We start from the raw sequence: 115,343 nt of genomic DNA, 5'->3' as shown, positions 1-115,343 counted from the left end.
TGGCCGAGGGCGTGCGCGCGGTCGATGGCGTGGCCAAGGTGCGGCAGTTCGCGAGCGCACCACCCCAGGGCAGCGTGGTAGTCCTGCGGCGCGACCACGAGCGCGTCGACCTCGGGCGCGCATGCATCCAAGGCGGGGAGGTCACGATGAGGTGCGAGCATTCTGGAGGCTGCGGCGGCTGAATGCAGGTACCAGTCCAGCCATCGCTGCATTGCCCTGTCGCGCTCGTGTTGTGGCAGATCCTGGAGGGCGCGCTCGGTCGCGTAGGCCCGCACGAGGTCGGTCATCCGGTAGCGCTGGTGGGTCGTTTCGGTGAGCAGGTGCTCGTTGAGCAGTCGTTCCAGCACCCGCCGGGTGTGCGGCAGCGGCCAGCGCATCACGGCCGCGGCGGCTCGCATGTCGATCTCTGCGCGGTAAGGGCCCAGCATGCGCAACGCCTGGCGGGGCTGGCTTGGCAGGAGTTTGTCGGACCAGGAGATCGTTTCTCGGACGCCGGGCACGCTCGGGTCGTGCCATTCCAGCGTGTCGAGCAGGCCCTCATCCGTCGCCAGTTCGCCAGCGAGCTCGACCATGCTGTGCTGCGGATGCGCGGCAACGCGGTCGCCGATCGCGCGCAGGGCCAAGGGCACCCGACTGCACCGGTCGGCGACCGCCGCCGCTGCTTCCCTTTGCTCGCGGACCCAATTCCTGCCAGCGACTGCGGACAACAGTGTGAGCGCGTCGTCGGGAGACATGGGCTCGATGAGAACCCGGGGCGCTCCGGCGCTCCGGGCGACGCCATCTAACCGGACTCGGCTGGTGACCACGACCATGCAACCGGGGGACCCGGGTACCAGTGGGAGGATCTGGTCGGCGCTGGCGGCGTTGTCCACACGACGAGGATCCCTTTGCCGGCCAGCACACTCCGGTACAGCTTGGTGCGTTTGTCAAGATCGGGACTGATGACCTCGGAGGGGACGCCGAGAGCGCGCAGGATCTCCTCGAGCACCTCACCGGGCTGGCGGCGCTGGTCGTCGCGGCCCCAGCCGCGGAGGTCGACGAACACCTGCCCGTCCGGAAATCGGTGTGCGATCGTGTGTGCCCAGCGCACCACGAGCGCGGTCTTGCCGACTCCGGGCAGCCCTTCCACCAGGCACATGCGCACCGAACCCGAGCTGTTGCCGTCCATGATCGCGTCCAGGTGTTGCCACTCCTGGGTCCGACCGATGAAATCCGCTACCCCAGGCGGGAGTTGAGCCGGTCGGGCCAGACGAAGGCCGGTCACTCCGTCTGTCGCCTCGATCGCCAGTTCCACCAGCCTCGGCTGCTGTTCACTCATGCCCAGTTCGGCATCGAGACGCCGGGCGACATCTAGCGTGGGAGTGCTCTGACCTCGCTCGAGTTTCCCGAGGTATCCGAACGAGTAGTTGACCCTCTTGGCCAGGTCTCGAAGCGAGAGCCCGCTGTCTTCGCGCCGCCGTTGCAGCTCGGCTCCGAAGGTCAGCCATGGCTCGGGGCGGCCTTTCATACTGGCCACAACTGTCGTTCCTTTCGCTTGTACCCGCCGCGCCGGCGGGCGATCGGGGTGCCCACGCAAGTTGGCATATCCGGAATCAATCTGGTCACGGGGCCGGTGGAGCCTGGTGCCTGAGGCAGGCATCCCGCCCTCCTGGCACCAGGCTCTGAGTGTCATCCGGATCTGATCCCGTACCGGTGTGCTGCGTATCGACGGGCGCGCTGACTTGCGGTGTCACCGCCGGTAATGCCGATGATGACAGCCGTGTCCTGCGCTGCGGTCTCGTACCACTCGGCGTCGGAACGGCATTCGCGCCATACCGGGCATGTGTGGCAGATGCGCTGCGCGGTCCCGGCGTTGTCGTCGGCGCCGTCCCACCACAGTGGTGCTCGGCCGCGGCACGCCGCGCGGGTGTGCCAGTCCGGCGGGCGAGTATCACCCCACAACGTCAGGGCCAACTCGGCCCAGCCCCGCGCGATGCGTCTGGGCGTAGTGCCCCGTTCGATCGCTGTCCACCGCACGCCGCTCATCGCCCGGACCACATCATCGTGCGCAGCCACCGCAGTTGCGAACTCAGCTCCGCGACCTCCTCTGCTGTCAGGTCGGTACTCACGACTCGACCGCCCAGTTCACGCGTGACCAGCCGGCCGAACAGCAGGGCGACGGCTTCGGCGAGGTCGCCCCGGCCGGCGGCTGGGTGGGCGTGCTCCACCTTCACCATGACGTCGGGGTCACCGGCCAAATCGCCGCCGAGCAGCCACCAGCCTCCGTCGTCGCAGGGGGCGTGCGTCCACTGCCGAGGCAACAGATCCAGCACCGACTGTCCGGGGCCGTTGGCGTTGACGATCTCGGCTCGCAGATCGTTGCGGGTCACGACGTCCCTCCAACGGAACGCTGCGGGGAACCAGCGCGCTGGGGCTCATCGGGTTCTCCCAGCCACAGCGCCATCGGCAAGGGCCGCGTGTCCTCCATGCGTCTCGGAGCGGCGACGACCTCCAGCGCCCGGTAGGTGAACGTCGTCCACGGCTCTTTCTCGGTCCCGCCGCGAACAGGTTCCACGGTCAAGCCGACGAACTCGATCTCGGGCCGTTGCGGCAGAACGGGCTTGTTCTCGGCGAGGATCTCCACAGTCACCGCCGTCTGCGTCAGCCGGACCGAGGCCAGGTCGGCGACGGTGATCAGCCAGACGGGCAGGCCGGTCTCGGCGTCGATGCGCTGCCGCGGTCCGGCTTCATCGTCGGGCTTGCCCTCGGCTGGTGTCGCGCCGGAGACAACTCGCGCTCCCATGGGGAACGCTTGCGCGAACGCGATCGGGTAGCGAAATCCTGAACGTAAAGCCATGTTTTTCCCCAAGCCGTGATAATCCACTACCGACAATTCCCGGTTATCCGGCTACCCGGTCGCCTGCCTGAAGCGAGCTTCTTAGGAAAATCCGCTCAGCGCCCGCCGAACGGCGACGGCAGACGAAACAGCGACCGTGGGCACCAGCCCCGGTTAGAGCACTTCGAAATGGCCGAGTTGTCTGTGACCACGCCGCGTGAAGCAGCGCTAGCCCAGATGCTCACGTTGTGTCACCATTCCGTCGCGCGACATTGTGACACTCCGTATCGGATCCCGTTGTCACTCTACGTAGCAGAACCCGATGGCCACCGTTTTTGACCCCCTAGCGGCTACTTTTCGCGAAGGGATGCCTCGTGCCGAGGCGCGCCTCAGGCCTATACCGTTGCTCACGGTAAACGCCACAGGGCGTGTGCAGCTCGCCGCAATCATCACTCGAATGGTGTAGTTTCAACCCTGTTCTAGTTACTTTCTGTGCGGTAGTTGAAAGCGAAAGGTAGCTTTTTTGCTCTGTCGTGACCTCGAGGCCGTGAGGAATCCAGCAATGCGCGAAATCGCCACCTCGGACCGCGAACCACTAATTCAAGTGGGAGGCACCGTAATTTCCCGGAGTCTCCCGAATCCGCGGTTACTGGGTAATTTCCCGGCCCCCTGCCGCAGGGACACGCATACTCCGTCAGACGGACGGTCCCGGCCTCCGTGATAGCCCGGGTACCCGCCCGACCGAGGGTTAATGTGTAGACCAACCTGGACAGGGGGTGAGCGTGTGCAGTCGGGGGCACTGAACGACACGCCGGAGTTGACCAGCTTCCTGGGACGCCGCGATCTCGTGGACCGTGGCGCGCGCATGCTGGCAGCGGGCACACGTCTGGTTTCGCTGGTCGGCACGGGCGGCGTCGGCAAGACCCGGGTAGCCGCACGGATCGCCTCGGCCATCCACAAGTCCCAGCGATTCGGCGACGGCGTCTGGGGCGTAGCGCTGGCTGCCCTCTCCCGGGACGAACTGCTGGCTCAGACCATGCTGGTCGCACTCGACATACACGACCAATCAGCCCGGTCCAAAGAGGACGCCCTGGTCGCACATCTGCAGGACAAGAACCTGCTGCTGGTCCTGGACAACTGCGAGCACCTGATCGAACCCATCGCCACGCTCATCGGTCACCTGCTGCGCTCGTGCCCCGGCCTGCACATCCTGACGACCAGCCGCGAGCCTCTGCACACCGACGGCGAACACGTCCTCGCGGTACCGAAACTCGACCTCAGCACCGCCGTGGAATTGCTGATTGACCGGGCCGCGGCCGCGGGCCTCACGCTCGGCCCGAGTGACCACCCGACAGCCCTCGAGTTGTGCGAACGGCTCGACCAAGTGCCGTTGGCCATCGAACTGGCAGCCCGCCGCCTGCCCTCCCTGGGCCTAACCCAAATGGTGTCCCGCCTCAACGTCCGCTTCCACCTGCTCACCAGAGGCGACCCGGGACAGCAGCAACATCACGGCACCCTGCACACAGTCGTGCAGTGGTCATGGGACCTGCTCACCGCGGCGCATCAGCGGCTGTGGGCCAGGCTGTCGGTGTTCGCCGGCGGCTACACGCTCGCGGCGGTGGAAGCCGTCTGCGCCGACGAACACGTGCGCCGCCCCGAAGTCATGCTCGCTGATCTGATCGACAAAAGCATCGTCGAAATCGATCAAGCCGCGGGTCGCTACCGGATGCTGGAGACGCTGCGCTCATTCGGATGTGACCGGCTACGCGAACTTGACGAGGAAAACGAACTCCGGCGCCGCCACCGCGCCTACTACGCGGCCCTCGCGGAAGAGACCGCCCTGACGTGGTGCGGGCCCAACGAAGTCGGGACGCTCCAGAGGATCTACCCGGACTGGGACAACTTCCGCCAGGCGATGACCTCCGCCGAGCACACAGAGCCCGAGACCGGCCTGAGGATCGCGGTGTCACTCAACGCCAGCAGGTCAGTGCTGTTCCTCGGACTGATGGATGAGGGCAGACGGTGGCTGAAACGCATGCTCGCGGTGACCAGCACGCAGGCCACCCCGCTGCGCGTCAAGGCCGTTTCCCTGCTCGCCCTGATCGCCAACTGCCAAGGCCAGCAAACACAAGCGAAACGCCTCGTCGCCGAGGTCCTCGAACTGGCGCAGGAGGTCAACACACCAGAAGCCCAAGCCTATGCGCTCAGCTACGCCGACGGGTTGTCAGCACTGCTGACTGATCAGTCGCCACGCGCACTCGACGCTCTCACCCAAGCCGTCGACAATGCCCGAACAACAAACGACGCCGGCCTGCTCCAGCAATGCCTGATGCTTCGTGCCCTCTCGGCGTTGTTCCTCGGAGACATGGTGCTCGCCCGCGACGCGGTCGGACAATGCTCGGCCCACGCCGAAGCCCACGGCGCTGAGTGGGCACTCTCGTTCGCATGGTGGCTTCAGGGACTGCTCGCGCTATGGTTCGACCACGACCCAGCCCAGGCCACCACTCATCTGCAACGCGCGCTACGCAAACAATCGCAGATACAGGACTCGTGGGGCATCCTGTGGCTCAGCGAGGCCCTGGCCTGGGCATGGGCCACGGCCGGAGACCCCGACAAGGCAGGTGCTTGTCTGGGCGCCGCCGACCGCCTGCAGCAACTGACCCACGTGTACTTCGCTGGACTGGGGCCATTCGCAGACGCACGCAAAGCCGCACTCACACAGCTGCGCACGCAACTGGGCACCGGCTCCTACGAACACGCCTACCACCATGCATTCCAGGCGCCCGACAAACACACAGCGCTGGAGCACGCGCTGGGTAACCACTCAACGCCCCCAAACCCCGCTGACGGCGCACTCACGCCCCGGCAGCGGGAGATCGCGCTCCTGATCGCGAAAGGACTGACAGACAAAGAAATCGCCGACGAGCTGGTGATCAGCCCCCGGACCGTAGAAAGTCACATCCTTGCCCTGCGCTCCCGGCTCGACGTACGGAACAGAACCGAGATCGCCACGTGGGTAACCCGCAACATGGCCGACACCCTCGATCACGAAACCTAGAGCAAGCACGCACCGTCCTTGCTGATCTACGGACCGTAGTCCCGGAATTCCCCGGATACCCGATCAGGACTCACGCGATCAACAGTGTCCGCGTGCACATCTCCACAGAAACCGGTCTCCTGGACCGGATACAGCAGAACCTAACCGACTACCTGGTATTCCACCGCGCCGAAACACGCTCTCTCGACCCGGCATTCGCGACAGCCGTCGAGCACCTCGTCCAGTTCGTACTCAACGGCGGCAAACGCCTGCGCCCTACCTTCGCGTGGTGGGGCTGGCGCGCAGCGGGCGGACCCGACAACACAGCCCAGGCAGGGGCCGCATTACGCGCCGCGAGCGCACTGGAACTCCTGCACGCCGCGATGCTGGTGCACGACGACATCATCGACAACACCGACACCCGCCGCGGCCACCCGACGATCCACCACACCTTCACCACACTGCACCACAACAGAACGTGGAACGGCAACGCCGTCCAATTCGGAACAAGCGCAGCGACCTTACTCGGTGACCTCGCCCTAGTGTGGGCCGACGACATGCTGCACAGTTCAGGTCTGGATCCACACGCCGTCGCACGCGCGCTTCGGCCATGGCAAGCCATGCGCACCGAAGTCCTTGCCGGCCAGTACCTGGACATCCTCTCCCCCGCACGCGGCGACCACACCTCCCCCACCGCAGTGCGAATCGCCGAACTCAAATCAGCCTCCTACACGGTGCAGCGCCCACTGGAGATCGGAGCCGAAATCGCCGGCGCAGACCAGTGGACACTGGAAATCCTGCGCCGCTTCGGCTCCAGGATCGGCATCGCATTCCAGCTCCGCGACGACGTGCTCGGTGTCTTCGGCGACCCTGCCATCACCGGCAAACCCGCAGGCGAAGACCTGCGGGAAGGCAAACGAACCCTACTCATCGCCGACGCCTTCTCCCGAACCCGCGACCAACACGATCATGAGGCCATCGACCTACTGCAGCACCTGTTGGGCAACCCCGAACTCGACGATACGCACGTCGATCAAGCCCGCGAGACGCTGAACCGTCTCGGTGCCCTGGACGCCGTCGAGCGGCAGATCACGGAACTGACCACCACCGCGATCGCCACCCTCCACGAATCCGGACTACCCGAGCCGGCCAACACTCAACTGACGAAGCTGGCCGACGCCGCCACCAACCGCGATCACTGACCCCAAGGGACTCGCACAGTCGAGGGCTCGGGGACAGCGCCCCCGGACATGGGGATGGCGGAGGCGCTGCCCACCGAAACTGTCTGCGTTGCCACGCACAACACCTCCCGTGCCGGGGAGGCTTCACACCGAAAGGCGCAGCACAGCGATGGTTACCAGTCCCGGTCGATCACGACACTCACCTCCGCTAGCAGCACGCCCCGCAGCCAGCGCGGAAGCAACCCGCCCGCCTGTCGGGGACGACGGTCCAGGCGCCCCCAGTATCCCCCGCGCACGATCTCACCGAAACTGGCCTTTACCAGGGCAGATCCCGCAGCCACGACCTAGACCGAGAGGATGGACGGCGCTGCCCGCCCTGGCACGGGTATGGGTGCTGCTGGGGCACCTGCTCGCCGTGACTTTCGCCGCCAGAGCCGTTCTCACCGAGCACTACGACCCAGCCGATCTCCACTGCTTCGTGGTGCTCATCTGCTGCGCCTGCGCCCACGCCGCGCTGACCCGCGAGCCCGAAGAACGCAGGCGCGGTGCCAGTCGAGACCGCGGTGTCGCGCACATTGACCTCACCAGCGTCTGGCTGTTCACCGCCGCAATACTGCTTCCCCCGCTCCTAGCACTCGCGGTCTGCGCCGCGGTCCGAACACAACGGTGGCTCATCGCACGCAAACCACCACACCGATACCTGTTCAGCACCAGCGGCATCGTCCTCTCCATGCTCGCCGCACACGCCCTCGCCCAGTACACGGGCCTTCACCCGGTACTCACCGGTCACACACCCTGGCCGACCACACCCGCCGGTATCACAACGGTTTCCCTCGGTCTGACCGCATGCGTAGCGGCCTACTTCCTGACCCAGGCAGCACTCGTCGCGGGCGCCATCGCACTCTCCGAACGCACGTGGAGGCCGGCACGGCTGTTCGGCGACCGCGACGACAACGCACTCGAGCTCACCGCACTGCTGGCCGCAGCATGCACAGCCGTGCTGCAAGCACACTCCGCGCTGTTGCTCATCCCGGTCCTGCCACTGGCGATCGCGGCCACCCGCTGCAAACACCACCTCGAGAAGGCAAAGCGAGACCACGAGGACGTTCGGCGCAACGCCCTACACGACCCTCTGACCGGGCTCCCAGTCCGGGCGGCATTCGAGCCACTGGCACAGCTCGCGCTGGCTACCGACCACGACCACCACCAACACACGTCCCTCCTGCTCATCGACCTCGACAACCTCAAGCAGTGGAACGACACCATCGGGCACCTCGGAGCCGACGAAATCCTCAAAACATCGCGCACGTGCTGCGAGCCGAAACCCGGCAAGGTGATCTGCTGTGCCGATGGGGCGGCGACGAGTTCCTTGCCCTCCTTCCCAGAACGCCTCGCCAAACCGCACTTGTCATCGCCGAACGCATCCGCACCTCGATCGAACAACGGGCAATCCAAGTCACCACACCCGCAGGCGGCAAGCCGATCATGATCGGGAAAGACAAGCCCAGCGCAACAGTGTCCATCGGACTCGCCACCGCACCACTGCACGGAACCACACTGAAATCCCTGCAGGAGACCGCGGACATCGCATTGCTACAGCAGGCAAAAAAGGGAAAAAACCGCGTCGCCACGGCTGACCAACCACCCGGACACCACACACCGATCACCTCAGCAGACGGCCACGACGTGCTCGCCTAGTACCGCGCCCTAACATCACCACCCGCCGCCGCTCCCCCACAACCCGCAGCCGAGCATCCGTCGTGGCGGAGCGGTCGGCATGGCCTCACCCGCGCGCCGGTAACGGGATGCGCGCTTCGCCATAAATGTTCTGTGGGGCGGCACTGGGCTGCCACCTTCCAGAAACGATCTATTTGGACGACGTCGCCCCTCCGCGATCGACACATCATCACCCGCCACGTCGACGGAGCCCCGTTTCGAGGGGGCTACCGGAATGGCTCGGGCTCGGGTCGAGCGCGCTGAGCTGCCCTGACGCCTTACCTACTCGCGCTGTCGTTCTGGCTGAGCACCCGGTATGCCCTCTCGGACCGGCGGAGGACCTCCGCCCACTGCGGGTGCTGAAGGTAGCGCTCGTCACTGACGTTGCCCAGCTCGTTGATCAGGGGATCGAGCACTTCGCCGAGCGCTCGAAGCACGCCGACTTCGTCCGGGTAAAGAACGTCGCCGACCCCTGTTTCCGGGTCGGGCAGGACGCATGTGTCATCGAAGAGGATGTGCGCGTTCTGGGTGAAATCGTCGTAGAAATTCTCGTGGGGATACTGCCGCCGGATCCAAACACGCTGCTGGTAATCCGGATCGGACAGCGCCTTCACCGCGAGCACGATCTCAGCGCGCATACTGGGGTAGCGGACCGGTTCTACGGGTGATTCCACGACTTCCACTGCTTCCATTCACGTAGCGGTATGTGAGCTTGCTCAGGGTTGTCCTTGATCGATCCCTCGATCGGGTTTCCGTCGCGCCCGATCACCTTCCCATTGTCCCGGACGATGACGTGATCAACTTGCTGGGTCGGCTGAGAGTTGTTGGGGTTGCCCTGGTCGATCCGCACACCAGCATTGGACGGGTGACTATCGGGTCAAGCCAGCGGTGACCAACCCCGGAATTGTTCGGCTTACCGTCGCCCCACTCCTCCGGGATCTTCTCCTGGACCGCCGGGTCTTCCCATGGCAGCGCTGGCGCTGGAGCGGGTTCGGCGTCATCGGTGTCGATCACCTCGACCCTGTCGTCGCCCGCGGCTTCAGCGCCGAGACCACCCAGCGAGGCCACCACCATGCTTCCGCCCACGCCGACACCCGCAGCGCCAAGGGAGTTCACTTGTTCCGCTGCTCGCGCGTGCTCGGCCTTGGCCTGCTGGGTCGCGGCTTCGCCCTCGTTCCACAACCGGATTGCTTCGGCGGCTCGTCCCTGTGCCCAGGTCAACGACTCGCTGTACTGCTCCAGCGCCCCACCTGCGTACTGAAAGCAGTCCCCGGCTTCCAGCCACTTGATCGGTTCGCCGTCGAACGCGGAGCGGAACTGCTCGGCCGCCTGGCCGCTCCAGCCTTCGATGTCGATGCGCTTAAGTCCTTCGCCTGCTTCGTGCAGTGCGTCACCGTAGTCCCGCATGGCGGCCGCAGTCGTACGGACAGCGTCGGCGTTGCCCTGGACGAGGGACTTGGGGTCGGTGATGGTTCCGAGTTCCGCTGCCATCACTGCGCCGCAGGGTCGCCGCCGCTAGCACGCAGCACGATGCCCTCGAAGTGCACTTGGGCGGCTTCGTCTGTATGCCGGTAGACCTGGACGCATTGAGCCAGCCGTGCGGAGATCTCCTTGACGTCCTCGGTCAGGTCGCTAACGCCCTGGTCCCAGTGCTCGCAGAAGTCAGCAACGGTCGCGGCCAGCCGGTCGTGGCCGAAGGCATCCGCCGGGCAGTCGATGTCGCGGACCCTACGCCGGTTCATCGAGTCGATCGTGTCGCGCACACCTTCCGATGCGTGGGTCAAGGCGGTCAGGTCGACGCGAAATCCCTCCACCAGGGCAGCTCCGTCCTCGGTCGTCTCCAGGGCAGGGCGCACCCTAGGGACTTCGCGTACGGGGGCGCGAACGAATGGAGATCATTCCCACGAAAGGCCGAGTCCCGGCTCGTGTAACAACGCTGGCCGATCCTGGCTGGGGAGTGCGCCGGGGCCTTGGCGGCGCTGATGATGCCGTTCTCGTTCCTGTGCCAGCAGATCTCGCCGACGCCACGGGCTGGCTGGCGTTCGCGAAGATCGCGATGGGTACTCCGCTGACGGCGCTGGCCCTGCTGGTGGTCGTCTGGGCGTTCCGCCGCTCCACCAAGCGGCTCACGGCGCCGGCCGGGCGCCGGCGATGACCCCGCGCGCCGGGGTGCGTCGCAGCGCCGGGGTGTACCTCGGCTTCTACGGGTTCCCCCTGCTGGGCAAAGGCATCACCACCGTCGTGATGCCGCTGCTCCTACTCGACCGCACCGGCGACGTCCTGACGGCCATCGCCCGCGCCTACGCCGGACACACCGACGCCGGACGCGCCACCACCTTCAACCGCGCCCAGCATCCAGGAAACGCCACCGCACTCGCCACCCTCACCGGAGAACCCCCACCCATCGCCGAACACCACGACAAGACAGCACGACACCATTAAAAACTCGACCCAAGGCTGAAGATACCGATCGAACCGATACACCGAGCCGAACGCCTCCAACAACAGGTCCGATCCGATTTCACCTCCTGAACCCGGCGCCGAGCCTTACCTCATCCAGCCACGCAAACCGCGTCAGGGCCGTTTGACCCCTTGACTCCCATGTTCGTCCACAAGCGACAGTCACTTTGCGGAAACCGAGAAACCGCAGCACAAAAAACGCTACAGCTCACTACTGTTCTATGCAACATACCGCCGTCCAGGTCAACACAATCCTCCCGCTTTCCTCCCATCGCCAGCGTCAAAAACGCCTGAACATCGTCGGGACGGCCCCGGCGAGCGTCACCGCGACCGTCCCGCTCCGGTCAGGAATCGTGGATGATGACGCCGCGGATGTTCTTGCCGGCCCGGAGGTCGTCGTAGCCCTGGTTCACTTCCTCAAGGCTGTACCGCTGGGTTATCAGCTCATCGAGCTTCAGCTTGCCCTCGTCGTAGAGGCGCAGCAGCCGCACGATGTCGTACTGCGGATTCGATGAGCCGAACAGCGAACCCTTGATCGTCTTCTCCATCAGGGTCAGCTCCATGCCCGAGATGTGCACGGTAAGCTTGGCCGGATCGGCCAGGCTGGCCAGGCTCACCGTGCCACCCTTCCCGATGATCGCAAAAGCCTCGGAGATGACCTTTTCGTCCGGGGTACCCACGAAGATCAACGCGCCGTCAGCCATCTGGCCCCACGTCAGCTCGCAGACCGCCTCGTGTGCCTCCTCGGCGGTGGCGAAGGCGTGCGTTGCTCCGAACTTGAGCGCTGTATCTCGTTTGAACTGCAGCGGGTCGATCGCGACGATATACCGTGCCCCGGCCATCACCGCGCCCTGGACCGCGTTGATGCCCAGACCTCCGATCCCGAAGATCACCGCGGTGTCCCCAGGGCGAAGGCCGTTGTTGTAGACCGCGGCCCCCCAGCCCGCCGGTACGCCGCAGCCCACCAGGACAGCGGTCTCGAGCGGGATCCAGTCGTCGACCTTGACCACCGAATGCTGGGACACCGTGGACCGTTCCGCGAAACTGCCGAGCAGACACAGGCTTCCGTAGTCAAGGCCGTCCTTGTGGAACTTGAACGACCCGTCCGGGAACCGGCCTTCGAGGATCGACGCACCCTGGTCGCACAGGTTCGAGCGTCCGGAGGCGCAGTAGCGACACACTCCGCAGTTCGGGATGTAGCTACAGACGACGTGGTCTCCGGGCTTGACCTTGGTGACGCCCGGCCCCACCTCCTCCACGATTCCGGAGCCCTCGTGCCCGCCGACGATCGGGTAACGAGGCGGCATGTCCCCATCGGTGAGGTGCAGGTCCGAATGGCACAGCCCGGCGGCCACGTTCTTGATCAGGACCTCACCCACGCCAGGCCCGTCCAGATTCAGTTCCATGATCTCGAACGGATGGTGCACAGCTAGGCTCACTGCTGCTTTGACTTTCACGACATGTTCCTTTCGCGTCGTTGCGGACAGTCGTGCGGGAAGCCGCGCCGGTCAGCGGGCGATGTTCACGGCTCTGACATCGAGGGAGCGGCTCCGATCTCCGCCGGTCAACGCTGCTTCGGTGCCCTGGGTGCCACCTCCGAGGTGGGAAGCGGGGCAGGGTGATGCCCGTTGGGACGGTCGTGGATGTTGCCGCAAGCACATCGGCGAAACTGTTCAAACTCTGCACACGGACGGCAGCCTCAGACCTTGATGCGCAGTGTCCTGATCCGGTTGTACAACGTCCCGCGGCTGATTCCGAGGTCTTTCGCCGCCCTCACCTTGTTGCCGCCGTTGCGCTCGAGCGCGGCGACTATCACGTCGTGGTCGGCCCGTTCCCACGGGCTCATTCGCGTTCTTTCCGGACCAGAGCGGTACTCCGGCGGAAGATCACTGATGAGCACGTCACCCGCACTGCGGTGTGCTGCGCACCTCCGCACCACGTGGTCCAGCTCCCGCACATTGCCGGGCCAATCAAGCTCCGCGAGGCGGGCCAGCGCTTCCGGCGTGAACCGCGCCAACCCGCCGGTCTCCTCGGCGAGAATGGCTTGTGCCAGCGCAGGAATCTCCGCCCGCCGTGCATGCAAGGGCATCAGCTCGATACGCCCCGGACACCGGAACGCAAGGTGCCGGTGCTCGGGTTCGAGCTGCTCCACCGGCGGTCCGATGAGGACGATCCAAGCTCCGCTGGCAATGCTCTCCCCGACGGCCCGCGAGAGTCGATCATCGAGAAGCTCGAATCCGTCGACGATCACCAGCGCACCGGAGTCCCCCGCGCGGCGGAGGCGATCGAGCCAGCCCACCCGCCCCTGAAAATCCACGTCGACACCACTCAAAGCGACGACTGCGGCATCGGTGCTCTCCGCCAAGCGCAGCGCGATACTCGTCCGACCGGTGCCAGGCTCGCCTGCGACGACCGTGGCCAGCCGGTGCGTGCTGCAGCGCACCAACTCCCGTTCGGTCGACTCACGAGCCCCACCGAGCAAGCTAGGCCCGCGCACAGGAGCGGGCCGCGAACGGTACGCGGGAACGAAGCGGATCAGGACGTTGCCATACCCGTCGACCACCTCCAGCTGCATCCTGAGGCGCAGCCCACTGGTCGTCTCGAAGTCCACAGCGCGCCCCCCACCACCCCAGCGCAATCCGGCGGCCAGCTCTCGGAGCCGACCGTGATCCGCGGAATCGAAATGATCCAGTGCCACCTGGTTGGCCAGCACGACCCCGGTGTCCCCCAAGGCCACCACGGCACGCCCGTCGCGCCTGGCGACTGCGGCATCGAACGCGGCCAGCAACCGTCGTTCGGTATCGCGGGAATTCGCCAGCAGAGCCTGTTCGATCTCCGCCGCCGCCGACCGGAGAAACGGACCGAACAAGGGGTTCTCCTCGCCCGCCGGCCCGGCGAGGGTCAGTACGCCTTCGAGTCTGCGGGTCACCGGATTGATGATCGGGTAGCCGTAGCAGCTGTAACACCGAAGCGACTGCGCGAAATGCTCGCCGCCGGAGACGGCCAAGCCCCGGCGCAGCTCGAACGGAGTGGCGATCCCGTTGGTCCCGGTGGAATCCTCGGTGAACCGCCGGCCGAGCACGACCCCCGTGCTGTCGAGGACCTCCTCGATGCGATGACTGATCCGGCCACGGTCCACGATTCGGGCCGCGCAGTCGGCGAGCACGGTAAAGAAGGACGTCTCCGCCAGCTCATCGGCGACTCGATCCAGCACCGGCAGCGCGGCGCGCATGAACCGGCTGTCCTGGTCGACTTCCGCGGTCTCGAGGCGGTCGAGCGACAAGTCCGGACGCACGCCGGACGACCAGCAACGCTCCCACGAACTCCGGATCTCGGCCCCGGCGGTCTTTGGTAGTTCCCGCGCGATGGAGGCCATTTCCAACAGTTCGACACCCATGTCGACTCCTTCCCGCACACCTCAACCGGCCGGACCACCAGCACGGCTCGCACCAGCCGTAGTACCCGCTCATAAGCCGCGTGGAGCGCGTCAAAGGCTCCCGCGAAGCGTGCGAACAGGACCTCCGGATCATCGATGTCGGCTACCAACATCGACTTCCCGGCAAACTGACCGGCTGGCTTCGCTCACTATTGTCGGTAAGGTGCAGATACGCAAGTGCGGATTCTTTTACTTATATAGGTAACTCGGACTCATTCGGCCGCAGGAGACCATTGACCGAGCCCCAGATCTTGACTTCAACTTCGATGTGCAACACGCGGTCGAGATGTACGTAAATACGTAACAGAGTATGGCATTGAGTATCGACGGGGTTTCTGCGAGAGTGGTGCGACCCTGGACGGAAGGGGCTCGATGAAGGTCTATGAGCAGCTGGCGTCGCTGCTTCAGGCTCACGGAGTCGACACCGTGTTCGGGCTCATGGGCGATGCGAACATGTACCTGACCAGTGCGTTCGAGCTTGACGGCGGCCGCTTCGTACGCGCGGTGCACGAAGCCGGTGCGTTGTCGATGGCCGACGTCTACGCGCGCATGACCGGTCGTCCCGGCGTCGCGACGGTCACGCACGGACCCGGATTCACCAACACGCTCACCGCCCTCGTCGAAGCGGCTCGGTTTCCTGCGCCGATTCTGTTGATCACCGGTGATCCGCCCGCGGAGGCTACCCACCTCCAGCGCCTCGACATCGGCGCCGTCTGCGCTTCACTCGGCGTTGCGCACGAGCGCATCCACCGGCCTGACACGGTCGTCCGCGACTTCGCTCGAGCCCTCCGGCGGCTACGCGGCTCAGGCGCACCGGTGGTCCTTAACGTTCCCTTGCCGATCTCCGTGGCGGAGAGCGCGTCCGAGGGGCAGGTCGCGGAGCCGGTGTGGCCGACTCAGATCGCGCCGGTTACCGGCGGTGCGCTCGATCAGGCTTTGGGACTCGTCGCTGCTTCTTCCCGTCCGATCGTGCTCGCCGGACGGGGCGTCGTCGCGGCGGCTGCCGAAGCAGAGCTGGTGGCGCTGGCCGATCTGCTTGGCGCGCCCCTGTTCACCACGGGGCTCGCGCGCGGACTTTTCCGGGACCACCCGCGGCATCTGGGCATCATGGGCAGCCTTTCGCACGAGGGCGCGAGCCAGATCCTCAACGACAGCGACTGCGTTCTCGCCTTCGGCGCGGCCCTGAACAAGTACACGACCCTGGGCGGTGAGCTGTTCCAGGACAAGCGGCTGCTCCAGGTGGACGTGGATCCGTCGAAGCTTGGCTGGCTTGTGCAGCCCGACGAGAGCATTGTGGGCGACGCACGTGCGGTCGCGGCCACGATGACGGCCGAGCTCCGCGCGGGCGGATTCTCCGGCAGCGACTCGTGGCGGGCGCGATCAGTCGAAGCCGCAGCCATGATCCGCACCTGGACTCCTGCCGACCAGCGGTCAGGTCCCCGGACCGTCGACATCCGTGTTGTCAGCCAGCGACTGAACCAGGCCCTACCCGTCGACTGCACGATCGTCAGCGACGTCGGGCGGTTCGTCGCCGGGGTTTGGCCGTACCTGGACCGCTGCCGACCGGGCCGGTTCACGGCAATGACCGGTTTCGGTTCGATCGGACTGGGCGTGGCGGCGGGTATCGGTGCGGCTGTCGCCGGGGTGAGCGAGCTGACCGTTGCGCTTGTCGGCGACGGTGGCTTCATGATGCACGCCTCGGAACTGGCCACGGCTGCTCGCGAACGGCTGCCGCTCCTGGTTCTGGTCTTCAACGACGGCGCGTACGGCGCCGAGTACCACAAGCTCACCGCACTTGGGTTCGACCCGCGCCACGCCTACAACGACTGGCCGGATCTCAGCGCGGTCGCGTCGGCTGCCGGCGCGGAGGCCCACTTGGTCACGCAGCTTGAGGATGTCGACGTCCTCGCCAAGCGCGTTGCGTCGCTGGAGGCGCCACTGGTTGTCGACATCCGCCTCGATCCGACTCATCATCTTTCCTTCTGAATGGGGCCGACGACATGAACGACCCATTGCTCGTCGCGTGCGAGGGGCCCGTCCAGACCTGGACCATCAACCTCCGACACGCCGGCAACGCGATCTGGGCTTTGATGTGCGATCTGCGGATCGCGACCGAATCAGCTTATTTCGCTGAGAGCTTCGTGCGGCTCGGCTTGATCCCCGGCGACGGCGGCACCTGGTTCCTGCCACGCGTCATCGGTGAGGCGCGGGCGGCTGAAATGACGTTCACCGGCGACCGCGTGGACGCCGCCACGGCGCTCGCCTGGGGCATGGTCGGCCGGGTGGTCGATGCCGACGAGCTCATGCCTGAGGCCAGCGCGCTCGCGGCCCGCATCGCCCGGAACCCGGCGCACGCCTTGCGGATGGCCAAGCGACTGCTGACTGAATCCCGCTCCGGCTCGCTGGATTCCGTACTGCACCTGGCTGCGGCGATGCAGCCGCTAGCGCACCAGGCACCAGAGCATCGCGAGCGGGGTGGCGGCGTGGCGGAGCGAGTGACGGCGTGATGTCCCACGACGCGAAGGGCGCCAAGACATGACCACCACGGGCACCGCCGGGGCGCTCGACGGGGTAACGGTGCTGGACCTGACCACCGTCGTGATGGGCCCCTACGCGACCGCCGTGCTCGGCGACCTCGGTGCGGAAGTGATCAAGATCGAACGCCTCGACGGCGACATGACCCGACTGATCGGCGCGCGACGCAACGAGGGCATGTCGACGGGGAACCGCGATACGCCCCATACGTCATCGCGGACAAGGTCAGCGGGCTGCACATGGTGATCGGCATCCTCGCGGCCCTGATGCGCCGGGCCGCGACCGGAACGGGGCAGCACATCGAAGTTCCCATGGTGGACACGATGATCCATTTCAATCTGGTGGAGCACTTCGGAGGTCACACGTTCGATCCGCCCGAAGGGGAATTCGGCTGGGGCCGGGTCCTGGTGCGCGAGCGCACCCCGTACCGGACCGCTGATGGGTACGTGTGTCTGCTGCCGTATTCGGATGCGAACTGGGCGAACTTCTTCGAGATCGCCGAGCTCACGCACCTGGCGGAGGATCCGCGATTCGGCGATGTGAACTCCCGCCATAGCAACATGGGGGAACTTCTCGCGGCCATCCACGAGGCGACCCCCAAGCGCACCACCCGGGAGTGGCTCGAGCTCTGCCGGGAACGCAACATCCCCGCAGCGGCACTGCTGGACCTGAGTCGCCTGCAAGACGACCCCTACATCCGGGAACAGTCGCTCGTCACCCCGGCTCGGCACCCCACAGAGGGCCCGTATTTCAGCACACTGAGCCCGATCCGCATGAGCGAGTCGCCGGTGAGTCTTCGTCGGCACGCCCCCCGGCTGGGACAGAACACCGTGGAGTTGTTGTCGACCCTTGGGTACAGTCAGCGCGAGATCAGCGAGCTCGTGCGGCAGGGTGTGGCGGAGGCGGCGCAATGACCGCTGTGCTGCCGTCGGCCGTGGTGCCGGACCCGGCCCTGGCCCAGCTACGGGCAGCGGTCCGGGATTTCCTTACCGAGCAACGAAACCGCGGGGTCTTCGTGCCCACGATCGATGCCTGGCTCACCGGCTGGTCCACGGTGTTCAGCCGGGCGCTGGCCGAGCGCGGCTGGGTCGGGATGACCATCCCGCGTGCCTATGGCGGGCGCGGTCGCAGCTTCCTGGAACGGTTCGTGGTCACGGAGGAGTTGCTGGTCGCAGGCGCGCCCGTCGCCGCGCATTGGGTCGCCGACCGGCAAGCGGCGCCGTCGTTGCTGCGCTTCGGCACTGAGGAACAGAAAAGGCGACTGCTGCCGGCCATCGCCGCCGCCGAGTGCTCGTTCGCGATCGGGATGAGCGAACCAGATGCCGGTTCCGATCTGGCGAACGTGCGGACGCGGGCGACCGAAGTGGACGGTGGGTGGTTGCTCAGCGGCACCAAAGTCTGGATCTCGGGAGCACACCAGGCCGATCTCATCGTGGTCCTCGCCCGCACGAGCGGGCGGCACGGTGAGCGGCAGCGCGGTTTATCGCAGCTGATCGTCGATCTTCGCGCTCCGGGGGTGCAGGTACGGCCCATCGAATCGATGAGTGGGGGACGCCATTTCAACGAGGTGGTCTTCAGCAACGTCGTCGTGCCGCGGGAGAACCTGCTAGGGCAGGAGGGCGACGGCTGGCGCCAGGTGACTTCGGAGCTGGGATTCGAACGCAGCGGGCCGGAACGGTTCCTGTCAACCGCTTTGCTGGTGGGCCTGCTCCTGCGTAGGGTCCGCGAGGGCCGCCTTGAGCCCGACCCCGGGGTCGGCCGCTTGGTGGCTCGTTTGCACGGGTTGCATCACATGTCGCTGTCGGTAGCTGCGGCGTTGGAACGCGGTGACGGCGCCGATGTGCCAGCCGCGACGGTGAAGATGCTGGGCACTGTGGCCGAAGGGGATCTAGTAGAACTGGCAGACCTGCTGGCAGGCAACGGAACCGGCGCGCTCCCGGAGGCGGTCCGGTCCGCGGCCGTCCAGCGCCCAGGCTTCACGTTGCGCGGCGGAACCAACGAGATCCTGTACGGGGTCGTCGCGCGCGGGTGGGGTTGAGATGACGACGCTCGACAGCCTTGTCGACACCGAGGTTCGATCACTGATCGAAGCGGTGCTGCGAGCCCATGAACCGAGTCGCGAGCGGGAACTGTGGCAGCAGCTGACCGAGCTGGGTCCCGCCGATCTGGCATTTCAGGCCGCGCAAAGGATGTTGGCCATACTCGCCGCGGAAACCGCTCTGGCGCGGACGGCGACCGACGCGGCCGTCTTGATCGCTGACGACGCCGCGCCCGGTCGGCTCATGCCGGCAGTGGCGGTAGCCCGCTCGTGCGTGGGACATGCCGCCGAACCGGTGGTCCGCAACGCCCACCAGGTCCTTGGCGCGATCGGTACGACCCGCGAGCATCCGCTGCACGAGTTCACCACGCGCATCCTCACGTGGCGTTCAGGCGAGGGCGGCGCCCGGTTCTGGGACACGGCAGTCTTGCGATACGCGGTGGAGGGTGTGTCTCTGAGTGATCTGGACCTGGCACCCTCGATCCACAATGAAGTGGAGGAAAAATCATGAGTGCGGACCGAACACGAGAGATCCCGACGGGCATGACCGCGCATGCGATCGCCCTCGACGACGCGGCGGAGATCCCAGGCCGCCGAGCGTTCGCCCGGTACTTCGACTTGGGCGTCGCGGGCGTGAGCCAAGGGCTGGTCAGCACCGAGGTGACCAAAATTCGCGCCGGCATGGTGAAGGAAACCGGCTGGCATTACCACGACTGTGACTTCCAGTGGCTCTACATCACGAAGGGCTGGCTGGAATTGCAGTTCGAGGACGGGGCGACGCGCCGCATCCACGAAAACGGCGTCTGCTTCATTCCCGGCGGCTACCGGCACAACGAGACCGCAACGTCCGATGATCTCGAGTTCATCGAGATCTTCATGCCCGCGAACCCGCGGACCATCGCGGTGGAGTCACCTCTGTGACCGGTCGGGAATCGCGGTCGACGGCTATTGGGAGGCATGTTTAATGGACCTTTGCTACACGGCGGGCCAGTCGGTTCTGGTCACGGGTGGCTCGCGCGGCATCGGTGCGGCGACCGTGCGTGCCTTCGCGGCCGAAGGCGTCGGCCGGATCCATGTCGCCGCGCGCGATTCCGAGTCGGTGGCGCGGCTTTCCCGCGAGGTGAAGGGAACCGAGGTTGTCGGCCACGTGCTCGACTTATCTCGTTCGGGCGACCGCGGGCAGCTTTCCAGCGTGCTCGATGAGGTGGACATCCTGGTGAACAACGCCGGTGCGATCCCGCAGGGTGCGCTGGAGGCTGCGGACCTCGCGGCCTGGCGGCGGGCTTGGGACCTCAAAGTATGGGGCTATCTGGAGCTCACCCAGCTGGCACTGGCGGCGATGACCGAACGCGGCACCGGGGTGGTGGTCAACGTCGTCGGCGTCTCGGGCGAGCGGCCCGACGTCGGCTACCTGGCCGGGTCGATGGCGAACTCCGCACTAATGACCCTCACCCGCACGGTCGGAGCCTACTCGCTCGACCACGGTGTCCGAGTCGTCGGGGTCAATCCGGGACCGGTCGAGACCAGCCGACTGACCGACGCATTGCGGACCCGCGCGGCCACCGAGTTCGGTGACTCGGGACGGTGGGCCGACTACGTGCGGAGCTACCCAGCACAGCGGATCGCGACTGCCGAGGAGGTGGCCGACACGGTGGTGTTCCTGGCCTCGGCGCGCTCCGGCTACACCAGCGGCTGCATCGTCACGCTCGACGGCGGCATGGCATGGCGAGGACGTGCGCTGTGAGCCCACCACGGCAATGAGTCCTGTTGGATCGCGGGCATGCGGCAGAAGGTGGCGCCGTCCGCCGAGTGTATGGGGGCTCCCCGCCGAGGTGACGATACCGGTCCTGGTCACCACCCGGATCAAGACGTTCCGCGCGTCCGTCCTACCTGGTAAGCACGCGCAGCGTGTAGTTGTCCAGTGGGGGTGTGGCCCGTCGTCGTCGCTTGGTCCAGTAGTGGGCCAAGGTCGGGTCGTCCGGGGACGCGCCGCCGGTGATCAGGGTGCCGGACGATGTCGGTCCAGGCGAACTTGGGCAGGTAGACGCCGCTGGCGGCGGCGCCGAAGACCCAGTAATCGTGATCGCAGCAGCCGACGGTTTGATCAGCAACGTGCTGCTGTAGCGGCGGACGTTGAACCCGAGGAAGTCGAACCCACTTGTGTCTGAGTGCTCGCGGATGTGGGGTCGATGGCCCCGAAGGTGGTGGCGTTTTCGCGCGAAAACGCTAAATGGAGGATCAGCGCGAGCGAATTCCTCGCCGCGTCAACTTTAGTACGGCCGGAGCCCCTTGTCGGAGCACCTCATGAACTTGTCGCGAAACCAATTCGAGTTGGCTCGAGAAGGACGCAGATCTACTGGCCAAGGATTTTCCCGAAGCGCGCATCGCGGTTGATATCAGCGATCTCGCAACGTTCGTGGAGCGGGCGCTGCGCGGTGCAGTGCGCAGACGTTCGTGCTGTAGGGACGCGCCTATCAGCGGGAGTTCTCGTTCCATCGCGCCTGGTGTTTCTTGAGCATGCAGACCAGGTCATCGCGCCGGTCCTGGATTTCCTCGGGCGGGCCTACGACGCTCACCGCTGCGACGGTCCGCCCGCCCTCGCGCACCGCGGCCGCGACCCCGTCCGCCACGTCAGATATGCGCGGGGCCGCGCAGATCCCGCTCTCCTGCACCGAATCCAGCACTGCGAGGAAACGCTCCACCCGAGATTCGTCCTCCGGCGGCAGCGCGGAAAGGTAGGCCCACAGGTCCCGCCTACTGAAATTGGCTAGCAAGACCCATCCGCTCGACGTGCGGATCAGCGACCGGCGAATGTAGTTCTTCGCGAGGTAGTCGTAGCGGGGCTGCGAGGAACAACTGTCGATGTAGAACACCTCCTGGCCAACGACGATCGACAGCAGCGTGGTCAGGCCGCTCTCGGCATGCACGGCCTCGAGTTCGGTATGCGTCACGTGGGTGACCATGTGCCGGCCGGCCATCAGGTTCAGCAGGTACGGGGCGGTGCCGAGGTGGTAGCGTCGGTTTCGCTCGTCCAGGTAGCCGGTGGCTACCAGCCCGTTGACCAACCCCTGGATCGAGCTCACCGGGGCGTCGAGGTTGCGGGCCAGTTCGGTGAGCGTGAGACCTTCGCGCTGGCGTGCCGCGAGTTCGAGCAGCGCGACGACACGGTCGACCATCCGGTGTCGTCTGCGGACAGTGCCGGGACGGTCGCCGGACGAGATCTCGATGGCCACCCTGCAAACCTCCCTCGCACCGAGGACGTCAGTATCGCAGCGAGGGCCGACCTACGCAAATACATACCTCTATCCCGTATCACGTAAGAACGGGTCGACGCCCGGGGCATCTTGCCCGAATTGGCCATCAGACGCGATACGAAAGATCGAAGCGCGGTCTCCGACGCGGCGCCCAACTCCCTTGAGGTCGAACGCCCGCGGCGGGCCATCCATGCCCGGTTTCATGGCGGCCACGGAGGCAGCCGAGGCAAAGTCAGCGGTGCGCGAGAGCCGGTGCTTGGCCGGCCATGTTCAAGGGCACCCCGTCGGGTTCGATGATCGCCATGCCCCCCTGTCTCCCGAACTCACACAAGTCACACGCTCCGGCACGATGACGACGTTGCTTTTCACGCGTCCGTCCTCGATCGCCAGGAGCTCGCCGCCTGTCTTCCGAGCGGGTATGTGCTGTCCACCGGAACGCATAATCTCGTCCTCGACGAAGCGCCGGAGCATCTCCTCTATCGCCGAACGCGTGAGCTCCGGAACGTGATCCCAGTAGTCGCTGCTCTGGTTGCCAGCCCGCGCATCAGTTCCCGGATGCGGTCGGCTGGGATGACTTGCGGCGGGTGGTGGATGGTGCGCAGGAAGAGGCTCGGCGCGTGTGCCATCGCTTTTATCAGACCTGCTTTACGTGGGGAGACAAAACGAGGACTGTCAGCGTCTCGGCCACGCAGGCCGGACGCTCCGATCCGTCGAGCTCGATGGTGACTTCCTGTTTGGTGCGCAGACCTGCACTCATCGACTCAACGGCAAGCAGTTTCGCGGTGGCGCGCACTCGTGACCCGGCGGCCACGGGGGCTGGAAAGCGCACCCGGTCGATCCCATAGTTGATCTTCATGCTCGCCGTCGTCAACTGGACGAAGCCCGATGCCAGCGGTACCACCAGCGAGAGGATGAGAAACCCGTGGGCGATCGTGGTGCCGTAGGGACCTCCCTGCGCACGTTCGGGGTCGACGTGGATCCACTGGCGGTCGCCGGTGGCTTCGGCGAAAAGGTCGATCCGCTGCTGGTCGATCGCCAGCCACTCACTGGTGCCTAGTATGGTGCCGACGGCTGCTTCGAGTTGTGCGACCGTGTCGAACATGCCGCCTCGGGATACGGTGGAGGCGCTCACATGTACCTCCCGCCAGCGACCTCAAGTACCGCTCCGGTCATGTAGCTGGACATGTCGCTGGCCAGGAAGACCACCACGCTGGCGACTTCGGCCGGCTGACCGACGCGTCCCATCGGGATCTCGGCGAGCTTCTGCTGCTTGACGTGCTCGGGCATCGCCTCGGTCATCGGGGTGTCGATGAAGCCGGGCTGAACCGCGTTGACCCGGACTCCCTTGAAAGCGAGCTCTTTTGCGGCAGCCTTGGTGAGCCCGACGATGCCGGCCTTGGCGGCGGAATAGTTGGTCTGGCCGATGTTGCCGACCTTCCCGGACATCGACGAGATGTTCACGATCACTCCCGACTCGCGCTCGCGCATCCGCCGGGCCGCGGCACGCGTGCCGTTCCACGCGCCTTTGAGGTGAACCGCGATGACCATGTCGAAGTCCTCTTCGGACATCTTGCGCATGGTCGCGTCTCGGGTCAGGCCAGCGTTGTTGACGAAGATGTCCACCGGGCCGAACGCTTCCTCGGCCGTGTCGAGTGCTTGCTCCACCAGCGTGGTGTCACGCACATCGCACACGGTGTGGCAGGTGACGGACTCGCCGCCGAGCTCCTCGACCGCCCGGCGGGATGCGTTCTCGTTTAGATCGCCGATCACCACGCGGGCTCCCTGCTCGACAAACGCGTGCGCGATGGCCAGGCCGATCCCCTGTGCGCCGCCGGTGACAACGGCGGTCTTTCCCTTCAACATATGTTTATCCCTTCTGGCGGGGCAGAAAACTTCGACGGGTCTTACCGTCGCCGTACCCTGCGGCGATCGACCGCAGCGCCCCGGCGCGTGCGCCCATACGCCGCCCGCGCCGGGGCGAGACACGCAAGCCTGGGCTCAGGACACGCCGATGGCGATCGCCTTGGTTTCGAGAAATTCCTCGAAACCCTCCACGCCGCACTCGCGACCGAGCCCGCTCTGCTTGTAACCGCCCACCGGTAGATCGCGGGCGTAGAAGAAGCCGCCGTTGACCGAAAGCATGCCCGACCTGATCCGCCGGGCAACGGCGACCGCCCGTTCGCTCGTGGCGCTCCAGACCGAGCCGGCCAGACCGTACGACGTGTCGTTGGCGATCTGGACGGCGTGGTCTTCGTCGCGATAGGGCATCAGGCAGAGGACTGGACCGAAGATCTCCTCCTGGGCGATCGTCGAACGCGGGTCGACGTCGGCGAACAGTGTCGGCTCAACGAAGTATCCCGTCTCCAGGTGTGCGGGCGTGCCACCTCCGGCCAGGACGGTGGCTCCCTCCGCCCGCCCCTTCTCGATGTAGGAGAGGACGCGTTCGCGCTGTACCTGGCTTACCTGGGGACCCTGGATGACGTGCGGTTCGCGCGGGTCACCGTACGGGATGTTCTCATAGGCGAAGGTCGCGAGTTCGACGCTCTCCTCGTAACGGTCATGTGGGACCAGCAGTCGGGTGGGCAGGACGCATCCCTGGCCGGAATTCATGCAGACCAGGCCGGCGGCGATTGGGATGAGGTCAGTGATCGGTGCGTCGTCGAGGACGATGTTGGCGCTTTTTCCACCAAGTTCGAGGGCGACGCGCCCGATGCGGTCGGCGGTGTTCCGAATGATCTTTTTGCCCACCGCCGTCGAGCCCGTGAAGTGGACCATGTCCACTCGTGGGTCGGTGGTGAGCAATTCGGCAACCGAGTTGTCCGACGTGGGCAGGATGTTGAGCACCCCCGGTGGGATGTCGGTCTCCTCGGCGACCACCTTGGCGATGAGGGTGGCATGCCAGGGCGTTTGCGGCGCTGGTTTGAGGATCGTCGTGTTGCCGGCGGCCAACGCGGGCCCGATCTTGGTCATGGTGGTGTAGAGCGGGTAGTTCCACGGCGTGATCGCCGCGATGACGCCCAGCGGCTCCTTGGCGATGATCCGGTTGTTGCCCGCCGCCCACGGCTGGTCGGGCAGGGGGACCTCGTAGTCGTAGTTCGTGGCGTACTGCGCCCACCACGGCAGCAGATCGAGGGCGAAGTCGCTGTGGAAGCCGTAGGTGGTGCGAATCCCGACACCGATCTCCCTCGTGGCCGTGGCCCGGAGCTCGTCGGCCACCTTGACCAGTCCCAGGTGCAGCTGTTCGAGGCAGCGGCGGCGGAAGGAATGATTCGTCGACCAGTCGGTCTCGTCGAACGCGCGCCGAGCCGCCGCCACCGCCGCCTCGACGTCTTCGGGACCGGCATCAGCGGTCGTTCCCATCACCTGCTCGGTGGTGGGGTTGACGTTATCGAAGTGGGCTCCGGACGTCGCTTCCCGCAGCTTTCCGTCGACCAGCAGGAAAGGGCTGCCCGGCCTGCCCTTTTCGACCAGGTTGAGCAATGCCTCGTCCGGCTCCCTCGAACCCCACAGACCACCAAGGGTCGTCTGCAGTGCAACAGCTGGAGATGCCATTTCTGCGTCCTTTCAGATGGCGGACATCGGCGCGTCCGTATAGACGCCGCGGTCGGGAAGTCTGCTCACAGGCACGGGGAGCGCCTGGGAGCGGACGCCACACGGGCCGGTTCGCGGTATTTGAGGTGACGGACCTGTCAAATCATGTGGTCCGCATCGCCGCGTCTTCTGCTCAATCTCTGAACACCGTCGGAACTGAAATCCACGTGCGCCATCCGCGGGACCCGACGAGAACGGCCCGCCTCGCCCGCCTTGTCAGGTAGCGATGTGGTTCCCGCTTGAGACATGACAGGTGCCGAGGCGGACCGAGCGATCGTGCGCTGAGGGTCAGCGTTGTCGTGCAGGATGACGTACGGCGACGGCCAATCGTAGAATTCCTCCGGCTGTGCGCGGAAGTTGAAAGGCGGCCGCCCGCGGGGCGGCGCCAGCCTTCGGTGACCCAGCGCATGATGAGATCGGCGATGTGCTTCGCCCCGTCGGCGGCCATCACAGACCCTCGACGACGATCAGGCGGTAGTCGACGGCACCATCGCGGAAGTTCTTCGCCGCCCGGTACTCGCCGCTGTGGTACCACTCCAAGGCTTGCTCGTAGCTGTCGAATTCGACGAGCACAACTCCGTCAGCGGCCGCGCCCTCGAGAACCGTGAAACGGCCGTCCAAGGCGTGAAACTTGGTGCTTGCCGGCAGCGTCGGTGGCGCCGCCTCCAGGTACTTGTCATATGCGTCTTGGTCGTGCACTCGCTCCCGGACGCCGATCAGATAGGCAGACAAATCGTCCTCCTGCATGTCGAATTCGAGCTCAGAATTGGAAGGACACCGGCGGCGAAGGGGCGATCGCCCGTCTGTCTCAGGCCGTGACCCGGGCAGACCATAGGTGGTCACAGCCCGATGGGGTAGACCTCCCACACCCACCCCGACGGTCGGCGGGACGGTACGATCCACTTGCGACGGTCTAGGGTACTCCTGCGCGCCGGCGCGAAGGGAAGACAGGCTACTCGCAACTTACTTGACCGGTTCTTCAGCGGTGACAAGGGTTTCCTTTCTCTGCGTCTGAACTATGGCTGCGTCACTTCCTGGTTGACTTGCGCATCACGGGCGCTTAGTTTGCATCGCAAAATTGATGCCAGATGCGTGTCGCTGGCGCGTTTCGACATTCGGCGGGAGGTCGAAGACCCATGAACGTTGTGGTCTTGGTCAAGCAGGTGCCCGATACAGGCTCTGAGCGCAGGCTGTCTGGTTCGGATCACGCTCTCGACCGTGAGTCCACAGAGGCTGTACTGGATGAGATCAACGAGCGTGCCGTGGAAGAAGCGTTGCGGATCAGGGAAACGCATGGCGGTGAGGTGACCATCGTGTGCATGGGCCCAGGCCGGGCGACGGAGGCGATTCGCAAGGCGCTGTCGATGGGGGCGGACCGCGCCGTGTACCTCTGCGACGAGGCGTTGCGCGGCTCGGATGCGGTGCAAACTGCGAAGGCTCTGGCGCACGTCGTGGGCACGATCGAGAGCGTCGATCTGGTGGTGGCGGGCGACGAGGCCACCGATGGACGCATCGGTGCCGTGCCGGCGATGGTGGCCGAATCGTTGGGATGGCCGCAGTTGACGCATGCGCGAACCGTCGGCATCGAGGGCACCACGGTGACTGTGGAACGCGAGGCGGACGCGGGTTTGATGCGCTTGGCGGCGAGCCTGCCCGCCGTGGTGAGTGTGGCGGAGAAAATCAACGAACCACGGTATCCCTCCTTCAAAGGGATCATGGCCGCGAAGAAAAAGCCGGTGCAAGTGCTCTCGCTGGCGGACGCGGGCATCGACGCCTCGGAGGTGGGCTTGGCCAACGGTGGATCACGGGTCCTCGAGTCCGCGCCGACGCCGCCGAAGCAGGCCGGTCAGCGAGTGACAGACGACGGCGCGGGCGGCGTTCGGCTCGTCGAGTTCTTGGCCGGGCAGAAGCTTGTCTGAAGCTGTGTGGATTTCGCTAGGGAAAATGAGGCGCGAACTATGGCTGAAGTGTTGATCCTCGTCGAGCACTCCGATGGGGAGGTCAAGAAGGTCACCTTCGAGTTGCTGACCATCGCGCGGCGGCTTGGTGAGCCGTCGGCGGTGGTGGTAGGCGAGCCGGGCACGGCGGCGAAGCTCATCGACAAGCTGGCCGCTTATGGCGCCGCGACGGTGTACGTGGCCGAGTCTGCAGAGGCCGCTTCGTATCTGGTGACCCCGCAGGTAAACGTGCTGGCCCGAGTCGCGGCGTCGAACACACCGGCCGCAGTGCTGATTGCCGCATCCATGGATGGCAAGGAGATCGCGGGTAGATTGGCGCTGCGCCTGGGCTCCGGTCTGCTGTCCGAGGTGGTCGACCTCGATAGCGACGGTGTCGCCTCGCATTCGCTGTTCGGTGGAAGCTACACCGCCAGGTCCAAGGTCGTGACGGGTTTTCCGGTGATCACGGTGCAGCCGGGCGCTATCGACGCCGAGCCCGACGAGGGTGCCGCGGTCGAGCAGCCGGTGGACGTGTCCGCGATCGACGCGGGGCGCAACGCCCGGATCACGGCGCGGCAGCCGGCCGATGCAGGCGACCGCCCGGAACTGACCGAAGCGTCGGTGGTGGTCTCCGGCGGTCGCGGGCTCGGTTCGGCGGAGAACTTCGCGGTGGTGGAGAAGCTGGCCGACACGCTGGGTGCCGCGGTAGGTGCCTCACGTGCGGCGGTGGACTCCGGCTATTACCCGCACCAGTTCCAGATCGGCCAGACCGGCAAGACCGTCTCCCCACAGCTCTACGTCGCCCTCGGCATCTCCGGTGCCATCCAGCACCGGGCTGGGATGCAGACCTCGAAGACCATCGTGGCGGTCAACAAGGACCCGGAGGCCCCGATTTTCGATATCGCGGATTTCGGCGTCGTCGGTGACCTCTTCCAGGTCGTTCCTCAACTCACTGGGGAAATCACCAAACGCCAAGGCTGACCGCAGTCCGTGCACTTCGACTCGGGTCCGGCGTTGGACCACCACGCGACTCCCCTGGCGGCCCAACGCCGGATTCCTGTCAGTGCACGCCCCGATCAATCGACCCGGTCAACGCTGTCGGTCATCTGGTTGCGGGATAGGTCAGGCCATTGCCTGGAATTCGCCACGCTGCCGTGATGAATGTTGTCGTGTTGATAAGCATGTGCGCGATGCGCATTCCAGCAGAACCGTCAGGTGCGCTGGATCGTGAGTCGGTGGTTGCCGTGCTGGATGAGGTCAGATCAACGACCGGGCGGTCGAGGAAACAAAATTCAGCACGGCAAGGTGACTCGCATGGCATGGGCACCGAGCGGGCGACGGGCCACTACGGCGCTCGCCAACGCTTGCTTTGAGCGGCCGCATGATCTGCAGCGCACGCTTCAGGTGCTTCCCGGCTACAGGTCCGTGTCCAGATGGCGGAGAGGGCCTGTCACGGGGCTTTCGCCGTTCGCGACCTTGGCTGTCTTACTCGCTGGAACGAGGCCGCTGAGACCGCAGTACCTCCATCACGCTGAGCCGCTCACGACGACGCCGCGATCGTGCAGTCGGCCCAATTCCGCGTCGCTGAGACCGAGCACCTGGGCAAGCACCTCATCGGTGTGTTGCCCGAGCCGGGGTGCCACTGCGGATGCACCGTACTCCGCTGCGATCCGGAGCGGAGACCGCGCCGAGATCATGGCACCGATCCCTGGTTGCTCGACTTCGACCAGCACCGGCGGCGAGCCAAGGGCTCTGAACTCGGTGACCGCCTCGTGCAAGCTGCGATATCTGCTCCACAACACGGGGGCGGCCGCCAACTGATGACCGACTTCCTCGAGCGTCCGGGCCACGAACCACGGGCGGAGCACGGCCGCGATCATCTCGCGGAGTCGGTAGCGATCGGATTCCAGGGAGAAGTCGACACCAAGCGCATCCTCGAGTGCCGCGAACACCTTTTCGGTGTTGGTCGCGGCACGCAGGGCGTCCCACTGCCGGGAGGTCAAGGCGACGACCATGACGCGGTGACCATCGCTGGTGGCGAAGTCGACGCCGAACGTGCCGTAAACGTGGTTGCCATGCCTGGGGCGGTCCGCGCCCCTTTCGTCGGCCTCGGCGAGCCAACCCAGATTCGCCACACTCGTCAGGGCGACATCGGCCAGGGCGATCTGAAGCAGCGCCCCTTCGCCGTGGCGATCACGTCGGTGCAGTGCAGCGAGCAGGCCCGTCATCGCGGTCATGCCGGTGAGCAGGTCCCACGCTGGCAGCACGTGGTTGACCGGTTCTGCGACATCGGTTGGCCCCGTGATACCAGGAACGCCCACCTCAGGATTGACCGTGTAGTCAACCGCAGGACGGCCGTCCGCATGCCCCTGGATGCGCACCTGGATGACGTCGGGACGCCTCTCGGCCAGGGACTCGTATGCCAGCCAGGACCGACCGGCATTGTTGTCCACGACGATGCCGCCGTCGGATCCCGGGGCAGTGGCCAGCGCAGCAACGAGCTCGCGGCCTTCGGGTGCGCGAAGGTCGACGGCAACCGATCTCTTGCCCTTGTTCAACGCCGTCCAGTAGAGGCTTTCGCCTGTCCGCGTGGACACCGGCAAGCGCCTGTAGTCTGCTGCCCCGCCGAGCGGGTCCACGCGGATGACGTCGGCGCCGAGCTGACCGAGCGCCATGCAACCGGACGGACCGGCCACGAAGCTCGCACACTCGAGAACCCGAAGTCCGGCGAGCGGCCGTTTTGGTGAATCGACTGAAAACAAGGGACGGACCTCCACGGCGTTTGCCGGGTAATAGCAGCGTATGGTGCCTCGGGCGGGAGGCCGCGAATTGTCAAAAGGCATGCCCGGACCGGCGTTATGCGGTCCCGTGACCGGTCTCGATGAACGTGTCACACCGACCTGTGCTGACCGTTTGAGACCAATGGTCGAGCCCCAGCGGAGTAGTGCAGGAGCGACCAGGTCCAGCCCATGCGACGCGGCAGCTCGGCACCCGTCCCGAGTTCGGAGAAGTGTCGGGGTTCATCGACGGGATTCCCTTCGAGTCGTGGCTGGCGAGGGTTGGGTCTCCGGAGTGCAGCCCGTGGCAGCCGCTACCTCGGCTCGTACGGCGTCCGTGTCAGCGCCGAGTGCCGGGACACGCCCGGCGCGAACGTTCCAGTCCGGGCTGATAACAGGCGGCAGGAGCGCGGGCACGCCGCCGACTGGTGAATCGACCTCGCGCCAACGCTTCCGGTCGGCCAATTGAGGGTGCCGAGCAAGGTCCCGGACCCCGTTGAGGCGCGCGTTGCCGATCCCCGCTTCATCGGCCCGACGCTGGATGTCGGCGAGGTCCCGTTCCGCACACCAGGCTCGGAGGACGGCATCGAGCTCGTCGCGCAGGCGGACCCGGTCAGCGTTGCGGACGAACCTCGGGTCGGCGGCGAGGTCGGGGCGGCAGAGGAGGTCGCTGGCAAGCCTGCGCCATTCGCGATCACTCGTCGTGCCCAGCACGACCGTATGGCCGTCGGCGGTGGGGTAGGCGCCGTACGGAGCTACCATCGGTGAGCCCATCCCGACCGGTTCGGGCTCGGCTCCAGCGTGCAGAACCTGGTTGAGGGCGAAACCCATCATCTCGCCGATGACGTCGAGCATCGCAACGGAAACTACGGTCCCCCGCCCGGTCCGCTCGCGGTCATAAAGGGCCGTGAGCACCGCGGAGAAGGCGTACAGCGCGGTGCCGACGTCGGCGATCGGGATGCCGGACTTGGCGGGCTCGCCGGGACGTCCGGTGATCGCGCACGACCCACCCTCGGACTGCACGAGCAGGTCGTAGGCACGCTTGTGATCGAGCGGGCCCCCGGTGCCGTACCCGGAGATGTCGACCACGATCAGTCGCGGATGCTCCTCGACGAGTCCGGCAGGAGAGAGCCCGAGCCGCCCGAGAGCACCCGGTGCCAGATTGCTGACCACAACGTCGGTCAGTTCCAGGAGTCCGGTAAACAGCGCCCGGTCCTCCGCGACGCCCAGGTCGAGCGCGACGGATTCCTTGCCGTGGTTGAGCCACACGAAGTGCGCCGCCAGCCCGCGCACCGCCCCGTCGTAATGCCGTGCGGAGTCACCACCGGCCGGGTGCTCGATCTTGATCACGCGCGCTCCGAGGTCGGCGAGATGCCGTGTGCACAGCGGCGCGGACACCGCCTGCTCCAAGGTGAGGACCGTGATCCCGTCCAACGGCGGGTGCGGGGCTTTCATGTGAACCTCGGCGGACGCTTCTGCCGGTGCGCCGCGACCCCTTCGACGACCTCTGGCCCGCCGAAGCCGTAGAACTCCAGTCCGAGCGAGGCGTCGAAGAGCGGTCCGGCTTGCCGGTACCAGTTGTTGAGCGCGTACTTGGTCCAGCGGAGCGCGGTCGGTGCACCGGCTGCCAGGGTGGTCGCGATTTCCATGGCCCGGTCTTGCACGGCTTCGTCGTCGACGACGACGGAGACGAGGCCGATCCGCTCAGCCTCTTCACCGGTCAGAACTTCGTTGGTGAGCAGGTGGTACTTCGCCTTCGCCATGCCGCAGAGCAGTGGCCAGCAGATCGCGGCGTGGTCACCGGCGGCGACGCCGAGCCGGACGTGTCCGTCGACGATCTTCGCCTGCCGACCGGCGACGGACACGTCGGCGAGCAGCGCGGCGACGAGGCCGGCACCTACTGCTGGCCCGTTGATCGCGGAGACGATCGGCACCGAACAGTTGATGACGTTGTAAACCAGGTCGCGGGCTTCGCGGAGCACCCGCGTGCGGACCTGCCAGTCGTCGAGCATGGACTCTACGAGCTCGAAGCTGCCCCCAGCCGAGAAAGCCTTGTCCCCCGCGCCGCGGATCAGGACCGCGCGAACCGAGTCGTCGCGGTCGATCGCAGTCCAAACGTCGGCCAACTCCCGGTGCATATCAGCGCCGACCGCGTGCAGGTCCGGACCGTCGAGCACGATGCGGAGCACACCGTCGCGGGGCCGGTCGATCGCCAGCGTCGGAAACTCTTCGTAGGGCTTGGGGCTCATGCGCCCACCCGTTCGATCAAAGCGACCTTGACGTGGTCGGGACGCTTCAGCGTCCCCGCTGGCACGAGTTCCACGACGCTCTTGACGTTGAGGGCAGATCGGACACGCTCCTCGATCGCAATGCGCAGCTCGTCGTGCCGGTAGGGCTCAAGATCCGCGGCATGCTCCACGACCAGCGGCAACGGACGCTGGGTGGAGTGGCCCGTGAAGTCGACCCGGATCCGCATCTCGCCCGTCGTCGCGGGTGCCAGACCGAGCACGAGATCCTTGATCGCCGAGGGGAATACGTTGATCCCGCGCACGATGAGCATGTCGTCGGTCCGGCCGACACAGCGCACCTTGTAGCCGGTGCGTCCGCACGAGCAGTCAGTGCCGGTGACGACGACGTGGTCGCGTGTCCGGAACCGCAGCAGGGGGGAGGCTTGGCGGCGAAGGGCGGTGTAGACCAGCTCACCGTGCGCGCCATCGACGGGCTCGATCCGTTCCCCGGTGTCGGGGTTGATCAGCTCGGCAATCATCAAGTCAGGGGACAGGAAGTGCATGCCATCGGCCTGTTCGCACTCGCCCCAGTAGGTGCAGGCGATGTCAGTGCCGCCCAGCATCTCCCGTACCGAAGCGCCCCAGAGCGACTCGAGGTTTTCCCGCACGCTGGGCAACCCGGCCCCGGGTTCGCCGCCGACGCTGATCGCCCGCACCCCGAGTTCGCGCGCCTCTCGCCCGACGATTGACGGCGCCTGCTCGGCGAGATGAGCCAGGAAATGCGGGGTGCCGATGAGCGCGTTGGGCCGCTGGTCGGCCTGCACCCGCAGCAGCCGGTCCGCACCGGCCTCCGCGCCGATGGGGATGTCGAGAATCCCCATGTACTGCAGGATCTGCACCACGGGCAGTCCGCCGACGAAGCCCTTGCTCATTCCGAACGCGTGCAGCAGCCGGTCACCGGGGCGAAACCCGTTGGCATACAGGGCGCGGGCGCCCAGTTCGCACCACGTCGTGATATCGGAGGCGGTGAGTCCGACGTAGGAAGGGCTGCCCGTGGTGCCGGAGGATGCCTGGATCTGGACGATCTCGTCGTCGGCCGCAGCGACGTGCAAGCCCAGCGGCGGATTCGCCGCGAGACTGTCGCGCAGTTCCTGCTTCTCAGTGAAGGGCAAGTCCGCGAGGTCATCAACTGTATGCACCACGTTCGGATCGACGCCGTGCTCGGCGAACTTCGCCTGGTAGAACGCACTGTGCCGGGCCAGGTAGGCGATCTGTTCGCGCAGCCGCTCGTCCTGCAGTCGGCGGGCCTGAGCAGCGGGCAGAATTTCCACCGCGCTCCAATGGGTCGCGGACGCTGGCTTCATGGGGTGGACGTACATGGTGGAGAAACCTCTCGCAGCATTGCGGGGAAAGAAGGCAGCCCCCGGGTCAGGAAGCGATGTTCACGGCCTTGGTCTCGAGGCGCGGCGGGGCAAGCGCGCCGGGAGTGGGATCGCATCCGTTCTCCGCCGATCAGGATTGGCTTCGGTAAGCGAGAAATTCGTGTCGAAACGACGTCGGCGAAAGCTGCCATCCGTTCACCTCCGTCACGGGATTCGGTGTGCGACGCGGGTTTGGCGCGCTCGGTCGGATCAGTTCCCATGCTGACGAGCCGCCGTAGACAGAACTGTTCAGGCTTTGCACATGCTTGCAGCATTCGGATTCCCGGGAGTCGGCGAGCAGCGCCCGTTCGAAGTCTGCGACGGTCCGCCACAAGGAATCGCCCGAACAGGGAATTCTGCGCGCCCCGCCGGTCCGGACAGGTCGAGCACCCCCGCCAGTCGGCCAGGGCTCCGCATGCCACCCACGCCTTCCTCCCGAGCGCTACACCACCATCAACGCCACCGGCCAGCCCCGGGCCGACGCCGCCGTGGGGATCACCAATATCACCGGCCAGCACGCCCACCCCGCTAGCGTGCGCACCTACCTACGCGGCCACTGGGAAATCGACAACCACCTGCACTGGGTCCGCGACGTCACCTACACCGAAGACCACTCCCGAACCCGCACCGGCAACGCACCCAGAATCATGGCCTTCCCACGCAACCTGGCCATCAGCGCTTCGTCTGACCGGGCACACCAACATCGCCAAAGCCCTACGCCACACCGCCCGCGACTTCACCCGACCACTCACCCTCTACGGAATCACCACCTGACAGCCAAAACGACTCTGCCGGAACCCTGCGCCAGTCGGCGGGTCACCGGATGGAAGCTCGGAAAGCCGTAACGCTGTAGCCCGCACCGACTGCGTGAAATGTCATCCCCGAGCACGCACACACCTCGGCGCAGCTCGAAAGGAGTCCCAATTCCGTTGGTGCCGGTGCACTCGTCGATGAACTGGCACCCCAGCACGAAGACTTCGCGAAGGTTTTCGATCCGTGGCTGATCCAGCCACGGCGGTGGCCGAGTCGAGCGGCAGAGTCCACGAGCACGGTGAAGTAGGAAGAGTATCGGCCAGTTACGCGGCCACTCGTTCGAGCACGGGCAACGCCAACCGAAGCAGGCTGCTGTCCTGGTCCACTTCGATGCATCGAGCCGGTTCAGCGTCCGGCCGCACCCCGGCCAGCCATGACCGTTCCCACGAGGTCCGGATTTCGGCCGATGCGGTCGTCGGCAGCTCATGGCGACCGTGGTCGCGTCGAACATGTCACGTCTATCGAGGACCATGGCGACGTCCCCGGCTGAAGGCATGCGATCTAGCCTAAGCAGCGGTGTGATGGTGCTGTTCAACGGGTTTCGATCGTCGCGGCCAGACCTTGGCCACCGCCGATGCACATGGTGGCGAGGCCCTTTCGTCCGCCGCGCCTGCGCAACTCGTGCAGCAGGGTCGTGATCATCCGCATGCCGGTCGCGCCGATGGGGTGACCTAGCGAGATGCCGGATCCGTTGACGTTGAGCCGGTCGTGGTCGTGCCAGCCCCAACCCTCCAGAACCGCCAGGACCTGTACGGCGAACGCCTCGTTCAGCTCGACGAGGTCCATACCGTCGAGCAGTTCGCGCGGGCTCAAACCCACCCGCGCGGCAAGCTTTGCCGTGGCGGGCACAGGTCCGATGCCCATCCGCGACGGTTCGCAGCCCACTGCCGTCCAGGAGCCCAGGTAGCCCAGAGGCTCCAGGCCGAGCTCGGACAGCCGATCCTCGGCGACGACCAGACACGCGGCCGCGGCGTCGTTCTGCTGGCTGGCGTTACCGGCGGTCACGGTGCCGCCCTCGCGAATCGGTCGCAGCCCTGCGAGGGTTTCGGGCGTCGACTCCGGCCGTACCCCCTCGTCGGCGGTGACCAGCAGCGGGCCTTCCCGCCGTCGCGGCACCTCCACGGGAACCACCTCATCGTCGAACCGGCCGTCCTTCCATGCGGCGGCGGCGCGTTGGTGGCTCCGGGCGGCGTAGGCGTCCGCCTGGGCGCGGTCGATGCCGAAGTCGGCGGCGAGGTTCTCGGCCGTCTCCACCATCCCGGAGATAGGCCCGAAGCGGGCCTCGGGCTGGGAACGTTCGCGCCCGCGGTCGAGCCGGTCGTAGAGCGCGACGGTGCCGGCACGGGCGCCCCACCGGGCGGCGGTCGAGTAGTACTCGATTCGACTCATCGACTCAACTCCGCCCGCGAGCACGACGTCCGCGGCGCCGGTCTGCACCATCATTCCCGCGGTTAGCAGTGCTTGCAGCCCGCCTCCGCACCGCCGGTCGAGTTGCATCCCCGGCACGCCGATCGGCAGGCCCGCGTGCAGCGCCGCCCAACGCCCCACACAGGGCACTTCCGAGTTCGCGTACGACTGCGCGAACACGACGTCGTCGACCCGCCCGGGATCGACACCGGACGCCGAAAGCAGCGCACGGACGACGGTCGCGGCGAGGTCCTCCACCGGGACGTCGCGCAAAGCACCTCCAAAGGTTCCGACGGGGGTACGAAGCGGATTGACGATGGCTGCGCGTCGCAAGAGGCCTCCTCACAGAACGGGTCGACGTCAAGACTCACAACCCAGCGCGTCGCCACGTGCCCAAAGTTTGAACACTGCCCCGCGACGGATTTCTGTTCACTTCCTCCAAGCCCGCAGTTGGGCTCGCACTTGGCCCCCGACCAATGAGGAACCGTGGACGCTGAATCCTTTGACCAGGTCGTCACCGCCGTCCGTCGGCTGGTCCGTGACCTCGTGGTCCCCCGGGAGCAGGAGATCGAGGACGCCGACGCGATTCCCGACGAGATCCGCGCCGCTGCGGCCGACATGGGCCTGTTCGGGTACGCGCTGCCGGAGGAGTACGGCGGCTTGGGAGTCACGATGTCCGAGGACGTCAGGCTTGCCTTCGAATTCGGCTACACCGCGCCCGCCTTCCGGTCCTTGTTCGGGACGAACAACGGCATCGCAGGGCAGATGATCGCGCGCTTCGGTAACGAGACGCAACGTGCCGAGTTCCTGCCCCGGCTCGCCGCGGGCGAGCTGATCGCCTCCTTCGCCCTCACGGAATCCGAGGCAGGTTCGGACCCCTCCGGGATGCGCACGACCGCCCGGCGCCAGGGCGACGGCTGGGTGCTCGACGGCACCAAGCGCTACATCACCAACGCGCCGCTCGCGGACCTGTTCGTCGTGTTCGCACGCACCGACAGCGGGCAGCGCGGCAGCAAAGGAATCTCGGCATTCGTCGTCGATGCCGGCACTCCCGGGCTCACAATCGGTCCGCGCGACGCCAAGATGGGCCAGCACGGTGCCTGGACCGCCGAGGTATACCTCGACGGCGTTCAAGTCCCGGAGAGCCGGATGATCGGTGCTGAGGGTCGGGCGTTCCGCAGCGCGATGACCGTGCTCTCCCGAGGCCGCCTGCACATCGCCGCCCTGTGCGTCGGACTCTGCCAGCGGGTGCTCGACGAGTCCGTGGCGCACGCCGCGGCGAGCCGTCAGGGCGGTCGGCCGATCGGCGAATACCAGCTAGTCCAAGCCATGCTCGCCGAGTCCTACACCGAACTGGCCGCCGGCCGGGCACTGGTACTCGACGCCGCCGCCCGCTATGACAGCGGCGAGGACACCTCAAAAGGCCCCTCGGCCGCGAAGTTGTACTGCAGTGAGATGGCCTCCCGGATCACCGATCGCGGTGTCCAGGTGCACGGCGGGATGGGTTATCTCAGCACCACCCCGGTCGAGAGGCTATTCCGCGACGCGCGCCTCTATCGCATCTACGAAGGCACCAGCGAGGTGCAGAAGGTCATCATCGCCCGTGACCTGCTGCGGGAGGTGGCCCCTTGAGTACGCTCCGGGAGCGCACAGTCGCCGCGATCGCGGAGTCGCTGCCCGGCAAGCCCCCGCGGAGATAGCCGAAGCCGCTCCGTTCCCCGTGCAACAGCTGCACAGAACGTGCCCTGCACATCGACACCATTTCACACGCTCGTCTCGCCCTCGGAGGTTCCCCGTGATGTCAGAGTTGCCATCCGCCCCGCCCTCGAGCCCGCCGACCGCCGCCGCGTCGACCCCGCCCGATCGGCGCCGCACCATCGGCGTCGCGTTTGCCTCTTGGGCCTGCGCAAGCATCGAGTGGTACGACTTCTTCATCTACGGCACGGCAGCCGCACTCGTGTTCCCCCAACTGTTCTTCCCCGTCACGGATTCGCTGACCGGCACGCTGCTCTCGTTTGCCGCGTTCGGGGTCGCCTTCGTGGCCCGGCCGTTCGGCGGCGCCCTGTTCGGCCACCTCGGCGACACCTTCGGCCGCAAGAAAAGCCTCATCACCGCCCTTGTCGCCATGGGAGTGGCGACGACCCTGATCGGACTGCTGCCTACCTACCAGGTCGTCGGCGCCGCCGCACCAGTGCTGCTGGTGTTGCTGCGGTTCCTGCAAGGCATCGCGGTCGGAGGCCAGCAAGGAGGCGTCATCCTACTGGCCACCGAGAACGCACCCGCTAGGCGACGCGGCTTCTACAGCAGCTTCGCGGCGGCAGGCGCACCGGGCGGCGTACTCCTCGCGAACGGCGCATTCCTGCTGGTCACGACCATGATGCCGCACGAGGCATTCGTCACGTGGGGATGGCGGATCCCGTTCGTGGCCAGCTTCGTCCTCATCGTGTTCGCCGTCGGGATTCAGTTGCGGCTTGAGGAGACCGCGGAATTCCGGGCCACTGAGAAGAAGACCGACCGCAGCCGATCCCCGCTGTTCCTGGCGATCCGGCGCCATCCCCGTCAGATCCTGCTCGCGGCCGGCTGCTACGTCGCGATCAACATCACCTACTACGTATTCATCACCTTCATCGTGGCCTATACGACGAACAAGGCGATTCTTGGCATGGCCGAAAGCGCCGTGCTCAGCGCCGTGATGATCGCCTCTGCTGTCGAACTGTTCGCACTTCCGTTGGCCGGACTGCTGTCGGACCGGTTCGGCCGACGGACCGTCTTCGCCAGCGGCGCCGTCCTGCTCGGCCTGTTCTGCTTCGCCTTCTGGCCCCTCGTCGACACCGGCTCCGTCACGCTCCTCACCCTCGCGCTGGTCGTCGGCCTCGGACTCGTGCACAGCCTCATGTACGGGCCCCACGGTGCCCTCTTCTCCGAAGCCTTCACCACCGAGGTCCGCTACTCCTCCCTGTCGCTGGGCATCCAGCTCGCCAACGTTCTCGGCGGCGCGTTCGCCCCCTTCATCGCCACCGCCTTACTCGCGGGCTTCGGAACCTCAACATCAATCGCCATTTACATGGCGATCGGATGCGCAATTGGCGCCATCAGCACAACAGCGCTGCGGCCGGTCGCGCCCGCGCACTGACCGCCGCAGCCCGTCAGGCGTCGCCAACCACCGCTTGTCTCCGACTCAACGTGAGGCCCTGAGGACCAGATCATGACGCAACCGCTTTTGCGGCCTTACACCTTGGGCACGCTCACGTTGCCCAATCGGATTGTGATGGCCCCGATGACCCGCAACCGCGCCACCAATCCCGACCTGGCGCCCACGGAATTGCACGCCGAGTACTACTCCCAACGCGCCAGCGCCGGTCTCATCATCACCGAAGGAACCTACGTCAGCCCCCGCGCCATCGGCTTCATCCACGTCCCCGGCCTCTACACCGAAACCCAGGTCACCGGCTGGAAACTCGTCACCGACGCCGTGCACGCCGCAGGCGGACGCATCTTCTGCCAACTCTGGCACACCGGCGCCCTGTCCCACCCCGACCTCCAGCAAGACGGCGCCCTTCCGGTCGCCCCCTCAGCGATCAACCCACACGACAAGGCATTCACGCACGCCGGCCACACCCCCACCGTCACCCCCCGGGCCCTGACCGCCGAAGAAGTCACCGACACCGTCGCAGAATTCCGCCACGCAGCCCGCAACGCCATGCGCGCCGGCTTCGACGGCATCGAACTTCACGCCGCCAACGGATACCTGTTCAGCCAATTCTTCGCCCGCAGCATGAACCAGCGCACCGACCAATACGGCGGATCCATCGAAAACCGCGCCCGCTTCCTGTTCGAGGTCCTCGACGCCGTCGCCCACGAAGTGCCCCCCGACCGCATCGGCGTGCGCCTCAACCCCGCACTGCACGAACTGGGCGGAGTGATCTTCGACGACCCCGATCGCGCCACCTTCTACGGCGGAGGCGCCCCCGGCTACACCGACTACCCCCGCGACGACCAACACCACACCCTCGACACCGTTCAGAACAACCAACGCGTCGGCCTCGACTACGCCACCGCCCGCGCCCGCAGCCGCGCCACCCGACGCTGATGATCAACCTGGTTTGGCGGGTATGTGGCGGGGCGGGCGCTTGAGCCGATCTCCTGCACCGCTCGGCTGTTACTCGACCGCGTCCAGACCGGTGACCATGCGCGGCTGTGCCGCGTCCGCCACGTCGTGATGCCATGCGATCGGAGTCGCGATCCGAATGGAGCTGCGTCCGCGCACAGCTGCTGATGACGACAGGCGAAGCTAGTCTGAGCGCATCATGAACGCACCTTCCCTGCAACTGCTTCCGGGCCGGTGGCCAGCGGAGGTAACCAGCTTCGTCGGCCGTCGGAGAGAGCTGGGCGAGGTCCGGAGCGCGTTGTCAGCAAGGCGACTCGTGAGCCTTACTGGGCTTGGTGGTGTCGGCAAGACGCGATTGGCTTTGCGCGTCGCATGGGACGTGCGTCGCCTATTTCCGGATGGCGTGTGGCTCGTCGAACTGGCCGGTTTGGATGACGAGGGCCTGGTGCCGCAAGCTGCGGTGACGGCTCTGGGAATCCAAGATCAATCGACCCAATGGACTCCGGAAACCGTGGCAGGGCGTGTCGGGGACGGTCGCTTGCTGCTCGTATTCGACAACTGCGAGCACGTGCTGCAGTCGGTTGCGATCACCGCGGCAATTCTCTTGAAGCGCTGTCCACAACTGCGGATTTTGACGACCACGCGACAGCCGCTCGGCATTGCCGGTGAGCACATCTTGACCGTATCGGCGTTGAATTGCCCTTCCGATGATACGATCGTCCCTCCCGCAAGTTTGCTGGCCTACGAGGCTGTGTCGTTGTTCGTGGAACGCGCGAAGGCCGTTGTACCCGATTTCACACTCGATGAGCGCACAGGCCCGGCGGTAAACGCCATTTGCCGTCGGCTGGATGGGATTCCGCTGGCGATCGAGCTGGCTGCGTTCGGCCTACGGGTGCTCTCGCCTGAGCAAATCCTGCAGCGGCTGAACGATCGATTCGGTTTCCTGACCGCAGGAAACCGGGCCGCGCTGCCCCGGCACCGGACGCTGCACGCTTTGATCGATTGGCGTTTCGACCTGTGTTCGGATGCCGAGCGGATGGTCTGGGCCAGGGCATCGGTGTTTGCCAAGCACTTCGATCTTGCGGCGGCAGAGGCGGTCTGCTCAGGCGATGCCCCGACCGAGACCGACGTCCTCACCGCGATCGCGGGTCTGGTGGACAAGTCGATCCTCATTCGCGAGGAACGCGACGGCCACGTGCGGTTTCAGTTACTCGAAACGATCCGGCAGTACGGCCAGGAAGTGCTGCGTCGCATGGGTGAGGAAGAACGCTTGCGGCGACGCCATCGCGATTGGTGCCTCGGACTGGTCGAGAAAATGCGACGCGATTGGTTCGGTCCCGACCAAGCCACATTGTTTGCTGAGATGCGGCTCAACCACGCCAATATCAGAACCGCACTCGAATTCTGTCTCAGGGAACCGGGCGAGGTCTACACGGGCATGCGCATCGCTGACGCGCTGCGGGACTACTGGCGAATCAGCGGACTCATCAGCGAGGGGCGCCACTGGTGCAACCGCCTCCTGGAGCGAGACGCCAAGGCGAGCCCAAGCCGACTGCGCCTCCTTCTTACCGCGAGCTACCTCGCGCTGCAGCAAAGTGATCTCGCCACCGCCGTGGAGCTGCTCGGCGAAGGGCGGCGCCTGAGCTGGGGTCTCGGTGACGAGATCGGCCAGCTGCTGGTTCGCATCCTGGAAGCGTTCGTCGCTACGCTGCAGAACGACTTCCCGGCGGCCGTCGCCGCCGGCGAACAGGTCGTCGATGGCCTTCGCAAGTCGGGCGATATTCACTGGTTTTCGACCGCGCTCATCATTTTGGGCGTCGCCAGTTCACTTCTTGCCGACTCAGCGCGAACATCCGACCACTGCAATGAATTGCTCGACCTATGTCGAACTCATGGCGAGAAGTGGCGTCGTTCTACCGCGCTCTGGGGGCTCGGCGTGGAAGCGTGGCGCAAGGGCGACACGTCGCGCGCGACCAGGTTGCAGCGCGAAAGCCTTGCGATGCAACGAGACTTCACCGACTACTACACCACTGGGCTGTGCGTCGAGGCACTGGCATGGATCGCCACGAGCGAGAGGCGAAGCGAGCAGGCCGCGCGGTTTTTCGGACTCGCCGACACCATCCGCCGCGAGGCGGGGCTACCATTGTTGATCTACTTCAACGAATACCACGATCGGTGTCAACGTCAGATCCGTCGAAGCCTGGGAGAGCCCCGCTACGGCAAGTTCTTCGAGCAAGGCGCGAACGTGCCCCTGCAAGAAGCGATCGGTTACGCGCTCGGCGAGCGACGCCGAACAAATTCCCAAGCCACGAAGGAACCCACCGCGTCGCTTAGCCCCCGCGAGCGCGAGATCGCCGACCTAGTCGCACAAGGAATGAGCAACAAGCAGATCGCCAACGACCTAGTGATCTCTCCGCGGACGGCCGAAGCTCACGTAGAAAACATCCTGGTCAAGCTCGGATTCACCGCACGCGCTCAGATCGCGGCCTGGGTCTCTGCGCAACGAGAAGGCAACGCGCAGTGAGGCTCGGGGGACCTCCCACCCCAATCTCTCAATAGGATCCAGGCAAGAGCTTCTGGTTCTCGACCTGACGCTATCAAGCCACGGCCAGCACCGATGCCGCCACAGCAGTGTGGAGTTCGGCTGGATCATGGTATAGACGGCGTCGGCACATCAAGGCCTGACCTCTCGCCTCGCTTCGCGATTGCGCAAAGCTTGAACGGCTCCGGCTCGCCCGTGGCGACACGACCGAACCGCCCCGCTGGGGGCGGCATCCGACCCCGGCACGGCTCCAACGAGGGAGGTGGATACGATGACGGCTGTCGTCGCCAAACGACTTGACGACGTGAGCAAATTCCTGAGCTTGCCGAAGGAACTGTTCATCAACGGCGAGTGTGGTCGGCAACTGACAGCCCGCACCGCAAATGCGATGTCGGCGCATGTCGGGTGTGATTCGGCATGTCGCATCCCGGGTGAGGAGATAGATCGGCGTGGACGAGCGGAAGCTGGAGTACTTCGTCGGTGTCGCCCGCGAACTGAGCTTCACGCGGGCCGCGGCTAACGCCTACGTCACCCAGTCGACGTTGTCCGCGTCCGTGCGTTCGCTCGAGAAGGAGCTGGGCGTCGAGCTGCTGACCCGGTCGAGCCGATCCGTGACTCTCACGGACGCTGGCGCGCGGTTCTTGCCGCAGGCCCTTGAGCTCCTGGACTCCATGGACAAGGCCAGGCGGGAGGCTCGCGCCAGCGACGAGGCACTGACGGGTGAGCTGCACGTGGGAGTCCTCTCGGGACTCGCCATGGTAGACCTGCCCAGGCTCCTGGGTGAGTTCCATCGGTGTCATCCCCGGATCCGCCTCAAGCTCGAGACGTCATCTCGAGGAACGGCGGGCCTGCTGCAGTCGCTTCGCGAGAGCCGTCTCGATCTCGCGTTCTTTGGTACCACCGAGCACGAGTCGCGTCTGCGGACTGTCCCGCTGCGACGCTACGACGCACACGTCGTCGTTCCCGAAGGCCATCCCCTCGCGGATCGCGAGGAAATCCGGCTGTCGGATCTCCGCGAGCAACAGTTCGTGGATATGCCCTTAGGTTTCGGCCAACGCACCATGACCGAGAAGGTGTTTGCTCGCGCGGACATGTCACCGAACGTCGCCGTCGAGACCGTTGAGATCGCGGCGATACCCAAGTTCGTCGAGCAAGGACTCGGGGTGGCCTTGCTAGCTCCGGAGTTCATCGGGGCTGAGTTGCGCGTCCGCGCGGTCCCGCTCGCGGAGAAGTCCGCGAGGTGGACGCTGTGTGTCGGCTCGTCGAGCACGCGCCCCCTGACCGCGGCCGTCGCTCGCTTCCTGGAGCTCATCCCCGCGCACCTGGCTCCCGAGCGCGGTTTCTAGTCGCGCCCGGGAGCCGTCCTCATTGGTGCCGCGCGCCTAGTGGTACTGGACCAGGTGCAACGTGACTGCCTCGGCGTTGGCACGGATGCTCGACTCGAAGCCGTACATGTGTCCGTACTTCTCGCGAAGCTTGTCGGCAGCCTGTGCGCTGGTCGTCTCGAGGAACTTCGCGAACCAGGCCGTGTGCGAACCCAGCTCTGGATCAACGTAGGCCTCGAGCGGATTCCTGGACACCTCGTTTTCGCACACGGCCAGCAGCTCGGCGATGAACTCCTGCTCCGCGGCTAGGTCCCCGTGGTCACCCACGTTGCCGTGGCCCCCACTGAGGTGGTCCCACTCCAGCTTGTCGACCGCATCCAGGTTGTCGCGAGTGAACAGGAACCGCTCGTTGGCGGCGAACCGCCAGAACGGTGGCTGGTCGGGGCTGATGAGGTCCGGCACGTGAACGACCCGCTCGGAGGGGAGCAGCCACGCTGCGTGGTCCTCGGTGTGCGCAGCCCACTCGAACCCGTGGAGCTCCACCCTGCTGCCCTCGAAGTCGAAGCTTCCGTTCGGCCAGCTCACCGTCTGGGTCGGCCGCGGGAGGATGCTGCGAGCCGCAGCTAGCTTCGCATCAGTCTGCTCGCTTGCGACCAGCCGGAGCGTCCTGCCTTCATCCTGGGCTGCTTGCACATACCTGTCGATGTCGTCGAGGTGGTCCGTGTGGAAGTGGCTGTAGACGATCGTGGAGATCGGCTTGTCCGTGACCGCGGAGACGGCGGACACGACCCCGTCGTAGCGCTTCAGTGGCGCGTCGAACAGGAGCACGGATTCCTCCCCGACGAGGAATACGGTCGTGTAGTTCGTGACGGACACCCACCAGACTCTTGGCGACAGCCGTTGCAGCACGTAGGGCTCCGTCATGTTGCGCTCGAACAGCTCGTCGATCTTCGTACCCGGCGGCAGCACGTCTGTGGCCGACGGTGCGACGTGCGGCTGGCTCTCACGCAACGGATTGCTCGGGGGAATCACCGACATGGAAAACCTCTCTGAATGTTCTTGGCGTGCGCTCGTGTCGCAGGACGCGAGGATCAGTCCGAGGTCGGAATTTGCAGCCCAGCGGCTCGGTGCACACGCCGCGAGGAGGCAGCTGCGGCGTCGACGATGTCCTCTGCGCCAGAAATGCGCCCCTCGCTTTTGAGGATTCGGCCGGCCACCATGACCATCTCGACGTTGCCTGCGTGCGCGCCCGTCACCAGCGCCGACGCGACGTCGTTGGCAGGCAGGAGGTTCGGGTCGGAGAGGGACATTAGGATCAGGTCGGCTTCCTTTCCCGGACTGATGCTCCCGGTCCGATCGTCGATGCCGCAGGCGCGGGCCCCCTCGATCGTCGCGAAGCTGAGCAGGTCCGCGGCATCAAAGGTCGGCAAGTCTTTCCCCGTGTCCATGCCGCCGGCGACGCCGGCGCTCAAGAGCTGCTGGTAGGCCAGCGCAGCGCGCATCACGCCGAACATGTCCCCGCTGACCGCGGACTCCACGTCAACGCTGAGACTGGGGCGTATTCCGGCCTTGAGCAGCCGATTCGTCGCTGGCTGCCCGAGGCCGGGCATGAAGACCTCCAGCGCGGCTGCGACTGAAGCCGTCGCACCGTGGTCGGCCATCATCCGAAGTTCCTCGTCGGTCGTGGTGCAGCAGTGGATGAAGGTCATGTCGGGACCCAGCTCACCCGAGCCGAAGAGCCTCCGGACAGCCTGCTGCTTGACCCCCCATTCCCCGAGGCCCACGTGCATGCTGATCCGCAGGTCGAGTTCCCGCGCGGTCGCGATGTCGCCGCAGGCGATCTCCGGCGTCGAGAGCTCCGGGCCGCGGAGCATCGCGTACAGCGTGACGCGGGCAGTGTCGTCGTTCAGAACCTGTTCACGCACCCGGCGGATGTCGTCGGGGTGATGGCGGTCGCTCCCGAACTGCCAGGACTCGGCCTCGGTGGATGGCCACCCATGACCGAACACGCACCGGATCCCCGAGCTCCAGTGAGCGTCGATGGCGGCGTCGCTGTGCTCCGGGCTGTTCATGATGTGTGACTCGTCGCGCACGGTGGTGATGCCCGCATCGAGCGCCATCAGGTCCGCAGCCAGGTTGCCGATGCGAACATCTTCGGGCTCGAAGTACGGGCCCAGCCCGATCTGCACGTGATCCCGGTACTGCGGGTAGGACCACGAAGGCCCGAGGCTGCGGATCGCGCCTTGCCACGCATGCCGGTGCGTGTCGATCATGCCGGGAAGCAATGCTTTCCGGGATCCGTCCACCACACGGACCTCCCCGGACACCTCGATCGACTGCGATACCTCGCTGATGCGGCCGTCCTCGACGAGCACGTCCCCGACGAGATCTCCGATGGCCGGATCCTGGGTGAGCAGGTGCGCTCCCTTCACGAGGATCCGCCCGCCCTGCACCGGGCGCACCGTACCGGTCTGATCTGACATGTTTTCCTCCGATCGGTCAGTTGTCGGCGACAGCCGTGGTCGCCGCCACATGAGCGGTCAGGTCGAGCTGCTGCGGGGACCATCCGAGCAGCTGTCGAGCACGAGCCCCGCTCGCGCGCTGGTCCATGAGTAGCGGCTCCGCAAGGACGCCGAGGCGCTCGTGGGTCTCCTCCGGCGTCTCGGTGGCGACCCGCCCCTCCAGGCCCCGGGCCCGACTCGCCACGGCGGCGAGGTCTCCGACCGTCGGCTGCGTGCCGTCCACCCCGATGAAGGTTGAACCGGCCTCGCCCTGTTCCAAGGCACGGACGTAGAGGTCGGCGAGATCGTCCACGTGCACGGGACTCCAGTGCTGGCTGCCGGCCCCGATCGTCACCAGGGCCGGATCGCCGTCATCAGTGCAGGGGGCACCCGTCACGAGATGCAGCAGTCGCTCCTGGCGCCCGAATGCCAGACCTGGCGCGACGACCACCGACCGGACCCCTCTGGCGTCGAGGACTCGAGCGGTCACCTCCGGCCGCCACGACGTCAGTAGTGGCGGCGAGAACGACGTGGCTTCCGTGATCTCCTGGCCGGGGCCGTAGTCCCACAGCCCGGCCGTGTAGACAAAAGGCTTCCCGCTGTCGGCGAGGGCTCCGACGACCGCGTCGACGACACCATGGTCGACGCGGGCGCTCGTCTCGTCCCCCGGCGACGCCGTGTGCACAACGCCCTCGGCGACCGACGCGAGCGCACCGAGATGGTCCACGTCTTGCAGGTCTCCCACGACGGGCGTGACCCCGGGCGCCTCGATGGCCTCGGCCTTGCCGACGTCGCGCACGAGTGCCTGCACGTCGTGCCCTGCCCCCACGAGGGCATCCAGAACTGCGCTGCCGATGTACCCGGTCGCCCCGGTCAATAGAACTCGCACTTGGTGTCTCCCTCAGCTCCCTGATGACGAGTCGAACACATGACATCGTGACCGGCCGAAACCATCGAAATCCAACAAGAAACCCGCATCTCTGCATCGGAAACGGCGATGGATCGCCGCCCGGGCTCGGGGGTTCCGGCTATCGACGTCCCCGATGACGCCATCGAACATCCTCGTTGGACGGTGGGAAATCAGCCTGCCAGGCTCGTCCACGCTGCGGGCTCGTGGTGGGCAATTCTGCGTCGACTAATTCGGCTTCTGCGTCCACATCCACCGGCGGATCGAATTCGACTACTCCGCCGGTCTGGAAGCCGCGTCGTCGAAGACGGGATCACAAGCCCCTTTTATCTTGCAGATACGGGAGAACGAGATGAGTGACACCGGAATCGACCGCGAGCAGCCTCTGCTCCGGCCATCCAGAATTGGTGACCTGCTATTGCCAAATCGCATCGTCATGGCGCCCATGACGCGCAGTCGAGCGGACAATCCAGAACGGGCTGCAACCGATCTGCACGCCGTGTATTACGCCCAGCGCGCTGGTGCGGGTCTCATCGTCACCGAAGGGACACCGATCTCTCCACAAGGGGTGGGCTACATCAACGTTCCCGGCATCCACAGCGCGGCGCAGGTGCGGGGCTGGAGCGGCGTGACCAACGCCGTGCACCGTGCCGGAGGTCGGATCTTCGCCCAGCTCTGGCACGTGGGAGCACTGTCGCATCCCGACTTGCAGCCGGACGGGCAACTGCCGGTGGCTCCGTCGGCCATCAACCCGAACGACAAATGCTTTACGAATCGTGGCCACACACCGACCGTGGTGCCTCGTGCCCTGAGCACAGGCGAGGTCGAGGCGACGGTCGAGGACTTCCAAGCGGCGGCGGCCAACGCCGTGCGTGCGGGTTTTGACGGCGTTGAGATCCACGGCGGCAACGGGTACCTGTTCAGCCAGTTCTTCGCCCGGAGCATGAACCGCCGCACCGACCGTTACGGGGGCACGATCGAGAACCGCGCCCGCTTCTTGCTCGAGGTCGTCGATGCTGTCGCGGAGGAGATACCTCGAGGTCGAGTGGGCGTGCGGCTCAATCCTGCACTGCACCGGTTGGGTGGGGTGCTCGTCGATGAGGAGACCTTCCCCCTGTTCGAGTACGTGGCTCGTCAGCTCGATGCCCGGGAGCTCGCGTATCTGCACCTGCTCGAACCGATCAACCCGACCGACGAGTTCACGCTGCCGGCACCGACGATCGCCGGACATTTCCGCCCCCTGTTCACAGGCCCTCTGATCTCCGCCACCGACCACACCCGAACGACGGGCAACCGCGCCGTTGAAGCGGGGACGGCCGACCTGGTGGCGTTCGGTCGGGCGTTCATCGCCAACCCCGACCTCGTCGAGCGGTTCAGAGTGGGTGCGGCGCTGGCGGTTCCCGATCGCGCAACGTTCTACACCGGAGGCGCTCAGGGGTACACCGACTATCCGCGCCTCGTGGATGATCGCGAGGTCGAGTCCGTGGCGGGTGACCAGGCCGTCGGACTGAAGTACGCGGAGGCGCGAGCCCGGATGCGAGAGTCATGGTCGACGTGAGCTACGGCCGCTGACCCGGCTCCGCGGACCGTGCCGTCGGCGGAGCCGTCCGGATCGGGCCTCGTCAGTACACCGCGCAGTGCTGGGTCGGCGTAGACGGTCCGGCCTGGTCGAGGAGGCACCGCGACCGGGGAACCGAGGGCGAGGGTGCCGCCTGAAGGCACGATGACCGGGCCCAGCCCCAGGAACGTCCTCGGCCGCCGGTGGTGTGGCACGTGCACACCCTCGACTCGACCCTGCTGCGCGATCACATCCCATCCCTATACTGGGATCAGCTTGTGCGACAAGCGTTCTCGGCCGCCAAAGCAACGTCTACTTCGGACACTGCGCACGTCAGCAGCAGCTCAAAGACACCGTGCGCGCCGATGCGCCCGTTCAGCGGGTGGCTGCCGGGTTCCACGGGCCCGGGAGGATCTCCTTTCTTTGGCCGTAGGGGTGGGGTGGTGCTGGTCAGCCGGGGTGCAGGCGGGCCAGTGCGGTGATGATCAGCCCGGTGTAGGGCCAGCGGGCAGCGAGCCGGAGGCGGGTTTGCCGGGCGTGACGAGCCAGTCGTGCCGCAGTGGAGAACAGGCGTAGCCGTAGACGTTTGGGTTCCCAGCGGCGGGCGGGGTGGTCGTGCAGGGCGAGGTTTTGCATCCAGGTGGTGAGTTCTGTTGCCAGGCAGGCGATTTCGATCCAGATCCGGTTGGCGTTGAAACCGTGCAGGGGTAGGTTGCGCAGGCCGGTGTCTTTCGCGGTGCGGACGCGGTCCTCGCAGCGCCGGCCTTGATCAACTGGCCACCTAGTTTGACGTCCTCGACGGCGACCCGGCGCAGCCCATGGTGGGTGACGTTGAGGTAGCGCAGCAACTCCTCGACGGCGTTGTCGACCAGCCCCGGATCGTCATGGAGCTCGGCTAACTGGTCGGGATGCCGCAGGAGGGTCAGGGTGCCGAGCGCGATCATGTTCGCGGTGCTCTCCTGGCCGCCGATGAGCAGCAACATAGCGATATCGGCGATGTCGGCCCTGGTCAGGATTCCGGTCCGGAGCTGGTCGACGGCCAGCTTGCTGAGCAGGTCGTCGGCCGGGTCGGCGTTCTTGGCCTCGACCAGGTCACCCAGGTACGAGCGCAGCGCGGCACTGGCGGCGATCGCCGCCTCGGCACCGGCCGTCGTGGACATGACCGCATTGGCGCGCGCGTGGAAGAACCCGCGGTCAGCGTACGCAACGCCGAGGATTTCGCAGATCACCAGTGTGGGGAGCGGAACCGCGAAGTTCTCGACGAGGTCCGCCGGCTGTGGGCGGGCGAGTATGTCGTCGATCAGGCCGTCCACGATCTGCTGAATCCTGGGCCGCAGGGATTTCACCCGCTTGACGGTGAAGTCCCTGGTCAGCATCCGGCGATGAACGGAGTGCTCGGAACGGTCCATGGCGATGAAGGATCGAGGCCCCTTACTGCGACAGGCGGCGGCCTCACTGTGATGGGGAAAGCCCGGCCGACTCACGTCGGCGCTGATCCGCGGATCGGACAGCGCGGCGCGCTGGTCCTCGTACCGGAAGATCAGCCACGGGGTACTTCCGTCCCAGATCCGGACCCTGGCGACCGGATCGTTGCAGCGCATAACCGCCACCTCGGGGACTGGCTCGAACGGACATACCCTTCGCATCGGGTATTCCGCGACGAAGTCGTTCATGTCGATGTCCAGAGTTCACGCGACGGATAAGGAGTTCGTGCGTTGGGGAGTGAACACGACGGGAAGTGCGACCAGACTCCGCATGATCATGATCTCCCGCCAGCGGATCTCCTCCGTCGGCACCGCCAGCGCCAGGTCGGGGAACCGCGCCAGCAGCGAGCGGACCGCGATCTCGATCTCCATCCGGGCCAGGTAGGAACCCAGGCAGTTGTGGATGCCGTGGCCGAACTGCAGATGCCGGGTGCCGGTACGGGTGATGTCCAACGTATCGGGCTCGTCGAACACCTCCGGGTCACGGTTGGCCGAAGCGAGCACGATCTTCACCAGTGCCCCCTCAGGAATCACCTGATTGCCGATCGGGATGTCCTCGGTGGCCACCCGCAGGATCGCGGTCTCCAGCGGCCCGTCGAAGCGCAGCAACTCCTCGACGGCCTGGGGCAGCAGCGACGGGTCCTCCCGCAGCAGGGAGAGCTGGTCTGGGCTGCGCAACAGGTTGAGCACGGCGTTGCTGATGCCGTTGACCGTGGTCTCGTGTCCGGCGATGAGCAGCTGCACGGCCATGCTCACCAACTCGTGCTCGGACAACCGGTCCTCGTCGTGGTCCCGAACGTCGATCAGCGCTGCCAGCAGACCTTGCCCGTCCGACTGCGCGTCGCCCAGTTCGGTGCGCTTGACCGCGATGAGTTCGCTCAGGTACTTGCGCAGATTGCGCATGCCGTCGGTCGCCGTCATGCCGTCGCCGGAGTCCGAGTTCGGCAGGAACAGTGCGGTCGTCCACTGCTTGAACGACTCACAGTCCTCGACTGGGACACCGAGCAGTTCGCAGATCACCTCGATGGGCACCGTCGCCGCGACGGTGCTGACCAGGTCGGCGCTGCCGAGCGGAGCGATCGCGTCGAGCAGCCCGTCCACGATGCGCTGCACGACGGGCCGCATTCCCTCGATCCGCCGGGCCGTGAAAGTCCGGTTCACCAAACGGCGCAGGCGGGTGTGGTCAGGCGGGTCACTGGACAGCAGGGTCCGCGGAGGGTCGGACTCACGGTCGAGGAAGCCGTACGCGAACGCGCCGAGCGCCTGCTGCACACGGCGACCGTCCATGGACAGTCGAAGGTCGCTCAGCGCGGCCTGCGCCTCGCCGTAGCGGGTGATCAGCCACGTCTCCAGGCCGTCCGGCCGCAGCACGCGGTGGGCGGGCCCGGCCTCACGGAACGAGGTGAGGGTGGGATACGGATTGTGGAAGTAGTCGTGGCTGTAGAGGTCAGCCACCGGACATTTGCTGGACACTGGTCCTCCAAGGACACGTGATCACTACGGGCGCCGGGCGCTCACGACCAGATAGCCGAACTCGGGGATCTCCGCGAGGCGCTGCCACACCTGCAGCTCCTCGTCCACGTCGCGCTGCTGCGAGCCCATGTCGCTGAGGATCTTCCGCGCGTTCTCCTGCGCGCGCTGCCACAGGGTCTGGAAGGTCAACGTGATCACGTTCGCGCTGACGTCGAGGACCTCACCGTCAACGAAGCCGGCCTCGACCAGCAGCGCTGGGTAGCCCTCGACGGTCGCCAGTGACCGGATCAGGTTGCTCCGCATGTAGCGCACGAGGATGTCCTCGTCCTCCGCACGGTCGGCCGGAATCGGCGCCAGCAGCACCTCGTCGGTCAACGCGAGCTGGCCACCGGGCCGCAGCACCCGCGCGACCCGGCTGAGCACGCCGACCCGGTCCATGTGCATGATGGACTCCAGGGCGAAAGCCGCGTCGAACTCACCTTCCTGGAACGGCAGGTTCATCGCGTCGGCGAGCTGGAAACGGGCCAGGTGCGCCACGCCCTCGGCCTCGGCCAGCTCGCTAGCCTTGCGGACCTGCTCCTGGCTGACCGTGATACCCACGACCTCGGCGCCGGTGGTCTTGGCCAGGCGCACCGCCGGGCCGCCCACGCCACAGCCCACGTCCAGCACGCGGTGACCCGGCCCCACGTCGAGCTTGCCGAAAACCACGGAACTCAGGCGGGTCATCGCGTCGGCGATATCGCCGACGGCCGCTGGGTCGTCCCAATAGCCGAAGTGCAGGTTCTCCCCCAACGACAGCACCGCCGGCACCTTGGCGATCTTGTCGTAGCGAACGCCGATCTCCTCGGGCGCCCACAGCGTGTCCTCGGTGATCAGAGTCATTGCCGTACTCCTTCGATGGTGTGTGACGTGTGGTTGACAGTGGCTCAGAGCAAGACCTGAGAGAGAAGCTTCCGTTCCGCCGGGGTGAACGGCGGCTCGTCCAGTGGCGGTTCGGTGGGGCCGAGCAGCGCCGCGAGGACGACTTTCGGTTCGGTCAGCCGGGAAAGCGGTGCCGACAGGGTGAACACGTCGGCCATCGCGGACGCCACGGACAGGCGGCTGGCCGACGTCTTGTTCACCCGGTTCAGGTAGGCGCGCAACAGCCGTGCGGCCACGCCGCCGCTGCTGTGGACTTCGCCGTCGCCGTTCGGGTAGCGCTGGTCCTGACCGGTGGCCAGGGCCCACGCGACGGCCGCTGAGGCGGAGATCTCCTTCTGCAGCGAGGGTTTTCCTGCCGAGCTGGGGAAACCGGTGCGCTCGAGCGCGGTGCGCAGGGCCAGCGCGGACATGGCCGCGACCGACATTCCATGGCCGTAGACCGGGTTGAACGCGGCGGAGGCGTCCCCCAGGACGACGAACCCGGCCGGCCACTGCGGCATCTCCTCGTAGTAGCGGCGACGGTTGGAGGTGCTGCGCGTGCGGTGCACCGGGCCGAGCGGCTCGGCACCGGCGATCAGGTCGCCGATGACGGGGTGCCGCAGGCCACGGGCGAACGCGACGAACTCCTCGTTGGTGCTCGGCGGTTCGGCACCGCGCAGACCGGAGATCGTGACGATCCAGCGATCGTCCTCGATGGGCAGCAGTGCACCGGCGTGACTGGGCAACCGCTCACCGGGGACCGGCAGGATGTTGAGGGCCGGAAAGTCCGCACCCATCGGCACGGGTACGCGGAAGACCTGGGTCGAGTAGCTCAGGCCGCTGTCGACGGCGACCTCGCGCACCTCGGGCAGCCCCAGTTCGACCAGCCAGTTGCCGGCGTTGGAGCCGCGACCCGTCGCGTCCACGACGAAGTCGGCAGCCACTTCGGTGACATCGCCGCTGCCACGCTCCCTGATCCTCGCGTCGGTGACCCGACGCGCGTCGCCGCATAGGCCGACCACGTCGGTCTCCTGTCGGACGGTGACTCGGCCGGTTGCCAGCACCCGCTGCCCGACGATGAAGTCCAGCAGCGGCCGGCCGCAGGTGATCACGTACTGGAGGTCGGCTTTCCGCGGTACCCAGCCGTGCGCGGTGTTGGAGACGATGCCGGTGCGCATGCTGATCCGGTGACCGCCGGCCGCCAGGACGTGGTCGATCAGGCCGGGCACGAGCCGGTCCATCGCGCGGGCACCGCTGGACATCAGCATGTGGGCGTGTCGGGCCTGCGGCACGCCCTTGCGCACCTCGGGAACTGACGGCAGAGTGTCCCGTTCGATGACGGTGACGTGGTCGACATGGTGGACCAGCGCCGCCGCGGACAGCATGCCGACCAGTCCCCCGCCCAGCACGATCGCGTGTTCTGCCATGGACGTCTTCCTCTCAGACCGTGGCCGCGATCCAGTCGCGGATGAGTTTTGCCGTGGTCTCGGCGTGGTCTTCCATCAACGTGAAGTGGTTGCCCTCGGCGTCGACCGCGTCGTGCGGCAGCCGCCAGGAGGGTTGCCAACCGTTGCCCTGTTCGGTCGCAGGCAGTGGTTCGGTGGCGCGGACGAGCAGGGTCGGTGCGGTAACGGCCGTGGGCTGCCAGCGCTGGAACAGCCGGAAGTAGCCGCCCATCGCGGTGAACCGGTCGTCGCCCAGCGGCGCGCCGGCGCGCTGGCGCTGGACCATGGCGTCGACGAGGCCGGATCCGATGGCGCTGATCGCCTCGTCGTCGAAGGTGAAGGCGTCGACGAGCACCACGGCGGCCGGCGGTGACGCGTCATGGTCCAGGCGGCTGGCCACGGCGTGCGCGATCAGACCGCCAGAGGAGTGTCCAAGTAGGACGCACGGCTTGCCTCCGACGATCTGGCGCACCGAGTTCGTGTGCATGTCCAGGAGCGCGTCGAGACTGCCGGGCAGGCTTTCGCCGGCGACGAAGCCCGGCTCGGGTAGCACGGAGAGGTCGGTGACACCCCGCAGCGCACTCGCGAACCGCGCGTACTGGTGCGGGCCGGAACTCGCGAGCATGGAAGGGAAGCAGACGATGTGTGGAGCTTCGCACCCGGTCGCCAGCCGCAGTGGTGCGGGTGCCGGCCCGGACTCGGAGGTAGGCCGAAACTGCGACGCCGTCATCAGGAATTCGAGGAACTCGGCGAACCTGCCTTGTTCACTAGCGGTTTCGAGCAGTGTGCTGAGGGTGCCCATGGTCTCCCGAACCGGTTCCGGCTGGACGCCGGTCAGTTCGCCGTCGAGGTGGGCTGCCAGCGCGGTGGCCGTCGAGTGCTCGAACATCGCGGTCGCGGAGACGTGGACACCGAGAGCGGTGACGAGTCGGTTGCGCAGGTCCACTGTGGTCATTGAATCGAAGCCGAGCTCCAGGAACTCCCGGTCGGCGACGATCGGCGACGGGTAGCCCAACGCGAGGGCCGCCTGAGCGCAGACGATCTCCCGCAGCGCGGCCTGTCGGTCGGCGCCGGTCAGTCCCAGCACGCGTTGGCGAACCGAGGAAGCATCGGGAGTCGCCTGGTCTCGGTGGACCGCGGGCCGCACCAGACCGCGCAGGGGCGCCGGCAGCACGGGCGCGCCGCGCAGTGTGCCGAAGTCGAGCTGCGCAGGTACGACCACGGCGTGGCCGGAAGCACACGCGGCGTCGAACAGCCGCAATCCGTCCTCAGTGGACAGCGGGACCATACCCGCCCTGCTCGACTCGGCCTGGACGCGTTCCCCCGCCATGCCGTCGGCGTCGGCCCAAGTCCCCCAGGCCAGTGAGGTCGCGGGTAGGCCGTTGGACCTGCGGTGCTCGGCCAGGGCGTCCAGGAAGACGTTGGCGGCGGCGTAACTGCCCTGGCCGGGGGTCCCGAAGACCCCCGCCGCCGAGGAGAACAACATGAACGCCGATAGGTCCGAGGTCAGTTCGTGCAGGTTGAGGGCGGCTTCGGCCTTGGGCCGCAGCACGGTGTCCAGCCGCTCGGGTGTCAGCGCCGTGATCACGCCGTCGTCCAGGACGCCGGCCAGGTGCACCACCGCAGTCACGTCGTCGACCTCGGTCAGCACCGCGGCCAATGCGTCACGGTCGGCGGCATCACAGGCGACGACGGTCACCGCCGCGCCCAGCGCCGTCAGCTCGGCGGACAGACCACCATCGGCCTCGGGGCCGCGCCTGCTGATCAACAGCAACCGGCGCACACCGTGGTCGGTCACCAGGTGTCGGGAGAGCACCCGCCCCAGCGCACCCGTGGCGCCGGTGACGACAACCGTGCCGGTACCGAAATCGATTGCGCCGCCAGCCGCCGTCTTGACCAGGCGCGGGACGTACGTCGCGCCGTCGCGGATGGCGACCTGCGGCTCGTTCGGGGAGAGCAGCGCGGTGTCCAGCGCGGTCGGGTCGTCGGTGTCGACGAGCAGAAACCGGTCCGGGTGTTCCATCTGCGCGGACCGCACCAGGCCCCACACGGTGGCGTGCGCGGGATCGTCGGCGTCGGGCCCCATCGCACCGGAGGTGACGAAGGCCAGGCGCTGGTCGCCGCGGTCGACGGCGAGCCAGTCCTGGAGCAGCGTGAGTGCGCGCCGTGCGGCGGCGTCCGCCTTCTTGTCCTCGGTGAACGTCTCGACCTTCATCGGAACCGTGCCGCGCGCGGCCGTCGGGGCGGACACCCAGTCCACGCCGAACAGCGCGGCCCGGCCCGTGGTGGGCTGGTCGGGACGGGCCGCGCGGGACACCAGTGCCTCGATCGTGGCGACCGGGCGGCCGGTGTCGTCGGCGACCGCGAGGGAGACAGTGCCGGCGCTGACGGGCGCGAGCCGCACGCGCAGGGCCTGCGCGCCGGTGCTGTGCAAGCGGACTCCGCCCCAGGAGAACACGACGGATGGCCCCTGGTCGCTGTCCTCCGTTGCACCGAGACCGACGGCGTGCAGCGCGGAGTCCAGCAGGGCCGGATGCAGTCCGAACCGGGTGGCCAGCACCCGCTGGTCCTCGGGAAGCGCGGCCTCGGCGTAGATTTGCTCGCCGTCGCGCCACGCCGAGCGCAGGCCGCGGAACGTCTCGCCGTAGTCGTGGCCGTGCTCGACGAACCGGGTGTAGAGCTCGTCGACCGACATCTCCTCGCAGCCCTCCGGCGGCCAGACCGTGAAGTCGAAATCGACGGAGGTCCCGGCCGAGGTGAGCACACCGCTGGCATTGCGGTCCCACGGTCCGTCGTCACTGGTCCGGGAATGGAACCGGATCGTGCGGGCGCCGTTGGCGTCGAGCGGCCCGACCACGACCTGCAGCCGCATCTCGGCGCCCTCGGCAAGCACGAGCGGCTGCTCGATCAACAGCTCCTCGACGCGGTCGCAGCCGAACTCGTCGCCCGCGCGCAGGGCCAGTTCCAGGAATCCGGTGCCGGGGAACAGGGTTGTGCCGGCGATCGTGTGGTAGGCCAGCCACGGGTGCGACCGCAGCGAGAGCCGGCCGGTGAACACGAGGCTGTCTTCCTCTGCGATCTCCACCATCGCCCCGAGCAGCGGGTGACCGGGGGCGGTGAGGCCGGCGGCGCCGATGTCCACGGCGTGGCCGTCCGCCTCGGCCCAGAACCGTTCCCGCTGGAAGGCGTAGGTGGGCAGGTCGATCGGGGCGCCTGAGACGATCGCGGGCCAGTCGAGCTGGACACCGTCGACCGCGAGCCGTCCGACCGCGGTCAGCACGGCCTGGTCCTCGGGCTGGTGGGCGCGCAGCGCCGACACGGCCAGCGCGGTCGAATCGGCGAGGCACTCCTGGCACATCGAGGTCAGCACGGCCCCGGGGCCCAGCTCGACGTACCGGGTCACCCGCCGGTCGGCCAGCGCGCGGATGCCGTCGTGAAAGCGCACGGCCTGCCGGACCTGCCGTACCCAGTACTCGGGCGTGCAGAACTCAGCCGCGTCGACGAGGTCGCCGGTGACTGTGGAGACGATCGGGATGCGCGGTGTGGTAAATGCGAGTCCGGCGACGCTCGCGCGCAGCTCCGCCAGCATCGGCTCCATCAGCGGCGAGTGGAACGCGTGGCTGACCCGCAGCCGCTTGGTCTTGCGGCCGTCGCTGGCGAGCCGTTCGGCGACGGCGAGCACGACCTCCTCCGCGCCGGACACGACCGTCGACTGTGGACCGTTGATGGCGGCTACACCGGCCTGGTGCTCCGATCCGGCGAGCAGCGCCAGGACTTCCGGCTCGGTCGCCTGCACGGACACGACCGCGCCCCCCGTGGGCAGCGCCTGCATGAGCCGCCCCCGTGTCACCACGAGCGTGCACGCGTCGGCCAGCGACAGCGCGCCTGCGACGTGTGCGGCGGCGACCTCGCCGACGGAGTGCCCGAGCAGGTAGTCCGGCTTGAGCCCCCACGAGGTCATCAGGGCGAACAGCGCGACCTCGACGGCGAACATCGCGGGCTGGGTGTACGCGGTCTGATCCAGCAGCGCCGTCTCGGGTGCGAACAGCAGGTCGCACAGGGCGCGGTCGAGGTGGGTGTCCAGTTCGGCGCAGACCTCGTCTAGTGCCTCAGCGAACACCGGAAAAGCCTGGTATAGCCCATGTCCCATACCCACACGCTGCGAACCCTGCCCGGAGAACAGCCACGCCGTGCGGCCACCGGTGCGTGCCTGGCCGGTGATCAGCCCAGGGAACTCGCGGCCCTCGGCAAGGGCCTCGACGCCTGCCAGCAGGCCGTCACGGTCCCGAGCCACGACCAAAGCCCGGTGGTCGAACAGCGAACGGGTCGTGGCCAGCGAGAACGCCACGTCCGCCTCGTGCTGGGTGTCGATGTGGTCCCGCAGTCGTCGCGCCTGCTCCTGGAGGGCACCGGCGTCCCGGGCGGTCAGAATCCAAGGTAGCGCGCCGGAAGTCCTGATGACGTCAGGGTTTTCCACCGCTGAGGCTTCTTCGACAATGACGTGCGCGTTCGTGCCGCTAACTCCGAACGACGACACCGCCGCCCGGCGCGGACGGTCGGTCGCAGGCCACGGCCTGGCCTCGGTGAGCAGGGACACCGATCCCCGTGTCCAGTCGACGGCCTTGGTGGGCTCGTCGGCGTGCAGGGTCGCCGGCAACGTGTGATTGCGCAGCGCCATCACCATCTTCACCACGCCGGCCAGTCCCGAGACCGCCTGGGTATGTCCGATGTTGGACTTCACCGATCCCAGCCACAGCGGCTGCTCGCGGTTCTGCCCGTAGGTAGCCAGCAGCGCCTGTGCCTCAATCGGGTCGCCGAGCGCGGTCCCGGTGCCATGGGCCTCAACAGCGTCCACATCGGACGGTGTGAGGCCGGCGTCCTCCAGCGCCTGCTCGATGACCCGTCGCTGCGCCGGACCGTTCGGTGCGGTCAGGCCGCTGCTGGCGCCGTCCTGGTTGACCGCCGATCCCCTGATGACGGCGAGCACGCGGTGCCCGTTGCGCTCGGCGTCGGACAGGCGTTCGACCAGTAGCACACCGGCGCCTTCACCCCAGCCGGTGCCGTCCGCGGCCTCGGCGAACGGCTTGCACCGGCCGTCGGCGGCCAGTCCGCGATGGCGGCTGAACTCCGTGAAGGTGCCGGGGGTCGTCATCACGGACACGCCTCCGACCAAGGCCATGGTGATCTCACGGCGGCGCAGCGCCTGGACGGCGAGGTGCAGCGCGACCAGCGACGACGAGCAGGCGGTGTCGACGGTCAGCGCCGGCCCCTCCAGCCCGAGCGTGTACGCGACGCGGCCAGAGATGACGCTGGCGGCGCCACCGGTGAGCAGGTAGCCCTCCAGTTCCTTGGGTGCCGGCGACACGTACATGCCGTAGCCCTGGTCGGACGCGCCGATGAACACGCCGGTGCGGCTGCCCCGCATCGACGCCGGGTCAATGCAGGCCCGTTCGAACGCCTCCCAGGCGACTTCGAGGGTGAGCCGCTGCTGCGGGTCCATCGCGGCGGCCTCTCTCGGCGAGATGCCGAAGAAGGGGCCGTCGAACCGGGTCGCGTCGTGCAGGAAGCCGCCGACCCGGACGTAGGACGTGCCGCCGCGCTCGGGGTCGGGGTCGTAGAGGGCGTCGAGGTCCCAGCCGCGGTCGGTTGGGAAGCCGGTCATCGCGTCGGCGCAAGCGGCCAGCAGGTCCCACAGCTGTTCGGGGCTGTCCGCACCGCCAGGGAACCGGCAGCCGATGCCGATGATCGCGAGCGGTTCCCGCGCCATCTCGGTGAGTTCGTCGTTGCGCGCGCGCAGCCGCTCGTTGGCCTTGAGTGTGGCCCGGAGCGCGTCGACGATCTTCTGGTCGGTCATGGTCGTTCCTCAGAGGTCGGCGCTTTCCAGCGCGAATTGGACGAGCTTGTCCAGTTCCATGGCGTCGATCTCGCTGTCCGAGACGGCCTGCGCGGCCGCGGGTGCTTCGGCCGGGGTCTCCGGTCCCGGTTCGGGTTCAAGCAGGGTGCGCAGTTGGACGGCGAGCGCCGCCGGGCTCGGGTGGTCGAAGATCACCGTCGCGGTCAGCCGGAGGCCGGTCGCGGTGCCGAGCCGGTTGCGGAACTCCAGCGCGGTCAGCGAGTCGAACCCGAGGTCGAGGAAGCCCCGCTCCGGGTCGATGCCGTCGACCGAGCCGTGCCCGAGCACCAGCGCCGCCTCGGACCGCACTAGGTCCAGCAGCGCCTGTTCCAGTTCCTCGCCGGTGAGCCCAGCCAGAGCATCCGCCTGCCGTAACGCCTGCCGCTGGCCGCTGTCGGCCTGCCTGCGCATGGGTGCGGTAACCAGTCCGCGCAACAGTGGCACCAGCGTGCCCGCCCGCGCCTGCTCGCGGAGCGCGGTTGTGTCGAACCGGACGGCCAGTGGCTGCGGGTCGCCACCCGCCAGCGCCGCGTCGAACAGGGCAAGTCCCTGCTCGGCCGTGAGGGTGTGCATCCCGCCCCGGCTGACCCGGGCGTGGTCGGTCGTGGCCAGCTGCGCGGTCATGCCCTCGTCGGGCGTCCACGGTCCCCAGGCCAGCGACTGCGCCGGGAAGCCCGCGGTGCGCAGGTGCTGGGCGTAGGCGTCGAGGAACGCGTTGGCCGCCGCGTAGTTGCCCTGGCCGGGGCTGCCGAACACGCCCGCCGCCGAGGAGAACAGCACGAACGCGGCGAGGTCGGCGTCCCTGGTGAGCTCGTGCAGGGTGATCGCCGCGTCCACCTTGGCCCGCAGCACGACGTCCACCTGCTCGGGCGTCATCGCTGTGACAATGCCGTCGCGCAGGACGCCTGCCGAGTGCACGACCGCGGTGAGCGGGTGCCCGGTTGGGATGTCGGCCAGCACGCCAGCGAGCGCCTGGCGGTCGGCGACGTCGCAGGCCGCGAACGTCACGTCCGCACCGAGCGCGGTGAGCTCCGCGGACAACCGTTGCGCCTGCTCGGAGTTGCCGCCGCTCCTGCTGACCAGCAGCAGCCGCCGGGCACCGTGCTCGGTGACCAGGTGGCGTGCGACATGGCCGCCGATGGCTCCGGCCGCACCGGTGACCAGCATCGTGCCGTCGGGGTCGAGCGCCTGCGGAACGGTCAGCACGATCTTGCCGATGTGTCTGGCCTGGCTCATGGTTCGGAACGCGTCCCGTGCCTGGCGCACGTCCCACGCCGCCACCGGCAACGGGGTCAGCGCGCCGGACGCGAACAGCGCCAGCACCTCGTCCAGCATCTGCCTGATCCGCTCGGGACCGGCGTCCATCAGGTCGAACACCGTGTAGCCGGGGATCCCGGTACCGGACCGGATGTCGGCCTTGCCCAGCTCCAGGAACCGGCCGCCCTCGCCCATCAGCCCCACCGAGGAGTCGATGAACTCGCCGGTCAGCGAGTTCAGCACGACGTCGATGCGAGCTCCGGCGAGCCGCTCGGCGAACTCCAGCGTGCGGGACGAGGCGATGCGGTCCTCGGCGATGCCCAGGCCTCGCAGGACGTCCCACTTGCCGGGGCTGGCCGTGCCGTAGACCGTGGCGCCCAGCGAGGTGGCCAGTTGCACCGCCGCCATGCCGACGCCACCGGCCGCCGCGTGGACCAGCACCGACTCGCCCGCCGTGAGTCCGCCGAGCACGACAAGGCCGTAGTAGGCGGTGAGGAAGGCGACCGGCACGGACGCCGCCATCTGGAACGACCAGCCGTCGGGAATCCGGGCGACCATGCGGTAGTCGGTGATCGCCAGCGGCCCGAAGGCCCCGGCGAACAAGCCCATCACGGGGTCGCCGGGCGCGATGCCCTCGACGGCGTCACCGATCTCCTCGACGACGCCGGCACCCTCGATGCCGATCATGCCCTCGCCGGGGTAGGCGCCGAGAGTGCTCAGCACGTCACGGAAGTTGACGCCGGCCGCCCGCATCCGCACCCGGATCTCGTGTGCCGCCGGCGGTGCTTCCAGCCTCGGGTCCGCCACCAGCGCGAGGTCGTCGACCGTGCCTCGACGCGGGATGTCCAGCCGCCATGGGGTTTCCCCGGCTGGCGGGAGCAGGGCGGTGTCGGGCGCCAGGCGCGGGGCGTACAGCGTGCCGCCGCGGACCGCGAGTTGCGGTTCGCCGGAGGCCAGCACCGACGGCAGCACCGTGTCGAGCGTGGTGAGGTCGTCGGTGTCGACCAGGACGAACCGTCCGGGGTGCTCGGCTTGCGTCGACCGCGCCAGACCCCACACGGCCGCGTGCACCGGATCGCCGGCGTCCGGCCCCATCGCGCCCGAGGTGGCCAGCACAAGACGCTCGTCGCCATTGTCGTCGCACAGCCACGTCTGGATCACCGACAGCGCGTGGTGCACGACGTCCCTGGCCGAGCCGTGGTCCGTGAAGGACTCGACCGTCGCCGATTCGCCGGTGCCATCGACCGCCGGCAACTGGACCCAGTCCGTGCCGTACAGCGGGGCCGACCGGCCCTTGGCCAGGTCGCGGGCGACCGGGCGCAGGATCAGCGTGTCGACGGAGGCGACCGGCTGTCCGGTGCCGTCGGCGATGGCCAGCGACACCGAGTCCGCCGCGTCCGACCGCAGCCGCACGCGCAGCGTGTCCGCGCCAGTGGCGTTCAGGGAGATTCCGTTGAAGGAGAACGGCATCCGGTCATGGTGTTCCTCGTCGGCGGCCTGCGGGCGTAGCGCGATCGTGTGCAGCGCCGCGTCCAGCAGGGCTGGGTGCAGGCCGTACCCGTCGGCGCCGGAGTCGGCCGGCAGCGCGATCTCCCCGTACACCTCGCCGTCCAGCACCCACGCGGCCCGCAGGCCTTGGAAGGTCGGGCCGTAGTGGAAGCTGGTCTGTGCGATTCGGTCGTACAGGTCGTCGACGGGAACCGGGGTGGCGTCGGCCGGCGGCCACTCGGTCAGGTCGACCGTGTCCGTCGCGGTGCCGGTGGCCAGGACGCCGCTGGCGTGCCGGGTCCACTCATCCTCGCCTTGACGGGCGTGGACCGTGAGCGCGCGCTGTTCGTTGTCGTCAGGCGCGTCCACTGTGAGCTGGAGCTGGACCGCACCGCGTTCGGGCAGGACCAGTGGCGCCTCGATGGTGAGTTCTTCGACGCGGTCGCAGCCGACCTGGTCGCCGGCCCGCAGCGCGAGCTCGACGTAGGCCGTGCCTGGGAACACCACGACTCCGCCGACGGCGTGGTCGGCCAGCCACGGGTGGGTGTGCAGGGACAGGCCGCCGGTGAACAGCGCGCCGCCGGTGCCGGCCAGCGGGACGGCCGCGCCGAGCAGCGGGTGGTTGGCGTCGGCAAGGCCGGCGCCGGTGACGTTGATGGCCCGCCCGTGCCGCATCCAGAACCGCTCGCGCTGAAAGGCGTAGGTCGGCAACGCCACACGTCGTGCGCCGGGGATCACCGCGGTCCATTCCGGCGTCACGCCGTGCGCCCAGAGCGCGCCCAGCGCCGCCACAACCGACGACTCATCCCCCCTACGCACCAACGGAACCGTGACAAGTTCGCCGATCATCGGCGTCAACACACTATCCGGACCCACCTCCACCAACGCCGTAACACCGAACTCCCCCAACGCCCTCACACCATCAGCGAACCGCACCGACTCCCGCACATGCCGCACCCAATACCCCACCGACGCAACCTCACCCGAAACCAGACCGCCCGTCACCATCGACACAAACGGCACCACCGGCCGGTTAAAACACAACCCACCGATCGCCGACTCGAAACCAGCCAACATCGGCTCCATCAACGACGAATGAAACGCATGACTCACCCGCAACCGCTTCACCCCAACACCACGAACACGGAAATACTCGCCAATCTCCTCAACCGCCTCAACCACACCCGACACCACCGTCGAGCCAACCGCATTCACCGCCGCGACACCCACCCGATCCGACAACAACGGCAACACATCAGCCTCACCCGCCTCCACCGCCAACATCGCCCCACCAACAGGAAGCACCGACATCAACCGACCACGAGCAGCCACCAACACCGCCGCATCAGCCAACGACAACACACCAGCAACATGCGCCGCCGCGACCTCACCCACCGAATGCCCAGCCACCACCTCCGGCCGAACACCCCACGACTCAACCAACCGGAACAACGCAACCTCAAACGCGAACAACGCCGGCTGCGCAAACCCCGTATCATCCACACGCTCATCACCCAGCGCCGCACGCACCTCCGGATCAAAATGACCCAACACCTCATCAAACACCCCAGCAAACACCGGAAACCGAGCCGCCAACACACCACCCATCCCCACCCGCTGCGAACCCTGACCCGAGAACACAAAACCCAAGCACGGTTCCTCCCGCGCGACACCCACCGCCACGCGACCATCCGCCAACGCCGCCAGACCAGCCAACAAGCCCTCCCTACCATCAGCGACGACGGTGGCCCGGCACTCCAGCGCCGACCGCGATGTAGCAAGCGAGAAGGCGATGTCGTTGAGATCATCATCCACAGTAGACTTGAGGCGTTCGGCCTGCGCCCGCAGCGCTTCCTCATCGCGTGCGGACAGCACGAACGGCAGTACACCCGCAGGCGCCTGCGGTTCACGGGTCGGTTCGGCCGAGACCTGCTCCAAGATGACGTGGGCGTTGGTGCCGCTCACGCCGAAGGACGACACACCGGCCCGGCGCGGACGGTCACTCGCCGGCCACGGCCGGTTCCTGGTGAGCAGCTGGACCGTTCCGTCCGACCAGTCGACCTGCGAGGACGGCTTGTCCACGTGCAGTGTCTTGGGCAGCACGCCGTTGCGCATCGCCTGCACCATCTTGATCACGCCCACCGCACCTGCCGCCGCCTGGGTGTGCCCGAGGTTGGACTTCACCGAGCCCAGCCAGAGCGGGTTCTCCCGGTCCTGGCCGTAGGTCGCGATGATCGCCTGCGCCTCGATCGGGTCACCCAGCGACGTGCCGGTCCCATGTGCCTCGACCGCATCGACGTCCGAAGTGGACAGACCGGCGTTGGCCAGTGCCTGCCGGATCACCCGCTGTTGCGACGGGCCGTTCGGTGCGGTCAGACCGTTCGACGCACCGTCCTGGTTGACCGCGCTGCCCCGCAGGATCGCCAGCACCTCATGACCGTGGCGCTGGGCGTCCGAGAGCCGTTCCAGCACGAGCATGCCGACGCCCTCACCCCAGGCGGTGCCGTCGGCACCGTCCGCGAACGCCTTGCAGCGGCCGTCGGCGGCGAGCCCGCGCTGGCGGGAAAACTCGATGAACGCGGCCGGGGTCGACATGATCGACACGCCGCCGGCAAGCGCCAGCGAGCACTCGCCCTGACGCAGCGACTGCGCGGCCCAGTGCAGTGCTACCAGCGCGGACGAGCACGCGGTGTCGACCGTGACCGCCGGTCCTTCCAACCCGAAGGTGTAGGCCAGCCGGCCGGACACCACGCTGGCCGCGTTGCCGACCAGCAGGTATCCTTCGACGCCGGCCGGGAACTCGGACAGGCCGCTGGCGTAGTCCTGGCCGTTGGTACCGACGAACACGCCGGTCTGGCTGCCGCGCAGCGACGTCGGGCCGATGCCGGCACGTTCGAACGCCTCCCACGTGGTCTCCAGCAGCAGCCGCTGCTGCGGGTCCATCGCCAGCGCCTCACGGGGCGAGATCCCGAACAGCGCCGGGTCGAACTCCGCCGCACCGTTGAGGAAGCCGCCGCCGCGGGCGTAAGTCGTGCCGAGGTGGTCGGGATCCGGGTGGTACAGGGCGTCGAGGTCCCAGCCGCGGTCGGTCGGGAAGTCACCGATCGCGTCCCGGCCGTCCAGCAGCAGCTGCCACAGGTCCTCGGGCGAGGCGACGCCACCGGGGAACCGGCAGCTCATGGCCACGATCACCACGGGATCGGTCTCGGTGTCGACCGCCGTGACCGGCGCCGTGACGACAACCTCGGCGCGGGCGCCGAACAGGTCGTCGCCGAGCCTGGCGGCCAGCTCACCGACGGTCGGGTGGTCGAAGACCAGCGTGGTCGGCAGCTTCAGACCGGCTGCCGCGCCGAGTCTGTTGCGCAGCTCGACAGCGGTCAGCGAGTCGAATCCGAGCTCGCGGAACGGTCGCCCGGTCGGCACGGTCTCGACACCGTCGTGCCCAAGCACCTCGGCGACCTGCTTGCGCACCAACGTGATCAAGGCGCGGTCGGCTTCGTCACGGGGCAGGGCAGCCAGCCGCTCCCGCAGCGTGGCGCCGATGTCCGCACCGGTCTCGACCTCCACCACGTCCCGGCTCCACGGGCGTCCGGCGCTGCGCCGCCAGTCGGTGTCGACGACGACGAGCGTCGTGTCGTCGTCGTCAAGCGCACCTTGCAGCGCGCTGATCGCGAGGTCCGGCCGCATCGGGACGATCCCACCCTGGCGCAGCCGTTCCTCGACGACACCCGCGTCGGCCGCGAGCCCGCTGTCCGCCCACGCACCCCACGCCACCGAGGTCGCGACGAGCCCGTCCGCCCTACGCTGTTCGGCGAGGGCGTCCAGGTAGGCGTTGGCGGCGGCGTAGTTAGCCTGGCCCGCGTTGCCGAGCACGCCGACCGCCGATGAGAACAGCACGAACGCGGTCAGCGGCAGGTCACGGGTCAGGTCGTGCAAATTCTGGGCACCGGTCACCTTGGGGTCGAACACGCGGTTGAGCCGCGTCGCGTCCAGGCCGTCCAGCACACCGTCGTCCAACACACCGGCTGTGTGGATCACCGCGGACGGCGGGTACTGGGCGATCAGCTCGGCCATGGCGGACCGGTCGGCGGCGTCGCAGGCCGCGATCGTCACCTCCGCACCGAGTTCACGCAGTTCGGCTTCCAGCTCGACGGCGCCGGCCGCGTCGCGTCCGCTGCGGCTGGTCAGCACCAGGTGGCTCGCGCCGGCACCGGCCAACCAGCGGGCGACGTGCCCGCCGAGCGCCCCCGTGCCGCCGGTCACCATGACCGTGCCGTCAGGCCGCCACGGATCGGTGGCCTTCACGTGGGGTTCGGCGTGCGCGAGTCGCCGTGCGTAGACACCGGTCTCCCGCACCGCAAGCTCGTCCTCACCGTCGTGGCCGGCGAGAACGCCGGTCAGGCGGCGCAGCGCGGTGGCGTCGGCCTGCACCGGAACGTCCACGAGGCCGCCCCAGCGTTCGGGGTGTTCGAGGGCGATCACGCGACCCATCCCCCACACCTGCGCCTGCTCGGGGTCGGCGATCCGGTCGGTGCCGCCGACCGAGACCGCGCCCCTGGTCACCAGCCACAGCGGGGCGTCGACATCGAGGTCGCCCAGTGCCTGGGCGAGGTGCAGCGCGGCCGTGACGGGCTGGTCGAAAGCCAGCAGCGACACGACACCGGCCAGCGGCTCGGTCAGCGCGGCACGCAGCTGGTCGGCGAGCCGGGCACGGTCGGAGCCGCCGGTGACGACGTGGATCGTGCGGTCACCGATCATCCAGTCGTGGTCGGCGGACGGCGTAACCACGAGCCAGGTGCCGGTCACCGGCCGGCTGTCGGCCACGGGCCGCCATGTGACGCGGTAGCGCCAGTTGCCCACCGTCGAACGCACCGGCTTGTCCACGACGGACTCAAGCCAGTAGCGCCTGCGGTCGAACGCGTAGGTGGGCAGGTCTACGGTCCGCCCGGTCAGGTTCCACCGCACGGACAGGCCCCGCACGTGGGCCTCGGCCAGCGAGAGCAGGTAGCGCTGGAGCCCGCCGTCGTCGCGCCGCAGCGAGCCGACCGCGACGGCGTTGGCGCCAAGGTCGTCCAGCACGTCCTGGACGCTCGTGGTGAGCACCGGGTGGCCGCTGGTCTCGACGAAGAAGCCGTAACCCTGGTCGGCGAGAGCCCGCACGGACTGTGCGAACCGCACGTGAAGCCGCAGGTTGCGGTACCAGTAGGCCGCGTCCAGACAGTTGGTGTCGATCCAGTCGCCGGTGACCGTCGAGAAGAACGCGATCGACGACGGCACGGGCGTGACGTCGGCCAACGCCGCGAGCAGATCCGACTCGATCGCCTCGACGTGGTCGGTGTGCGACGCGTAGTCCACCGGGATCATCCGCGCCCGGCCGCCGCCGGCCTCGATCGTCGCCTGGAGATCGCGCAACGCGTCGGGGGCACCGGCCACGACGACCGAGCGCGGCCCATTCGTCGCGGCGACGGACACCGCGTCGGTCAACAGCGGCTCGACCTCGTCCACCGGCAGCGCGACCGACATCATGCCGCCACGGCCGGCCAGTGCGGCGGCGATGGCCTTGCTGCGCAGGGCGACGATCTTCGCGGCGTCGTCGAGGGACAGCGCCCCGGCGACGCACGCCGCCGCGATCTCACCCTGCGAGTGGCCGAGCACCGCGTCCGGCTGGACACCGTGGGAACGCCACAGTTCGGCCAGCGACACCATCACCGCGAACAGCGCGGGCTGCACGACGTCGACCCGTTGCAGGGCGTCGGCGTCGTCGAGGACGTCGGCCAGCGTCCAGTCCACATAGGACGAAAGTGCCCGCTCGCACTCGCTCAACCTGGCGGCGAACACCGGCGACGTCGCCAGCAGCTCGGTGGCCATCCCGCCCCACTGCGAGCCCTGGCCGGGGAAAACGAACACGGTCTTGCCGGTGACGTCCGCGACGCCGTGCACAACCGTGGCCGCCAGGTCGCCGTCGGCGAACCGGCCGAGCGCGGTGGCCAACTCCTCGTACTGCTCGCCTACCGCGACCACCCGGTGGTCGAACGCCGACCGCGTGCTGTCGAGCGAGAAGGCGACGTCGGTGGCGTTCTGCTCGGCGTGTGCCGCGAACTCGCGGGCCTGCCGTCGCAGCGCACCCGCCGACTTTGCGGACAGCACCCACGGCACTGGCGCGGCGGCGGGCTCGGCGGCCGGCGGTTCGTCCTGCACCGGCGCCTGTTCGAGGATCACGTGCGCATTCGTGCCGCTAACACCGAACGACGAGACGCCAGCCCGTCGGGGATGACCGGTATCCGGCCACGGCCGTTGTTCGGTGAGCAGCTCGACCGCGCCTTCGGTCCAGTCGACGTGTGTGCTGGGCGCGTCCACGTGCAGGGTCTGCGGCAGCACGCCGTGACGCAGCGCCTGCACCATCTTGATCACGCCGGCGACACCGGCGGCGGCCTGCGTGTGGCCGATGTTGGACTTCACCGAACCCAGCCACAGCGGCTCATCCCGGTCCTGTCCGTAGGCCGCCAGCAGCGCCTGGGCCTCGATCGGGTCACCGAGCGTCGTGCCCGTGCCGTGCGCCTCAACAGTGTCCACTTCGCACGGTGCGAGGCCGGCACTGGCCAGCGCCCGCCGGATCACCCGCTGCTGCGACGGTCCGTTGGGGGCGGACAGACCGTTGGAGGCGCCGTCCTGATTGACCGCGCTGCCCCGGACGACCGCGAGTACGCGGTGACCGTTGCGGCGAGCGTCGGACAGCCGCTCCAGCAGCAGCGTGCCCGCGCCTTCACCCCAACCGGTGCCGTCGGCGGCGTCGGCGAAGGACTTGCACCGGCCGTCGGGGGCCAGGCCGCGCTGGCGGGAGAACTCGATGAAGGTGCCCGGCGTGGACATCACGGTCACGCCACCGGCCAACGCCATCGTGCACTCGCCGTTGCGCAGGGCCTGCGCCGCGAGGTGCAGTGTTACCAGCGACGACGAGCAGGCCGTGTCGACGGTGATCGCCGGGCCCTCGAGGCCGAGCGTGTAGGAGACGCGGCCGGAGGCAACGCTGCCCGAGGTGCCGCCGCCGAGGTATGCCTCGACGTCGTCGGGGACGTCCACCTGCGAGCCGTAGTCGTGGTACATCACGCCCGCGAACACTCCGGTCTGGCTACCGCGTGCGGACACCGGGTCGATGCCGGCGCGTTCGAACGCCTCCCACGCGGTTTCCAGCAGCAGCCGCTGCTGCGGGTCCATCGCCAGCGCCTCTCGGGGTGAGATCCCGAAGAAGGCCGCGTCGAACGCGCCCGCGTCGTAGAGGAAGCCGCCCTGCCTGGTGTAGAAGGTGCCGATGCTGCCGGGCTCGGGGCCGTAGCGGCCGTCGATGTCCCAGCCGCGGTCGGCGGGCATGCCAGCGATCGCGTCGGTGCCGCTGGCCACCAGTTCCCACAGGTCGTCCGGTGACTTGACGCCGCCGGGGAACCGGCACGCCATGCCGATGATCACGACGGGGTCGTCGTCGGCCGAGACGACCGGTGCGGTCTTGACTGCGGCTTGCTCATCGCCGATCAACGTCCACAGGTGCTGGGCGAGCACGGTCGGCGTCGGGTGGTCGAAGACCAGCGTGGCGGGCAGTTTCAGGCCGGTCGCCGTGGTGAGCTGATTGCGCAGGGCCACCGCGGTCAGCGAGTCGAACCCGAGGTCGCGGAAGGCGTTGTCGGGCCGCACGGCGTCCGGGCCGGTGTGGCCGAGTACTGCCGCCGCGTGCTCCCGCACGAGGTCGAGCAGTGCCTTCTCCCGTTCGGCCGGCGCGAGTGCGGAAATGCCACGGGCGAAGGTGGAGCCCTCGACGGTCGCCGACCGGGCGGTGCGGCGGGTCGTGGTGCGGACGAGGCCGCGCAGCAGCGGAACGTCCTGGATCTTGAGGTCCAGCGCGGCCGGGACGAGCAGTGCCCGGTCGGCGCCGAGTGCCGAGTCGAACAGCCGCAGGCCGTCCTCATTGGACAGTGCGGTGGCGCCGAGCCGCGACTTGTCCGCGCTGTCCAGGTGGCCGGTCATGCCGCTGGCCTGCTCCCACAGGCCCCAGGCCAGGGAGACCGCGGGCAGGCCGGTGGCGCGGCGGTGCTGGGCGAGGGCGTCCAGGTAGGCGTTGGCGGCGGCGTAGTTGGCCTGACCGGCCGCGCCGAACACGCCGGCCGCCGAGGAGAACAGCACGAAAGCGTCCAGGCTACTGGTCAGTTCGTGCAGGTTGCGTGCCGCGTCGATCTTCGGCCGCAGCACGGTGTCCAGCCGCTCCGAGGTCAGCGAGGTGAGCACCCCGTCGTCCAGGACGCCAGCGGTGTGCAGAACCGCGGTCAGCGGGTGCTCGGCCGGGATCGCGGCCAGCAGGTCGGCGAGTGCGTCGCGGTCGGCGGCGTCGCAGGCCGCGAACGTCACGTCCGCACCGAGTTCGGTCAGCTCGCGCTCCAGAGCGGACGCGCCGGGCGCGGACGCGCCACGCCTGCTCGTGAGCAGCAAGTGCCGCACGCCGTGTTCGGTGACGAGGTGCTTGGCGACCAGCGCGCCGAGCGTGCCGGTACCGCCTGTGACCAGGACCGTGCCGTTGGCGTCCCAGGTGATGTCCGGACCGGCGGTGGCTCGCGCGATCCGCGGTGCGCGGAGTTCGCCTCGGCGGATCGCGACCTGCGGCTCACCGGACCTCGCCGCCGCGTCGACGGCCGCGCGGGAGGCCGGCTCCTCGTCGACGTCGACCAGCACGAACCGTCCGGGATTCTCCGCTTGGGCGGAGCGGAACAGGCCCAGCGCTGCCGCCGCGGTCAGGTTCGGCACGTCTTCGTGCTCGGTGACAGCGACCGCGCCCTGGGAGACCAGCACAAGCCGCGACTGCTCGTTAGCGAGCCAGTCCTGGGCCAGTGTCAGGGCTTCGTGCACGCTGTCCGGCGCGGCCCTCACCACGTATTCGGAGTCGTCGTCGGCCGAGGTGACGGGCACCCAGTTGATCTCATACAGCGAGTCGAGCCGTCGGCGCAGGCCGCCGGTGGGCAGCGGCCGGGACACGAGCTTGTCGACCGACACGACAGGTGCACCGGTCTCGTCAGCGGCCTGCACCTGGCGGTCCGGGGTGAGGCGCACGCGCAGGGCCTTGGCGCCGACGGCGTGCAGGGATACGCCGGTCCAGGCGAACGGCAGTTCGATCTGGTCGCCCTGGTCGATCAGGAACGGGTGCAACGCGGCGTCCAGCAGCGCCGGGTGCACGCCGAACTCGGCGGCCTTGTCGTGCTGGTCATCGGGGAGCCTGATCTCAGCGTACAAGTCGGCGCCGTGCCGCCAGGCGGCGTGCAGGCCCTGGAAAACCGGGCCGTAGCCGAGCCCGGTCGCGTCGAGCCGGTCGTAGAGGTCGCCGAGTTCGACGGCCGTCGTGCCGGCCGGCGGCCACACGGCGAAGTCGTATGCGGTGGTCGGGACCGTCGGGGTGAGGGTGCCGGTGGCGTGACAGGTCCACGGCAGGTCGTCGTTCTCGCGGGAGTTGACCGTGACGGCCCGGTTGCCGGCGGCATCGGGTGCGGTGACCGCGACCTGGAGTTGGACGCTGCCGTGCTCGGGGAGCACCAGCGGGGCTTCCAACGCGAGGTCCGCGAGGCCGGGGCAGCCGACCTGATCACCGGCGTGCAGCGCCAGCTCGGCGAAGGCGGTGCCGGGGAGCAGCACGGTTCCGCCCACGGCGTGGTCGGCGAGCCAGGGGTGGGTGCGGGTGGAGATCCGGCCGGCGAGGATCAGGCGGTCATCGTCGGCGACGGCCAACACTGCACCGAGCAGCGGGTGGTCGGCGGCGCGCAGGCCGGCCGACATCACGTCCGCGCGGCCCGTCTGCCTTGGCTCGGGCCAGTAGCATTCGAGCTGGAACGGGTACGTCGGCAACGCGGTCTTGCGGACGTCGATGCCGGCGAAGACAGCGTTCCAGTCGAGCGCGAGGCCCGCGGCGTGCGCCTCACCGAGCGAGGTGAGCCATCGCTGGGTGCCGCCGTCGTCGCGGTGCAGCGAGCCGAGAACTACGGCGTCGTCGAGGGTTTCACGCAGAGCGAACGCCAGCACCGGGTGCGGGCTCGTCTCGACGAAGTACCGGTGCCCGCATTCGGCGAGTGCGCGAGCGGCCTTGTCGAAGCAGACGGTCTCCCGCAGATTCCGGTACCAATACTCCGCATCCACCAAACGATCCAGCCAACCAGCCGTCACCGTCGAAAAAAACGGCACCCGCGGCACACAAGGCTCGATCGGCGCCAGCACCTCCAACAATTCCTCCCTGAGCACCTCAACATGCGCCGAATGCGAGGCATAATCCACCGGGACCACCTTCGCCCCCTCCACCCCCGCCAACACCGCAGCAAGCCCCCCAGGATCACCCGACACCACCACCGACGACGGACCATTCACCGCCGCAACCCAAACACCCTCCGGCAACACCACCCCATCCACCGACAACGGAACCGACACCATCCCACCACGACCAGACAACGCCACAATCGCCTTCGACCGCAACGCAACCACCCGCGCCGCATCCCGCAACGACAACGCACCCGCCACACACGCAGCCGCAATCTCACCCTGCGAATGCCCCACCACCGCAGAAGGCTCCACACCATACGACCGCCACAACTCCGCCAACGACACCATCACCGCAAACAACACAGGCTGAACAACATCAACCCGCTCCAACGCCACCGCATCACCCAAAACCTCAAACAACGACCAATCCACAAACTCCGACAACGCCCCCGCACACTCCCCCATCCAACCCGCAAACACCACAGAAGACTCCAGCAACTCCACCGCCATACCAACCCACTGCGAACCCTGACCAGGAAACACGAACACAGTCTTACCGCGGCCCTGTGCGCTCCCCCGCAGCACACGCGGTGACGGCCTCTCACCGATGACCGCATCCAACGCCTCGCAGAAATCCGCACTGTCCTCACCCATCAGCACCGCACGATGCTCGAACGCCGTCCTCGTAGTCGCCAGCGAGTACCCGATGTCCGCAACGGCAGCCCCCGCCTCCAACACCTCCCGCAACCGCCGGGCCTGATCACGCAACGCCCGCTCGGACCGACCCGACACCGGCCACAACACAACACCGCCATGCTCAGACCGCGCCGGCTCCACTACCTCCAGAGCCTGCTCGACGATCACATGCGCGTTCGTGCCACTCACACCAAACGACGACACACCCGCACGACGAGGACGATCGACCTCCCACGGCACATTCTCCGTCAACAGCGACACCGCCCCCGCAGACCACTCCACCTTGGGCGAGGGCACATCGACGTGCAGAGTCCGAGGCATGATCCCGTGCCGCATCGCCTCCACCATCTTGATCACACCACCGACACCAGCAGCCGCCTGCGTATGACCGATATTCGACTTCAACGAACCAAGCCACAGTGGACGATCACGGTCCTGACCGTAAGTCGCGATAATCGCCTGCGCCTCAATCGGATCACCCAACGCCGTACCAGTACCATGCGCCTCAACCACATCAACATCCGAAGCAGACAGACCAGCATTCGCCAACGCCTGCCGAATCACCCGCTGCTGCGACCGACCATTCGGCGCCGTCAAACCATTCGACGCACCATCCTGATTCACCGCCGAACCACGAACCACCGCCAACACCCGACGACCATTACCCCGAGCATCCGACAACCGCTCCAACAACAACACACCAACGCCCTCAGACCAACCAGTCCCATCCGCACCAGCACCAAACGCCTTACACCGACCATCAACCGACAAACCACGCTGCCGCGAAAACTCCACAAACACACCCGGCGTCGACATCACCGTCACACCACCAGCCAACGCAAGCGAACACTCACCACTACGCAACGCCTGCACCGCAAGATGCAACGCCACCAACGACGACGAACACGCCGTATCCACGCTGACCGCGGGGCCTTCGAATCCGAACGTATAGGAGACGCGACCGGAGGCGACGCTGGCCGCGCTGCCGCTGGCGATATGCCCCTCGAACGTCTCCTGGAGCAGGGTGCCGTAGTCGTTGTACATGACACCGACGAATACGCCGGTGGGGCTGCCCTTCAGTGTCGTCGGGTCGATGCCCGCACGCTCGACGACCTCCCACGTCGTCTGGAGCAGCAGCCGCTGCTGCGGATCGGTCGCCAACGCCTCACGGGGACTCATGCCGAACAGCGACGGATCGAAAAGGCCTGCACCGTCGAGGAAACCGCATCGTCGGGTGTAGGACTTGCCCGGCTTGTCGGGGTCCGGGTCGTAGAAGCCGTCGACGTCCCAGCCACGGTCGGACGGGAAGTCGGAGATCGCGTCCACGCCGTTGGCGACCAGGTCCCACAGCTGCTCCGGCGACTCCACCCCACCGGGGAAGCGGCATCCCATCGCGACGATGGCGATCGGCTCGTCCGTGGCGACGGAGGCGGTGACAGCCACCTCCGGGGTGTCGTCGCCGATGAGTTCTGCCATGAGATGCGCGGCGAGCACGCGGGGCGTCGGGAAGTCGAAGATGAGCGTCGCCGGCAGCCTAAGGCCCGTCCGGGCGTGCAGGGCATTGCGCAGCTCGACGGCGGTCAGCGAGTCGAACCCGAGGTCCTTGAACGCCCTGTCCTCGCCGATTGCGGCAACGTCGTCGTGGCCGAGCACCGCGGCGACTTGCTGGCGGACCAGGTCGATCAGCTGCGTCTCGTCGAGCTTGCCCACGACAGCGGACGCGGCGACAGCAAGTCGGCGCGGCTTGCGCACAAGGCCGTGCAGCAGCGCCGGCACATCCGCCATCGCCGAGAGGTCCAGGCGAATCGTTGCCACCACAGGGATTCCCGTGCCGAGCGCTGCGTCGAACGAGGCCAACCCCTGGTCCGCGGTGAACGGCAGGACACCGGCCCGCGCTATGCGATGGGTGTCCGCGTCAGTGAGGGTGCTGGTCATGCCGGCGTTAGGCGCCCACGCACCCCAGGCCAGCGACACTGCCGGTAGCCCCTGCTCGACACGGGTGCGGGCCAACGCGTCGAGGGCGGCGTTGGCAGCGGCGTAGTTGGCCTGACCGGCACCACCGAACAGTCCGGACGCTGAGGAGAACAGGACGAAGGCGTCCAGGTCGGCGGTGAGTTCGTGCAGGTTGATGGCCGCGTCGACCTTCGGCCGCAGCACGGCGTCTAGCCGCTCGGGCGTCAGCGTGTCGATCACGGCGTCGTCCAGCACACCGGCCGTGTGCACGACCGCCGTCACGTCGTGATCCGCGAGGACTGTGGCGAGTGCGTCCCGGTCGGTGGCGTCGCACGCGGTGATCGTCACGGCCGCGCCCAGCTCGGTCAGCTCGGCCCGCAGGTCTTCTGCGCCCGGGGCGTCGATGCCGCGACGGCTGAGCAGCAGCAGGCTGCGGACGCCGTGCTCGGTGACGAGGTGGCGGGCGAGGAGGCTGCCGAGTCCACCGGTGCCGCCGGTGATCAGGACCGTACCGTCGGGGTTCCAGTCCGGGACGGCGGGAGTCGTCGTGACGCGGGTCAGTCGCGGCGCGAACAGCTTGCCGTCACGCAGTCGCAGCTGCGGTTCACCGGTTGCCACCGCGGCGGCCACCGTGTCACTGCTCGGGTTGACGGCGTCGAGCAGGACGAACCGGCCGGGCTGCTCGGACTGGGCGGACCGCACCAGACCCCAGGCGGCCGAACCGGCCAGGTCGTCCTGGACGACGATGACGAGCGGCCGAGCATCGGTCCAGTCCCGCACCAGCCGGAGGGCGGCGTGCGCGGTCTCTCCCGGCGTGGGCAGGTCCAGCGTGGCGACGACGAAGTCCGCCGAGGTCTCCGCCAGGGTCGGGATCTCGACCCAGTCGATCTCGTACAGGAATCCGGCAGTGGTGACCGGAGCGGTCATCGGCCGGGACACGAGTTCGTCGATCGAGGCGACCGGCAGACCCTCGTGGTCGTAGACGCGCACGCTCACCGCGTCACTGCCGACCGGGCGCACGCACACCCGCAGTGCCGACGCTCCGGTGGCGTGCAGCGTCACGCCACCCCAGGAGAACGGCAGGAGCTGGCCGCCGGCCTCACCGACGGTCCGTAGCGCCGGTGCGTGCAGGGCGGCGTCGAGCAGCGCCGGGTGCAGGCCGAACGCCGTGCCGTCCTGCCCGGCCGGCAGGCTGACCTCGGCGAACACCTCGTCGCCCCGCGACCACGCGGCCGTCAGGCCCTGGAACAGCGGTCCGTAGTGGTAGCCCATCGCGCCCAGCCGGTCGTACAGGCCGTCCATGGGCAATTCTTCGGCCTCGCTCGGTGGCCATTCGCCGAGGTCGGGGGCGGTCGTGGCACGCGAGGCCAGGATGCCGGTGGCGTTGGTCGTCCACGGCCCGTCGTCGCTGAGTCTGGTGTGGACGGACAGCTGGCGCCGCCCGTCGGTGTCCGCCTTGCCGACGGTGACCTGGAGCTGGACCGTGCCGGTCAGTGCGGCGGCGCTGACCAGGGTGAGCTCGTCCACACGGTCGCAGCCGGCGCGGTCGGCGGCGTACAGCGCCAATTCGACGAAGGCGGTGCCGGGCAGCAGCACCGTGCCCTGGATCATGTGATCGGCCAGCCACGGGTGAGTCCGCGTCGACAGGCTCGCCGTGAAGACGTACCCGTCGCCGTCGACGAGTTCGACCACGGAGTCCACCAGCGGGTGTTCCTTAGGCAGCAGGCTCTGCGGTGTGACCGGGTCGAGCCAGAACCTCTTGCGCTGGAACGGATAGGTCGGGAGATCGACCCGCCGGGCCCTGCCGAGGACAGCCGTCCAGTCCGGGTTGACGCCGTGCGCCCAGAGCGCGCCCAGCGCCGCCACAACCGACGACTCATCCCCCCTACGCACCAACGGAACCGTGACAAGTTCGCCGATCATCGGCGTCAACACACTATCCGGACCCACCTCCACCAACGCCGTAACACCGAACTCCCCCAACGCCCTCACACCATCAGCGAACCGCACCGACTCCCGCACATGCCGCACCCAATACCCCACCGACGCAACCTCACCCGAAACCAGACCGCCCGTCACCATCGACACAAACGGCACCACCGGCCGGTTAAAACACAACCCACCGATCGCCGACTCGAAACCAGCCAACATCGGCTCCATCAACGACGAATGAAACGCATGACTCACCCGCAACCGCTTCACCCCAACACCACGAACACGGAAATACTCGCCAATCTCCTCAACCGCCTCAACCACACCCGACACCACCGTCGAGCCAACCGCATTCACCGCCGCGACACCCACCCGATCCGACAACAACGGCAACACATCAGCCTCACCCGCCTCCACCGCCAACATCGCCCCACCAACAGGAAGCACCGACATCAACCGACCACGAGCAGCCACCAACACCGCCGCATCAGCCAACGACAACACACCAGCAACATGCGCCGCCGCGACCTCACCCACCGAATGCCCAGCCACCACCTCCGGCCGAACACCCCACGACTCAACCAACCGGAACAACGCAACCTCAAACGCGAACAACGCCGGCTGCGCAAACCCCGTATCATCCACACGCTCATCACCCAGCGCCGCACGCACCTCCGGATCAAAATGACCCAACACCTCATCAAACACCCCAGCAAACACCGGAAACCGAGCCGCCAACACACCACCCATCCCCACCCGCTGCGAACCCTGACCCGAGAACACAAAACCCAAGCACGGTTCCTCCTGCGCGACACCCACCGCCACGCGACCATCCGCCAACGCCGCCAGACCAGCCAACAAGCCCTCCCTACCATCAGCGACGACGGTGGCCCGGCACTCCAGCGCCGACCGCGATGTAGCAAGCGAGTAGGCGACGTCACCGGCGTTGGTGTCGACGAGGTTGATGAGCTGGGCGGCCTGCGCGCGCAACGCCTCCTCGCTGCGAGCTGAAAGCACCCAGGGCACGGTTCCGGCGCCGGTGCTAGTGGGCTGGTCCTCGACCTCCGGCGCCTGCTCCACGATCACATGGGCGTTCGTGCCGCTGATGCCAAACGACGAGACGCCTGCACGACGCGGGCGGTCGCCCGACTCCCATGGCAGCGCCTCAGTCAGCAGGGAAACCTCGCCGGCCGCCCAGTCCACCTTCGGTGACGGCTTGTCCGCGTGCAGGGTCTTGGGCATAGTCCCGTGCCGCATGGCCTGGACCATCTTGATCACACCACCGACACCGGCAGCCGCCTGCGTGTGACCGATGTTGGACTTCAACGACCCCAGCCACAGTGGACGGTCACGGTCCTGGCCGTAGGTCGCGATGATCGCCTGCGTCTCGATCGGGTCACCCAGCGCGGTGCCGGTTCCGTGACCCTCAACCACATCGACGTCCGAAGTGGACAGACCAGCGTTGGCCAGCGCCTGACGGATCACCCGCTGCTGCGACGGACCATTCGGCGCGGTCAGCCCGTTCGACGCACCGTCCTGGTTCACCGCCGAACCCTTGATTACACCGAGGATTTGGTGTCCATTGAGCCGGGCGTCGGATAGGCGCTCCAGCACTAGGATACCGACGCCGTCGCTGAACCCGGTGCCGTCCGCGTCGGCCGAGTACGCCTTGCAACGACCGTCAGGCGCGAGCCCCCGTTCCCGGCTGAATCGGGTGAAAGCGGTGGGGGACGCCATGATCGTGACGCCACCGGCGAGGGCGAGCGTGCACTCCCCGTTGCGCAAGGCCTGCGCCGCGAGGTGGATCGCGACCAGCGACGACGAGCAGGCGGTGTCGACGGTGACCGCGGGCCCTTCGAAACCGAAGCTGTACGCGACCCGGCCGGACACCACACTGATAGCATTGCCGGTCATCAGATGGCCTTCGGACACCTCGGACGACGGCGGCATGCCGACGGCGTAGTCCTGGTGGCTGATGCCGGTGAACACGCCGGTCCGGCTGCCCCGCAGTGCGGCGGCGTCGAAACCGCCGCGCTCCAACACCTCCCACGCGACTTCCAGCAGCACCCGCTGCTGCGGATCCATCGCCAGCGCCTCACGGGGCGAGATGCCGAAGAACTCGGCGTCGAAGCCGGCGACGTCGGCGACGAAGCCGCCCTCCCGCGCGTAGGCCTTGCCGGGTTTGTCGGGGTCCGGGTCGTAAAGGTCGTCCAGGTCCCAACCGCGGTCGTCGGGGAACGGAGCGATCGCGTCGCCGCCGGCGGCGACCAAGTCCCACAGCTGTTCCGGGGTTCGGGCCCCACCGGGGTAGCGGCACGCCATCGCGACCACGGCGATCGGTTCCCGTCCCGCGGACTCCAGCTCGCGCACCCGCCGCCGGGCCTGCGTGAGATCCGCCGTCGCCTTTTTCAGGTAGTCGAAGAGTTCTTGTTCCGTCGCCATGATCGCCTCGTGGATGGGTCGGTACGGGTTGCTGGTCGATGGGGCGGTCAGTCGCCGTCGAGGATGGCGAAGAGCTCCTCGGCGGTGACGTCGTCGCCCAGCTCGTCGGCGCCGGTGTCGGCGGGCCGTTCGACGAGGTCGAGCAGGGCACGCAGCCGGGCGGCGAATTCCGCCCGGTCCAGTTCGGTGTCCGAGGACGCGGCGAACGCGGCCTCCAGCCGGTCGAGCTCGCTGGCCACCGTGGTGACGGCAGGCTGGGTGTCGTCGACGAGCGCGAGGTCAGCGAGCAGCTTGGCCGCCAGCGCCCTCGGTGTCGGGTGGTCGAACACGAGCGTCACCGGCAACCGCAGTCCGGTGGTCGCGTTGAGTCTGTTGCGCAGTTCGACCGAGGTAAGGGAATCGAACCCGAGTTCCTTGAATGCCTTGCCGCCCGGCACGGAGTCGGTGCCGTCGTGGCCGAGCACGGTCGCGGTGTGCCCGCGGACCAGGTCTACCAGGAATCGTTCGCGCTCGGTGGGGTTCATCGCGGCGAGCTTGTCCGTCAGCGTCGAGGCGCCGGCCTGCACGGTCTGCACGACACGGCGGGCAGGCGTGCGGACCAGGCCGCGCAGCAGCGGTGAGCTCTCACCGGTCGCCGACCGCAGTGCCGCCACGTCCAGTCGTACCGGCACGAGCGCGGCGTTCTCCGCCGCGCTGCCGGCGTCGAACAGCTTTAGGCCGTCCTCAGTGGATAGTGCGGCGATGCCGGAGCGGGTCATCCTGGCGACGTCGGCGTCGTCCAGGTGGGCGGTCATGCCGCCGCGCTGGGCCCAGAACCCCCACGCCAGCGAGGTCGCCGGCAGGCCCGCGGCCCTGCGGTGCTGGGCGAGCCCGTCCAGGAAGGCGTTGGCCGCCGCATAGTTGGCCTGACCGGCGCTGCCCAGGGTGGCCGCCGCCGAGGAGAACAGCACGAACGCGGCCAGGTCCATGTCCTTGGTCAGCTCGTGCAGGTGCCACGCGGCGGCGACCTTGGGCCGCAGGACGGTGTTCACCTGCTCCGTGGTCAGGGACTGCACGAGCCCGTCCGACAGCACACCTGCCGCGTGCACGACCGCTGTCAGGGGGCGGTCGGCCGGGATCGAGGCCACCAGGTCGGCGAGTTGCCCGCGATCGGCCACGTCACACGCGACGAACGTGGCGCGCTCACCAAGTTCTGCCTGCAACAGCTGGGCTTCCTCGGTCCGTGCGCCGCTGCGGCTGGCCAGTACCACGTGGCCGACCCGCTCGGTGACGAGCAGGTGCCGTGCCACCTCGGCGCCGAGCGTGCCGGTCCCGCCAGTGATCAGCACGGTGCCGTTGCGGTCGAGCGGGGCCGGGATCGTCAGCACGATCTTGCCGATGTGCTTGGCCTGGCTGAGGAATCGCAGCGCCTCCGGTGCGTGCCGCACGTCCCAGACCGTGACCGGGGCGGGCGACAGCGCGCCGCTGTCGAACAGCGCGAGCAGGTCAGACAGCATCTGCTGGATGCGGTCCGGACCCGCGCTGATCAGCTCGAACGCCGTGTAGGCCACACCTGGGTGGGTGGCCGCGACCTCGTCGGCGTCGCGGATGTCGGTCTTGCCCATCTCGCTGAACCGCCCGCCGCGCGGCAAAAGTCGCAGCGACGCGTCCACGAACTCCTTGGCCAGCGAGTCCAGGACTACGTCGACGCCCCGGCCGTTGGTCGTGGCCATGAAGTGGTGTTCGAACGTGAGGTCACGGGAGGAGGCGATGTGGTCGTCGTCGAGGCCGAGTTCCCGCAGCGTGGGCCACTTGGCGGGGCTGGCCGTGGCGAAGACCTCGGCACCGAGGTGCCGGGCCAGTTGCAGCGCCGCCATGCCGACACCGCCGGTCGCCGCGTGGATCAGCACCGACTCGCCGACCCGGAGGCCGGCCAGGTCGACGAGACCGTAGTACGCGGTGAGGAACACGACCGGTACCGACGCGGCCTCGGCGAACGACCAGCCCACCGGCATCTTGGCCACCAGCCGGTGGTCGGCGACGACCGTCGGACCGAACGCGCCCTCGATGAACAGGCCGAACACGCGGTCGCCCGGTGCGAATCCGGTGACCCCTGGGCCTACTTCGAGCACCACGCCGGCGCCTTCGCTGCCCATAATCGCCACACCGGGGTACATGCCGAGCCCGACCAGGACGTCACGGAAGTTCAGGCCGGCGGCCCGTACCGCGATCCGCACTTGTCCCGGCTCCAGCGGCGCGAGAGCCTGCGGGGCCGGCAACGACGCCAGGTTCTCCAGAGTGCCGACGGCGGAGACATCGATTCGCCACGTGGATTCCCCTGCCAGCGAGCGGAGTGCACCGTTGCTGGCGAGCGTCGCCAACTGCGGGACGTACGCTGTACCCGCGCGGACCGCGACCTGCGGTTCACCGGCGTCGATCACGGCCGGGACCACGGCGGTGGACGCGTCGCCACCGTCAAGGTCGAGCAGCACGAACCGGCCCGGGTTCTCCGACTGCGCGGTCCGCACGAGGCCCCAGACGGCGGCTCCGGCGAGGTCTCGCACGTCGTCTTGCGTACCGACAGCGACCGCACCAGTCGTCACGAACACCAACCGAGTCTCAGCGAACCGCTGGTCGGCCAACCAGAACCGGATCAGCCCCAGCGCCTCGTGCGTGGCGTCGACCGTCCGGTCGGCGGCATTGACGCCGAGATCGAGCGCACCCACGTTGAGCACGACATCGGGCACGGCGGTGCCCTCGGTGACGCCCCAGTCCGGTTGCTCCAGGCTCGGGCAGGCGCTGACCAGGGCACCCGCCGTCTCCAGGGCCTCGCGCAGGCCGATGGCGTCCGGCCCCATGACCACGTAGTGGTTGTCGCTGGTCTGGGCCGTGACGGTCCTGGCCTGCCAGCGCACGTGGTACAGGCTGTCGGGGACCTTGTCGCGCTGGACCTGGTCGGCGGACATCGGCCGGATCTCCAGCGTCCCGATCGACGCAAGCGGCAGGCCGGTGGCGTCCGCGATGTCCAGTGCTGCCGCGTTCTCCCCGATGAACCGGACCCGGATCCGCGCGGCGGTGGCGCCGGCCGCGTGCAGCGACACCCCGCTCCACGAGAACGGCAGCAGCGCCTGGCCGTCGGTGCCGAGGCCGATCCCGTGCAGGGCGGCGTCGAACAGCGCCGGGTGCAGGGCGAAGCCGGTGACGTCCTGTTCGGTCGGCATCTCGACCTCGACGTACACGTCGTCGATGCTGCGCCAGGCCGCCTTCACGCCCCGGAACGCCGGGCCGTAGCCGTAGCCGCGATCAGCCATGTCCTGGTAGAAGCTGGTGACGTCGATCGGGTCGGCGCCGGTGGGCGGCCATTGGGCGAGGTCCTGGCCCGGCCGGTCGGTGGCGTTGGCCAGCACACCGGTCGCGTGCCGGGTCCATTCCTCGTCGTCACCGGTACGGGAGTGCACGGAGAGCGTGCGCCGGCCGTTGTCGTCGGCGGCGCCGACTTCCAGCTGGATCCGCACGTCAGTGGTGTCGGTGAGGGTCAGCGGTGCTTCGAGGACGAGTTCTTCGAGCAGGTCGCAGCCGACCTGGTCACCGGCGTGGATCGCCAGTTCGACGAAGGTCACACCGGGCAGCATCACGGTGCCGAGCACGCCGTGGTCGGCGAGCCAAGGGTGTTCGCGCAGCGAGACCCTTCCTGTGCAGAGGAATCCGCCGGACGCGGGCAGTGCCACCATGGCCCCCAAGAACGGGTGCCCGGCCGAGGTCAGCCCGGCCGCTGCGACGTTGCCGTGCCCGGACTTCCCGGCGTCGAGCCAGAACCGCTTGTGCTGGAACGCATACGTCGGCAGCGCGACCTTCCGGCCACCGGCCAGCACTGGCGACCAGTCGACCTCGACGCCACGGCTGTAGAGTTCGCCCGCGGCCGTAAGGAACCGCTGGAGCCCACCGTCGTCGCGACGCAAGGTACCGACCGCGATGTCGACCGTCTCCCCCAGCGCCATGGTCAGCACCGGGTGCGCACTCGCTTCGACGAAGACCCCGAAACCCTGCTCGACCAACGCCCGCGTAGCCTCTTCGAACCGCACCGTCTCCCGCAGATTCCGGTACCAATACTCCGCATCCACCAAACGATCCAGCCAACCAGCCGTCACCGTCGAAAAAAACGGCACCCGCGGCACACAAGGCTCGATCGGCGCCAGCACCTCCAACAATTCCTCCCTGAGCACCTCAACATGCGCCGAATGCGAGGCATAATCCACCGGGACCACCTTCGCCCCCTCCACCCCCGCCAACACCGCAGCAAGCCCCCCAGGATCACCCGACACCACCACCGACGACGGACCATTCACCGCCGCAACCCCAACACCCTCCGGCAACACCACCCCATCCACCGACAACGGAACCGACACCATCCCACCACGACCAGACAACGCCACAATCGCCTTCGACCGCAACGCAACCACCCGCGCCGCATCCCGCAACGACAACGCACCCGCCACACACGCAGCCGCAATCTCACCCTGCGAATGCCCCACCACCGCAGAAGGCTCCACACCATACGACCGCCACAACTCCGCCAACGACACCATCACCGCAAACAACACAGGCTGAACAACATCAACCCGCTCCAACGCCACCGCATCACCCAAAACCTCAAACAACGACCAATCCACAAACTCCGACAACGCCCCCGCACACTCCCCCATCCAACCCGCAAACACCTCGCAAGACCCCAACAACTCCACCGCCATACCAACCCACTGCGAACCCTGACCAGGAAACACGAACACAGTCTTACCGCGTGGCTCGGCCCGCCCCGTGATGCCCTGACCTTCGGCGACCGCGTCGAGCCCGCGCCGGAATCCGTCAATGTCCTGGCCGATCACCACCGCGCGGTATTCCAGCGCCGCCCGGGTCGTGGCAAGGGAGAAACCGATGTCCAACGGCGCCCCTTCGACCGCCTTCAGCCGTGCGGCCTGGTCCTTCAGCGCCTGCTCGCTCTTTGCGGACAGCACCCACGGCACCGGTGTCGTGGTCTCAGGCGTCGGCAAGGCTTCCACCTGCGCCGCACCTTCGATGATCACGTGGGCGTTCGTACCGCTCACACCGAACGACGACACACCGGCACGCATCGGGCCTTCCCACGGCTGGGCCTCGGTCAGCAGTGAGAGCTCCCCGGCCGACCAGTCGATGTGCGGCGACCGCTCGTTCGCATGCAGAGTGCGCGGAAGAACCCCGTGCCGCATCGCCTGCACCATCTTGATCACACCACCGACACCGGCGGCCGCCTGCGTGTGACCGATGTTCGACTTCAACGAACCAAGCCACAGTGGACGGTCACGGTCCTGACCATAGGTCGCGATGATCGCCTGCGCCTCGATCGGGTCACCCAGCACCGTTCCCGTGCCGTGCGCCTCAACCACATCAACATCCGAAGCGGACACACCAGCGTTCGCCAGCGCCTGACGAATCACCCGCTGCTGCGACGGACCATTCGGCGCCGTCAAACCATTCGACGCACCATCCTGATTCACCGCCGAACCACGAACCACCGCCAACACCCGATGACCATTGCGCCGAGCATCCGACAACCGCTCCAACAGCAGCATGCCGACGCCCTCGCCCCAACCGGTGCCGTCGGCGCCAGCACCGAAGGACTTGCAGCGCCCGTCGGCAGAAAGCCCGCGCTGCCGCGAAAACTCGACGAACAAGCCAGGACTCGCCAACAGCACGACACCGCCAGCCAATGCCATCGTGCAATCGCCGTTGCGCAGTGCTTGTGCCGCAAGGTGCATCGCGACCAGCGACGAGGAGCACGCGGTGTCGACGGTGATGGCCGGCCCCTCCAGACCGAACACATAGGACAGTCGGCCGGACGCGACCGCGCCGGCGCTGCCAGTGAGCAGCTGCCCTTCCACGGCCTCCGGGACATCGTGGACGCGGGAGGCGTAGTCGTTGTACATGACGCCGACGAACGCACCGGTCCGGCTGCCCTTGACCGACGTCGGGTCGATGCCCGCACGCTCGAACAGCTCCCACGTGGTCTCCAGTAGCAGCCGCTGCTGCGGGTCGGTGGCCAGTGCCTCACGGGGACTCATGCCGAACAGCTCGGGGTCGAACTCGGCGGCGTCGGCGAGGAACGCGCCGTGCCGGGTGTACGAGGTACCGGCATGCTCGGGGTCAGGGTGGTAGAGGCCGTCGAGGTCCCAACCGCGGTCGGTCGGGAACTCCCCGACGGCGTCACGGCCGTCGAACACCAACTGCCACAGGTCTTCCGGCGACCGGACGTCCCCCGGGTAGCGGCAGGCCATGGCGACGATGGCGATCGGCTCGTCGGTGGCGACCGCGTCCACGACGGCCGCGACCTCGACCGGTTCACCGGCCAGTTCGGACACCAAGTGGTCGGCCAGTGCGAGCGGTGTCGGGTGGTCGAAGACCAGGGTGGCGGGCAGCGCCAGCCCGGTGACACCGTTGAGCCGGTTGCGCAGTTCCACCGCGGTCAGCGAGTCGAACCCGTTGTCCTTGAACGGACGTTCTGCCGCGACGCCACCGGCACCGCTGTGTCCGAGCACTGCGGCGACATGCGTGCGGACCACGTCCAACACCGCCGCCCGCCTCTCCTCCGGAGTGAGGTCGGCGAGGGTACGAGCGAGCCCGGTCACGCTGGTCTGCGCGGACCGTGCGACCCGACGTTGCCGGCCGCGGACCAGGCCTCGCAGGACGGTCGGGACCGGCCCGTTGCGCAGTGCGGCGAGATCCAGCGGCACGGTCACGGCCAGCGGCTCGTCCAGGCGCAGGGCCGCGTCGAACAGGGCGAGGCCGTGGTCGTTGGTGAGCGGTCGAAGCCCGGTGCGGGCCAACCGGTCGAGGTCGCCCGCGCCGAGACCGCGGGTGAGTTCGCTCTGCTGTTCCCAGTAGCCCCAAGCCATCGAGACGGCCGGCAGACCCTGCGCGCGGCGGTGGTGCGCCAGCGCGTCGAGGAAAGCGTTGGCGGCCGAGTAGTTGGCCTGTCCGGCGGTTCCGAAGGTCGCCGACGCCGACGAGTACAGCACGAACGCCGCGAGGTCGAGGTCCTTGGTCAGTTCGTGCAGTGCGATCGCCGCGTCGACCTTGGGACGCAGTACCGGGCCGACCCGGTCGGAGGTCAGCGACCCGAGCACACCGTCGTCCACGACGCCCGCGGTGTGCACGACGGCGGTCAGCGGGTGCTCGGCCGGGATGTCCGCGAGCACGGCCGCGAGCTGGTCGCGGTCGGCGGCGTCGCAGGCGACGATCCGCACCCACGCACCCAGCCCGGTGAGCTCGGCGTGCAGGTCGTCCGCGCCGTCGGCCTCCGAACCACGACGGCTCGTGAGCACAAGGTTCCGCACGCCGTGCGCGGTGACGAGGTGCTTGGCGAGCAGGCCACCGAGGGTGCCGGTGCCACCGGTTATCAGCACGGTGCCGTCGGGGTTAAGTTCCCGAGCGGGCGCGGTGCCTTTAGGTCGTGCGAGCCTCGGCACGAGCACAGTGCCCGCACGCAGTGCGACCTGCGGTTCGTCGAGCGCGACCGCGCTGGCCAGCACGTCGGCGGACGTAGGGTCGTCGTCGGTGTCGACCAGCACGAACCGGCCGGGGTTCTCGGTCTGCGCGGACCGCACGGCCCCCCACAGTGTGGAGTGGGCGAGGTCGAGCAGGTCGTCACCGATCGCGCGGTGCGTCAGCACGACGAGCTTGTCCTCAGAGGTACGGTCACGCAGGAGCTCCAGCAACCGGGTGGTCGCCGCGTGCGCCTCGGTGACGACGTCACCGTCGACCGGCCGGAAGTCCAGCACCTCGGGCAGGTCGGCAGTCTGCCCCACCGGGACCGGCGTCCACACCACGTTGAACAGCGAGTCGCGCAGCTCTGGCCGTGCGTCGATCTGGTCGGCGGAGGCGGGTCGCAGCACGAGGTTGTCCACCTCGGCGACGGGTGTGCCGCTCGTATCCGTGGCCAGCAGCGACACTGAGTCGTCCGAGGTCACGTGCAGGCGAACCCGCAGCGAGGTGGCGCCGACGGCGTGCAGCGCGACGCCCGACCAGTTGAACGGCAGTCGGATGCCCTGCGCGAGGACGTCGCTGAGGCCGACCGCATGCAGGCACGCGTCGAGCAGCGCCGGGTGCAGTCCGAACCGGGCGGCCTGTTCGTGCTGATCGTCGGGCAGCGCGACCTCGGCGTACAGGTCGTCGCTCGCGCGCCAGACCGTGCGCAGCCCCTGGAAGACTGGGCCGTAGTGGTAGCCCATGTCGGCCAGCGCTTCGTAGTAGCCCGCGATCGACACCTGTTCGGCACCGGCCGGCGGCCATTCGGTGAGGCCGGCCGGCACTTGGTCCTCGCCAGGGCTGAGCGTGCCCGCCGCGTTCTTGGTCCACGGCCGGTCGGCGCCCGGTCGGGAGTGGATCGTGACCGCACGCCGCTGCCGCTGGTCGGGTGCGCCGACGAGCACCTGCACCGTCACCGATCCCTGGTCCGGCAGCACGATCGGCGCCTGGAGGGTCAGTTCGTCGAGACGGTCGCAGCCCGCCTCCTCGGCCGCGCGCAGCGCCAGTTCGACGAAGGCGGTGCCCGGCACGATCACCGTGTCGAAGACGCCGTGGTCGGTGAGCCAGGGCTGGGCGTGCCGGGACAGCTCACCGGACAGCAGCACCTCGTCCGACTCGGCCACGGGGAGCGCGGCGCTGAGCATCGGGTGATCCGTACCGCCCGTCGGGGCCGGAGCGGCCGGGTCGAGCCAGAACCTCTTGCGCTGGAACGCATACGTCGGCAGCGCGACCTTCCGGCCACCGGCCAGCACTGGCGACCAGTCGACGTCGATACCACGGCTGTAAAGCTCGCCCGCGGCCGTGAGGAACCGCCGCAGCCCGCCGTCGTCACGCCGCAAGGTGCCAACAGCGAAGTCGACCGTCTCCCCTATCGCGGCGGTGAGCACGGGGTGCGCGCTCACCTCGACGAAGGCAGTGAAACCCTCCTCGACGAGCGCTCGCGTTGTCCGCTCGAACTGGACCGTCTCCCGCAGGTTCGTGTACCAGTACTCGGCGGTCAGACCGGTGGCGTCGAACTCGGCGCCGGTCACCGCGGAGTAGAACGGCACCGTCGACACCTGCGGCGTGATCGGCGCCAGCACCTCCAGCAATTCCTCCCTGAGAACCTCAACATGCGCCGAATGCGAGGCATAATCCACCGGGACCACCTTCGCCCCCTCCACCCCCGCCAACACCGCAGCAAGCCCCCCAGGATCACCCGACACCACCACCGACGACGGACCATTCACCGCCGCAACCCAAACACCCTCCGGCAACACCACCCCATCCACCGACAACGGAACCGACACCATCCCACCACGACCAGACAACGCCACAATCGCCTTCGACCGCAACGCAACCACCCGCGCCGCATCCCGCAACGACAACGCACCCGCCACACACGCAGCCGCAATCTCACCCTGCGAATGCCCCACCACCGCAGAAGGCTCCACACCATACGACCGCCACAACTCCGCCAACGACACCATCACCGCAAACAACACAGGCTGAACAACATCAACCCGCTCCAACGCCACCGCATCACCCAAAACCTCAAACAACGACCAATCCACAAACTCCGACAACGCCCCCGCACACTCCCCCATCCAACCCGCAAACACCACAGAAGACTCCAGCAACTCCAACGCCATACCAACCCACTGCGAACCCTGACCAGGAAACACGAACACCGGCCGACCGGCGCCGCTCACCGCAACGGATTCGCCTGCCGTCAGTGCGGCCAAGCCCGCGTCGAAGTCGGCGCGATCCGAACCGATCACCACCGCGCGGTGCTCGAACGCCGTGCGCGTCGTCGCCAGCGAGTAGGCGATGTCCAGCGGCGAGCCTTCGACCGACCTGAGTTGCGCGGCCTGGTCCCGGAGCGCTTCCGGCGACTTCGCGGACAGCACCCACGGCACCGGACCGTCACCGACCTCCGATGTCTCGATCTCCGGCTGCTCGGGGGCTTGCTCCAGCACCACGTGCGCGTTCGTCCCGCCGACGCCGAAGCCCGAGACACCCGCCCGCCTCGGCCGGTCGGTCCCTTCCCACGGCCGGGCCTCGGCCAGCAACGACACCCGTCCCTCGGACCAGTCGACATGCGGCGAGGGCTCATCGGCGTACAGGGTCTTGGGCATGATCCCGTGCCGCATCGCCTCCACCATCTTGATCACACCACCGACACCAGCAGCCGCCTGCGTATGACCGATATTCGACTTCAACGAACCAAGCCACAGTGGACGATCACGGTCCTGACCGTAAGTCGCGATAATCGCCTGCGCCTCGATCGGATCACCCAGCGCCGTTCCCGTACCATGCGCCTCAACCACATCAACATCCGAAGCAGACAGACCAGCATTCGCCAACGCCTGCCGAATCACCCGCTGCTGCGACCGACCATTCGGCGCCGTCAAACCATTCGACGCACCATCCTGATTCACCGCCGAACCACGAACCACCGCCAACACCCGACGACCATTACCCCGAGCATCCGACAACCGCTCCAACAACAACACACCAACGCCCTCAGACCAACCAGTCCCATCCGCACCAGCACCAAACGCCTTACACCGACCATCAACCGACAAACCACGCTGCCGCGAAAACTCCACAAACACACCCGGCGTCGACATCACCGTCACACCACCAGCCAACGCAAGCGAACACTCACCACTACGCAACGCCTGCACCGCAAGATGCAACGCCACCAACGACGACGAACACCCCGTATCCACGGTCATCGCCGGGCCTTCCAGCCCGAACGTGTAGGAGATGCGACCGGACACGACGCTGCCGATGTTGCCGGTGAGGATGTAGCCTTCGAGATCCTGTGGTGCCTGGTGCATCCGGGGGCCGTAATCCTGGGCCATCGCGCCGACGAACACACCGGTGTCGCTGCCCCGCAACGAGTCCGGGTCGATGCCCGCGCGCTCCAGCGCCTCCCACGAGGTCTCCAGTAGCAGCCGCTGCTGCGGATCGGTCGCCAGTGCCTCACGCGGGCTCATGCCGAAGAAGTCGGCGTCGAACAGGGCCGCGTCGTGCAGGAAGCCGCCGCTGCGGGTGTAGGACTTGCCGGGCACTCCGGGGTCGGCATCGTAGAGGGAGTCGACGTTCCAGCCACGGTCGGACGGGAAGTCGGAGATCGCGTCCACGCCACCGGCGACCAGGTCCCATAGGTCTTCCGGGCTGCGCACGCCACCGGGGAAACGGCATCCCATGGCCACGATTGCGACAGGTTCGTCCAGTGCGACGACGGCCGGCGCGGTTGCCGTCTCCGTCGTGGTGCCGAACAGTTCGCCGTCGAGGAAGCGGGCCAGCGCCTGCGGTGTCGGATAGTCGAAGATCAGGGACACTGGCAGCTTGCGGCCGGTCGCGGTGACGAGCTTGTTGCGCAGCTCCACCGAGGTCAGCGAGTCGAAGCCGATCTCCTTGAACGCCCGCGACGGTTGCACGGCGGTGTCGTCCCGGTGACCGAGCACGGCAGCCGCGTGCCCACGCACGAGGTCGAGCAGTGCCCGCGAACGGTCCACATCGGACAGTCTGGGCAGGCTCGCCGCCAGTTCACCGCGCGGACTGTTTTCGTCTGCGCTCAGGACGCGTCGCAGCTCAGGCAGGTCGGCCAACAGTTGGCGCGGCCGGGCCGAGGTGAACGCCGGTCCGAACCGCTGCCAGTCGATGTCGGCGACCGTCAGCGTGATGTCCCGGGCCTCGACGGCCTGCCACAGCGCGGTGATCGCCGTCTCCGGCGACATCGCGAGCACGCCGAGCCGCCGCCACTTGTCCTCCTGACCGTCGACGGCACCCATTCCGCCGCCGCCCCAGGCACCCCAGGCGACAGCGGTGGCGGGCAGACCCAGGTCGCGGCGGTGCTTGGCGAGTCCGTCCAGGTAGGCGTTCGCGGCACCGTAGACGCCCTGGCCCGCGCTCCCCCAGATGCCCGACCCCGAGGAGAACAACACGAACGCGTCGAGGTCGCGGTCACGGGTCAGCTCGTCGAGGTTGCGTGCACCCGCGACCTTGGGCCGCAGCACCTTCTCGATCTGCTCGACGGTGACGTCCTCGATCGGCGCCTCGACCAGCGTGCCGGCCGCGTGCACGACAACGCGCAGGTCGGGCAGCGAATCGAGGAGTTCCGCCAGCCGCGCGCGGTCGGCGGCGTCGCAGGCGGCGACCGTGGCGGAGGCCCCTAGCGACGAGAGCTCGGCCACGAGTTCGGAGGCGCCGTCGGCCTGCTCGCCGCGACGGCTCGTCAGGACAATGTGCTCGACGCCGGACTCCGCCAGCCGGCGGGCAACATGCGCACCCAGCGCACCCGTACCGCCGATGATCAGCGCGGTTCCGCCCGGCTGCCAGGGCTTGGACACGGTCGCCGGTGCGGCGCGGACGAGCCGGCGCGCGTAGACCTGCTTCCCCCGGACCGCGACCTGGTCTTCGAAGTCCGCGCCCGCGAGGGCCTTCCGGAGCGCGGCCACGTCGTCGGAGAGATCGACGAGGCCACCACGCCGGTCCGGCCGTTCCAAGGCGTATGCCCGGCCCAGCCCCCAGACGAGCGCCTGCTCGGGGTGGTCGAGCGGGTCGTCACGGTCGACCGCGACCGCACCACGCGTACCCAGCCACACCGGCACCTCCGGTGCCGACTGGAGCAGGTTCACCGTCGCGGCGAACCCTCGGCTGGCCGACTGGCCCGGCTCGCGGCGTTCGTCGAGGCCCAGCAGGGATAGCACGCCAGCGACCGGTATCTCGGGTAGCGCCACCGTCTCGCCGTCGACGACCAGCCGCACGACGTCGGTACCCAGCCCGTGGGCGCACGCCTCGACCAGCGGATCTTCGGTGTAGTTCGCCGGCACGACCAGCAGCCAGGTTCCAGACGGCCCATTGTCGTCCCGGATGTCCAGCGGACGCCAGGTGACTCGGTAGCGCCAGTCGTCAGTCGCGCCGACCTGTCGGCGGGGCCGCTTAGCGGTCAGCCAGTAACGTTCGTGCTGGAAGGCGTAGGTCGGCAGCGCGATCCGCCGGCCGGCAGGGATCACGGCGCCCCAGTCGAGGACGGCGCCACGCACGTGGGCTTCCGCCAGCGCGTTGACGAACCTCGGCAGGCCACCGTCATTGCGCCGCAGGGTGCCGACCGCGTACGCCGAGGCCTCGACATCCTCGACCGTCTCCCCCAGGGCCATGGTCAGCACCGGGTGCGCACTCGCTTCGACGAAGACCCCGAAACCCTGCTCGACCAACGCCCGCGTAGCCTCTTCGAACCGCACCGTCTCCCGCAGATTCCGGTACCAATACTCCGCATCCACCAAACGATCCAGCCAACCAGCCGTCACCGTCGAAAAAAACGGCACCCGCGGCACACAAGGCTCGATCGGCGCCAGCACCTCCAACAATTCCTCCCTGAGCACCTCAACATGCGCCGAATGCGAGGCATAATCCACCGGGACCACCTTCGCCCCCTCCACCCCCGCCAACACCGCAGCAAGCCCCCCAGGATCACCCGACACCACCACCGACGACGGACCATTCACCGCCGCAACCCCAACACCCTCCGGCAACACCACCCCATCCACCGACAACGGAACCGACACCATCCCACCACGACCAGACAACGCCACAATCGCCTTCGACCGCAACGCAACCACCCGCGCCGCATCCCGCAACGACAACGCACCCGCCACACACGCAGCCGCAATCTCACCCTGCGAATGCCCCACCACCGCAGAAGGCTCCACACCATACGACCGCCACAACTCCGCCAACGACACCATCACCGCAAACAACACAGGCTGAACAACATCAACCCGCTCCAACGCCACCGCATCACCCAAAACCTCAAACAACGACCAATCCACAAACTCCGACAACGCCCCCGCACACTCCCCCATCCAACCCGCAAACACCTCGCAAGACCCCAACAACTCCACCGCCATACCAACCCACTGCGAACCCTGACCAGGAAACACGAACACAGTCTTACCGCGGCCCTGTGCGCTCCCCCGCAGCACACGCGGTGACGGCCTCTCACCGATGACCGCATCCAACGCCTCGCAGAAATCCGCACTGTCCTCACCCATCAGCACCGCACGATGCTCGAACGCCGTCCTCGTAGTCGCCAGCGAGTACCCGATGTCCGCAACGGCAGCCCCCGCCTCCAACACCTCCCGCAACCGCCGGGCCTGATCACGCAACGCCCGCTCGGACCGACCCGACACCGGCCACAACACAACACCGCCATGCTCAGACCGCGCCGGCTCCACTACCTCCAGAGCCTGCTCGACGATCACATGCGCGTTCGTGCCACTCACACCAAACGACGACACACCCGCACGACGAGGACGATCGACCTCCCACGGCACATTCTCCGTCAACAGCGACACCGCACCCGCAGACCACTCCACCTTGGGCGAGGGCACATCGACGTGCAGAGTCCGAGGCATGATCCCGTGCCGCATCGCCTCCACCATCTTGATCACACCACCGACACCAGCAGCCGCCTGCGTATGACCGATATTCGACTTCAACGAACCAAGCCACAGTGGACGATCACGATCCTGACCATAAGTCGCGATAATCGCCTGCGCCTCGATCGGATCACCCAACGCCGTACCAGTACCATGCGCCTCAACCACATCAACATCCGAAGCAGACAGACCAGCATTCGCCAACGCCTGACGAATCACCCGCTGCTGCGACCGACCATTCGGCGCCGTCAAACCATTCGACGCACCATCCTGATTCACCGCCGAACCACGAACCACCGCCAACACCCGACGACCATTACCCCGAGCATCCGACAACCGCTCCAACAACAACACACCAACGCCCTCAGACCAACCAGTCCCATCCGCACCAGCACCAAACGCCTTACACCGACCATCAACCGACAAACCACGCTGCCGCGAAAACTCCACAAACACACCCGGCGTCGACATCACCGTCACACCACCAGCCAACGCAAGCGAACACTCACCACTACGCAACGCCTGCACCGCAAGATGCAACGCCACCAACGACGACGAACACGCCGTATCCACGGTCATAGCGGGACCTTGCAGGCCGAGCACGTACGAGATACGGCCGGACGCCACACTGCTGGTGCTGCCGGTCAGGCCGTAGCCGTCGAAGCCCTCAGGCACCTCGTGCAGCTGCGGCAGATAGTCCTGGGCCATCGCGCCGACGAATACGCCGGTGTCGCTGTCCCGCAGCGACTTCGGGTCGATGCCCGCGCGCTCCAGCGCCTCCCACGAGGTCTCCAGTAGCAGCCGCTGCTGCGGATCGGTCGCCAGCGCCTCACGCGGGCTCATACCGAACAAGTCCGCGTCGAACATCGCCGCGTCGTGCAGGAAGCCGCCGCTGCGGGTGTAGCTCGACCCGAATCGCTCGCCGTCGGGGTCGTACAGGGATTCCAGGTCCCAGCCACGATCGGTCGGGAAGCCGGAGATCGCATCCACCCCGTTGGCTACCAGGGCCCAGAGATCTTCCGGACTGCGCACGCCACCAGGGAGGCGGCAGCTCATCCCCACGATCGCGATCGGGTCGTCTGATGCCTTCGACGCCGCACGCACCTGCGTCGACTCCTCCGGCGTGCTAAGCGCCCCGGCCAGCGCGGTCGGCGTCGGGTAGTCGTACAGGGCCGTGTGCGGCAACGACCGGCCGATGGCCTTGCTCAGCCGGTTGCGCAGTTCGACCGCCATGTGCGAGTCGAAACCGAGGTCCTTGAACGTCAGGTGCGACTCGACGGACGCCCGCGACGTGCCGAGCACGACCGCCGCGTGGGCACGCACGAGTCCGAGCGCGTCGAAGTCCTCGACGACGACCGGCTCCGACTCAGCGATTTCCTCCACGGTATCGAACCAGAACCGGCGGCGCTGGAACGCATACGTCGGCAGCGCGATCCGACGCCCGCCCGGGAACACCGAGGACCAATCGACGGCGACACCGTTGACGTGCAGCTCCGCGAGCGAGGACATGAACCTGCCGAGTGACCCGTCGTTGCGCCTGGACGACCCGACGACCACGGCCGAGCACGCGGTCTCCTGCACAGCGGCGACAAGAACCGGGTGCGCACTCGCTTCGACGAAGACCCCGAAACCCTGCTCGACCAACGCCCGCGTAGCCTCTTCGAACCGCACCGTCTCCCGCAGATTCCGGTACCAATACTCCGCATCCACCAAACGATCCAGCCAACCAGCCGTCACCGTCGAAAAAAACGGCACCCGCGGCACACAAGGCTCGATCGGCGCCAGCACCTCCAACAATTCCTCCCTGAGCACCTCAACATGCGCCGAATGCGAGGCATAATCCACCGGGACCACCTTCGCCCCCTCCACCCCCGCCAACACCGCAGCAAGCCCCCCAGGATCACCCGACACCACCACCGACGACGGACCATTCACCGCCGCAACCCCAACACCCTCCGGCAACACCACCCCATCCACCGACAACGGAACCGACACCATCCCACCACGACCAGACAACGCCACAATCGCCTTCGACCGCAACGCAACCACCCGCGCCGCATCCCGCAACGACAACGCACCCGCCACACACGCAGCCGCAATCTCACCCTGCGAATGCCCCACCACCGCAGAAGGCTCCACACCATACGACCGCCACAACTCCGCCAACGACACCATCACCGCAAACAACACAGGCTGAACAACATCAACCCGCTCCAACGCCACCGCATCACCCAAAACCTCAAACAACGACCAATCCACAAACTCCGACAACGCCCCCGCACACTCCCCCATCCAACCCGCAAACACCTCGCAAGACCCCAACAACTCCAACGCCATACCAACCCACTGCGAACCCTGACCAGGAAACACGAACACCGGCCGGTGAACCTCGTCCGCGACACCAGTCACAACCTCGGCGGCTACCTCACCGGATGCCAGCGCCGCCAACCCGCCTAGCAAGTCTGAACCGACCACAGCCGCCCGGTGGCGCAGGCTCGTCCGTGTCGTGGCCAGCGAGAATCCCACATCGGCCAGCGAGACCGACGGCTCGTCGTTGAGGTACGCGAGCAGACGTTCCGCCTGAGCACGAAGACCCGCCTCCGTCCGTCCGGAAAGGACGAACGGGCCCGAGCTCCCCTCCGAGCTGGAGCCCTCAGCGGCATCGGGCCCCGAGCGAACCACGACGTGGCAATTGGTGCCACCGACACCGAACGAGCTGACACCGGCGACCAGCGAACCCTGCCATGGAGCGAGTTCCCGCTGCACGCGGATGTTCAGGTCGTCGAACGGGATCTCCGGGTTCGGCGCCTCGAAGTTCAGGCTCGCCGGGATCTCGCGGCTGTGCAGCGACAGTACGACCTTGAGCAGGCCGGCGATGCCCGCGGCACCTTCGAGGTGACCGATATTGGTCTTGACCGAGCCCACAGCGAGCGGCTTACCCGCGCGGCCCAGCACCGTGCCCAGGGCTGCGGCCTCGATGGGGTCACCGACCTTCGTGCCCGTGCCGTGCAGCTCGACGTAGCCAACCTCGGCGGGGTCGATGCCCGCGCGCTGATACGCCCGCGCGATGACAGCAGACTGCGCCGCCGCACTCGGCGTCGTCAGCGTCTCGCTGCGACCATCGTTGTTGATCGCGCTTCCGGCGATCACCGCGTACACGGTGTCGCCGTCGGCCAGCGTGGCCGACAGCGGCTTCAGCACGACCAGACCGCCGCCCTCACCCCGGACGAAACCGTTGGCGCGCGCGTCGAACGTGAAGCAGCGCCCGTCCGGCGACAGGCCGCCGAACTCCGTCATCACCCGCGTGCTCTCCGCCGCGAGGTTCAGGTTCACGCCGCCGGCGACCGCTGTCGCAGACTCACCCGCGCGCAGACTCTCACAGGCCAGGTGCACCGCGACCAGCGACGAGGACTGCCCGGTGTCCACGGTCATGCTGGGGCCGTGCACGCCGAGCGTGTACGACACGCGGTTGGCGATGATGCCCCGGTGCAGCCCGGTCAGGCTCTGGTGGCTGATCGCGCCCTGTCTGTGGGCCAGGGTCGCGTAGTCGTCCCAGATGGCGCCGATGAACACGCCGAGGTCGCTGTCCCGCTGCGCGAGCGGCACCACGCCGGCGTGTTCGAGCGCTTCCCAGGCCAGTTCGAGCATCAGGCGCTGCTGAGGGTCGGTCGCCGCCGCCTCACGCGGTGACATGCCGAAGAACTCCGGCTCGAAATGGCCGGTGTCGGGCACCCGACCGGCCCACACACCGTCCACCTGGGACAGTGCGTCGGCGCCGTCGCGCAGCAACCGCCAGAAGGAACGCACGTCTGGCGCACCGGGCAGGCGGCACGACATGCCAATGATCGCGATCGGTTCCGTCGTCGACACGGTGACTTCCTTGGTCGGTCGGGGCGGGTGGGTTAGCAGATGCCTTCGATGACGGCTTCGCCGGCGAAGGTCTTGACCGGCTGGGGCGCGGACACCGAGTCGCCGACGTGGCCCTCCGGTGCCCGCACCCGGATCGCCGTGTCGCGCTCCAAATTGTTCGGCAGAAACATGACCTTGCTGACGTGGCTCATCACGACCTGGCCGCGAGTGCCGTACTCGACCTGCTCACCGGTCGCTGGGTTGATCACCCGGAAGATCACCACGGGGCTACGGGTGCCATAGATGATGTCTGGCTTCTCGACCAGTACGTGCTTGCCCGGCCTCGGCAGCCGCGATGACCTGCGGCGGGTGGCTGCCGCTGCTCAACACGAGCACAGCGTCGACCTCGCCGTCCAGCAGTTCGCGGTAGTCCGGGAAGCGGCGTTCAGCGGGAACGCCGTACTGCTCGCCGAGCAGGTCGAGCAAGCCCGGCGAGAGGTCGCTCAAGGCGGCTATATCGAACTTGTCGGGAAGGCTTCGCAGGTAGGGAAGGTGCATAATCTGCGCGACCGCACCGCAGCCGATCACGCCAACTCGAAGACGTCGTGATGGTGACACCGGCACCTCCTTTGGCCGGGTCGGCATTATTAACGCGTCCGCCACGACCGAACCGCGCAGCGACGCTGCACCGCAATTCGGCGGCGACAAGAGTGGCAACGATTTCGAACCTTTATTCCCGGATCGTGACCGGGTCGTATCTTCGCGTGGCCGTCCCCAGGATTCCAGCGGACGCAGCCGATCATATCCGCGCCCTACCCGGAAGCTCTTGCTCCAATACGGTGAAATATGGCTCTTGTGACGTGTCCATGGGTGGCGTGAGCAGCTGGTTTGGCCCCGAAGATGGGGCGCGCCGTTGCTGTGTCTAGGTTTCTGGCTTGTCGAAGGCCAAAGGAAACGGACAACGGCGTGCCGGATACCAGTTTATGGCGTGCGCTTGTGGGGGTCGAAAGGCGCACGGTGATCGAGGATGTGGAGTTCGACGAAGCCGGCGAGCGGGTGGTGGTGCATGTGCGTCCCCGCAAACGCAGGAAGGGTCTCTGCGGGCGTCGCTGGCGGCCGTCCGGGCGGTATGACCGGGGCGAGGGCCGCCGCCGGTGGCAGGCCCTTGATCTGGGCACCATCCAGGTGGCGGCGGAGATCGAGGCGCCCCGGGTGCGCTGCGCCGAGCACGGTCCCACCGTGGCGCGGCTGCCCTGGGCACGCCACGGTGCCGGACATACCTATGCCTTTGATGCCACGGTGGCATGGCTGGCGGTGCACTGCTCGAAATCGGCGGTGTGTGAGCTGATGCGGATCGCCTGGCGCACGGTCGGGATCGATCGTGGCCCGGGTCTGGGCCGACACCGAGACCCAGGCCGCGTGCTGCGGGAGCGGTGGTGCGGATCGAGGCGAGCACGCTGGCCGGGCGCGTGGCGTGTCCTGGCTGCGGGGCGCTGTCCGATCGGGTGCACAGCCGATATGAACGACGGTTGTCCGATAGCGCGATATCGGGTCGGGGGGTGCTGATTGGCCTGCGAGTCCGCAGGTTGTTCTGCGATAACCCCGAGTGTGCCAAGAAGACCTTCGCCGAAGCGGTGCCTGAGTTGGCGGCTCGTTATGGCCGGCGCACCACGGCGTTGGAGCGGGTGTTGTGCGCGGTCGCGCTGGCGCTGGGTGGTCGCGCCGGGGCGCGGTTGACCCAGCGCCTGGCCGCTGCGGTGAGCCGGATGACGTTGCTGCGCCTGATTCGCGCCCTGCCCGACCCCGAATACACGACTCCTCGGGTGCTGGGTGTGGACGACTTCGCCCTGCGCCGGGGACACCACTACGACACGATCCTGATCGACCTCGAGTCCCGCCGCCCGGTCGACATGCTGGCCGACCGCACCGCCGAGACACTGACCGCGTGGTTAAAGACCCATCCCGGTGTGGAGATCGTCTGCCGGGACCGCGCCGGCGCCTACGCCGAGGGCGCCCGCGCAGGCGCACCGGACGCGCTGCAGGTAGCCGACAGGTGGCACGTGTGGAACAACCTCGCCGGCGCGGTAGAGCGCACGGTGGCCCGACACCAGAAATGCCTGAATGCCGCAGGCCGCGTTCCCGAGCCGCGTGGTAAACCGCCGTCGGTTCGGCGGGTCGTGGGCTGGCTCATGAGCGATCCGGCGAACATCGAATCAGTTCGGTGCGAGCCGCCACGACCTATTTCCGGGAACTGCCGGCGGCGGGGCGAGCGGAGTTGACCGTCCGCTCGTATGGGATGGACCTTTCGCGGTGGTTTCGGTTCCTTTGGGCCGAGGGCGTCGATGTCGTCTGGGATCGGGCTACCCGGGTCGAGGCTCGTGATTTCAGCCGGTGGATGCAGGTCGCTGGCAAGCGGCCTCGGCCGCATTGGCGCGCGTCAGCAGGTGGCGGCTCGTTGGACCGGGCCCACGGTCAGGCGTTCGCGCCGGCGGTGCGCGCGCATTGTGAGACGGTGTTGCGGTCGTTCTATGAGTTTCACCGGGACGCGGGCACCGGGCCGATCATCAACCCGTTTCCGCTGGACAGGTCTCGTCGCGCCGGTCGGGCACACGCGCATCGAAATCCCATGGAAAAGCAGGGAGACGAGCGCAGTGGTCTGTATCGGCCCAGAGTGCCTGGCCGGATCCCGCGGAGTATCTCGGACAGCGAGTTCAACGAGATCTTCGCCCGGCTGCGTCGCATCGTGACCGGGCGCTGGTCGCCTTCTACGTATCAACCGGCGCGCGAGCCTCCGAGTTGCTGTCGGCTACGCTGGCGGGGGTGGACCCCGGTCGGCAGTTGATCACGGTGGTCCGCAAGGGAACTCGCGAGTTGCAGGAGTTGCTGGCATCGACGGACGCATTCGTGTGGCTGCGGTTGTATCAGGTGGAGATGGGCGATCTCATCCCCCGAGGGCGTCGGCAGCCGTTGTGGTGGACGCTGCGGAACCCGGTCCGTCCGCTGACGTATCACGCCGTGCACCACATGTTCGAGCGGGTCAACCAGCAGGCCGGCACGACAGCGACGCTGCATGCCTTGCGGCACACCGCCGCCTATCGGATGGCGCAGGATCCGACGTTGCCGCTCACTGATGTCCAGTTCGTTTTAGGTCATGCGCAGTTGACCACAACGCAGATCTATCTGACGCCGCGCAAGGAAGACGTGATCCGGCGGGTGCTGGCTCATCACGTCGAGCAGACCCGGAAAGCAGCAGAGCGGACTCGTCCGGCCCCGGCAGCAGGATACCGGCCGGAGACGCTGGACGTGCTGTTCCAGAACGGGCAGCGATGAGCACGACGATCGACGAGGCAGTCCGGCCGCAGGCGGCGCCCAGAGGACGAGAAGTGGCGCGGGCGCGTTTCCCACCTCGGCCTGTTCCCGCCACCTGGCAAGCAACCGGGCTGGCCAGGGAGGATGTTCGAGTGTGGTTCGCTAGCGCACCGTTCATCGACGCCAACGAGCACACAATGAAGGTCCGGCGCTGGGGGCTGGGCCACCTGCTGGACTGGTTGGAAGCCCAACCCGGCTCGACCTGGCAGGAACGGTGGACGGCGACCGGCGCTGACAGCGCCGGTCGCGGATGGCGGAAAATCCCCGCCCGGTGGCGGACTCGTGACTCCGACGGGTTCGCCCGGCTGCGTGGCCCTATGTGACGCCGATCCTCACGTTTCTGCCGTGTCGGGCAGCCATACTCTCTATCGCACCGCAGAGATTCTTGCGGCCAAGGGCGGTGCGGTTGCTGACGTCTCCGTCGGGGACGTCCTGGAGTTGCTGGACGTCGAGCTGGACACGCTCGTTGGAAAGCCCGGCGATGCCGCCGTGTTCTACCGGATTCTGCGCACGGCAGGGGTCTTTGGCCCGGACACGCCGCCCACGCTGCGCCAGGTACGCGGCACCGCCGGGCCGTGCACGCCCGAGGAGCTAATCGTCCGCTACGGCCTGGCCTGCCGCCGGGTCCGCGACCTGCTGGTGGACTATCTGAAGGAACGCCAGTCCACATTGGACTACTCCAGCATGGAAAGTCTCGCATGCAACCTCGGGTCACGGTTCTGGCGGGACCTGGAGATCCACCATCCGGGCATCGACAGCCTGCGTCTGCCGAACGAGGTCGCCGCCGCTTGGAAACAACGGCTGCGCACCAAACGCAAGACGATCACGTCGGAGACCGGCGAGAAGATCACGGTCGACGTCCCGCGGCTGAACTACCGCGAGTGCCTGATCCCAGTGCGGGCGTTCTATCTGGACCTGGCTCAGTGGGCCGTTGACGATCCCGGGCGCTGGGCGCAATGGGCGGCTCCCTGCCCTGCCAAAAAAGACGAGGTCAACCGGCGCAAGGTCCGGCGACACCGCAAATCGCGTATGGACGCCCGCACCCGATAACGGCTTCCCGTCCTGCCGATGCTGGTTCGTGAGGTCAACGAGCACCGGAAGGCCGCGGAGACGCTGCTGCAGGCGGCCCGCCAGGCCCAGCCCGGCCAGTCGTTTGCCGCTGCCGGGCAAACACTCGTCCGTACGGTCATCCGTCACGGCGTCGCCAGCAAGGTATGGGCCGACGACCATGCCACCGGCAAGCGTCGCGACCTCGAACTCGAAGAAGACCACGCCTTCTGGGTTTGGGCGACCGTGGAAGTCTTGAGGGCGACCGGCATCCGCGTCGAGGAGTTGCTGGAGCTTTCCCATCACAGCTTCGTTCAATACAAGCTGCCCACCACCGGCGAACTCGTGCCGCTGCTCCAGATCATCCCATCCAAGACCGGCGAGGAGCGACTCCTTGTCGTCTCACCAGACCTCGCAGAGGTTCTCAGCGCGATATCATCCACCGCGTCCGCGACCACACCGGGAAGATCCCGCTGATCGCCGCCTACGACTGGCAGGAATGTGTATGGCTGCCACCATCTCCGTTGCTATTCCAACGCCAATTCGGCGCGGAGCGCCGCAGAATCAGCCCCGACGTCATCCGCGACATTTTAGATTTAGCCCTGGCTCGCACCGGCCTCACGGACCCCTCAACCGGCGAGCCACTGCGGTCCACACCCCACGATTCCGAAGGTTAATACAGGGAGTCCCGAAAGCGCGCCCGCAAGTCCCAGAAGTTCCGCGCGAACCGCGGCGTTGTCCGGCAGCCACGGAAACAGGCGCGTCGGGGTTGGAACTGCTCGCGCGTCAGGCCATTGGGCATAGAGCAGGACGAGCAGTCCGTCGACGCGATCTTCGGGTGGAGGAAGTCGGCCCGGGTGGCTGCGGTGGCGTGGTCGAGTTGGGTAGTTGCACGCGGGCCATCGGTTCGGGGAGGACCACCGGCTCATATGCCAAGCGCAGCCGGTGGCTGGCCAGGAACAGCGCGGCTCCATCGGCACCCCGCACGCCGACGCACGACCCGCAGACGTGGCGCATGGCCAGCGGTGTGCCCTCGGCGTCCGCGAACGCGTGGATCGCGCTGATGATCTCCTGGTGTCTGGCTTCGACCATCGTGTTTCCCACCGTAGCGGGTTCAGCGCTGTGGAGGATGCCGCCGGACGGGTCCAGCCCGCAGGTCCGGCTCGGCCGGTGGCGGGTCGCGAGGGTGGACGCGCACAGGGATCTCGACACCACGCGCGGAGGACCACGGGTGACCCCTGGCCGGCGGATGTTCCTCCTGCTCGCGGAACTGGTCACGGGGGCGGTGGTAGGCGGCGATCACGGCGGCGAGTCGGTCGCGGTCGGGGTCGGGGGTGTCGGGGTGGCAGGCACGGACCGCGCGCCGGTAGGCGGCGGTGATCTCGGCGCTGCTGGCGCCAGGGTCCACGCCGAGCACCACGTACGGGTCGGGCTGATCAGAACTCAGGGCGCTGTTCATGGGGCTGTTCAGGCGTTAGTCGGGGCGGGGTGTGGGCGGGAGCAAGGTGGCTGACCGCGGTGTAGTAGCCCCGCGCCGCGGTGTGAGCGGTGTCGAGCGCGCGCCGCAGCGCGGCGAGGTCCCGGCACGCGCGGGCCAACTGGTCGGCAGCCGGCTCACCGTCGACGCGGCGGACTTGGTCGGCGTGCTCGGTGTGGTGGCCGGTGTGCTCGGCCACCAGCGTGACCAGGTCGCTCAATACGCTGGGGAGCTGGGTGAGCTGCCAGCCGGCGTCACGCAGCGTCACCAGATCCGGCGCGCACGCCGGGTCAGCGGCGTGGACCGCGCGTCGAATATCGCGGGTCGCGGTGGCCAGGGCGCTGGCGATGGTGGCTGGTCGCCGTCGGGTGCTGGTCATGGCGTTGTGTTCCCTTGTCCCGTGCTGTGCCAGGGTGGTCCGGATCAGGGCCAGGGCTCGGTCTCATCGAGGACCGGGGCGTCGCGGCGCTGATCGGCGATATCGGCTGGATCGGCTTCCAGCACCTCCCCGACGCCGTCGAGGTCCTGCTGGGGGTCCTGGTCGTCGGTCGGCTCGGGGCGCGCCGGGCGCCGCTGGCCGGCGACATCATGGTCGGCCGCCTCGCAGATGGGGACCTCGTCAGCGGGAGCAGCCAAGGCATGATCCTCGGTCATGGTCGCTCGCGCCTGCTGGACGGTGACCTCGTGGGTGCCGAGGCGGTGCAAGCCGTCGCGGGCCGGGGCCAGCAGCAACGCGCCGGTCGTCAGGCACCCATGCAGGGCGCGCAGTTCGGCCTGCAACTCACCGCGGATCGGCCCAGTGCTCGGGCCAGCGCTCGAACTGTGGTCGAGGCTGGCCGGGTCCTGGCGATCAGGGTGGCACCAGCCTGGCCAGGCTGTTGGCCAGGCTGGTCGTGCCGTCCACGGCGTCGTAGAGTGCGGCCGGTTCGGGTACCTGCGTGGTGAGGACACTCTCGGCGGCGGCGAGGTTGCCGCTGGCCTGGTCCAGCTGTTCACGCACTGTCGGTGGTGCGCGGCCAGCCCCGCGCTCCGTGCCCATGCTGGTCGCGGAACTGGTGGTCAGTGTGCTGTCGGCCATCGTGCTCACCTCCCTGGTTCGACCCTGGCTTGCCCTGCTGTGCTGGCCGGTAGCTCGGCGGTGCAGCCCCACCGGGAACGACGCTGGCCCCGCCCGTGGGCGGTCGACACCGTGTCCACGCGGTATCGCTGCCGTGGGCGGGGCCAGGGTGTTGGCCGAGCCAGGATCAGGATGGTTCAGGCGTTGATCTGCTTGGCCTGGCCGCCGCCGCTGATGGCGATCTTGCGGGGCTTGGCCTGCTCGGCGATGGGCACCCGCAGGGTCAACACACCGGCGTCGTAGTCGGCCTTGATGTTGTCCGGGTCGAGGGTGTCGCCCAGGAACAGTTGCCGAGAAAACACCCCGCGGGGCCGTTCGGCCACCTGGACCTCGGCGCCCTCGTCATAGCTGGGCGTGCGCTCGGCCTTGACGGTGAGCACGTTGCGCTCCACGTCCAGGTCGATCGAGTCCGGTGCCACCCCGGGCAGGTCGAACTGAACAACGTAGTCGTTGCCCAACCGGTAGGCGTCCATCGGCATCACCGCCGGACGCGCCGTGGTGCCGTGGGTACCGAAGAACTGCTGGGTCAGCCGGTCCAGCTCCCGGAACGGGTCCGTCCGCATCAACATAGCCATGCGCCTCCTTGTCTCCTTCCATACACACCGCCTCCCGGCGTGCTGGTGGGCCGGAGGCGGCTCGGTCAACCTGTACTCAACTTGATAACGACCGACTCAGTTTTTCTGTTCCCGTGAGTGGAGATTTTTCCAGTTCGATGATGACCGTGGTGTGACTCTCGGGGTTCCGGCCCCGCCACGCGTCAGGCGGCGGGACCGGAACCGGTTCGGATGAAGGGAGGGTTGTCGAGATGTACTGCTTTCACGTACTGCGATCAGCGTCCTCGCGAGTGGGTCACTCCTGGGGCCTGTCCGCTCCAGTACTCGGCTCGGGGGCGGGGCTGCCGCGCAGGTGCGTCGCGAGACGCGGGGCCGGGACCACTATCAGGGTCTCCTCGGCCGCATGTCGACACCGGCATTCCCGCCCGGCGAGCGGACCATGTCCCAACCACGGACTCGGCGCACTCCAGGCGTGACCCGCGTCATCACCTGCCTTTCACTGATCACTCTCGCATTCACCGAACACCGGGCACGCCGGTCCGCGGAGGGGAACGCTGCCGACGCCACCCCGGTCGTCTACCCCGTGTCCCGCCGAGAAACCAGTCGCTGGGGTTGGTCGCCCGGGGCGCGCGGCGTAGCCGGCGCGGACCGGTGGAACCCGGCCGCGGCTTCGGCGGAAGGGGCGGTGGACCCGGCTGGAGTGCTCCGAAGTTGGCGGTCATGATCGCGTCGAACTCCGCGTCCACCCACACTGGATCGGAGCAGACCAGCTCGGCGAACCCGCTGGTCGCCGTTGTGTCGGCGTCCGCATCACGGGTGGCACCCGGCTGTGGTGATTCCCGACTTGTGATGTCCAGCATCCTCGATCACTTCCCGGCAACGTCGTTGTGCTCGATACCAGGTCATGTACCGCGTCTATCCAAATCTATAGTCTGCACTTGAGATTGTGTCAAGCGTTTATTCCAGATAATCTGTTCCGACTATCGGGTTAATCTGTCATGGTCACAGGTAGCGTGCGAACGCGACCGTTCGCGGAGGAGGTGCAGGTGGCCGGTCTGGGCAACCTCGACGATCAGGACTATCCGGCTTACACCACCGGGCAGGCCGCGAAGATGCTGGGCGTGCAGGAGGCGTTCTTACGCAGCCTGGACACCGCGGACCTCGTGCGCCCGCAGCGGTCCGAGGGCGGACACCGGCGCTACTCGCGCCGCCAGCTCACGCTCGTGGTACGGCTACGCGAACAACTCGACGAGGGCCACACCCTCACCGCCGCCGCCCGCATCATCGGCCTGCAAGACCAGCTCGCCGACGCCGAGAACACGATCACCCACCTGCGCGCCCAACTCGACCAGCGTCCCTCCGACTAGCTCCTGCACGGGTCTCACTCCGCTCGGAGCTACTCGCAGGCGGCATCCAGATCCCGGGCGAGCACCGCGTGATCGCCGGCCACCCGCAGCCCCGGAGGATCGGGCCGCCCCAGACCAGACCGCCCGGCGCACAGATCCTGGAGAAACCGCGCGACCCGCTGCGGGGGCGGCGTGGCGGTCGTGGTGTCCAGATAGGACACCACGATGAGGTCTTCGCCGGAGTGGGTCTCGATCGCGGCGGCCCAGCCGTGTACCTCGTCCCAGAGCAGGGCCAGGTCCCGATCGGGGAATTCCGGCAGCCTGCGGTTCACCGCGAGATACGCCGAGGTGGGTAGGTCCAGATCGACCGTGCACGATTCCAGTCCCACGCCGAGGTGGCCGGCCGTGGCGGCCAGGTAGCCGCGCAGCGCCCGGTGGAACCGGAACTCGACGTCCACATCGAACTCTGTGGTGAACTCTGCGGGGGTTTCGGTGTGGGTTTCGCTGGGGTGGTCAGCGAGGCTGGTGGTCACGCCGCACCGTCCTCGGGTCGCTCGCCGGCAGGCGCGGCGGTGGCCGGGGCGGCAGTTGCGGTGCCGGCTGTGCCGGTGCCAGCGGTGGTGGTGCCGGTGGTGGTGATCGTGATCCGGCGGCGAGTGGTCCGGTTCGCGAGCGGCAGACGGATGGTCAGCACACCGGCGTCCAGGACAGCGTTGACGCGCTGGACATCGACGGGTTCGTCGAAGACGAGATGCTGGGCGGCCACCCCCAACCGGCGTTCGGACGCGCACAACCGCTCCCCCGCGCCGAACTGCGGTGGCCGGCGTTCGGCCCGCACGGTCAGGGTGGTCGCGGTCGCATCGATGTCGACGGCGTCCGCGCTCACCCCGGGCAGATCGGCCATGACCACGAACTCCTCAGCGGCGCGGACCACGTCCACGGCCAGTGGCACGGGCTGAGACCACGTGCCCGGCCACGCGGACCGGTCGAACCACGGCGCTGGTTCGGCGCGCATCAACATCGGTTTCCTCCCTGTCAGCTGCTGTCTGGTGTCAATACGCGATCTCGTTCTATCATGTCGTCCATCGGATGACAATATAAGTGTCAGCGGAAGGATGACATGAGCCAGGATTCGCCGAGCGAGGCGCTACGCCACCTGACCGCGCTGCTGGAGCGCATCCGAACGCGCCAGGACACGGACGTGGGCACAGACGACGACGGGGTCGGACGTGTGTTGGACGGCTTGACCCTGCTGCGCGAGCTGCGGACCGAGCTGGCCGGGTGGGAACCCGAGCTGATCGCCGCCGCCCGGCGCGCGGGCGCGAGCTGGGCACAGTTGGCGCCCGCGCTCGGGGTGGCCAGCCGGCAGGCCGCCGAACGCCGCTACCTGCGCCTGCAATCCACCGGCGGCCCCGAGACGACCATGGAAGCCCGGGTGCAGGCCACCCGAGACCGCCGCGCCGGTGACCGCGCGGTAACCGCCTGGGCCCGGCAAAACTCCGCCGAGCTACGCCAGCTCGCCGGCCAGGTCAGCGCCGTGGGCGGGCTCAGCGCGGCCGGGCAACGCGAAGCGGAGCGGGTCCACGCCGAACTGGCCGGCAATGACCCCGCCAGCTTGCTCGGCCCGCTGACCGACCTGCGCGCGCACCTAGCCGACGAGCATCCCGCGCTGGCCGACCGGATCACCACCGTGACCGCCGACGCCGACCAGCGCCGCCGCACCACCGTCCACAACCGCCATCCGGCCGGGCACGACTGACCGGCCGCCAACCCGCCACACACGCAGACGCACACCACGGGAACGCCATGCACGACACCGCATCCACCACCGCGCGCGATCTCGTCCCGTTGACAGTCGATTTCGATACCGTGCTGCGCGGTTATGACCGCGATCAGGTGCGGCACTATGTCGACGTTACCGAACGCGACACCCAACTGCTGGTCGCTGACCGCGATGCCGCGCTCAGCCAGGCCGAGGACCTGGCCCGACAGCTCGACGCGGCACGCGCGATGATCCGCGAGTTGCAGGCCACCAACGATCGGCTCTGCCGGACCCCGATCGACCCCGCCGCGCTCTCGCAGCGGCTACGACGCATGGTCGAGCTAGCCACGGCCGAAGCCGACGACATCACCCGACGAGCCCAGGCCGCCGCCGACCGAACCTGGCGCCACGCCGAACACACCGCCGCGCGGCTGACCGAACGCCACCGCGAGTTACTCACCGAACTCGACCAGCGGCGTCGCGAGCTGGAAGCCGAGCACACCGACCTGATCACGCGGGCACGCGCCGACATCGACCGCATGACACGCGAGGCCCACCAGCGTCGCGACATGCTCGACCAGCGTGCCGCCCAACTGCGCGAGCAGGCGCAGACCGATTTCGACCTGGCGATGTCCGCGCGCCGAGCCGAGCTGGAAGCCGAACTCACGCAGCGTCGCACCAACGCCGACACCGAGTTCGAAGGCCACATCGGAGCACTGCGCGACGAGGTGGACCGGCTGCGTCGGGTCCGGGACGCGGTCCGTGATCAACTCAGCGAGGCCCAGCGTCTCGTGACCGAGATCCTGACCAGTCTGGACGCCGAGGAACCGCAACCACAACTCGCTCCGTCCTTGCCGAGCCCGCGAGCGCACGAACGGGACACCAGGGCTCAGTACTCCAGTCGACCAGCACAGGATTCGGAGGCCGATGCCGCGCTGACTGGCTGCGCCCTCCTGTCCGAGCTGTGATCACTGCTCACACTCGAAACCGCTGCCTGTCAGCTGTTCTGCGTCGCGTGCACGTGCGGTGTCAGGTCCTCGGGCAACTCGTCGGCAAGGTCGCTCTTGGCGAACGTCGCGACGATTGTCGGCCGCTCGTACCCGTGCGCACCGTTCTGCGGCCGGTCGCTCGCAGGTGCAGTGCTCTGCGACTGCATCACTACCTCCTAATCAACCACTCTGACTACGCAATCAAGGGAAATCCGGTCGCCTGCTCCGCATGCGCCGATCGGCTGCCCCGGCTTGCCTACGGTGGCCCGAGATCCGCGCCGCAACGTGTCCGGCGGACGCAGGCGCAGGGCTCGCCCGGTCGGTGGGGTGCCGATCGATGTCGGTACCCCGGCGTCCGATATCGATCGGCCATGAGGCGGGGAACCGCAGTTCGGCGGCCAGCATCGCGCGAGTCGGCCCGCACCCGGCAATGATCACGTCGAACATGAGGGGCGCGCGATCGTCGACGGTTACCCCCTCCACCGCCGCAAGACCGTCCGGCAGAGGATCGACAAGCACGCCGAGGCGATTGAGATGCACTTCCTGCCCGGATACAGCCCCGAACTCAACCCGGACGAAATCCTCAACGCCGACCTCAAACGGACCGTGTCCACCGACACAGCCCCGAAATCCCGAACCGATGTTTTTGCCGGTGTTTTCTGGACCCGTTGGTCCGGGTTGTTCAGGCTCCGGTGCCGGGTGTGTCCGGCGGGCTGGGCCGCCGGGGGCTGACGGTGTCCGGCGAGTTTTGGCCCCGCCCCTGGATGGGTGAAACTTCGCGGGTGCCGAGTGGTGTGCGCTCCGGTGAACGGGGTGGAGAGCTAGCGTTCTGCTCGCCGGGTGTTCATGGCTCCGCCTCCGACAAGGCTGGATCCGTGAGCAGTCGGCCCTTTTTCGTTTAGGGCCTTGGCTGAGCGGCGGCGGTGAGGGCCAGCTGGTCGAGGAACGCGGGCAGCCCGGCGATGGCGTGATCTCCGCGGGCGATGAGGAACACGCGCAGCTCGTGGTGCACCGCGGGGCTGGCGGTGCCGAGGAAGTCCGCGCAGACGCCGAGGAGCTCGAGCAGGTGCGACCGGCTCGGCCCCTCGGCCGGGTCAGCGACGGACAGGTCGTCGGGTGGTTCGTCGCCGATCCAGAGTTGCGGCATCAGCGGGTCAGCCGCGCGGGCGTTGCTGGGTGGCGCGCAGCCGGTAGGACTCGGCGCCGGTCTCGATGATGTTGCCGTTGAAGGTGAGCCGATCGACGATCGCGGAGCAGAGCCGTTTGTCGGTGAAGGTCTGGTCCCATTCGGAGAACGGGGCGTTGGAGGCGATGGCGATCGCGCTGCGTTCCTCTCGGTCGGTGAAGACCTGGAACAGCAGCTTCGCGCCGGCCTTGTCCAGGTCGAGGTAGCCGAATTCGTCCAAGCAGAGCAGGTCGACCTTGCTGTAGCGGTTGAGCACGCGGGTCAGCTGCCGGTCGTCGGCGGCCTCGGCGAGCTCGTTGACCAGGTTCGCTGTCGTGGTGTAGCGGACTTTCAGCCCGGATTCGGCGATCGCGGTGCCGATGCCGATCAGCAGATGCGACTTGCCGGTGCCGGACTGGCCGATCAGGCAGAGCGGCTGCCCGGCGTTGACCCAGCCTGGGGTGGTGAGGGTGTTGATGACCTCGGGAACGACGTTCGGGTTGGCGGCGAAGTCGAAGTCGTCGAGCCGCTTCGAGCGGGGGAAGTTCGCCTCGCGGACGCGGCGGATCTTGCGGCGTTCGTCGCGGTGCTCGCATTCGGCGTCGAGCAGGGTGAGCAGGAACGCCTTGTAGGACGCCTGTTCCCGCAATGCCGCGGCGGCGAGTTCCTCGAACCGGGAGCCGATGGTGGGCAACCGCAGCGTGCGGCAGGCCTGGTCGATCAGGGCGTCCATGCTGTCGACGCCGGGCGCGACGGCCGGAACGGTCGCCGCGGTGGCAGAGGTGGTGGGCGCGGGCAGGGTGGCGGTCATGCGGAGGTGCCTTTCGTGCGGCGAAGCAGCTGGTCGTAGATCGCCACCGAGGGCAGCGGGGTCGAGGTCGCGGGCAGTTCCCGGCGCGAACGCAGGGAGATCACCGGTGCAGCGGTGCTCACCGGCGTGGGTGGGGCGTGCTCGCGGGGATCAGGGGTGTCGTCGATGATCTTCGGGATCACCGTGGTGTCGATGCCGAGGTCGGACAGGTCGGCATCGTCGAGCAGCGGCTGGTCGCGGGCGGTGCTGGCGGCGGCCTTGCGGGCTTCGATCGCGACCAGCTCCGGGCTGGTCGACCCGGCGTCCAGCGCGGTGGTGATGCCGGTGATCACCGCCTCGGCGGGCAGGCGGCGGTGCAGCAGCAGGACCTCGATCAGCGCACGGGTCCCGTCGCCGTTGCCGTGCGCGGCGCGAGCGGCCGACCAGAACGCCTCGTGCGCCGAGGTGAAGGTGCCCTCGGCGCGGGCGGTGGCCAGCGCGGTGGACCCCGCCAGCGCGCCGGGCTTGCCGAGCAGGATCTCCAGGTAGTGATCCAGCTCGTCATGCGACTCGCCGCGGCGGGTGAGCCGGACGTGCCGGGCGATGATCGTGGTGCGGTCGAACACCAGCACCTCGTTGGCGCGCAACGAGACTCGCACTTTCCGGCCGATGAACCGCGCCGGCACCGAGTACTGCGACTGCCGCACGGTGATCCGCGAATCCCGGCCGACCTTCGGGGTCAGCGTGCTGCCGGTGTCGAACTCCTCGAACGGGACCGGCGCGAGCAGCTCGGCCTCGTGGGCGAAGTTGAACCCGATGCTGACCCGTTGTCCGTGCAGGATCCGCTCGTCCTCGGCCAGGTCGATCGCGGCGATCTTCTCATTCAGCTCGGTCAGGCTGGCGACCTCCGGGACCGGGACCAGATGCGTGCGGCGGAACCGGCCGCCTTCCTGCTCGACGCCGCCTTTTTCGTGCGCGCCGTCTTTGCCCGGGATGCAGTAGAAGGCATCGAAACCGAAGTGTGAACGGAATTTGACCCAGTTCTGGGACTCGACGCGAGAGCGGCCGAAGCAGACCCGCTGGACCGCGGGTCGCAGGTTGTCGTAGCGGATGTGGCGGGTCGGGATCCCGCCCAGCGCCCGGAACGCCTCGACGTGGCCTTCCATGAACGCCTCCTGCCCTTCGGACAGGAACACGCGGTGCACCGCGCGACCGCTGAAACTGAGCCGCAGCGTGAACAGGTGACACTTCAGCACCGTGCCCGCGACGCGGACCCACACGTCGGCGAAGTCGACCTCGGCTTCCTCGCCGGGCTGATGCTGCTGGGGCACCATGCCCTGCAGGTGCCGCTGTTCCTCGCGCAGCTCGGCCACCAGCTCCGGCCGCCGCCGGGCGACGTACTCGTAGACCACGGTCCGGCCCGCTGCGGTGAACCCATGCTCTGTGATCAGCCGCTGGTAGATCCGCGCGGTCGTGTGCTTCTGCTTGCGCGGCGCCGACAGATCCGCGCGCAGCATCTCGTCGATCAACCCATAAGCCGGCTCCAGCACCGAGCGGCGCGGCGGCGGCTTCTTCCGTTCCTTGGGCACCGCAGACTCCAGCGCTTCCCGCACCGTCCGGCGGTGCACCCCATACCGCTCGGCCAACGCCCGGACCGACAGGTCCGGCTCCAACCGCCGATCACGGCGTATGCGTGCGAACAACTCAACGCGCGACAACGACAACTCCGGCCTCCGACACGACCGCTTGGATTCAAGGCGCACATCGTTGCCCGTACCAACGGGGGAAGACCGGTCCTTCACACCATCGTGGGCGTGTCCACATCGGACACGGTGGGGCCAAAACCCACCGGACGAACTCAGCCGGGGCCAGAACTCACCGGACAACCGGGGCCGGAACTACCCGGCATAAACAAACCGAGCTGTAACAAGCGGTGCGCTCCTTCCTCCACCGCCTGCAGAAGCTGCCCGACCGAGTTCGCTCCTACTACGGTAAACCAACGCATCCAAGGTTCGCCTGTAGGTGTCGTGTCGCACGAGGCGCGCGACATGGTCACCACTGGGTGGCGCATCGACACCCGTGCCGGGGTCAATGCGCAACGTGGAGCCAAGCGACCGCATCGAGTGGTCCGGCCCACCGCCGTGCACCACGTCGAACTCGATGTGCAGAGGTGAGCCGGCCAGGCCGCTTCCGCGGCCAGCCTCGTTGGGCATAACAATCCCAGATCAGACGGCCTCCAAGATCACCGGAGTGGTCCACCTTCGAATACCACCGGGTACTGGCGTCCAGATCGGTCACCGCGACCGCACTTGAGAGATCTCACCGATCGATTCCATGCGACCCTTCTTCGTCGTGGCGTCCGTACCGGAACTTCCACAGGAGCACCGCTGCGAGCCACGCGACGCCGAACACCGCGACGATGATGTAACCGAGGAATTCGAACTGATCGGCGAGCGAGGCGTATTCGTCGAGCCATCCCACGTGCAGGTGCTCGGCCACCACGCCGGCCAGATAGACGGACGCGACGAACAGCCCGATGACGACCGTGACACCTGTGGTGGCGACGTTGTAGTACA

75 protein-coding genes and 5 pseudogenes (2 of these 80 running past the window's edge) are annotated in these 115,343 nt (G+C 67.7%); 33 read left to right on the top strand and 47 right to left on the bottom strand.

What is annotated here, in order from left to right; genetic code table 11:
* The 5 genes from BJ970_RS24075 to BJ970_RS24055 form a co-directional block, all read right to left on the bottom strand.
* Nucleotides 1-734: the start of a tetratricopeptide repeat protein gene (locus BJ970_RS24075; RefSeq protein WP_184728318.1), read on the bottom strand. Its footprint begins 784 nt before the window's first position; 734 of the gene's 1,518 nt are visible here — the first part of the coding sequence; its start codon is at nt 732-734; the stop codon falls past the left edge of the window.
* Between the two features lie 47 nt (nt 735-781).
* The gene (locus BJ970_RS24070) at nt 782-1,507 is read right to left on the bottom strand and encodes a helix-turn-helix domain-containing protein (protein WP_246471785.1); all 726 of its coding nucleotides are present in this window, start codon (nt 1,505-1,507) and stop codon (nt 782-784) included.
* A gap of 161 nt (nt 1,508-1,668) precedes the next feature.
* Nucleotides 1,669-2,025, bottom strand: coding sequence for a WhiB family transcriptional regulator (locus BJ970_RS24065; protein ID WP_184728316.1), 357 nt, complete (start codon nt 2,023-2,025; stop codon nt 1,669-1,671).
* The gene (locus BJ970_RS24060; protein ID WP_184728315.1) at nt 2,022-2,369 is read right to left on the bottom strand and encodes a hypothetical protein; all 348 of its coding nucleotides are present in this window, start codon (nt 2,367-2,369) and stop codon (nt 2,022-2,024) included. The genes BJ970_RS24065 and BJ970_RS24060 overlap by 4 nt, the downstream gene beginning before the upstream one ends.
* Nucleotides 2,366-2,782, bottom strand: coding sequence for a hypothetical protein (locus tag BJ970_RS24055; RefSeq protein ID WP_184728314.1), 417 nt, complete (start codon nt 2,780-2,782; stop codon nt 2,366-2,368). Before BJ970_RS24055 ends, BJ970_RS24060 begins: the two co-directional genes overlap by 4 nt.
* An 817-nt stretch (nt 2,783-3,599) precedes the next feature.
* Here BJ970_RS24055 and BJ970_RS24050 point away from each other — a divergent pair.
* Nucleotides 3,600-5,873 carry an ATP-binding protein gene (locus BJ970_RS24050; RefSeq protein ID WP_184728313.1) on the top strand — a complete coding sequence of 758 codons (2,274 nt, stop codon included), beginning with the start codon at nt 3,600-3,602 and terminating at the stop codon, nt 5,871-5,873.
* Between the two features lie 92 nt (nt 5,874-5,965).
* Nucleotides 5,966-7,054, top strand: coding sequence for a polyprenyl synthetase family protein (locus tag BJ970_RS24045; protein WP_312864378.1), 1,089 nt, complete (start codon nt 5,966-5,968; stop codon nt 7,052-7,054).
* Nucleotides 7,055-7,206: 152 nt separating this feature from the next.
* Here BJ970_RS24045 and BJ970_RS24040 read toward each other — a convergent pair whose 3' ends face one another.
* Entirely contained in the window at nt 7,207-7,374 is a 168-nt protein-coding gene (locus tag BJ970_RS24040) for a hypothetical protein (RefSeq protein WP_184728312.1), read from the bottom strand.
* Between the two features lie 389 nt (nt 7,375-7,763).
* Here BJ970_RS24040 and BJ970_RS40150 point away from each other — a divergent pair.
* Nucleotides 7,764-8,731, top strand: a pseudogene (locus BJ970_RS40150) (GGDEF domain-containing protein).
* A gap of 296 nt (nt 8,732-9,027) precedes the next feature.
* On the opposite strand, the gene BJ970_RS24030 reads toward BJ970_RS40150, so the two are convergent.
* The 3 genes from BJ970_RS24030 to BJ970_RS24015 form a co-directional block, all read right to left on the bottom strand.
* Entirely contained in the window at nt 9,028-9,441 is a 414-nt protein-coding gene (locus BJ970_RS24030) for an SCO4402 family protein (RefSeq protein WP_221467294.1), read from the bottom strand.
* A 73-nt stretch (nt 9,442-9,514) separates the two neighbouring features.
* The gene (locus BJ970_RS38200; protein WP_376775132.1) at nt 9,515-10,240 is read right to left on the bottom strand and encodes a putative T7SS-secreted protein; all 726 of its coding nucleotides are present in this window, start codon (nt 10,238-10,240) and stop codon (nt 9,515-9,517) included.
* The gene (locus BJ970_RS24015; protein WP_312864376.1) at nt 10,240-10,605 is read right to left on the bottom strand and encodes a hypothetical protein; all 366 of its coding nucleotides are present in this window, start codon (nt 10,603-10,605) and stop codon (nt 10,240-10,242) included. Before BJ970_RS24015 ends, BJ970_RS38200 begins: the two co-directional genes overlap by 1 nt.
* 32 nt (nt 10,606-10,637) lie before the next feature.
* Here BJ970_RS24015 and BJ970_RS40145 point away from each other — a divergent pair, with 32 nt between their 5' ends.
* A complete protein-coding gene (locus BJ970_RS40145) occupies nt 10,638-10,904 on the top strand; it encodes a DUF3159 domain-containing protein (protein ID WP_281399479.1) in 267 nt (88 codons plus the stop codon).
* The gene (locus BJ970_RS24005) at nt 10,901-11,191 is read left to right on the top strand and encodes a hypothetical protein (protein ID WP_184728310.1); all 291 of its coding nucleotides are present in this window, start codon (nt 10,901-10,903) and stop codon (nt 11,189-11,191) included. The genes BJ970_RS40145 and BJ970_RS24005 overlap by 4 nt, the downstream gene beginning before the upstream one ends.
* 362 nt (nt 11,192-11,553) lie before the next feature.
* Here BJ970_RS24005 and BJ970_RS24000 read toward each other — a convergent pair whose 3' ends face one another.
* Nucleotides 11,554-12,666, bottom strand: a complete 1,113-nt coding sequence (locus BJ970_RS24000; RefSeq protein ID WP_184728309.1) for an NDMA-dependent alcohol dehydrogenase — start codon at nt 12,664-12,666, stop codon at nt 11,554-11,556.
* Between the two features lie 242 nt (nt 12,667-12,908).
* On the bottom strand, nt 12,909-14,606 hold the full coding sequence (locus BJ970_RS23995) for a sigma-54-dependent Fis family transcriptional regulator (RefSeq protein WP_184728308.1): 1,698 nt from the start codon (nt 14,604-14,606) through the stop codon (nt 12,909-12,911).
* A 411-nt stretch (nt 14,607-15,017) separates the two neighbouring features.
* On the opposite strand from BJ970_RS23995, the gene BJ970_RS23990 reads away from it, so the two are divergent.
* The 9 genes from BJ970_RS23990 (at nt 15,018) to BJ970_RS39000 (ending at nt 21,342) form a co-directional block, all read left to right on the top strand.
* The gene (locus BJ970_RS23990) at nt 15,018-16,631 is read left to right on the top strand and encodes a thiamine pyrophosphate-binding protein (protein ID WP_184728307.1); all 1,614 of its coding nucleotides are present in this window, start codon (nt 15,018-15,020) and stop codon (nt 16,629-16,631) included.
* 14 nt (nt 16,632-16,645) lie between these two features.
* On the top strand, nt 16,646-17,152 hold the full coding sequence (locus BJ970_RS23985; RefSeq protein ID WP_246470995.1) for an enoyl-CoA hydratase-related protein: 507 nt from the start codon (nt 16,646-16,648) through the stop codon (nt 17,150-17,152).
* Between the two features lie 28 nt (nt 17,153-17,180).
* Nucleotides 17,181-17,426, top strand: coding sequence for a CoA transferase (locus BJ970_RS38195; protein WP_246470994.1), 246 nt, complete (start codon nt 17,181-17,183; stop codon nt 17,424-17,426).
* A complete protein-coding gene (locus BJ970_RS23980) occupies nt 17,420-18,094 on the top strand; it encodes a CoA transferase (RefSeq protein WP_246470993.1) in 675 nt (224 codons plus the stop codon). The genes BJ970_RS38195 and BJ970_RS23980 overlap by 7 nt, the downstream gene beginning before the upstream one ends.
* Nucleotides 18,091-19,218: an acyl-CoA dehydrogenase family protein gene (locus BJ970_RS23975; RefSeq protein ID WP_184728306.1), complete on the top strand. Its 1,128-nt coding sequence runs from the start codon at nt 18,091-18,093 to the stop codon at nt 19,216-19,218. Before BJ970_RS23980 ends, BJ970_RS23975 begins: the two co-directional genes overlap by 4 nt.
* A 1-nt stretch (nt 19,219) precedes the next feature.
* On the top strand, nt 19,220-19,729 hold the full coding sequence (locus BJ970_RS23970) for an acyl-CoA dehydrogenase family protein (RefSeq protein ID WP_184728305.1): 510 nt from the start codon (nt 19,220-19,222) through the stop codon (nt 19,727-19,729).
* Nucleotides 19,730-19,761: 32 nt separating this feature from the next.
* Nucleotides 19,762-20,139 (top strand): cupin domain-containing protein, encoded by a 378-nt coding sequence (locus BJ970_RS23965; RefSeq protein WP_246470992.1) that lies wholly within the window; start codon nt 19,762-19,764, stop codon nt 20,137-20,139.
* Nucleotides 20,140-20,182: 43 nt separating this feature from the next.
* Nucleotides 20,183-20,962, top strand: coding sequence for a short-chain dehydrogenase/reductase (locus tag BJ970_RS23960; protein ID WP_184728303.1), 780 nt, complete (start codon nt 20,183-20,185; stop codon nt 20,960-20,962).
* Nucleotides 20,963-21,213: 251 nt separating this feature from the next.
* A complete protein-coding gene (locus BJ970_RS39000) occupies nt 21,214-21,342 on the top strand; it encodes a hypothetical protein (protein ID WP_281399478.1) in 129 nt (42 codons plus the stop codon).
* 229 nt (nt 21,343-21,571) lie between these two features.
* On the opposite strand, the gene BJ970_RS40140 is transcribed toward BJ970_RS39000, so the two are convergent.
* The 6 genes from BJ970_RS40140 to BJ970_RS23930 all read right to left on the bottom strand — a co-directional run bounded on the left by BJ970_RS40140 (nt 21,572) and on the right by BJ970_RS23930 (nt 26,795).
* The gene (locus tag BJ970_RS40140; protein WP_184728302.1) at nt 21,572-21,751 is read right to left on the bottom strand and encodes an iron-sulfur binding domain-containing protein; all 180 of its coding nucleotides are present in this window, start codon (nt 21,749-21,751) and stop codon (nt 21,572-21,574) included.
* Entirely contained in the window at nt 21,693-22,451 is a 759-nt protein-coding gene (locus BJ970_RS23950; protein WP_312864375.1) for an IclR family transcriptional regulator, read from the bottom strand. The genes BJ970_RS40140 and BJ970_RS23950 overlap by 59 nt, the downstream gene beginning before the upstream one ends.
* Before the next feature lie 655 nt (nt 22,452-23,106).
* Complete coding sequence (locus BJ970_RS23945; protein WP_312864374.1) at nt 23,107-23,604, bottom strand: MaoC family dehydratase; 498 nt, start codon at nt 23,602-23,604, stop codon at nt 23,107-23,109.
* The gene (gene fabG, locus BJ970_RS23940; RefSeq protein ID WP_184728301.1) at nt 23,601-24,335 is read right to left on the bottom strand and encodes a 3-oxoacyl-ACP reductase FabG; all 735 of its coding nucleotides are present in this window, start codon (nt 24,333-24,335) and stop codon (nt 23,601-23,603) included. Before fabG ends, BJ970_RS23945 begins: the two co-directional genes overlap by 4 nt.
* A 135-nt stretch (nt 24,336-24,470) precedes the next feature.
* The gene (locus BJ970_RS23935) at nt 24,471-26,024 is read right to left on the bottom strand and encodes an aldehyde dehydrogenase family protein (RefSeq protein WP_184728300.1); all 1,554 of its coding nucleotides are present in this window, start codon (nt 26,022-26,024) and stop codon (nt 24,471-24,473) included.
* Between the two features lie 486 nt (nt 26,025-26,510).
* A complete protein-coding gene (locus BJ970_RS23930; RefSeq protein WP_184728299.1) occupies nt 26,511-26,795 on the bottom strand; it encodes a DUF1330 domain-containing protein in 285 nt (94 codons plus the stop codon).
* Between the two features lie 404 nt (nt 26,796-27,199).
* On the opposite strand from BJ970_RS23930, the gene BJ970_RS23925 reads away from it, so the two are divergent.
* From BJ970_RS23925 to BJ970_RS23915, 3 genes are all read left to right on the top strand, one after another.
* The gene (locus BJ970_RS23925) at nt 27,200-27,982 is read left to right on the top strand and encodes an electron transfer flavoprotein subunit beta/FixA family protein (RefSeq protein ID WP_184728298.1); all 783 of its coding nucleotides are present in this window, start codon (nt 27,200-27,202) and stop codon (nt 27,980-27,982) included.
* 39 nt (nt 27,983-28,021) lie between these two features.
* A complete protein-coding gene (locus tag BJ970_RS23920; RefSeq protein ID WP_184728297.1) occupies nt 28,022-28,981 on the top strand; it encodes an electron transfer flavoprotein subunit alpha/FixB family protein in 960 nt (319 codons plus the stop codon).
* Nucleotides 28,982-29,157: 176 nt separating this feature from the next.
* Nucleotides 29,158-29,373, top strand: a complete 216-nt coding sequence (locus BJ970_RS23915) for a hypothetical protein (protein ID WP_184728296.1) — start codon at nt 29,158-29,160, stop codon at nt 29,371-29,373.
* 153 nt (nt 29,374-29,526) lie between these two features.
* Here BJ970_RS23915 and BJ970_RS23910 read toward each other — a convergent pair whose 3' ends face one another.
* From BJ970_RS23910 to BJ970_RS23890, 5 genes are all read right to left on the bottom strand, one after another.
* On the bottom strand, nt 29,527-30,777 hold the full coding sequence (locus BJ970_RS23910) for a CoA transferase (protein ID WP_312864373.1): 1,251 nt from the start codon (nt 30,775-30,777) through the stop codon (nt 29,527-29,529).
* 243 nt (nt 30,778-31,020) lie between these two features.
* A complete protein-coding gene (locus tag BJ970_RS23905; RefSeq protein ID WP_184728294.1) occupies nt 31,021-32,232 on the bottom strand; it encodes a CaiB/BaiF CoA transferase family protein in 1,212 nt (403 codons plus the stop codon).
* Entirely contained in the window at nt 32,229-33,026 is a 798-nt protein-coding gene (locus BJ970_RS23900; protein WP_184728293.1) for an enoyl-CoA hydratase/isomerase family protein, read from the bottom strand. Before BJ970_RS23900 ends, BJ970_RS23905 begins: the two co-directional genes overlap by 4 nt.
* Nucleotides 33,023-34,369, bottom strand: a complete 1,347-nt coding sequence (locus BJ970_RS23895) for a phenylacetate--CoA ligase family protein (protein WP_184728292.1) — start codon at nt 34,367-34,369, stop codon at nt 33,023-33,025. The genes BJ970_RS23900 and BJ970_RS23895 overlap by 4 nt, the downstream gene beginning before the upstream one ends.
* A 1,401-nt stretch (nt 34,370-35,770) precedes the next feature.
* Entirely contained in the window at nt 35,771-36,979 is a 1,209-nt protein-coding gene (locus BJ970_RS23890) for an acetyl-CoA C-acetyltransferase (protein WP_184728291.1), read from the bottom strand.
* 153 nt (nt 36,980-37,132) lie between these two features.
* On the opposite strand from BJ970_RS23890, the gene BJ970_RS23885 reads away from it, so the two are divergent.
* The 5 genes from BJ970_RS23885 (at nt 37,133) to BJ970_RS23865 (ending at nt 44,642) form a co-directional block, all read left to right on the top strand.
* Nucleotides 37,133-38,278 (top strand): acyl-CoA dehydrogenase family protein, encoded by a 1,146-nt coding sequence (locus tag BJ970_RS23885; protein WP_184728290.1) that lies wholly within the window; start codon nt 37,133-37,135, stop codon nt 38,276-38,278.
* 166 nt (nt 38,279-38,444) lie between these two features.
* Complete coding sequence (locus BJ970_RS23880; RefSeq protein WP_184728289.1) at nt 38,445-39,779, top strand: MFS transporter; 1,335 nt, start codon at nt 38,445-38,447, stop codon at nt 39,777-39,779.
* Between the two features lie 72 nt (nt 39,780-39,851).
* The gene (locus BJ970_RS23875; protein ID WP_184728288.1) at nt 39,852-40,736 is read left to right on the top strand and encodes an alkene reductase; all 885 of its coding nucleotides are present in this window, start codon (nt 39,852-39,854) and stop codon (nt 40,734-40,736) included.
* A gap of 334 nt (nt 40,737-41,070) precedes the next feature.
* The gene (locus tag BJ970_RS23870) at nt 41,071-43,278 is read left to right on the top strand and encodes an ATP-binding protein (RefSeq protein ID WP_312864372.1); all 2,208 of its coding nucleotides are present in this window, start codon (nt 41,071-41,073) and stop codon (nt 43,276-43,278) included.
* Between the two features lie 467 nt (nt 43,279-43,745).
* Complete coding sequence (locus BJ970_RS23865; protein ID WP_184728287.1) at nt 43,746-44,642, top strand: LysR family transcriptional regulator; 897 nt, start codon at nt 43,746-43,748, stop codon at nt 44,640-44,642.
* 36 nt (nt 44,643-44,678) lie between these two features.
* On the opposite strand, the gene BJ970_RS23860 is transcribed toward BJ970_RS23865, so the two are convergent.
* The 3 genes from BJ970_RS23860 to BJ970_RS23850 are packed head-to-tail and all read right to left on the bottom strand — an operon-like array spanning nt 44,679 to nt 48,011.
* The gene (locus BJ970_RS23860) at nt 44,679-45,659 is read right to left on the bottom strand and encodes an MBL fold metallo-hydrolase (protein ID WP_184728286.1); all 981 of its coding nucleotides are present in this window, start codon (nt 45,657-45,659) and stop codon (nt 44,679-44,681) included.
* Between the two features lie 53 nt (nt 45,660-45,712).
* Nucleotides 45,713-47,104, bottom strand: coding sequence for an amidohydrolase family protein (locus BJ970_RS23855; RefSeq protein ID WP_184728285.1), 1,392 nt, complete (start codon nt 47,102-47,104; stop codon nt 45,713-45,715).
* A 16-nt stretch (nt 47,105-47,120) separates the two neighbouring features.
* Nucleotides 47,121-48,011, bottom strand: a complete 891-nt coding sequence (locus tag BJ970_RS23850) for an NAD-dependent epimerase/dehydratase family protein (protein WP_184728284.1) — start codon at nt 48,009-48,011, stop codon at nt 47,121-47,123.
* Between the two features lie 370 nt (nt 48,012-48,381).
* Here BJ970_RS23850 and BJ970_RS23845 point away from each other — a divergent pair, with 370 nt between their 5' ends.
* The gene (locus tag BJ970_RS23845; RefSeq protein WP_184728283.1) at nt 48,382-49,587 is read left to right on the top strand and encodes an alkene reductase; all 1,206 of its coding nucleotides are present in this window, start codon (nt 48,382-48,384) and stop codon (nt 49,585-49,587) included.
* A 450-nt stretch (nt 49,588-50,037) separates the two neighbouring features.
* On the opposite strand, the pseudogene BJ970_RS23840 reads toward BJ970_RS23845, so the two are convergent.
* From BJ970_RS23840 to BJ970_RS23705, 9 genes and pseudogenes are all read right to left on the bottom strand, one after another.
* Nucleotides 50,038-50,346, bottom strand: a pseudogene (locus BJ970_RS23840) (transposase); the annotation flags it as partial.
* Nucleotides 50,347-51,275: 929 nt separating this feature from the next.
* Nucleotides 51,276-52,544, bottom strand: a complete 1,269-nt coding sequence (locus BJ970_RS39595) for a cytochrome P450 family protein (protein WP_184728282.1) — start codon at nt 52,542-52,544, stop codon at nt 51,276-51,278.
* 24 nt (nt 52,545-52,568) lie between these two features.
* The gene (locus BJ970_RS23830) at nt 52,569-53,426 is read right to left on the bottom strand and encodes an SAM-dependent methyltransferase (RefSeq protein ID WP_184728281.1); all 858 of its coding nucleotides are present in this window, start codon (nt 53,424-53,426) and stop codon (nt 52,569-52,571) included.
* A 44-nt stretch (nt 53,427-53,470) separates the two neighbouring features.
* Nucleotides 53,471-54,871 (bottom strand): FAD-dependent oxidoreductase, encoded by a 1,401-nt coding sequence (locus tag BJ970_RS23825; RefSeq protein WP_184728280.1) that lies wholly within the window; start codon nt 54,869-54,871, stop codon nt 53,471-53,473.
* A 13-nt stretch (nt 54,872-54,884) separates the two neighbouring features.
* A pseudogene (locus tag BJ970_RS23820) lies at nt 54,885-60,725 on the bottom strand (SDR family NAD(P)-dependent oxidoreductase); the annotation flags it as partial.
* A 27-nt stretch (nt 60,726-60,752) separates the two neighbouring features.
* Nucleotides 60,753-80,831, bottom strand: coding sequence for a type I polyketide synthase (locus tag BJ970_RS38995; RefSeq protein WP_281399477.1), 20,079 nt, complete (start codon nt 80,829-80,831; stop codon nt 60,753-60,755).
* Between the two features lie 47 nt (nt 80,832-80,878).
* Nucleotides 80,879-99,172, bottom strand: a complete 18,294-nt coding sequence (locus BJ970_RS37135) for a type I polyketide synthase (RefSeq protein ID WP_221467293.1) — start codon at nt 99,170-99,172, stop codon at nt 80,879-80,881.
* 32 nt (nt 99,173-99,204) lie between these two features.
* A complete protein-coding gene (locus BJ970_RS23710; protein ID WP_184728278.1) occupies nt 99,205-99,420 on the bottom strand; it encodes a hypothetical protein in 216 nt (71 codons plus the stop codon).
* Between the two features lie 19 nt (nt 99,421-99,439).
* Nucleotides 99,440-99,769 carry a Gfo/Idh/MocA family protein gene (locus tag BJ970_RS23705; RefSeq protein ID WP_184728277.1) on the bottom strand — a complete coding sequence of 110 codons (330 nt, stop codon included), beginning with the start codon at nt 99,767-99,769 and terminating at the stop codon, nt 99,440-99,442.
* Between the two features lie 348 nt (nt 99,770-100,117).
* Here BJ970_RS23705 and BJ970_RS23700 point away from each other — a divergent pair.
* From BJ970_RS23700 to BJ970_RS37125, 6 genes and pseudogenes are all read left to right on the top strand, one after another.
* A pseudogene (locus BJ970_RS23700) lies at nt 100,118-100,559 on the top strand (transposase family protein); the annotation flags it as partial.
* A 25-nt stretch (nt 100,560-100,584) separates the two neighbouring features.
* Nucleotides 100,585-101,430, top strand: coding sequence for an ISL3 family transposase (locus tag BJ970_RS23695; protein WP_312864371.1), 846 nt, complete (start codon nt 100,585-100,587; stop codon nt 101,428-101,430).
* A 475-nt stretch (nt 101,431-101,905) separates the two neighbouring features.
* Complete coding sequence (locus BJ970_RS38170) at nt 101,906-102,481, top strand: tyrosine-type recombinase/integrase (RefSeq protein ID WP_246471774.1); 576 nt, start codon at nt 101,906-101,908, stop codon at nt 102,479-102,481.
* A complete protein-coding gene (locus BJ970_RS23685; protein ID WP_184728275.1) occupies nt 102,478-102,843 on the top strand; it encodes a hypothetical protein in 366 nt (121 codons plus the stop codon). The genes BJ970_RS38170 and BJ970_RS23685 overlap by 4 nt, the downstream gene beginning before the upstream one ends.
* A 22-nt stretch (nt 102,844-102,865) precedes the next feature.
* The gene (locus BJ970_RS37130; RefSeq protein ID WP_221467292.1) at nt 102,866-103,570 is read left to right on the top strand and encodes a hypothetical protein; all 705 of its coding nucleotides are present in this window, start codon (nt 102,866-102,868) and stop codon (nt 103,568-103,570) included.
* A gap of 18 nt (nt 103,571-103,588) precedes the next feature.
* A complete protein-coding gene (locus BJ970_RS37125) occupies nt 103,589-104,044 on the top strand; it encodes a hypothetical protein (protein WP_221467291.1) in 456 nt (151 codons plus the stop codon).
* Between the two features lie 309 nt (nt 104,045-104,353).
* Here BJ970_RS37125 and BJ970_RS23675 read toward each other — a convergent pair whose 3' ends face one another.
* From BJ970_RS23675 to BJ970_RS23650, 6 genes are all read right to left on the bottom strand, one after another.
* A complete protein-coding gene (locus BJ970_RS23675) occupies nt 104,354-104,659 on the bottom strand; it encodes a hypothetical protein (RefSeq protein WP_184728274.1) in 306 nt (101 codons plus the stop codon).
* 22 nt (nt 104,660-104,681) lie between these two features.
* Entirely contained in the window at nt 104,682-105,026 is a 345-nt protein-coding gene (locus BJ970_RS23670; RefSeq protein ID WP_184728273.1) for a J domain-containing protein, read from the bottom strand.
* Nucleotides 105,004-105,423 (bottom strand): hypothetical protein, encoded by a 420-nt coding sequence (locus BJ970_RS23665; RefSeq protein WP_184728272.1) that lies wholly within the window; start codon nt 105,421-105,423, stop codon nt 105,004-105,006. The genes BJ970_RS23670 and BJ970_RS23665 overlap by 23 nt, the downstream gene beginning before the upstream one ends.
* Before the next feature lie 44 nt (nt 105,424-105,467).
* Nucleotides 105,468-105,824 carry a hypothetical protein gene (locus BJ970_RS37120; RefSeq protein ID WP_221467290.1) on the bottom strand — a complete coding sequence of 119 codons (357 nt, stop codon included), beginning with the start codon at nt 105,822-105,824 and terminating at the stop codon, nt 105,468-105,470.
* Nucleotides 105,825-105,894: 70 nt separating this feature from the next.
* The gene (locus BJ970_RS23655) at nt 105,895-106,122 is read right to left on the bottom strand and encodes a hypothetical protein (RefSeq protein WP_184728271.1); all 228 of its coding nucleotides are present in this window, start codon (nt 106,120-106,122) and stop codon (nt 105,895-105,897) included.
* A 176-nt stretch (nt 106,123-106,298) separates the two neighbouring features.
* Complete coding sequence (locus BJ970_RS23650) at nt 106,299-106,730, bottom strand: Hsp20/alpha crystallin family protein (protein WP_184729311.1); 432 nt, start codon at nt 106,728-106,730, stop codon at nt 106,299-106,301.
* A gap of 998 nt (nt 106,731-107,728) precedes the next feature.
* On the opposite strand from BJ970_RS23650, the gene BJ970_RS23645 reads away from it, so the two are divergent.
* A complete protein-coding gene (locus BJ970_RS23645; RefSeq protein ID WP_312864370.1) occupies nt 107,729-108,082 on the top strand; it encodes a helix-turn-helix domain-containing protein in 354 nt (117 codons plus the stop codon).
* A gap of 29 nt (nt 108,083-108,111) precedes the next feature.
* On the opposite strand, the gene BJ970_RS23640 is transcribed toward BJ970_RS23645, so the two are convergent.
* On the bottom strand, nt 108,112-108,519 hold the full coding sequence (locus BJ970_RS23640; protein ID WP_376775130.1) for a DUF6292 family protein: 408 nt from the start codon (nt 108,517-108,519) through the stop codon (nt 108,112-108,114).
* Nucleotides 108,520-108,590: 71 nt separating this feature from the next.
* Nucleotides 108,591-109,082 (bottom strand): Hsp20/alpha crystallin family protein, encoded by a 492-nt coding sequence (locus BJ970_RS23635; RefSeq protein ID WP_184728268.1) that lies wholly within the window; start codon nt 109,080-109,082, stop codon nt 108,591-108,593.
* 99 nt (nt 109,083-109,181) lie between these two features.
* On the opposite strand from BJ970_RS23635, the gene BJ970_RS23630 reads away from it, so the two are divergent.
* Together BJ970_RS23630 and BJ970_RS23625 are read left to right on the top strand one after the other, a co-directional pair.
* A complete protein-coding gene (locus tag BJ970_RS23630) occupies nt 109,182-109,820 on the top strand; it encodes an HSP18 transcriptional regulator (protein ID WP_184728267.1) in 639 nt (212 codons plus the stop codon).
* 47 nt (nt 109,821-109,867) lie between these two features.
* The gene (locus BJ970_RS23625) at nt 109,868-110,791 is read left to right on the top strand and encodes a coiled-coil domain-containing protein (RefSeq protein WP_184728266.1); all 924 of its coding nucleotides are present in this window, start codon (nt 109,868-109,870) and stop codon (nt 110,789-110,791) included.
* A 29-nt stretch (nt 110,792-110,820) separates the two neighbouring features.
* Here BJ970_RS23625 and BJ970_RS23620 read toward each other — a convergent pair whose 3' ends face one another.
* Entirely contained in the window at nt 110,821-110,979 is a 159-nt protein-coding gene (locus tag BJ970_RS23620) for a hypothetical protein (protein WP_184728265.1), read from the bottom strand.
* Between the two features lie 292 nt (nt 110,980-111,271).
* Here BJ970_RS23620 and BJ970_RS40135 point away from each other — a divergent pair.
* Nucleotides 111,272-111,427, top strand: a pseudogene (locus BJ970_RS40135) (transposase); the annotation flags it as partial.
* 283 nt (nt 111,428-111,710) lie between these two features.
* Here the strand turns inward: BJ970_RS40135 and BJ970_RS23610 are convergent.
* The 4 genes from BJ970_RS23610 to BJ970_RS23595 form a co-directional block, all read right to left on the bottom strand.
* The gene (locus tag BJ970_RS23610) at nt 111,711-111,959 is read right to left on the bottom strand and encodes a hypothetical protein (protein WP_184727211.1); all 249 of its coding nucleotides are present in this window, start codon (nt 111,957-111,959) and stop codon (nt 111,711-111,713) included.
* Between the two features lie 7 nt (nt 111,960-111,966).
* The gene (gene istB, locus BJ970_RS23605; RefSeq protein WP_184727212.1) at nt 111,967-112,788 is read right to left on the bottom strand and encodes an IS21-like element helper ATPase IstB; all 822 of its coding nucleotides are present in this window, start codon (nt 112,786-112,788) and stop codon (nt 111,967-111,969) included.
* Nucleotides 112,785-114,485, bottom strand: coding sequence for an IS21 family transposase (gene istA / locus BJ970_RS23600; RefSeq protein ID WP_184727213.1), 1,701 nt, complete (start codon nt 114,483-114,485; stop codon nt 112,785-112,787). Before istA ends, istB begins: the two co-directional genes overlap by 4 nt.
* A 601-nt stretch (nt 114,486-115,086) precedes the next feature.
* Nucleotides 115,087-115,343, bottom strand: the final stretch of a protein-coding gene (locus tag BJ970_RS23595) for a HoxN/HupN/NixA family nickel/cobalt transporter (protein ID WP_184728264.1). It continues 820 nt past the right edge of the window; 257 of the gene's 1,077 nt are visible here — the last part of the coding sequence; its start codon lies off the right edge, out of view — the gene reads right to left on this strand; it ends in the stop codon at nt 115,087-115,089.

It is taken from the genome of Saccharopolyspora phatthalungensis (assembly GCF_014203395.1).
GTDB classification, from domain to species: Bacteria; Actinomycetota; Actinomycetes; order Mycobacteriales; family Pseudonocardiaceae; genus Saccharopolyspora; species Saccharopolyspora phatthalungensis.
Note: the sequence above shows the minus strand (reverse complement) of the source record. Positions and strands in the feature narration are given on the sequence as shown.

Coding starts and splice junctions, on each gene's coding strand:
- BJ970_RS24070 (WP_246471785.1), bottom strand. CDS start 1,507: ATGAAAGGCCGCCCCGAGCCATGGCTGACCTTCGGAGCCGAGCTGCAA.
- BJ970_RS24065 (WP_184728316.1), bottom strand. CDS start 2,025: ATGAGCGGCGTGCGGTGGACAGCGATCGAACGGGGCACTACGCCCAGA.
- BJ970_RS24055 (WP_184728314.1), bottom strand. CDS start 2,782: ATGGGAGCGCGAGTTGTCTCCGGCGCGACACCAGCCGAGGGCAAGCCC.
- BJ970_RS24030 (WP_221467294.1), bottom strand. CDS start 9,441: ATGGAAGCAGTGGAAGTCGTGGAATCACCCGTAGAACCGGTCCGCTAC.
- BJ970_RS38200 (WP_376775132.1), bottom strand. CDS start 10,240: ATGGCAGCGGAACTCGGAACCATCACCGACCCCAAGTCCCTCGTCCAG.
- BJ970_RS40145 (WP_281399479.1), top strand. CDS start 10,638: ATGGAGATCATTCCCACGAAAGGCCGAGTCCCGGCTCGTGTAACAACG.
- BJ970_RS24005 (WP_184728310.1), top strand. CDS start 10,901: ATGACCCCGCGCGCCGGGGTGCGTCGCAGCGCCGGGGTGTACCTCGGC.
- BJ970_RS23995 (WP_184728308.1), bottom strand. CDS start 14,606: ATGGGTGTCGAACTGTTGGAAATGGCCTCCATCGCGCGGGAACTACCA.
- BJ970_RS23990 (WP_184728307.1), top strand. CDS start 15,018: ATGAAGGTCTATGAGCAGCTGGCGTCGCTGCTTCAGGCTCACGGAGTC.
- BJ970_RS23985 (WP_246470995.1), top strand. CDS start 16,646: ATGAACGACCCATTGCTCGTCGCGTGCGAGGGGCCCGTCCAGACCTGG.
- BJ970_RS38195 (WP_246470994.1), top strand. CDS start 17,181: ATGACCACCACGGGCACCGCCGGGGCGCTCGACGGGGTAACGGTGCTG.
- BJ970_RS23980 (WP_246470993.1), top strand. CDS start 17,420: ATGGTGATCGGCATCCTCGCGGCCCTGATGCGCCGGGCCGCGACCGGA.
- BJ970_RS23975 (WP_184728306.1), top strand. CDS start 18,091: ATGACCGCTGTGCTGCCGTCGGCCGTGGTGCCGGACCCGGCCCTGGCC.
- BJ970_RS23970 (WP_184728305.1), top strand. CDS start 19,220: ATGACGACGCTCGACAGCCTTGTCGACACCGAGGTTCGATCACTGATC.
- BJ970_RS23965 (WP_246470992.1), top strand. CDS start 19,762: ATGACCGCGCATGCGATCGCCCTCGACGACGCGGCGGAGATCCCAGGC.
- BJ970_RS23960 (WP_184728303.1), top strand. CDS start 20,183: ATGGACCTTTGCTACACGGCGGGCCAGTCGGTTCTGGTCACGGGTGGC.
- BJ970_RS40140 (WP_184728302.1), bottom strand. CDS start 21,751: ATGACCTGGTCTGCATGCTCAAGAAACACCAGGCGCGATGGAACGAGA.
- fabG (WP_184728301.1), bottom strand. CDS start 24,335: ATGTTGAAGGGAAAGACCGCCGTTGTCACCGGCGGCGCACAGGGGATC.
- BJ970_RS23935 (WP_184728300.1), bottom strand. CDS start 26,024: ATGGCATCTCCAGCTGTTGCACTGCAGACGACCCTTGGTGGTCTGTGG.
- BJ970_RS23925 (WP_184728298.1), top strand. CDS start 27,200: ATGAACGTTGTGGTCTTGGTCAAGCAGGTGCCCGATACAGGCTCTGAG.
- BJ970_RS23920 (WP_184728297.1), top strand. CDS start 28,022: ATGGCTGAAGTGTTGATCCTCGTCGAGCACTCCGATGGGGAGGTCAAG.
- BJ970_RS23915 (WP_184728296.1), top strand. CDS start 29,158: ATGAATGTTGTCGTGTTGATAAGCATGTGCGCGATGCGCATTCCAGCA.
- BJ970_RS23905 (WP_184728294.1), bottom strand. CDS start 32,232: ATGAAAGCCCCGCACCCGCCGTTGGACGGGATCACGGTCCTCACCTTG.
- BJ970_RS23900 (WP_184728293.1), bottom strand. CDS start 33,026: ATGAGCCCCAAGCCCTACGAAGAGTTTCCGACGCTGGCGATCGACCGG.
- BJ970_RS23895 (WP_184728292.1), bottom strand. CDS start 34,369: ATGAAGCCAGCGTCCGCGACCCATTGGAGCGCGGTGGAAATTCTGCCC.
- BJ970_RS23880 (WP_184728289.1), top strand. CDS start 38,445: ATGTCAGAGTTGCCATCCGCCCCGCCCTCGAGCCCGCCGACCGCCGCC.
- BJ970_RS23875 (WP_184728288.1), top strand. CDS start 39,852: ATGACGCAACCGCTTTTGCGGCCTTACACCTTGGGCACGCTCACGTTG.
- BJ970_RS23860 (WP_184728286.1), bottom strand. CDS start 45,659: ATGTCGGTGATTCCCCCGAGCAATCCGTTGCGTGAGAGCCAGCCGCAC.
- BJ970_RS23855 (WP_184728285.1), bottom strand. CDS start 47,104: ATGTCAGATCAGACCGGTACGGTGCGCCCGGTGCAGGGCGGGCGGATC.
- BJ970_RS23845 (WP_184728283.1), top strand. CDS start 48,382: ATGAGTGACACCGGAATCGACCGCGAGCAGCCTCTGCTCCGGCCATCC.
- BJ970_RS23830 (WP_184728281.1), bottom strand. CDS start 53,426: ATGACTCTGATCACCGAGGACACGCTGTGGGCGCCCGAGGAGATCGGC.
- BJ970_RS23825 (WP_184728280.1), bottom strand. CDS start 54,871: ATGGCAGAACACGCGATCGTGCTGGGCGGGGGACTGGTCGGCATGCTG.
- BJ970_RS38995 (WP_281399477.1), bottom strand. CDS start 80,831: ATGGCGACGGAACAAGAACTCTTCGACTACCTGAAAAAGGCGACGGCG.
- BJ970_RS23685 (WP_184728275.1), top strand. CDS start 102,478: ATGAGCACGACGATCGACGAGGCAGTCCGGCCGCAGGCGGCGCCCAGA.
- BJ970_RS37125 (WP_221467291.1), top strand. CDS start 103,589: ATGCTGGTTCGTGAGGTCAACGAGCACCGGAAGGCCGCGGAGACGCTG.
- BJ970_RS23675 (WP_184728274.1), bottom strand. CDS start 104,659: ATGGTCGAAGCCAGACACCAGGAGATCATCAGCGCGATCCACGCGTTC.
- BJ970_RS23670 (WP_184728273.1), bottom strand. CDS start 105,026: ATGAACAGCGCCCTGAGTTCTGATCAGCCCGACCCGTACGTGGTGCTC.
- BJ970_RS23665 (WP_184728272.1), bottom strand. CDS start 105,423: ATGACCAGCACCCGACGGCGACCAGCCACCATCGCCAGCGCCCTGGCC.
- BJ970_RS23655 (WP_184728271.1), bottom strand. CDS start 106,122: ATGGCCGACAGCACACTGACCACCAGTTCCGCGACCAGCATGGGCACG.
- BJ970_RS23650 (WP_184729311.1), bottom strand. CDS start 106,730: ATGTTGATGCGGACGGACCCGTTCCGGGAGCTGGACCGGCTGACCCAG.
- BJ970_RS23635 (WP_184728268.1), bottom strand. CDS start 109,082: ATGTTGATGCGCGCCGAACCAGCGCCGTGGTTCGACCGGTCCGCGTGG.
- BJ970_RS23630 (WP_184728267.1), top strand. CDS start 109,182: ATGAGCCAGGATTCGCCGAGCGAGGCGCTACGCCACCTGACCGCGCTG.
- BJ970_RS23625 (WP_184728266.1), top strand. CDS start 109,868: ATGCACGACACCGCATCCACCACCGCGCGCGATCTCGTCCCGTTGACA.
- BJ970_RS23620 (WP_184728265.1), bottom strand. CDS start 110,979: ATGCAGTCGCAGAGCACTGCACCTGCGAGCGACCGGCCGCAGAACGGT.
- BJ970_RS23610 (WP_184727211.1), bottom strand. CDS start 111,959: ATGCCGCAACTCTGGATCGGCGACGAACCACCCGACGACCTGTCCGTC.
- istB (WP_184727212.1), bottom strand. CDS start 112,788: ATGACCGCCACCCTGCCCGCGCCCACCACCTCTGCCACCGCGGCGACC.